Genomic DNA, 111,943 nt, shown 5'->3' with positions numbered 1-111,943 from the left:
TTTTTTTTTATCAGACACTGTTTTTTTTTGTGTTTTTTCCCCCCTTTCCCCGCCCCCCCCCCCCCCCCGGCGTGTCCCCCCCTCACCCCCCCCCCCCCACTCCGCTGGTCTGCGACTGTGAGCTCTAGAAGAACCCAAGCTTCCTAGGGCTGTAAGAACAAAGAATGTTCTTGGTCTGCTGATAGTGGTCCAGCATCATCTTGTGCGTCTCACGCCCGATCCCCGACCCCTTGTAGCCGCCGAACGCCGCGTGCGCCGGGTAGGCGTGGTAGCAGTTCGTCCAGACGCGGCCCGCCTGGATCGCGCGGCCGGCCCGGTACGCGGTGTTGATGTCCCGCGTCCACACGCCCGCGCCGAGGCCGTACAGCGTGTCGTTGGCGATCTTCATGGCGTCGTCGAAGTCGTCGAAGGACGTCACCGAGACGACCGGCCCGAAGATCTCCTCCTGGAAGATCCGCATGCGGTTGTCGCCCTCGAAGACGGTCGGCTGGACGTAGTAGCCGCCCTTCAACTCGCCGTCGTGCTCGATACGTTCGCCGCCCGTGAGGACCCGCGCACCTTCCTGTCGGCCGATGTCGAGGTAGGAGAGGATCTTCTCCAACTGGTCGTTGGATGCCTGCGCGCCGATCATCGTGTCCGTGTCGAGCGGGTGACCGGTCGTGATCCGCTCGGTGCGGGCGACCGCCGCCTCCATGAACTCGGCGTAGTTGCCGCGCTGGATCAGGGCCCGGGACGGGCAGGTGCACACCTCGCCCTGGTTCAGCGCGAACATCGTGAAGCCCTCAAGCGCCTTGTCCCGGAAGTCGTCGTTCGCAGCCCAGACGTCGTCGAAGAAGATGTTCGGGGACTTGCCGCCGAGTTCGAGGGTCACCGGGGTGATGTTCTCCGAGGCGTACTGCATGATCAACCGGCCCGTCGTGGTCTCCCCGGTGAACGCCACTTTGGCCACCCGGGGGCTGGACGCCAGCGGCTTGCCCGCCTCGACGCCGAAACCGTTGACGACGTTGACCACGCCCGGCGGGAGCAGGTCGGCGACCAGACTGAGCCAGTAGTGGATGGACGCCGGGGTCTGTTCGGCAGGCTTGAGCACGACCGCGTTGCCCGCGGCCAGCGCCGGGGCGAGCTTCCACACCGCCATGAGGATCGGGAAGTTCCACGGAATGATCTGCGCGACCACGCCCAACGGCTCGTGGAAGTGGTACGCCACCGTGTCGTCGTCGACCTCCCCGAGCGAGCCCTCCTGCGCCCTGATCGCCCCCGCGAAGTAGCGGAAGTGGTCGATGGCCAGCGGAATGTCGGCCGCCAGCGTCTCCCGCACCGGCTTGCCGTTCTCCCAGCTCTCGGCGACCGCCAGCTTCTCCAGGTTCGCCTCCATACGGTCGGCGATCTTCCGCAGGATGTCTGACCGCTCGGCCACCGACGTCCGGCCCCACGCCGGGGCGGCCGCGTGGGCCGCGTCGAGCGCCCGCTCCACGTCCTCCGCCGTGCCCCGCGCGATCTCGGTGAACGGCTGCCCGTTCACCGGCGTCGGGTTCTCGAAGTACTGCCCCCGGATCGGCGGCACGTACTCCCCGCCGATGAAGTGGTCGTAGCGCGCCTGGTAGGAGACGATCGCACCTTCGGTGCCGGGCGCCGCGTAACGGGTCATACTGCTCTGCCTCCCGAAGAAGCGCTGCCCGCCGTTGGGCAGCTCTCGGCGCGAGGCTAGGGACGGCGAGGTTGCAAGTACGTTGCGCGAGCCACCGCTCCAGCAGGACGCCGCCTTTCCAACGGAGAGCCGCCGCTCCAACCCCGTGCCAGGGCGCGGGAGCGAGGCGCGGTCAGCGCGCCGGACGGTGCTCCCACGCGTGCGGTGCCGACAGCTCGGACTCCAGCGCGGCCAGCCGTGACCGTACCGCCGCCGTCGGGCGCACCGCGGCGAGCGCCCGCCATACCTCCAGGTCGTCCTCGCCCCACGGCGCGTGCGCCCAGTCGGCCAGCAGGTCGGGGTCGCTGCGGGCGATCAGCGCCGTACGCAGGCCGTCGGCGAGGCGACGCCTGAGCTGCACCACCGCCGGTGCCTGGGAGCCGGGCAGCAGCGGGCCGCGGTACGCCGTGGCCGCGGCCGTGACCGCACCCGTCCCCAGACGACGCTCGACGGCCGCCAAGTCCGACTCGACCGGCACCGTGAGCCGGTACGGCCGTGAGGCGAGCAGACCGGGACCGAGTACTCGGCGCAGACGGGCCAGTTCGGCGCGCAACGTCACCGGCGTCACCGACTCGTCCTCGTACAACGCGCACAGCAGTTCGTCCCCGGTCAGCCCTTCCGGATGGCGGGCCAGCAGCACCAGGATCTCGCTGTGCCGACGACTGAGCCTGATCCGGCGGCCGCCCGTGAGCAGTTGCGCCTCGTCGCGGCCCAGCGCGATCAGCTCCGGCGTGTCGGCAGCCGGCACCGGCGGGGTGAGCAGTGCCAGATGGGACTCCGCGGCACGCGCCACCGCCTGCACGAACCCCAGGCTGTGCGGATGCGCGAGCCCGTCCCCACCGGTGATGTCCACCGCCCCGAGCACCCGCCCGGTCCGCGGATCGTGCACCGGCGCTGCCGCACAGGTCCAGGGCTGCACCCGGCGGATGAAGTGCTCGGCGGCGAACACCTGCACCGGCCGGTCCACGGCGACCGCCGTTCCCGGCGCATTCGTCCCGACCGCGGTCTCCGCCCACCGCGCACCCGGCACGAAGTTCATCCGGTCCGCCCGGCGCCGGGTCGTCGGATGCCCTTCCACCCACAGCAGCCTGCCGTGCGCGTCGCACACCGCGAGCAGATGCTCGCCGTCGGCCGCGAACGTACCGAGCAGCTCCCGGAACAGCGGCATCACCGGCGCCAGCGGATGCTCCGCGCGGTAGGCGCCGAGGTCCCCGTCCGCCAGCTCCACACTCGCGGTCCCGTCCGGACCGACACCGGCGCGCGCGGAACGCCGCCACGAGTCGGCCACCACGGCACGCACCGGCTTCGGCACCGTCCCCGCCTCGGTGAACGTCTCATGCGCACGACGCAGCACCCGAACACGCTCGGCGGGGTCGGCCCCCGGCTCCAGGGCCACCCACGGATCGGTCAACACGGCCTCCCCGGAAAGCGATGCGGCTGGGGACATCGTCACTCCGGGTACGCGTGCGGACAACCTTTTCGTCCTTTTCGACGGTGCGACGCGAAGGCCGAGCCCGCCGCTTGGGCCCGGTGAGCTCTCGGTGCGAGGCCGGAGGCCGGCTCAGGCCCGGTTGACCAGACGTATGTAACGCGTCCAGTCCCAGTGCGGACCGGGATCAGTGTGGTCGGTGCCCGGCACCTCGTAGTGCCCGATGATGTGCGCGCGGTCCTTGGGTATGCCGTGCCTGGCGCAGATCGTCGCCGTGAGCCGGGCCGACGTCTCGTACAGGACGTCGGTGAAGTAGCCGGGCTCGTCCACCCAGCCCTCGTGCTCTATCCCGACGCTGCGTGTGTTGTGTTCCCAGTCCCCGGCGTGCCAGGCGATGTCCGCCTCGCGAACGCACTGGGAGGTGTGCCCGTCGGCCGACCGGACGACGTAGTGCGCGGACACCTGCTTCCTGGGGTTCTCGAAGACCATCAGGGTGTTGGGGTAGGCCGTCTGTGTCACGTGGATGATCACCTGGTCGACGGGATGGGTCGCAGGGCGGTTCGCCGCCGTGTAGTTGGCGGTGCTCGCCGGCCGCCACTCGGCGAGCGGGTAGTCCGGGCCCGGTATGTGCGCACCGGCCCGCGGTGCGGGGAGCAGGGCGTACGGGACGGCTGCCAGGGCGGTGCCTTGGAGGATCCGGCGTCGGCTGAGGCGTGGTCGTGCGCTTTCCAAAAGGGGATTGCCTTTCATGGTGGAGGCGGGCCGGGGCACTCAGCGCAGAGCCGCCGCCGTCTCCCGCAGTCGTGCGTGCACTCCCCGGTGCGTCTCGCGCGCCGGCAGCCACTGCTTGCGGATCTTGGCCACGCAGGTGTAGTTGGTGTCGCACACGTTGGCCAGCGGCGACTCGACGGCCTGGGTGGCGAACTGGTACGCGTCAAGCTCACTGAACCCGTAGTCACGCACCAGCCACTGCACCAGGTCCAGCTGGGATATCCGGAACGCGTCCTCCAGCGGCCGGGCCGAGCCGGTCGAGATGATGTGCGTGTCCGACTCGATGCGCGGCCACGGCGTGGCAAGCCCCTTGAGCAGCTCGACGACCACCACGGTGTTCATCGCGCACTCGACCGCGACCCCACAGGTCTCGCCCTCGCCCTGCCGGGCATGGCCGTCGCCGAGGCTGAGCAGCGCGCCCTCGACGTTCACCCCGAGATAGCAGGTGACGCCCGCCCGCATCTCCGGTGTGTCCATGTTCCCGCCGTGCGCGTCGGGCACCAGGGCCGAGCGCACCTCCAGACTGGCGGGCGCCACCCCGACCGTGCCGTGCATCGGATCCATGGGCAGCTCGGCCTCGATGCCACTGTCGTGGGCCCGGAACAGCGCCGTACGCCGTGTCCGGTCGAGCTGCCAGATCCAGACGGTCTCCGGCAGGGGCGATTGCAGCGTGGCCGTGCTGTGCGTCGAGGTGAGGGCGCCGAACAGCGGGACCGTGGTCGAGGCGGCCCAGTCCCGGGCCGGTTCGATCGACACGAAGTGCACGGCGACCGTGTCACCGGGTTCGGCGCCCTCGATGTGGAAGGGACCGGTCTGCGGATTGAGGTAGGGGAACTCGCACACCTCGGACACCAGGTCCTTCTCCGACCGCACCCGCCCGCCGAAGCAGTCCTCCGTGTACAGGTCGAGAACCGTGCCGGGTGCGATGCGCGCCACCGGCGGTGCGCCGCCGAACGTCCAGGCGTACTCGCCGGGCTCGGGTCGCACGGTCAGGATCCGGGGGTCGCTCATCGCTGCACAGCTCCGTTCTGCGGAAGGCCGGTGGGGGAGGGGTCGTCGAGGTGGACCCGGGCGGTCTCGGCTATGCGTCCGGGGTGGCGCCGTACGAGCACGACCAGCACCACGACTCCCGTCGCCATCCACGCCCCGACCACCGGTCCGGCGTACGACACGGGCGCGGTCAGCTCGGAGACGAAGTCGAAGACGGGCAGTCCCGCCGCGGTCAGGAGCGCGGGCACGAACGCGACGATGCCGAGGACGGGCAGCAGCAGATGCCGTACGGGTTTGAGCGCCTCGCGCCTGCGACGCAGGAAGTAGCCGGCGCAGGCCAGGTTCACGACGATGTACACGCCGATCACCACTGTGACGATCACCGTGGCCAGCAGCAGGAACGCTGTCACGGGGTCGTAGGCGAAGCCGAGTCCCAGCACCGCGGCGACCGCGATGACGGTCTGCACGGCGATACCGGCCGCGGGCGAGCGGTACTTGGGGTGCAGCACCGCCAGGAAGCGGGGCAGGACGCCGATGCGGGCCAGGGCGAAGGCGGTCCGGGTGGAGACGGTGGCGCAGGCGTTGGCGTTGGCGATCGCCGAGTTGACCACGGCCAGGAACACCAGCACCCAGAACAGCCCGAACGACGCCCGGGCCACGCCCTCCCAGGAGGCGGCACCCGAGGCTCCGAACTCCCCGAAGCGGTCCGGCCCGAAATACACGGTCATCGCGTAGGTGGTGAGCACGTAGAACAGACCGATGGCGAGAGCCGCGCCGAGCACCGCCCGATGCATGGTCCGGCGCGGGTTCCGTGTCTCCTCGGCCAGTGGGGCCGCGGCCTCGAATCCGGCGAAGGCGAGCACGGTGTAGACCGACCCGGCGAACACCCCGGTGAGGCCCGCGTAGCCGTCGGCAGTATGGGACGTCCCGAACACGGACAACGTGTTGTCCCCGCCCGCCTTCCCGATCAGCCAGACGGCGAACACCACAAGGACGAGAACCTCGAAGATGCCGAGGACCGTGCCGAACCGGGCCGAGGCACGCACCCCCAAGTACCCGGAGACGCCTATGATCGCGGCCCCAGCCAGCGCCCACGGCCACCACAGGTCCGCCGGATACGACGGCCACTCCTGGTGCAGCGTGCCCGCCGTAGTGAAGCCCAGTTGCAGAAGCAGCAGCGGCGGGACCAGCGCCTCGACGAACACATAGCCCCAGCCGACGAGGAAGCCGATGGCGGGATGCAGCCCCTGCGCCACATACGTGGACACCGAGCCCGCGGCGGGCAACTCCCGGGCCAGCTCGGCGACACACGAGGCGGTAAACAGACAGGCCACGAGCGCGATCAGTACCGACAACGGTAGACTTCCACCCGCGAAGGCGGCGCCCGATGGAATGGACGCCGCGACCGCGGCGGCCGGCGCCATGGCCGTGATGCTCTGGAACAGGACCTCGCGCAGTCCGATGGCGTCGCGCCGTAACCCCGGCGCTGCCCGCCCCGTCGTTTCCCCCGACATGTGAATCCCCTCGTTCACGCCGATGCGCCCCGCCGTCGCCGTGACAGCACGGCTGCGGCTCGCGTGAATCACGGTACGGCGCTGGTGGGTTGGGCAGAAGAGTGCGCCGTGATTCCGTGGACAGGCGCGGAATTGTGGATAACTCGCTCACTCACACGAGTGAACTCCGCCTGGAATCCGGCCCGTTCGGCACCGATTGCGCACATCCCACCGGGGCCCGCCGGGCCGCCCCGAGGGGCCTTCCACCGGGGATCAGGCCCGCTCCGCCACCACCGCCGGATCGTCCAGCACCGCTCGCACCACCGAGTGCGCGGCCCCCAGCAACGGCCCCTCGGGGCCCAGTCGCGACACGGACACCGGACAGGCGGGCCCGGCCGTGCGCCGGTCCAACTCGGCCTCCAGCGACGGCAGCAGCCAAGGCGCGAGCCCGGCCAGCGCACCGCCCAGCACCACACTCTCGGGGTCCAGCAGATTGACCGCGCCGGTCAGGGCTATACCGAGCGCGGTCCCTGCATCGCGCAACGCCTGCCGTACGTCCTGGTCGCCGTCGGCGGCACGCTCGGCCAGCAGTCCGACCCGGTCCTCGCCCGGCTCCAGCCCGGCCGCACGCAGTACCGCCTCCTCACCGGCGTACTGCTCCAGGCAGCCGCGTCCCCCGCACGCGCACTCGGGGCCGTCCGGCCGGACGGGCACATGCCCCAACTCGCCGGCGAAACCGCGTGTTCCGTGCAGCAGCCCCCCGTCCACCACGACGGCCGCGCCGATGCCGATCTCCGCCGACACATGCAGGAAGTCACGTGGGGTGCCGTCGCCGAGCCAGAGTTCGGCGAGCGCGCCGAAGTTGGCTTCGTTGCCCACGGTCAGCGGGAAGTCCACGGGCAGCAGAACGCCGAGGTCCGTGTCGCGCCAGTCGAGGTTCGGCGCGCGTACCACCGTCCGGGCGTCCCGTGCCACCAGACCCGGTACGGCGACCGCCAGACCCGCGGGCCACAGACCCTCGCGTTCGGCCTCGGCGAGCACCCGGCGCAGCAGCCCGGTGAGTTCCTCGATCACCGGCTCGGGCGCACGGCCCCGGTTCGCGCCGTACCGCACCGCCCTGGACCGCACCTCACCGCGCAGATCGACCGCGCAGACGGCGAGATGGTCGACGCCGACCTCGGCGCCTATGCCTGCCGGACCGTGCCCGCTGACGGCGAGCGCCGATCCGGGACGGCCCACCCGGCTGGGCCGCTCGGGACCGAGCTCCTCCAGCAGTCCCGAGCGGATCAGCTCGTCGACGAGTGTGGACACGGCCGCACGGGTCAGCCCGATGCGGGAGGCCACGGCGGCGCGGGAGAGCGGACCCTCGGCGCTGACGGTGTGCATCACCCGGGCGAGATTGCGGCGGCGCATGCCCTGCTGGGTGTTGGGCAGCGCCCGTCCGGCGCCCGGGTGGGCCTCGTGCAGCGGTGCGGTCATGCCTCCGTCAGTCCTCAGTGTGTCTCGGGGGTCCGCTCCAGCAGCGGGGCCGCGTCGGAGAGTACCCCGCTGATCCTGGCCAGCGTCTCCTCGTCCCGCTCCACGGCGTCGAGCACCGGCCCGCGCGCGGTGTTCCAGCGCCGCGCGACCGCGGCCGGATCCTCGCCGGTCAGCAGGCCGGCCGCCTGGGCCGCCGCGCCGAGCGCGACCAGTTCCTTGGCCTCGGGGACCTGTACCGGACGCCCCGACAGCCGTCGCACGGTCTGCTGCCAGGCCGTGCCCCGGGCGCCGCCGCCGATCAGCAGCAGCGGGGCCGAGCGGTCCGCGTCGTCGTCCAGGACCAGGTCCAGGGCGCCGAGCAGCGAGTGGACCGCACCGTCGTAGGCGGCCTGGAGGAGCTGGCCGGCGGTCGTGTCGTGGCGCAGTCCGTGCAGGATGCCGGAGGCGTTCGGCAGGTTCGGGGTGCGTTCGCCGTCCAGGTAGGGCAGGAGGGTCAGGCCGGTGGTGGGTTCCACGGCCTCGCGGTCGAGGCCCAGCAGGGCGGCGAGGCGGTCGACGGCGAGCGTGCAGTTGAGGGTGCAGGCGAGCGGCAGCCAGTCGCCGTGCGCGTCGGCGAAGCCCGCCACCGTGCCGGTCGGGTCGGCGGGGCGCTGCTTCGCCACCGCGTACACCGTGCCCGACGTACCGAGGCTCAGCACCGGCGCACCGGGACGCAGGCCCAGGCCCAGCGCGGCGGCCGCGTTGTCGCCGGTGCCCGGAGCGACCAGGGTGCCCTTGGAGAACGGCAGGTCATGGCTGTCGCGCACGGTGCCCGCGATCTCACCGGGCCGGACCACGCGGGGCAGCAGCGCCGGGTCGAGCCCCACATGCGCGAGGATCTCGTCGTCGTACGACTCCGTCCCCGACGCCCACCAGCCGGTCCCCGAGACGTCGCCTCGGTCGGTGGTGCCCTGCCCCGTGAGGCGTTCGGTGAGGTAGTCGTGGGGGAGGCGTACGGCCTTGGTGGCCTGCACCGAGTCCGGCTCGTTCTCGGCCAGCCAGGCCCACTTCGTGACCGTGAAGGACGCGGCCGGGACGGAGCCCGTGCGCTCGGCCCAGAACTTCGCGCCGCCCAGCTCCTCGGTCAGCCGGCGGGCCTGCGGCGCGGAGCGCACGTCGTTCCACAGCAGCGCCGGACGCACCGGTTCGCCCCGGTCGTCCAGGGTGACCAGGCCGTGCTGCTGCCCGCCGATCGACACCGCGGCGGCCTCGTGCGCGGCGTCGCCGCACTGACGCAGCGCCTCGCACAGTGCCTCCCACCACTGGCGCGGGTCGCTCTCGCGGCCGGCCCCGGAGGAAACCGTATGCGGCGCCTGGCCGCTCGCGACGACCTGCCCGGTCGACGCGTCGACGACCAGGGCCTTCGTGGACTGGGTGGACGTGTCCACGCCGACGACGAGCGGACCCTCGGCTGCTGACATCGGGCTCTCCCTCTTCCGCGGCTCTGCGGGATCTGACCTGCTGATTCAAGGGTGCCCCGGAATACCACGACCCGGACGTCACCCCTTCGGCGACATCTGGTCCCTTCCCAGGGACGCGACGGCATACTAATTTGTAAATCGCCATGACGAAATAGTCGTAGCGAGTCGTGCAAGCAGTCGTCAGCAAGCAAGGAGCCGCGGTATGAGCTTCCAGCCCACCCCCGAGGACAGGTTCACGTTCGGCCTGTGGACTGTCGGCTGGCAGGGACGGGACCCCTTCGGCGAGGCCACCCGCCGTGCCCTCGACCCGGTCGAGACGGTGCAGCGCCTGGCCGAGCTCGGCGCCTACGGCGTCACCTTCCACGACGACGACCTGATCCCCTTCGGGTCCTCCGACACCGAGCGCGAGGCGCACATCAAGCGCTTCCGTGAGGCGCTCGACACGACCGGCATGACCGTGCCGATGGCCACTACCAACCTCTTCACGCACCCGGTCTTCAAGGACGGCGCGTTCACCGCCAACGACCGCGACGTGCGCCGCTACGCCCTGCGCAAGACGATCCGCAACATCGACCTCGCGGTGGAGCTGGGCGCGAAGACGTACGTCGCCTGGGGCGGTCGCGAGGGTGCCGAGTCCGGCGCCGCCAAGGACGTGCGGGTGGCTCTCGACCGCATGAAGGAGGCCTTCGACCTCCTCGGCGAGTACGTCACCACCCAGGGCTACGACCTGAAGTTCGCGATCGAGCCCAAGCCGAACGAGCCGCGCGGCGACATCCTGCTCCCCACCGTCGGCCACGCGCTCGCGTTCATCGAGCGCCTGGAGCGCCCCGAGCTGTACGGCGTCAATCCGGAGGTCGGCCACGAGCAGATGGCCGGGCTCAACTTCCCGCACGGCATCGCACAGGCGCTGTGGGCGGACAAGCTCTTCCACATCGACCTCAACGGCCAGTCCGGCATCAAGTACGACCAGGATCTGCGCTTCGGTGCCGGTGACCTGCGCGCCGCCTTCTGGCTGGTCGACCTCCTGGAGAGCGCCGGCTACTCCGGCCCCCGCCACTTCGACTTCAAGCCGCCGCGCACCGAGGACCTCGACGGCGTGTGGGCGTCGGCCGCGGGCTGCATGCGCAACTACCTCGTCCTGAAGGAGCGTTCGGCCGCCTTCCGCGCCGACCCGGAGGTCCAGGAGGCCCTGCGCGCGTCCCGCCTGGACGAGCTGGCCCAGCCGACGGCCGCGGACGGCCTCAAGGCGCTGCTCGCGGACCGCACGGCCTTCGAGGAGTTCGACGTCGAGGCGGCCGCCGCGCGCGGGATGGCGTTCGAGCGACTCGACCAGCTGGCGATGGACCATCTCCTGGGCGCCCGCAGCTGAGGCTGCCGGGACCGCCACGCGTGTGGCCCGTCCGTCGAAGGGCGAGGCCACGCGCGCGGGTGCGAGTAGCGCCCCTGGGGCCAGGGTGAGTTGACCGGTCGCCGCGCGGCGTGTGCCGGAATCGTGCGATCCATGGCATGGGGCCGTATCAACTCCCACGCGGGGGTCGCTTCCTGACGGATATGAGGCGACTCTTGGCGGTATGGCCATGCCGCCCGTACCGCCTCAGCCGCCCGGACCGCCGGGTGGCACGCCGCCTCCGGGCGGCGGCTTCGGACCGCCTCCTGGCGGCTATGGCCCCACCGGGTCCTCAGGAGGCTACGGTCCCCCTCCGGGAGACAGCGGCCCGCCCACGTACGGTGGCTGGCCTCCGTCGGAACCGCCCGACGGAGGCGGTGGACCAGGGCGGCGGCGGACCCCGCTGTTCATCCTGCTCGCCGCGATCGTGGCCGTCGGAGCCGTGGTGGCCGTGGTTCTGATGCTCTCGGGGAGCGACGACTCGCCCGGCGAGAAGCCGTCGTCCGAGAGCAGCGGGAGCGCTTCGCCCAAGCCGTCGTTCAGCATCCCGACCAAGTTGCCCAGCAAGCTGCCGAGCGAACTGCCGACATCACTGCCGTCGGGGTTGCCCAGCGAGCTGCCCAGTGGCCTGCCGAGTGACTTTGAGTCGCTGATTCCGTAACCGGAGAACGAGCGGCCGTAGCCGGCCATGGCCCGGCTGGGCTTGAGCGCACGGCACACGCGCGTGGTGCTCAGCATCGCCCACGCGCGTGTGCCGTCGTCCAGCCGGGCTTCGTGAACGGCTGTCAGATGCCGCGCGGCAGCCTGACGTAGATCACCGACGTCTCCACACCGCTGTCGACCAGCCGGCCCTCGGCGTCGAACGCGCCCGCGCCGTCCGTCATCCCGAAGTCGTTGTCGTTGATGAGAGCCAGCGTGTCGTGGTCCACGCGCGCGACGCCCTCGATCTTCCCCGGCACACCGGTGACCGTGCCCAGGTCGACGACCAACTTCTTGGACAGCACCGGCACGCCGGAGGCCGCCGGGTCGTCGAGCTGTTCGAGCGACGGAGACGTCGTGTCGTCGTCCCAGGGGCCACCCAGGATGTTCGACGCGCGGTCCAGACGCACCAGCTGCAGCCGAGCGGCCTTGTCGGTGCGCTCCTCGACCAGCAGCCGGTTCCCGCCCACGGACACGACCGACGAGATCTTCAGCTCGGAGGGGTCGTCCTCGCTCGGGTCGACCACGTTCACCGGGTCGAAGCGGTACGCGTACTCGGCGGTGACCGCCTTCCTCTTCGGCGAGAACCGCAGCAGCCGCGTGGTGCGCGACGCCTCCCCGGCGTCCGTGTCCGGCAGGGACAGCGGGCTCTGGACGGCCATCACCAGATCGCCGCCCGGCAGCAGCGCCAGCCCCTCGAAGCCGCGGTTTACCTTGCGGTGCAGCAGGACCGCGGGCAGCGCCTCCACCACCGGGTAGTCCGTGCCGGTGAGGCCGAGCCCCTTGGGCACATAGCGCGTGAGAACCTTCCCGCGCGCGGAGACGTGCACCAGGGAGGGCCCGTACTCGTCGATGAGCCAGAAACTCCCGTCGGCGGCCCGCACGATGCCCTCGGTGTCCAGCCCGTTCGCGTTGTACGCCAGCGGAGTCCGCGCGTCGTACGAGTACGGTGCCTCGTCGCGTCCCGCCTGGTTCGGCAGCCCGGTGACGGGCTTCCCGGACGCGGTCGTGACCGGGATCGCGTCGAGCACCCGCACGGTGTCTCCCGACACCCGGATCTTCACGATCGTCGGATCGAAGCCCGGCACGGGGAACGTTCGGCGCTTCTTGCCGTCCACCTTGATCTGGCCGTTGGGGCCACGGTCGGTGACCGTCCAGAACTCGCCCTTGCGGCCCGCCGGATAGATGTCGCTGCCGATGCCGCCGAGGTCCACGCCCCGGTCGTTGTCCACAGTGCCGGGCAGCAGCGCGTTGCTGAACGCGCCGAGCGGTAGGTCGCCGAGCGTCGCCGTACGCACGACGCGCGCGTCGCCGCCCTCGTCCCCGGCGCCGGAGGCGGGCCCGGCGGCCACGAGCGCCGCGATCACGGCGAGGGGTACGCCTCCGGCGACGAAGCGGCGGCTGCTGCGCCGACCGGTGGTGTGCGGGGACATCGGGCCTCCTGTGAAACAAGTTCGCTGACAGCGGCCAGAGTTGGAGCCCGCGCGGAACGCCGTACGACCATGAGGTGAACGCGGGACGACGGGTGCTCGTCGAGCCGACTTCGGCCCCGACCGCTTCGGTGCCCCTCAGTGCGCCTCGCCGGACGCCCTACAGTGCCCCGTCCTCAGACGCGGGCTGCGTCGAGGCCAGGGCCGTCGCCGGGTCCTGGGCCGGGCCTCCGGCGGGCACCCAGCGGCCGCGTTCCTCGCGGTACGGCCACCAGCGGCCGTCGCGTCCCAGGCGCAGCTGGCTCGGCGCACCGACGACCGTCCAACGGTTGCCCCGCGCCCGCAGCGATGGGCGCTCGCCCTCGTCCCAGGCGGACTCTAGGACGGCACGCGTGCGTGCGAGCGTCTCGCCCTCGACGGTCCACTCCTCGTCGAGCACGGACAGCGCGGCGACGCCCCCCAGACGCCAGGCATGAAGCCCCAGCGCCAGCCCTTCCCGGCCGCGCCCGGACCCGTCGGTCAGCCGCTCCGTCATCTCCTCGGCGGGAGATCCGGCGGCGAGACGCACCGCATCCTGGGCGAGCGTCAACTCCGCTTCCACCGCCCGCTGTTCCGGGCTCGTGCAGAGGGCGTCCGCCAGCAGGCGGTGCGCTTCCGCGGCCGTCCGGGCGGCCAGGAACTCCAGGGCGGCCGGGTCGACGCCGGGAGCGGGAGGTGTCTCGGTGTCCAGGGACGGCGGTGTTCCCGGCTCGGTGGGCAGCTCGGGAACGGCGGGCAGCGGCGGCAGGATGTCGCCGGTCGCATACGCCTCCACGGCATCGACGCCCTCCGGCTCGGCCGGCGCGGACGGTTCGGGCGGCGTGCCGACGGGGGTGGCGCTGCGGGCCTGGAGATCGTCCAGCAGGTCGCGTTCGCCACGTCCGCGCATCAGGAACAGGACGAAGGGGTCCTGGTCCAGCAGCCGTGCCACCTGATAGCAGAGGGCGGCCGTGTGCCCGCAGTGGTCCCAGGCGCCGCAGCCGCACTCCGGCTCCAGATCGCCCATGCCCGGCAGCAGTTCGATGCCGGTGGCCGCCGCGTCCTCCACCAGGTGCGGCGGCATGTCGCGGTCCAGCAACGCCGCGACATGCCCCGCCCGCTCGACGGCCATGTCCAGGAAGCGATCCCACTGCTGCGCGGACAGCTCCTCCAGCAGCACATCGGCCCGATGAGCCGTACGGTCGCGGCCCTGTACGACGGCCGTGATACGCCCCGGACGCACCGACACCGCGCCGACCGCACCCGCGCGCGCGAGCCTGCGGCCGGCCTTGAGCTGCTGCAGGTCCAGAGCCGTCTCCTCCAGCGCCTTCAGCCAGGCCTGACCCCACCACGTCTGCGCGAACCCCCGCCCTTGCGCGGGCGGCAGCGCTGCGAACGTGCGCTCCATGTCACCGTCGTGCCCAGTCATCGTGCGCCCCCTCGCAGTTCCACCAGATCGGCCAGTTCGGCGTCCGTCAGTTCGGTCAGCGCCGCCTCGCCGGCGCCGAGCACCGCGTCGGCCAGCTCCCGCTTGCGGCTCAGCATGTCGGCGATACGGTCCTCGATGGTTCCCTCGGCGATCAGCCGGTGCACCTGCACGGGCCGGGTCTGTCCGATGCGGTAGGCCCGGTCGGTGGCCTGCGCCTCGACGGCGGGATTCCACCAGCGGTCGAAGTGCACGACATGTTCGGCGCGGGTGAGGTTCAGCCCGGTGCCCGCGGCCTTCAACGACAGCAGGAAAACGGGCACTTCGCCGTCCTGGAAGCGGCGCACCAACGACTCGCGCTCGGCAACGGGCGTTCCGCCGTGCAAGAACTGCGAGGGCGTGCCACGGGCGGCCAGATGCTGCTCGATGAGGCGTCCCATGCGCACGTACTGCGTGAAGACCAGCACGCTCGCCCCCTCGGCCAGGATGGTGTCGAGCAACTCGTCCAGCAGCTCCAGCTTCCCCGACCGTCCGGTGATCCTCGGCCGCTCCTCCTTGAGGAACTGGGCAGGGTGGTTGCAGACCTGCTTCAGGCCGGTCAGGAGCTTCACGATCATGCCGCGTCGCGCCATGCTGTCGGCGCCGGAGATCTCCGCGAGTGTCTCGCGGACCACGGCCTCGTACAGGCCCGCCTGTTCGGGGGTGAGGGACACGGCGTGATCCGTCTCCGTCTTCGGCGGCAGCTCCGGCGCGATCCCCGGATCCGACTTGCGCCGGCGCAGCAGGAACGGGCGTACGAGCCGGGCGAGACGCTCGGCGGCGGCCGGGTCCTGGCCGCCTTCCACGGCTTGCGCGTAGCGCGTGCGGAAGGTGCCCAGCCGGCCCAGGAGGCCGGGAGTCGTCCAGTCGAGGATCGCCCACAGCTCCGACAGGTTGTTCTCGACGGGCGTGCCGGTGAGCGCCACGCGTGCGCGTGCGCCGATGGAACGCAGCTCCCGCGCGGTCGCCGAGTACGGGTTCTTCACATGCTGTGCCTCGTCCGCCACGACCATGCCCCACGGCACCGTGCCGAGCCGTCCCGCGTCCATGCGCATCGTGCCGTACGTGGTGAGCACGAACTCCCCGTCCCCGACGGCGTCCAGGTCGCGCCGCGACCCGTGGAAGCGACGTACGCGCGTGCCGGGCGCGAACCTCTCGATCTCGCGCTGCCAGTTGCCCATCAGGGACGTCGGACACACGACCAGCGTCGGACCGGCGGACTCGGCGTCGGACTGCCGGTGCAGATGCAGCGCGATGAGTGTGATCGTCTTGCCGAGGCCCATGTCGTCGGCCAGACAGCAGCCCAGCCCCAGGGACGTCATCCGGGCCAGCCAACTCAGGCCCCGCCGCTGGTAGTCCCGCAGTGTGGCCGCGAGGGCGGCGGGCTGGCCGACCGGCTCCTGCGCCTCGGGATCCGCCAGCCGTTCGCGCAGCGTCGCGAGCCACCCGGTGGGCCGCACCTCGACCTGGCGGCCGTCGACCTCCGTGGAGCCCGTCAGCGCGGCACCGAGCGCGTCGATGGGGGTGACCTTGTGGTCCTGCTGCGCGCGGGCGCGTCGCACCTCCTGCGGATCGACGAGGACCCACTGATCGCGCAGCCGCACCACTGGGCGGTTCGACTCGGCGAGAGCGTCCAGTTCCTCGCGCGTGAGCCGCTGGTCGCCCAGTGCGAACCACCAGTTGAAGGCGAGCAGCGCGTCGGCCGACAGGAACGACGGGGTGTCCGAGGAGAACCTGCCCGGCACGGACTCGTCGTCCGGCGGACCGATCACCGCGCGGGCGGTCAGCTTGCGGGTCAGCTCCTTGGGCCAGTGCACGTCGACGCCGGCCCCGGCCAGGGCCTGGGCGCCCGGTCCCAGAAGGTCGGTCACCTCCTCGTCGGCGAGGTCCACGGCGTCTGGAACGGCCGCCGAGAGCAACGGCGTGAGCGGACTCCAGGCACGCGCGGCCCGGCGCAGCGCCAGCAGAGCGTCCATCCGCGCCCGCGGGCCGAAGGCGGCGGACCCCGCCCGTACGTCACCCGCCCATACGGCACCGGCATCCGCGACCAGCGTCGGATCGCTCACGCTGTGCACCTGCAGTACCGCCCGGAACGACAGCGCCGCGTCCTCCTGCGTCGCCGCGGCGAGGCCGGGCACCTCAAGCCGCAGAGACAGCCGTACGCCCGCGTCGTGGCCCGCGGCGACATCGGCGGCCCACGCGCGCTGCTCGGGGACGTGCTGCGGCTCCTGCGCCGCATAGGCGGGCCCGCCCGTCACCAGCGGCGCGGCGGGGGAGCGGGGCAGCGCGTCGGCGACCGCGTCCAGGAAGGCCCGCAGCAGCCGCTCAGGGTCCGGCAACCGCAGCGATGCGGCGCCCTCCAGGGGTACGGCGTGCGCCTCGGGCGGCATCGCGGCGGCGAGGGCGCGGATGCGTTCGACGTCCTCGGGGCGCAGGGGGCCGACGCGCCATGCGTCGTGGTCGGTGGCCGAGAGGCCGGGCAACAGCAGACCGCGTGCCACGAGTTGCAGGGCCAGTACCGAGGCGGCGCCCCAGAAAGCGGCCGCTCGGTGCCCCTGCGCGTCGGCACGCACGCGTGTGAGCACGGGCAGAGCGGCGCGCACCGGCAGCACGACGGACGGAACGCCCAGCAGCTCGACACCGTCCTCGCCGGGCAGGGCGACGGTCAGGTCCTCGACGGATCCGGACGCGACGAGCGGGGCGGTGTCGCCATCCGCTCGCCAGAAGGCGATCCGGCCGGTGCGGGCCGGCTCGCCGGGTAGGAAGACGGCACAGCAGGATGCCAGTTCGGAGATCTCGGACGGTGTTGCCCCGGCAAGCCTCGGCACAGCTCTGCAGCACTCCTCAAATTTGACTACCCGCGATTGGGTGGCCGAGAGTACAGCACTTCGGTGGTGAACCCGGCATCCTTACTTCGTGACCTGGGTCACTCGTCAGTGGGTGTGGGTATCTCTGGGTACCTGACCAGTAGGGGCCGCACCTCAGGGTCGTCTCAGGGTCGCGGTTCGGAACCGCTGGAAGCGCGGACCCGTTCTCAGGTCAGACAGCGGCAGTGGCCGCGAAGGAGGCGACGCAGATGTCGAAGAACGCGAAGATCGCCGCGGGAGGTGTGGCGGCCGGCATCATCCTGTTGATCTGGCTGCCCTGGTGGGCCGCGCTCCTGATAGTCCTGGGAGTCCCGGCCGCCGCGTACCTCACGCTCGACCCGTCACAGCGGCGCAGGCTGCGCCGCGCCACGCGCAAGGAACTCGGCCGCTGACCCTCACCCGGCTGCCGGTGCGACCGGGGTGGACAGTGCGCAGGTGTTGAGCACATCGCCGTTCGCGGGCTTGCCGACGGTACGGTCCGCGGGCGGTCGGGTGCCTCGCTCCACCCATGACACCAGCGCGTCGAACGCCGACCGGTAGCAGGGCAGAATCGGCCGGAGCCGGTCCGGATGGGTGTCGTACAGCCCGTCCACATGCGTGCCGCCCGCGATCGTGAAATAGCGATGCAGTCGGCCCCGTCCGCCGGCGTCGACCATGCGCGCGTACACATCCGAGTCGGCGGCCTTCGGCAGCAGCGCGTCCAGATCGCCGTGCAGGGTGATCAGCGGTCTGCCGATGTGCCCGGTCAGAGCGACGCGGGCCACCGCGCGGTGCACGGACGCCGGCCGTGACGCGTAGTGGTACGCGGCATCGGACGGGCACGGTGCCAGGATCTGCTCCGGCTTGCTCCCGGCGGACGGGCCGGGGCAGCGGGCGTCGTACGCCGGGTCGAACTCGGCGCGGTAGATCTTCTGGGTGACTCCCCAGTAGGCCTGCTCGTGGTACGGCCACAGAAACTCGGAGCCACGGGCGAAACCGGCCGCGTACATGTCCTCGTCCCGCGCGGCGCCCAGCATGCGTGCCACTGCCGTGGGCAAGGAGGTGAGCAGATGGGGGCCGTCAGCGGTCCACAGGGCGCCCTCCCAGTCCACGCCGCCGTCGTACAACTCGGGATGGTTCTCCAACTGCCAGCGAGTGAGATACCCGCCGTTGGAGATGCCCGTCATGTAGGTGCGGCGGGGAGCGTGCCCGTACCGCTGGGCCACCGCCCGGCGGGCGGCCCGGGTGAGTTCGGTGGTCCTGGTGTTCCACTCGGCGACCGCGTCTCCGGGCCGCCTGCCGTCGCGGTAGAAGTCGGCGCCGTTGTTGCCCTTGTCGGTCGCGGCGTAGGCGTAACCCAGGGCGAGCACCTGGTCGGAGATCGCCGTGTCCGTCGCGTACTGCCTGCGGGTGCCAGGGGCTCCGGTGACGACCAGTCCGCCGTTCCAGCGGTCCGGCAGCCGGATCACGAACTGTGCGTCGTGGTGCAGGCCGTGCGTGGCGTTGAAACGGGAGGAGTCCGGGAAGTAGCCGTCGATCTGCATCCCGGGAACCCCGGCCGGCGTCCGGGTGCCGCGTGCCGTCAGCCCGGCCTGGTCGGCCATGTCGGTGTAGGGCGTGCCGGCGAGTCCCGTCGTGGTCAGATCCGCGAGACAGGCGCTCTGCTGGAAGGCCGCGCCAGGTACCCGGACGCGTTCCGGGGGCGGGCAGTGTCGCTCACCAACTGCCTTGGCCGCTACGGGAGTCGGCCAGCTCAGCGCACCGGCCACCAGCACGGCGGCGACGAACGGGACACCTCGGGACAGACGCATGAAGGCCTCCTGGAAGGCGGGAGACGGAGCACGACGGGAGAGGTCGGAGCCGTGAAGGCTGCCTCATGGTGCGGGTCGGACTCCGGGCCTTCCATGGGTTGGGGCCACATCGAACGCCGTCGCGACATGGGGTCCCAAGACAGCGGCAAAGGTCCGCCCGCGCCGACTACGCCCGAGTGGTGCGAGTCTCCCCGGCTCTTCCGTGCACCGGGGAGCGCCGACCCGTCCCACGCACCTGCAGCTGTGTCGACACCCGTCGCCCGGGGTGCGGCTCAGATCGGCCGTACGGCCATCTTGTCCAGCGCTTCCAGCAGCCCGGGCAGCTCCGGGCCACGGCCCACCGGCAGGACCTCGCCGGGTTCGTCGTCGAGGAGCACGAAGGCGATGTCGTCGGTCCTGGCGACGAGCGACCAGCCGGGGCCGTCCGCGCGCAGAGTCCGCGCGTCGCCGGGGGCGAACGACGACCGGACGCGACCGAGAGGCGGCGGGGACTCCACGTACGCGCGTGCCTCGGCGAGGACCCGCCGGATGCCGCTGTGGCCACCCTGGGTCCCGGCCTTCTCGGCGTCCTCGGCGTCCTCGCCCTTGCCGTCGCCTCCGTCATCGCTTCTGCCGTCGCCCCCGTCAGCGCCCTCGGCGGCGTCCGACGCTTCGCCCGGCGTCGCGAACTCGGCGTCGTCGATCTGCTCCCGCCACGTCGCCCACTGCAGGGCGATCTCGTCGGCGCCCAGGCGTCGCTGAGCCGGGCCCCACACGCTCGTGTCGGGCGGCGTCAGCGGGGGGCCGTCGGCGATCTCGGGATCGGGATCGTGCGGTGCCGGGACGTTGGGGGCGGCGACGGCGACCGCGAGTGGCCAGCCGGGCAGCGCGGCCACGACCGTACGTTCGTCGGGTGAGAGGTCGTACTCCATGCCGCAGTCCCAGGACGCGATGGCGACCGCGACCAGGGAGACGTCGTCGATGACGACCGTCCACCGGGCGCCGTCGCCGTCCTGGCCGAGGACCAGGCCGTATCCGTCCGCCAGCGGCGCGAGGTCGAGCGCCGCGCAGGCCTCCGGATAGTCGTCGCCCAGCACGCTCGGGAACTTCGCCGGCGTCAGCAACACCGCCGTGAGCACATAGAGCGCGTCGTCCTCGGCGGCGACGGCGTCCTCGTCCGTCCCGGCCATCCCAGCCTCCCCATCGGTTCGTCCATCGGCGCGCACCCTAGTGCGACCGGAAGCAGCTTGTCACGACTCCCAGACATACCCGGAGCTGCAGTTTTCCGACTGGACGGGGCGAATCGACCGCGATTGTCCGCAGTGTCAGGCCGCCGGGATCCCGAGGAGGTCCCGCGCGACGGTCTGCGGCGACTCGTCGCGCTCCCGGGCGAGCGCGATGACGGCCCGGCACGCCAGCTCGCTCACGCCGAACGAGAGCGCCTCCGGAGACACCCAGCCGGCGGCCTCGTCGACCTGCTCCTGGTCGTCCTCCGCGCGGGCCGACACATACACGGCTGCCGCCTCGAACAGATTGTGCGTGCGCGTGTCCTTGCGGGTGTCCGCCTCCACCCGCAAGGAGCGGAGCAATCTCGCACACGACTTGCGCACCCTGGCCCACATACTGAGCACCTTCCCCCTGTCCGGCCTATGTGTCTGATCATCCATCTTCCCTTATTCAACGTAGAGTTGGAGCCTCGGCGGCAGAAGGGGGACGGCGCGGTGAAGCGCTTCGCGCGGCTGGAACAGATCAGACGGATGGACCCGTTCGGCGAGGCCTCGGAGATCTACCGGCTCACCGCGGCGTACGAGTTCCCCTGGGACTTCACCAGAGCGCTGGAGCTGGCGCTCTACCGGACCTACGCCGTGCCCAGCATCGGCCGGCTCCTCGCCGAGACGGCCGAGCTCACGGGCCGCTCGCAGAAGCGCTACGACGACACCTCGCTGCTCCTCGACGCCGTCGTCGAGCACGGTTTCGGCAGTGAACAGGGCCGCACGGCGATCCGCCGGATCAACCAGATGCACCGCAGTTACGACATCAGCAACGACGACATGCGCTACGTGCTGTGCACGTTCGTCGTCATGCCCAAGCGATGGATCGACGCCTACGGCTGGCGCAGGCTCTCCCGTCACGAGATCGTGGCCTCCGCCGTCCACTACGGCACCCTGGGCCGGCACATGGGCATCAAGGGCGTACCCGAGTCCTACGAGGACTTCGAGGCCTGCCTCGACGCCTACGAGGAGGCCCACTTCGCCTGGGACGAAGGCGCCCGACGGGTCTCGGACGCGACCATCGATCTGATGGCCTCCTGGTATCCGCGCTCCCTCGCGCCCCTTCTGCGCACCTCGACACTCGCCCTGCTCGACGAGTCGCTGCTGCAGGCCTTCCGCTACCCGGCGCCGAGCGCCACCACCCGCGCGCTCGTGCGGCGGGCGGTCCGCGCGCGTGGGCGGGTGGTGCGTCTGCTGCCGCCGCGCCGGGCGCCGCACTACGCACGCCAGAACTGGGAGATCAAGGGCTACCCCGACGGCTACCGGCTCGAAGAGCTCGGCACCAACCCGGTTCCCGGCGTCAGCGGCTGCCCGGTCCGGCACATCGACCGGTCAGCCGCCGAGTGAGGCGATCGTCTCGCGCAGCCAGGTGAGTTCGGCACGGGACGTGGCACGCGCGATGGTCAGGATGCCGCGCCGGAAGGGATCGTTCAGCTCCTCCGCGCTGAGCGGCCGGTCACCGTCGTAGAAGAAGCTCGCGGGCTCTTCGAGGAAGGCCAGACGGCGCCGCAGTACGGCGGACTGGGCCGCCGCGTCGTCCAGGTGCCGCAGGAAGGCGAGCACCGTGAACCAGCGGTTCTCGTCGCTGATGTCGCGCGGGTCGGGCTCGGCCAGTCGGCGTCGCAGTTCCTGTCGTCCCGCTTCGGTCAGCGTCAGGACGTGACGCGGAGCGGCCACTGATCCGGGCTCCGTGGCGCGGGCCAGCAGGCCTGCCTTCTCCAGCCGTTTGATCGCGGGGTACAGCGTGCTCTCGGCGACCGGTTTCACGTGCCCCGTGAGCGCCGCGATGCGTTTGCGCAGTTCGTAGCCGTGAAGCGGGGTGTCGTAGAGGAATCCGAGGATGGCGAGCTCCAGCATGCCCACATTGTCACTCAGTTCCGCTGTACATCTGCTCTGCCGTATAACCGAGGTGGTGTACATCGTTGTGGTAATACATCGAGAGCGAGGTATACCATTTTGCCTGCCGACCGAGACTCCAAGGAGGACGCGATGAGACAGGCCGAGTTCGACCGCAAGGGCAACTGCATCCGCTGGACGGAGACGCCGGGGGAGGAGCCCGCGCGCGTGTATGTGCACGGACTGGGGTCGGTCTCCGCCGTGTACCACGCGCACATCGCGGCTCGGGCCGAACTCGCGGGCCGCCGGAGCCTGTTCGTCGATCTGCCGGGGCACGGCATCAGTGACCGGCCCGAGGACTTCGGCTACCGGCTGGAGGACCACGCCGACGCCCTGGCGGCGGCCCTGGACGCGGCCGGGCTGACCGGCGCCGAGCTGATCGCGCACAGCATGGGCGGTTCCGTCGCCATCGTGCTCGCCCGCCGTCGGCCCGACCTCGTCTCCCGTCTGCTTCTGACCGAGGCCAACCTCGACGCTTCGCCCCCTCCCGCCGCGGGGAGCGCCTGGATCACGGCCTACGAGGAGGACGAGTTCGTCGACGGCGGGCACGCGCGCGTGCTGGAAGGAGTCGGGCCGCTGTGGGCGGCGACCATGCGCCTGGCCGACCCGCGCGCCCTGCACCGCAGTGCCACCTGGCTGAGACGCGGTTCCGAGCCGATCATGCGGGACATCCTCGAAGAGCTGTCGGTCGACCGGGTGTACCTGCAGGGCGAGCTCAGCGGTGAACTCCCCGGCAGGGAAGCCCTGGAGACCGCCGGCGTGCGTGTCGTCACCGTGCCCGGCGCCGGCCACAACGTCATGTTCGACAATCCCGACGCCTTCGTGGCGGCGGTCGCCGGGCAGGGCTGAGGGGTCAGGACTCCCGTACGGCCAGGGCAAGGAAGCGGTCGTCCTCGTCGGCGTACGACGTCATACGCCACCCGGAGCCGGTCAGCAGCGGCCGGAGGTTGGGCTCGGCGCGCAGATCGTCCGGGGTGATCTGCCGGCCCTGGCGTGCGGCGAGCGCCGCCCTGCCGATCGGGTGGAACAGTGCGAGCGTGCCGCCGGGGCGCACCACCCGGGCCAACTCCCGGAGGTTCTCCGCCGGATGGGGCAGGTGCGCGATGAGGCCGGCGGCGAACACGGCGTCGAGCGACTCCGACCGCACCGGCAGCGCGGCCACGTCGGCGAGCAGCAACTGCCCGTCCGCGGCCCGTCCGGCCCGTACGGCGGCCTCCAGCATCGCCGGGGTCAGATCGGCCCCGACGACCACTCCCGAGGGCCCCACGGCGGCACGCAGCGGCGGCAGGGCGCGTCCCGTGCCGCAGCCCGCGTCGAGCACGCGGTTCCCCTCGCGCAGCCCGAGCTCGGCGACCGCGGCCGCGTAGGCGGGGCCGTCGTCGGGGAACCGGCTGTCCCAGTCGGCGGCGCGGGCGCCGAAGAACTCCTGCACATGTGTGTGGTCGTCGCTCATGCACCGCATGATCCCTCACCGACACGGAGGATGCCGCTGTGCACACGTTCGAGCGCGACGCGATCGTTCCGGCGCATCTCTGCGTCATATTCCAACAGCTTTCGAAATGCGCCCCCTTCGTGCGCCCCTGCCCCGGCTAGCGTCCCGGAGCCATGGGACACCTGGACCACGCCGCCCTCGGCTGGCTGACCCCCGTGCTGTCGTATGCGATGGCCTGCATAGGCGCCGCGCTCGGCCTGCGCTGCACCGTCCGCGCGCTCGGCGCCACCGGCCGGTCGCGCCGCAACTGGCTCATCACCGCGGCCTCGGCGATCGGCACCGGCATCTGGACCATGCACTTCGTGGCCATGCTGGGCTTCAGCGTCAGCGGCACCGACATCCGCTACGACGTGCCGCTCACCATCGTGAGCCTCCTCGTCGCCATGGCCGTCGTCTGTGCCGGCGTCTTCGCCGTCGGCCACAGCCGTGACCGCACCCGCGCGCTCCTCCTCGGCGGGCTCACCACCGGGCTCGGCGTCGCGAGCATGCACTACCTGGGCATGGCCGCCGTACGACTGCACGGTGACGTCATCTACGACCCCGTCCTCGTCGCACTCTCCGTCCTGATCGCCGTCGTGGCGGCGACGGCGGCCCTATGGGCGGCGCTCAACATTAAGTCGCCGGTCGCCGTCACCATCGCCTCCCTGATCATGGGCGCGGCGGTCAGCAGCATGCACTACACGGGGATGTTCGCGGTCTCCGTGGACGTCGCGCCCTCCGGCGAGGTCCTGCCCGGGGCCACGGCGATGCAGTTCATCTTCCCCCTCGCCGTCGGCCTCGGGTCCTATCTCTTCCTGACCTCGGCCTTCGTCGCACTCTCGCCCACCACGGGGGAACGCGAGGCATCCGCGTCGGCCGAGCGGCCGGTCGAGGGCGCCGTCGGCTAGCGGCGGGTGCCGACCGGCGACGGCCACAGCGGGCACACTTCCGCGCCACCTCCGAGCGCGAAGGCACGCCCCCGAACCACTTCCGAGCGAGGAGGCCATGCGTACACCCCGTAGGACCACTGAGGCCGACGGCCGGACGCCGTCCCCGCCCTTCGTGCGCGGCCGCCGCGCCCATGCCGGACCACCCGCCGACGAAGGCTCCGAAGAGCCCACGGGCGTGACGCCGGACGACTCGCCCACGCGCGCGGAGCAATGGCGCATACGCCCGCGCACCGTCCGCGCCAAGATCGTGTGCCTGCTGATGGTGCCGGTCGTCTCGCTGCTGGCGCTGTGGGCCTACGCCACCGTCACCACCGCCCAGGACGTCTCCAGGCTGCGCCAGTTGCAGCGCGTCGACTCCGGGATCAGGACCCCCGTCGCGGCCGCCGTCGCCGCCCTCCAGGCCGAACGCGCGGCTGCGGTGCACTATGCGGGCGACCCGTCCGCCGAACAGGGCGTCGCCTACAAGAAGCTCGCGCAGGACACGGACAAGGCGGTGGCGCGGCTGCGGCTCGACGACCGCAACACGGTCGCCGACGGCGAGGAACTCCCCGCCGGAGTGGCCCGGCGCCTCGAAGCCTTCGTCACCGGCGCCGAGCAGCTGACCACCGTACGGAGCGCCGTACTCGACCGCCGCACGGGCTGGGACGAGACGTACGGGCAGTACACGAAGACCATCGCCGGCGCGTTCTCGGTGGGCGGCGCGCTCACCGGCATCCAGGACGCCGAACTCGGCTCCGACGCCCGCGTGCTGCTCGAATTCGCCCGCGCGGGCGAGGCACTGGCCCAGGAGGATGTCGTGCTCGACAGTGCACGCCTCGCCGGGCACCTCGACGGACAGCGGCTGCGGCTGTTCACCGGCGCCGTCGACACCCGCCGCGCCCTGACCGAGTCCGCCGTAGCCGACCTGAGGGGCCCGGAACGCGCGGCCTGGCAGACCCTCGCCGACGGCAGCGCCTACGGGACGGTGGCCGCCGTCGAGGACAAGGTCCTCGCCAACGCACCCGGAGTGCAGGCGGTCGAAGCGGCGGCGGAAGCCACCTGGAGCAAGGCACACGCACGCGTGCAGGGCGCAATGCGGACCATCGAACAGGACGCCGGGCGCGATGCGGCGAAGCGCGCCGACCCCTTCACCCGCGGTCTGCTCACCCCCGCCGGTGCCGCCGTTCTCTTCGGCCTCGCCGCCGTCGCCGCCTCACTCGTGATCTCCGTACGCATCGGCCGCGGCCTTGTCGTCGAGCTGGTGAGCCTGCGCAACAGCGCCCTGGAGATCGCCCGGCGCAAACTTCCCGAAGCCATGCGGAGACTGCGGGCCGGCGAGGAGATCGACGTGCGGGCCGAGGCGCCGCCCGGACCACCCGCCGAGGACGAGACCGGTCAGGTCGGCGAGGCCCTGGGCACCGTCCACCGTGCCGCGCTCCGGGCCGCCGTGGAGCGCGCCGAGCTCGCCAGCGGCATCTCCGGGGTCTTCGTCAACCTCGCCCGCCGCAGCCAGGTCCTCGTGCACCGCCAGCTGACCCTGCTGGACAGCATGGAGCGGCGCTCCGACGACCCGAACGAACTGAGCGACCTCTTCCGGCTCGACCACCTCACCACCCGCATGCGGCGCCACGCCGAGAGCCTGATCATCCTCTCGGGAGCGGCACCCGGGCGGGCCTGGCGCATGCCGGTGTCCCTGACCAACGTGGTCCGCGCGGCCGTCTCGGAAGTCGAGGACTACGCGCGCGTGGAGGTACGACAGCTTCCCGAGGCGCAGGTCATCGGTGCGGCCGTCGCCGACCTCACCCACCTCCTGGCCGAGCTCGCGGAGAACGCCGCCCAGTTCTCGCCGCCCCACACGCGCGTGCGCATCACCGGCGAGCCCGTCGGCAACGGCTACGCCGTCGAGGTCGAGGACCGTGGGCTGGGCATGGGCAAGGAGACTCTCGCCGAGGCCAATCGGCGCATCGAGCAGTCCGAGGCGCTCGACCTGTTCGACAGCGACCGGCTCGGCCTCTTCGTGGTCAGCCGGCTCGCGTCCCGGCACGGCATCAAGGTGCACCTGCGCACCTCGCCCTACGGCGGCACCACCGCGGTCGTCCTGCTGCCCACTGCACTGCTGCACAACACCACGGCGGAACGTTCCCCCGGCGACCGGGCGGACAGGGCGTTGCCCGCCGAACGCGAGTACGCGCGCGTGCCCGACGCCGACCGGCACCAGAGTTCGGTCCACGCGGTCGCCGACGGGCACCAGGGTTCGGTCCACGCGGTCGCCGACCGGCACCAGGGATCCGCCCGCCCGGTCACCGACCGGCACCAGGAATCCGTGCCCGCGCCCGCCGACCGACCCGCGCTGGTGGCCCCCGCACCGTCCGAGGCCGAGCCCACGTCCGACACCCCGCCTCCCGGAGTCACCACCTTGCGACTGCACCGCCCTCCGGCCGACCCCGAAGCCTCCGACGACCTCCCACGCCGCGTACGGCAGGCGAGCCTCGCCCCCCAACTGCGCGAGGGACGCGCCGAGGAACCGCCGAGGACGCCCACGCACACCTCCCACGACGACCAGCGCACCCCCGAACTCGTCAGAGACCGGATGGCGGCGTACCGCGACGGCTGGACGCGCGGCGGCGGCAGGCAGCCCGGCCACCGGGCCACTTCCGATTCCCCGGCGCGCAGCGACAGCAGCGAAGGAGATCTCGCATGATCCAGGATCCGAGCATGAGGGCCGCCCAGCGGTCCGGCGAACTCGACTGGTTGCTGGACGACCTGGTGCTGCGGGTGCGTGAGGTGCGGCACGCCGTGGTGCTGTCCAACGACGGCCTCGCCGTGGGCGCGTCGAGCGACCTCCGGCGCGAGGACGCCGAGCACCTCGCCGCGGTCGCCTCCGGCTTCCACAGCCTGGCCAAGGGCGCGGGTCGGCACTTCGGCGCCGGCGGAGTGCGCCAGACCATGGTGGAGATGGACGACGCCTTCCTGTTCGTGGCGGCGGCGGGCGACGGCTCCTGCCTCGCCGTCCTCACCGCCGTGACCGCCGACATCGGGCTGGTGGCTTACGAGATGGCACGGCTGGTCAAACGCGTCGGCGAGCACCTCCGCACGCCGACGCGCGCAGCCGCGCGGCCGCCCGCCGCGGGATGAGCGGAAAGGCGTCCGCGCACATGACCGAGGACACGACGAACACCCCGCGCGAGCAGGGCAGCCAGTGGTACGACAGCGAGGCCGGGCCCCTCGTGCGCCCCTACGCCATGACGGGCGGGCGCACCAGACCCGGCCCCACCGGGGTGCGTTTCGACCTGATCGCCCTCGTCACCCTGGACGCCGCCGCACCCGGAGCCGACGACGACACCGTGCTCGGCCCGGAACACCGGGCCCTCATCGAGCTGTGCCGCCCGGAGACCCAGTCGGTCGCGGAGCTCGCCGCGGGCGCCGATCTGCCCGTGGGGGTCGTCAGGGTGCTGCTCGGCGACCTGCTGGAACTGGGCTGCGTCACCGTCAGCCGCCCGGTACCGCCCGCACAGCTTCCGGACGAGCGGATCCTGCGCGAGCTGATCGAAGGGCTACGGGCGCTGTAGATGACATGTCAGAACCAGCCGGTCCCGTACGACCCACTCGTGCATGCGTCCAGACATCGAACAGGAACAAGATGGTCGGATCGGGTAAAAAGCGGTCCAACACCGCTAAGTGCGGCGCTAGTTGTCATGATGCTGATGCTGACTTCGCACAGTGGCGCCTACCGACGCCGGCACTCCAGAGAGAAGTGATCGATGGTCTCCGAGCACTCCGACGCCTACGACGGTGACACGGGCGCCCTGGCGCTGAAGATTCTTGTGGCCGGCGGATTCGGCGTCGGCAAGACCACCCTGGTGGGCGCGGTCAGTGAGATCAGGCCGCTGCGCACCGAGGAACTGCTCAGCGAAGCAGGTCAGTCGGTGGACGACACCGGCGGCGTGGACCAGAAGGTCACCACCACCGTGGCCATGGACTTCGGGCGCATCACCATCCGGTCCGGCCTGTCCCTCTACCTCTTCGGCACCCCTGGGCAGGACCGCTTCTGGTTCCTGTGGGACGAACTGTCGCAAGGAGCGTTGGGCGCGGTCGTCCTCGCCGACACACGGCGCCTGGAGGACTGCTTCCCCGCCGTGGACTACTTCGAGCACCGGCACATCCCGTTCGTCGTGGCCGTCAACTGCTTCGCCGGCGCCCGGACATACGGCGCCCACGACGTCTCACGCGCCCTCGACCTGGACCGGGGAACACCCGTGGTGCTCTGCGACGCCCGGGACCGCGACTCCGGAAAGGAGGTGCTGATCCGGCTCGTCGAGTACGCCGGGCGGATGCACACCGCCCGGCTGCTCGACTCCGTGGGCTGACATTGCCTCAGTCGCGCCGGCCGCCGCCGACCTGGCCGACGCCGACCGGAGTCCGGTCCACCGTCACTCCGCCACGCCCTTCTCCGCCAGGACCTTCTCGACCGTGACGCGGATCAGGAGTTCCCCCGGAACGCCGTTTCGGGCCCCGAACTCCTCCGCGCGCTCCTCGCCCATGTACCGCGCCCCGATACGCCCGGCCCAGTGCCTCAGCTCATCAAGGTCCTCCGAAATCCGGGCGCGGCCCTGCAGCACCACGAATCCGTACGGCGGCCGGTCGTCGTCCACGCACAGCGCCAGCCGGCCGTCACGGACCAGATTGCGCCCCTTCACGCTCGATTTGGCCGTGTTGAACACCACCTCCTCCCCGTCGAGCACGAACCAGATCGGCGTCACATGCGGGCTCCCGTCGGCCCGTACGGTCGACAGCTTCCCGGTGCGTGTGCCGTGCGAGACGAACGCCCGCCATTCCTCATCGGTCATCTTCTGCGCCATGCCCCCATCCTCCTTGCCCATGGGCCGGATCGTCGGGAAGGGTGGCGAAAGGGATTCCTCCGGCGCAGGGGGAGACATCTACACGGGGAGACCGGATCATGGCGCAGAACCAGGGACTTGGTTGGCTCCTGGACGACCTGACAGAGCGCGTCGATCATGTGCGGCATGCGTTGGTGCTGTCCAACGACGGCCTGGTGACCGGCGCGAGCACGGGACTGCGACGGGAGGACGCCGAGCACCTCGCCGCCGTCTCGTCCGGACTGCACAGCCTGGCCAAGGGCTCGGGACGGCACTTCGGCGCGGGCAGAGTACGCCAGACGATGGTCGAGTTCGACGACGCCGTGCTGTTCGTCACCGCGGCGGGTACCGGCGCCTGTCTGTGCGTGCTCAGCGGCGCGGAAGCCGACATAGGCCAGATCGGCTACGAGATGACCCTGCTCGTGAACCGGGTCGGCGAGCATCTCGACGTGGACGCCCGACAACCCGAACGGGCACCGAGGACAGACCTCTGACCTGCTGATTCGTCGACCCCCGCGGAGTTATCCACAGGCCCGCCACGAGATCTGGCGGACCGGCTACGGTTCTGTCACGGCGAGCGCACACAGCGTGAGCCACTGACTCCACGGGGGAGATCGACCATGTCGGGCGACACCATCACCACACCGCAACAGCCCTCCTGTGCGCCGACCCGGGCGGCCAGGGAGCTCGGACTGAAACGCAGCGATCTGGACCTCGCCGTCCACCTCGGACTCATCAGGACCGTGCCGGACGAGGGAGGCGGGGGTCGACGCGTCCTCCGTTCCGAGATCGAACGAGTGCGTTCGGGCGCCGGGTTCCCCGGCTCGTTGCTGGAGCGCGTGGAGGTCGTGGGGACCACGCAGGGCGCGCGCCTCATGGACGTGCCCGCCGGCAGGTTCACCCGCCTCGCCCGCCTGGGCCTGGTCGTACCGGTGAAGTGGTACCTAAACCGCTACCGAGCCGTCGTCTGGCTGTATCTCGTCGAGGAGTTGAAGCGGTTCGCCGCCGACGAGAAGAACACGCCACTGCTGAACGGCCGCCGTATGCCCGAAGGGCTGCGCGGCATGCTGGACGCGGGCGTGGATCTGCGTCCGCGCAACTGGCGCGGACGACACCGGGGATTCCTGCTGCGGCAGACCGACGACCCATGGCAGAGCGCCGGAGCGCTGGCCGCCTTCCTCGATCCCGTCCAGATCGCGGAAATCGTCCCCGACCCCTACGAGCGCTCCCACCTCATCCGCTTCCGGCCGGGACCGCCGGTGTCCGGAGTGCCGGGTTCGCCCGCCGCGCACATCGCCGAGAGGATCATGACGGCGGACGACCCGGACGAGATCAGCCTGCTGCGGGCCGACCTGACGGCGGTCCTGGAGGAAGCCCGCGACCGGCGGCCCGCGCCGCGACCCACAGCGAGCCGGGCCCCGGTGCCGGCGCATCCGCTGCACATCGGCTCGCCCCCGCCCGACGAGCCGGAGCAGCCGCGCGGCCTGATGAGCTGGCTGCGGCGCCGGAATCCCCGGGCTACAACGCCCTGAACAGACCCTCCTGGACGACGGACACCAGCAGGCGTCCCTCCACGTCGTAGATCCGTCCGCGGGCGAGGCCCCGTCCACCGGTCGCGATCGGCGACTCCTGGTCGTACAGGAACCACTCGTCCGCGCGGAACGGCCGGTGGAACCACATGGCGTGGTCCAGCGACGCGATGTCGAAGCTCCGCGGCCCCCACAGGGGTTCGACCGGGATGCGGACCGCGTCCAGGAGGGTCATGTCGCTGGCGTAGGTCAGCGCGCAGGTGTGCACGACCGGGTCGTCGCCGAGCGGCCCGACCGCGCGCATCCACACCGCGCTGCGCGGCTCGGCGTCCTTGACGTCCTCGGCGGTCCAGCGCAGCCGGTCCACATAGCGGATGTCGAAGGGCTGACGGCGTGCCATCCGCTCCAACTGCTCGGGCAGCGTGCCCAGATGCTCCCGGATCTCGTCGGTGACCGAGGGCAGCGACTCCGGGGCCGGGACCTTGCGGGCCGGCGGCAGCTGGTGCTCGAAGCTCCCTTGCTCAGGCTTGTGAAAGGAGGCGGTGAGATTGAAGATCGTGCGGCCCTGCTGCACGGCGGTGACCCGGCGGGTCGTGAACGACCGGCCGTCCCGCACCCGTTCGACCTGGTACACGATCGGTACGCCCGGCCGCCCCGGCCGCAGGAAGTACGCGTGCAGTGAGTGCACGGGCCGGTCGCCGTCCGTGGTGCGCGCGGCGGCGACCAGCGCCTGGCCGGCCACCTGGCCGCCGAAGACCCGCTGCAGGGACTCCTGCGGGCTGCGGCCACGGAAGATGTTGACCTCGATCTGCTCCAGGTCGAGCAGGCCGACGAGCCTCTCGGCCGGGTTCGTCGTCATGGGTGGGATTCTCCTGTGCTCACAACTGGCCTACGTCGGTGACGCGGACCACCGCACGGCCCTCCGCGTCGGAGGCCGCGAGGTCGATCTCCGCGCTGATGCCCCAGTCATGGTCGCTGTTCGGGTCGTCGAAGATCTGACGGACCCGCCACAGGCGGTTCTCCGGCTCCTCCTCGATCACCAGGAGCTTGGGCCCGCGGGCGTCGGGTCCGGTGCCGAGGTCCTCGTACTCGTCCCAGTACTTGTCCATCGCCTCGCCCCAGGCGTCGGCGTCCCAGCCGGCCTCGGCGTCCATCTCGCCCAGCTCCTCGACCTGGTCGAGCGCGGCGAGCTCGACGCGGCGGAACAAGGCGTTGCGGACCAGGACACGGAAGGCGCGCGCGTTCGCGGTGACCGGCTTGACCTCGTCGGCCTTCTCCTGCGCCTCCTCGGCGGTCATCTCCTCCGGGTTGGCGAGCTGCTCCCACTCGTCGAGCAGACTGGAGTCGACCTGGCGCACCATCTCACCGAGCCACTCGATCAGGTCCTGGAGATCCTCGGACTTGAGGTCGTCCGGGATGTTGTGGTCGAGCGTCTTGAACGCACTGGCGAGGTAGCGCAGCACGATGCCCTCGGTGCGGGCCAGCTCGTAGAAGGACACCAACTCCGTGAAGGACATCGCCCGTTCGTACATGTCCCGGATGACGGACTTCGGCGACAGCGGATGGTCACCGACCCAGGGGTGGCTCTTGCGGTAGGTGTTGTACGCGTGGAAGAGCAGCTCTTCCAGGGGCTTCGGGTAGGTGATGTCCTGGAGGCGCTCCATGCGCTCCTCGTACTCGACGCCGTCCGCCTTCATGGCGGCCACGGCCTCGCCCTTCGCCTTGTTCAGCTGGGCGACGAGGATCTGGCGCGGGTCGTCCAGCGTGGACTCGACGACGGACACCATGTCCAGGGCGTACGACGGCGACTCCGGGTCCAGCAGCTCGAACGCGGCCAGCGCGAAGGTGGACAGCGGCTGGTTGAGCGCGAAGTCCTGCTGGAGATCGACGGTGAGGCGGACGATACGGCCGGTGGCGTCCGGCTCGTCGAGCTTCTCGACGATGCCGCCGTCCAGCAGCGAACGGTAGATGGCGATCGCGCGCCGGATGTGCCGAAGCTGCTGCTTGCGCGGCTCGTGGTTGTCCTCCAGCAGATGCCGCATCGCCTCGAAGGCGTTGCCCGGACGGGCGATCACCGACAGCAGCATGGTGTGTGTCACCCGGAAGCGGGAGGTCAGCGGCTCCGGTTCGGACGCGATCAGCTTCTCGAAGGTGTTCTCCGTCCAGCCGACGAAACCCTCGGGCGCCTTCTTGCGGACGACCTTGCGGCGCTTCTTGGGGTCGTCACCCGCCTTCGCGAGCGCCTTCTCGTTCTCGATGACGTGCTCGGGCGCCTGGGCGACCACGAAGCCCGCCGTGTCGAAGCCCGCGCGTCCGGCGCGTCCGGCGATCTGGTGGAACTCGCGGTTGCGCAGGGTGCGGACCCGGTTGCCGTCGTACTTGGTGAGGGCCGTGAACAGCACGGTGCGGATGGGCACGTTGACACCCACGCCGAGCGTGTCCGTGCCGCAGATGACCTTCAGCAGACCGGCCTGCGCGAGCTTCTCCACCAGACGCCGGTACTTGGGCAGCATGCCGGCGTGATGGACGCCGATGCCGTGCCGCACGTAACGGGAGAGGTTGCGGCCGAACTTGGTGGTGAAGCGGAAGTTGCCGATCAGCTCGGCGATCTGGTCCTTCTCCTCGCGCGAGCACATGTTGATGCTCATCAGCGCCTGCGCCCGCTCCACGGCCTGCGCCTGGGTGAAGTGCACGATGTAGACCGGCGCCTGCTTGGTCTCCAGCAGCTCGGTCAGGGTCTCGGTGAGCGGGGTGAGCTTGTACTCGTAGGAGAGCGGCACCGGACGGGTCGCCGAGCGGACCACCGACGTCGGCCGGCCGGTGCGCCGGGTGAGGTCCTCCTCGAACATCGAGACATCGCCGAGCGTGGCCGACATCAGGATGAACTGCGCCTGGGGAAGCTCCAGGATGGGGATCTGCCAGGCCCAGCCGCGGTCCCCCTCCGCGTAGAAGTGGAACTCGTCCATCACGACCTGGCCGACGTCCGCCTGCTTGCCGTCGCGCAGCGCGATCGACGCGAGGACCTCCGCGGTGCAGCAGATGACGGGGGCGTCGGCGTTGACGGACGCGTCACCGGTCAGCATGCCCACGTTCTCGGTGCCGAAGATCTTGCACAGCTCGAAGAACTTCTCCGAGACCAGCGCCTTGATCGGAGCGGTGTAGAAGGTGACCTCGTCCCGGGCCAGCGCGGCGAAGTGGGCGCCCGCGGCGATCATGCTCTTGCCGGAGCCGGTGGGCGTCGACACGATCACGTTCGCGCCGGAGACCACCTCGATCAGCGCCTCCTCCTGGTGGGGGTAGAGAGTGAGACCGCGTTCCTCGGCCCACGCCTCGAAGGCTTCGTAGAGGGCGTCGGGGTCGGCGGTCGGCGGCAGCTGATCGATGAGGGTCACCCACCCATCTTGCCTGTCCTCCTGCCCCATAGGGGAATCGGCTGCGGGCACGAAGATCGCGGACGCTACTCTGTGTCGCCGACGACACGTCAGCGCACCCGGTCAACTGGACAGCGGCACACGAGGGATGGGGCAGGCAAGGCCAATGATGGGACCAGCACACTCACTGTCGGGCGCTGCCGCCTGGCTCGGCGTCGGAGCGGCCGCGGCCGCGGCCGGGCACGGAATGCCCTGGCCGGTCCTACTGGCCGGCGCGCTGATCTGCGCCGGCGCGGCCCTCGCCCCGGACCTCGACCACAAGGCCGCCACCATCTCGCGGGCCTTCGGACCGCTGTCGCGCTGGCTGTGCGAGATCGTCGACAAGCTGTCGTACGCGGTCTACAAGGCGACGAAGAAGCAAGGCGACCCGCGCCGCTCCGGCGGGCACCGCACGCTCACGCACACCTGGCTGTGGGCGGCCATGATCGGGGCGGGCGCCTCCGTCATAGCCATCACCGGAGGCCGGTGGGCGGTCCTGGGGATCCTGTTCGTGCACATGGTGCTCGCCATCGAGGGCCTGCTCTGGCGTGCGACCCGCGGCTCCAGCGCCGATGTCCTGGTCTGGCTGCTGGCAGCCACCAGCTCGTGGATCATCGCGGGGGTCCTGGACAAGCCGGGCAACGGCTCGGACTGGCTGTTCACGGCGCCGGGCCAGGAGTACCTGTGGCTGGGGCTGCCGATCGTGCTGGGCGCGCTGGTGCACGACATCGGGGACGCGCTGACGGTCTCCGGCTGCCCGATCCTGTGGCCGATCCCGGTCGGCCGTAAGCGCTGGTACCCGCTGGGTCCGCCCAAGGCCATGCGGTTCCGGGCGGGCAGCTGGGTCGAGCTCAAGGTGCTGATGCCGGTGTTCATGGTGCTCGGCGGGGTGGGCTGCGCGGCGGCGCTCAACGTCATCTGAGCCGCACGCCACCGATCTCCGGACCGCTCGCCGGATCAGCCGCCCTGACCCGATCCGCCGCCGTAGCGACGCTCGAAGGCCGCGACACGGCCCTCCGAGTCCACGGTCCGCGCCTTGCCGGTGTAGAAGGGATGGCTCTCCGAGGAGATCTCGACGTCCACGACCGGGTAGGTCTCGCCGTCGTCCCACTCGATGGTCTGGTCGCTGGTCGCGGTGGACCGGGTCAGGAAGGCGTAGCCGGCGGCGCGGTCGCGGAAGACCACCGGGTGGTAGTCGGGGTGCGTGTCCTGCTGCATGCGAACTCCTCCTCCGGAGGCATCGGCATTGACGTCGGCATCGGGGCTGGATGCTCACCCGCACAGCGGTCGGTCCTGCGACGCCCGGCCGTACAGCGGTCGGCCCTACAGCGGTCAGCCGTAAAGGGCGTCGTCGTCGACGATGTGCATGGCGGCTTCCTCGGCGGACGCCGCCGCACCGTCGATGCCCACGTCCGTCGCGACGAGCGCGCTCTCCTCGTCCTCGTGGGCCCCTTCGTCGGGTGCCACCAGGCGGCCGGAGCGCATGGCGCCGACCTCGTTGTCGAGGAGTTCCCCGTCGGTGCCGTCGGCGTCTCCGAGGCCGTCGCCGTCCTGGGGGGCGAGGTCCGGCAGCTCCTCGGAGAGCCTCTGGTCGAGGGTCTCGCCCTGGTGGCGCTCGGCGGCCGTGACACCGGAGTGCTCCACCGCCCACGGTCGCTCCGGAGGGGACCAGCCCCGATCCAGGGGGTCGTCGACGCCGTCGTTGTCCAGGGTGTCCTCGGCGTCGAGCAGCCCCGAGTCCTCACGTTGCCCGGATGCATCGGGCTGATAGACGTCGTCCCCCCATCCGTCGACGCTGTTCACGGGTACCTCCAGGTGGTGGGGACGGGCCCGAAGTCACCGCGGTCGGCGGGGGACCGCCGCGGAGCGGGGCACAGGCCACACCCGACGAGAGTCTTGCGGTTCCCGGGTGCCCCCGAACCGGTGCCGGTATCCAGCCTTCCACCCCTTTTCGCCCCCGCGCAACGCCACGGACCCAGGCCGAGCCGTTCGGCTCCTCCGGGCTCGGTGGAGCGCCGTCGGGCGGGGGCCGGGGCCGGGGCTGAGGCTGGGCCGGTCGGGCGGGTCGGGCCGGCCAGGCCGGTCGGGTCCAGCCTGCGCCGATCCCGCGGCTCGGCGCACGGGAAGCCTCGCGCCGAGGCTGCCGCTCTCGTCGGCCGTGCCTTCACATCTGCGCCCCCGACCGACGAGAGCTGCAGCCCAGGCCACCGAGGGCAGGGGCTCCGGCCATGTGCGGACGCGTCCCAGGGCGGAGCGCGCCGGGTCTCCTGTGACCGTGGGGCGCGCCCCCGGCCGCCGGGGCCCGCGCCCTCGCTCCCCTTGCCCTGCGCCCCTCGTTACTGCGATCCGTGCCCTCGGGCGAAGCAAGCCGCCCCGCCGACAACCGTCCCTTCGGATCGGGCCGACCGTTGCCCCGACCGGCCACAGCTTCAGCAGCCCGGGGCTCTCGGCCCGGCCCCACCTCGTTCCGGCACAGGTCGACCGGCGCCCCCACACGCCACTCAGGCACATGTCACTCACACACATGCCGATCACCCACAGGCCACTCATCCGCGCACCACTCACCCATGCGACGAGTCACCCGTGCCAGGACCGCCACAGCCCCGCATAGGCCCCGTCGGCCCGGACCAGCTCCTCATGGCTGCCCAGCTCGCTGATGCGGCCGTTCTCGACGACGGCGATGACGTCCGCGTCGTGGGCGGTGTGCAGGCGGTGGGCGATGGCGACGACGGTGCGGCCGTCGAGGACACGGGCCAGGGACCGTTCCAGATGGCGGGCCGCGCGTGGGTCGAGGAGCGAGGTCGCCTCGTCCAGGACCAGGGTATGCGGGTCGGCCAGCACGAGGCGGGCCAGGGCGATCTGCTGGGCCTGGGCCGGCGTGAGCGAGAAGCCGCCCGAGCCGACCTCGGTGTCCAGGCCCTCGTCGAGCGCCCGGGCCCATGCGTCCGCGTCGACCGCGCCCAGCGCCGCCCACAGCTCGGCGTCGGTCGCGTCGGTGCGGGCCAGCAGCAGGTTGTCGCGCAGGGAGCCCACGAAGACGTGGTGCTCCTGGTTGACCAGGGCCACATGGGAACGGACCCGTTCGGCGGTCATCCGGGACAGTTCCGCACCGCCCAGGGTGATCCGGCCGTCCCGGGGTGCGTAGATGCCGGCGAGCAGCCTGCCCAGGGTCGACTTGCCGGCACCCGAGGGACCGACCAGGGCCAGTCGGGTGCCGGGGGCGACCTCCAGGGAGACCTTGCGGAGCACGTCCACGCCCTCCAGGTAGCCGAAGTGCACCCGGTCGGCGTGCACGTCGCGGCCGTCAGGAGTGAGCTGGGCGTCCCCGGCCTCCGGCTCGATGTCCCGGACGCCGACCAGCCGGGCCAGCGACACCTGGGCCACCTGCAACTCGTCGTACCAGCGCAGGATGAGCCCGACGGGATCCACCAGCATCTGTGCGATCAGCGCACCCGTGGTCAGCTGACCGACCCCGATCCAGCCCTGGAGGACGAACACGCCGCCGACGATCAGGACCGAACCGAGGATCATCACATGGGTGACGTTGATGAACGGGAAGAGCACCGACCGCAGCCAGAGCGTGTAGCGCTCCCAGGCCGTCCACTCCTTGATCCGCTGCTCCGACAGTTCGACACGGCGCTCGCCGAGGCGGTGGGCCTCGACGGTGCGCCCGGCGTCCACGGTCTCGGCGAGGGCGGCGGCCACGGAGGCGTAACCGGCGGACTCCGAGCGGTAGGCGGACGGTGCCCGCCTGAAGTACCAGCGGCAGCCGATCACCAGCAGCGGCAGGGAGATCAGCACGGCGGCGGCCAGCGGTGGCGCGGTGACGACGAGGCCGCCGAGCAGCAGGATCACCCACACCACGCCGATCGCCAGCTGGGGCACGGCCTCGCGCATCGCGTTGGCCAGCCGGTCGATGTCCGTCGTGATCCGGGACAGCAGGTCACCCGTGCCGGCGCGCTCCAGGACGCCGGGCGGCAGCCCGACCGACCGGATGAGGAAGTCCTCGCGCAGATCGGCCAGCATCCGCTCGCCGAGCATGGCGCCGCGCAGCCGCACCTGCCGTACGAACACGGCCTGTACGACGAGCGCGGCCACGAACAGGCCGACGGTGAGCTCCAGATGGAGTTCCTGCGCACCGAGTCCGGAGCCGTCCCCGGTCCTGTCCCCGGCCCCGTCCGACACTCGCTCCACCAGCCCGCCGAGCAGCCAGGGCCCCGCCATCGAGGCGACCACGGCGACCGTGTTGACGGTGATGAGGAGCAGGAAGGCACGGCGGTGCCGTCGGAACAACTCGACCACATAGGCGCGTACGGTCTCGGGGGCGCCGACGGGCAGGGTGTTCGCCGTCGTCGGGGCAGCCGGGTCGTACGCCGGTGGCGCCACGCCGATCATGCCGATTCCTCGATTTCTTCCAGTTCCTTGAGCACGTCGTTGAGGGCGGATCCGGTGCCCGGTCCGTCCTTGCGGGCGTTCAGGGCGGCCTCCTCGTCGGTCTCCCGGGTCACGACCGCCCGGTACCGAGGCTCGGCGTTCACCAGCTCGCGGTGCACGCCGACCGCGGCCACCTCGCCGTCGTGGACCAGTACGACCCGGTCGGCGCGGTCGAGGAGCAGGGGCGACGAAGTGAACATCACTGTCGTGCGCCCCGCCCGCAGGTCCCGCACGCCCTGCGCGATCCGTGCCTCCGTGTGGGAGTCGACGGCCGAGGTCGGCTCGTCCAGGACGAGCACCTCGGGGTCCGTGACCAGTGACCGGGCGAGCGCGAGGCGCTGGCGCTGGCCGCCGGACAGGGACCGGCCGCGTTCGGTGATACGGGCGTCCATCGGGTCCTCGGCGCCGAGCGACCCCTGGACCAGTGCGGCCAGGACGTCGTCGCACTGAGCGGCCGAAAGCGCCTCCGCGGCGGCGACGTCGCCGGACCTCGGCACGTCGAGCAGTTCGCGCAGCGTGCCCGAGAGCAGCACCGGGTCCTTGTCCTGTACGAGGACGGCCGTGCGGGCGCAGTCGCGGGGCAGCTCGTCGAGCGGGACGCCGCCCAGCAGCACCGCGGTGCCCTCCATGGAGGGGTGTCCGCCGAGCCGTTCGGCCAGCCGTCCCGCCGCGTCGGGGTCGCCGCACACCACCGCGGTGAGCCGGCCGGAAGGAGCGAGCAGCCCGGTGGCCGGGTCGTACAGATCGCCGGACGGCACCTCGGATCCGTCGCGCGACCCGGCGGTGTCGGTGACCCGCTCCAGCGACAGCACGCGTGCGGCCCGTCGGGCCGAGGGGCGTGAGAAGGAGTAGGCCATCGCGATCTCTTCGAAGTGGCGGAGCGGATAGGTGAGGATCATGATCGAGCTGTAGGCGGTGACCAGTTCGCCGACGGTGACGCGGCCCTGGCGGGCCAGGTGGACGCCGTACCAGACCACCGCGATCAGCAGCAGTCCCGGCAGCAGTACCTGGATGGCTGAGATCAGGGACCACATCCGGGCGCTGCGCACGGCGGCGTGGCGTACCTCCTGGGAGGCGCGGCGGTAGCGGTCGAGGAAGAGTTCCTCGCCGCCGATGCCGCGCAGGACGCGCAGACCGGCGACGGTGTCCGAGGCCAGTTCGGTGGCGCGGCCCGCCTTCTCGCGCTGGAAGTCCGCCCGCCGGGTGGCCCGGGGCAGCAGCGGCAGCACGGCGACCGCCAGCACGGGCAGGCCGACGGCGACGACCACACCGAGCGCGGGCTGGTAGACGAGCAGGCCGACACAGACGGCCACGACGGCGAGTGCGGCCGCGGTGAACCGTGACCAGGCCTCGACGAACCAGCCGATCTTCTCGACGTCGCCCGTGGAGACGGCCACGACCTCACCGGCCGCGACACGTCGGGTCAGCGCGGAGCCCAGATGGGCGGCCTTGCGGGCCAGCAACTGCTGCACGCGGGCGGCGGCCGTGATCCAGTTGGTGATGGCGGTGCGGTGCAGGAAGGTGTCGCCGATCGCGTTTCCGGCGCTGCACAGCACCAACAGCCCACCGGCCAGGGCCAGTTGGGAACCTGAGCGGTCGACGACGGCCTGTACGGCGACACCCACGCAGAAGGGCAGCGCGGAGACGGACAGGAAATGCAGCAGTCCCCAGGAGAGGGATTTCAACTGCCCGCCCAGCTGGTTCCGGAAGAGCCACCACAGGAATCGGGGACCCGAGCGTGCGTCTGGCACACCTGGGTCGGGATAGGGAAGGTCTTGAATCTGCATGACGTCCCAGTGGCTCGTGTCAATGGGGGGATCGGGGATGGGGAGATGTGGGGGGTCGGTCGGATGCCGGCATACGGAGCGGGACCGCGTACGGCGGCAGCAAACCGTGACAGGTTCGCGTCGCAGCGTGGTCGGACGCAAACGGTTTTCCACGCCGTCGCACAGATCCGGCTGCCATCGGCAGAGGGGTCCGGCGCCGGGTTCGCTGCCGGTTCGCCAACGGGTTCGATGCCTGTTCGGCCGCCGGTTCGACTGTCCGTCCGGCTGGCGGCGGCTGTCGCTTCCGCCGCCGCCTCGAACCGGGTGCGACCATGGACCGATGCGGAACGGCGGAGCACGACGTGTCCTGGTCGCGACGGCGGCCATCGGATCCCTTCTGACGGCCCTGACGACCCTCACCGCGTGCGGCGGCACGGAGCACGGTGGCGGCGCGGATGGGGCCAAGGCCGCGCGCTCGCGCCCGGCCGCCACCGAGGGCCAGGCCCAGGACCCGACGCGCATCCCGGACGTCGCCGACCGCTGGCAGCGACGCATCCCGGCCAACTCCAGCCAGGTCGTGGCGGTCTACGGCGACGGCAAGGACTCCCCGAACTCCACGGTCGTGCTCTACACCAGGCAGAAGTCCACCGGGCAGGACTCCGCCGGGCGCGTCTCCGCCAGTCACGGCTCCACCGGTCAAGGCTCCCCCTGGACCCGCGTCGGCAGCTGGCCCGCGCACAACGGCAAGAAGGGCTGGACGACCGACCACCACGAGGGCGACAACCGCAGCCCCGTCGGCGTGTTCACGCTGAGCGACGCCGGCGGCGTACTGAAGGATCCCGGGGCCAAGCTGCCGTACACGCGGTCGGCCGCCATCGCTGCGCCGCGCTGGTGGGCGAAGTCGCACTGGCACGACTTCGACTACGTCATCGCCATCGACTACAACCGCGTCAAGGGCACCCCGCCCAACGACCCCACCCGCCCCCAGGGCGAGTCCAAGGGTGGTGGCATCTGGCTGCACATGGACCACGGCAGCGGTACCTCGGCCTGTGTGAGTCTGTCCGAATCGGCGATGGCGTATCTGCTGCGCACGCTCGATCCGGATCGGCATCCCGTGGTGGTGATGGGGGACAGGGCCGACCTGAAAGGCTCGCACTGACACGGGAGGGCCCGAGGCCTCATTGCGGCGGATGCCCGACTCCCCGTAGAACACCGGCCATGAAGAGACGGATCGTCATGTCCATGCTCGCCGGAGCGACCCTCCTGGCGGGCTCGCTGCTCGGGGCGCCCCCCGCCCAATCGGCCGATATGCGGCCCGCCCAACCGGCCGATATACCCGCCGCCCAACCGGCGGATGTGCCCGCCGAGTTCGGCACCGACTGGCACGACCCCATCACCGCCGCCCCACCCGTCGGCAGACCCTCCGGCAGGTCCTGCCAAGTCACCGTCGCCGAGGCGCAGTTCCGCGACTTCACCCCGTACAAGGGCACCTACGCGCCGCCCGAGGACTGCGGCGACCGCTGGAGCAAGGTCGTGCTGCGGATGGAGGGCAAGGTCAAGGGGCGTCAGTACGACCGGCTCGGCTATCTACACGTCGGAGGCGTCGAGATCTTCCGTACGTCGACTCCCGAGCCGTCACCCGACGGCATCCAGTGGTCCGTGGAGAAGGACGTCACGCGCTACAGCGACACTCTCCGCCGCGCCCAGGACGTCGAGATGCTCATCGGGAACGTCGTCGACGACACCTACACCGGCATCATCGACGTCAAGGTGACGCTGACGTTCTACGCCGCCCCCGCCCCCGCCACCGAGGTACCCGACCGCGTCCTCACCCTCCAGAACGGCACGCTCACCACCCCGCGCAACAGCGAACGCATCGTCGCCGAGGTGTACGCCACCGGCTCCGGCGGCGGCTGCGAGGAGTACTGGTATCTGTCCGTGCCCGACCAGGCGCCCTACTCCTGCAAGGCGTCCGGCGGCCCCTACCGCGAGGTGCAGATCAAGGTCGACGGCCAACTCGCCGGAATCGCCGCACCGTTCCCGCATGTGTGGACGGGCGGCTGGTCCAACCCCTTCCTCTGGTACGTCGTCCCGGGACCGCGCGCCTTCGACGTCAAGCCGATCGAATACGACCTGACCCCGTTCGCCGGCCTCCTCAACGACGGCCGCCCGCACCGCGTCGAGGTCTCCGTCGCCGGCGTCCCCGAGGGGCAGAGCGGGTGGAGCGCACCCGTGAACGTCCTCGTCTGGCAGGACACCAAGAGCGCGCACGTCACCGGGAAGCTCACCGCGCACCAGGCCGGGGACCTCGCCAACTCCTCGACGTACACGCCCGGTTCGGAGCACCGGGTGAACACGGAGGGTGGGCACCGGCTGACCGTCGCCGGCTATGTCGACACCTCGCACGGCCGGGTGACGACCACCGTCCGCCGTGCGCTGACCAACACCTCCGTCCACCGCTGGACCGACGGCGAGAACCTGGACGCCCTCGACGCCACCTGGACGGACGACCAGACGACCACCGTCGACGGACGCGGTCCGGCCCGAACGGCCCGTGCGCAGCGGACGTACACGATGGACGGCACCACCACGATCGGCGCGGGGGACCGCCTGCGCACCGTGCTGACCCTCGGTGACCGCGCCACGGCCGTCACGACCCGGGAGGGACGGCGGACCGCCCGGTCGCGGCTCGACGACACCTACTCCGGGGACGCCGCCTGGACGATGAACGTGCCGCGCGACCAGCGGCACGCGGTCGGCACGACGCGCGAGCGCTACCGGTCGTACGGCTCGGGCGGCTGCTACGGCCGTGCTCTGACCAGCGTCCAAGGGGTTCTCACCGAGGATCGCGGCGGCTGCTGAGACGGGTGTGTGCGATGGGTCACTCGGGGCGCGATTTACACAGATGCAACACGGGGGTCTTGTGTAAGGACATCATCACCTTCAAAGTGATCGGCACGGAATCCGCTTTCCGTATGGCAGAAGTCCCAACCGTCCCTGGGGACTTCTGTGTGCCGCCGTCCCCAAGGAGTTCCCGTGCCGCCGTCCGTACCGTCCCCGCCGCGACGCGTCGCACGCATGCTGCGTACCTCTCTCTTCGCACAGGTCGCCCTCGCGATCGTGCTCGGAATCGTCGTCGGGAAGCTGTGGCCCGGATTCGCCGCGGATCTCCAGCCGCTCGGCGACGGTTTCATCCGGCTCATCAAGACGATCATCTCGCCGCTGGTGTTCTGCGTGGTCGTCGTCGGCATCGCCAAGGCCGGCGACCTGAAGGCGTTCGGGCGGATCGGGCTGAAGGCCCTGATCTGGTTCGAGGTCGCGAGCACGCTCGCGCTGGTCATCGGGCTCCTCGCCGCCAACGTGGTCCAGCCCGGATCCGGGATGAACGTCGACCCGTCCTCGCTCGACGCCTCGGCGGTCGACGCGAAGACGGGCGGCGAACACCTGCCCTCCACCGCCGAGTTCGTACTCAACTCCCTTCCCACCAGTTTCATCGGCGCCTTCGCCGAGAACTCGCTGCTGCAAGTGCTGATCCTGGCCTGCCTGGTGGGCGCCGCGCTGCTGCATCTCGGCCACACCAAGGTGCCGCAGGTGCTGCCGGCCATCGAGCAGGCCCAGGAGATCATCTTCGCGATCGTCGGCTTCGTGATGCGACTGGCCCCGATCGCCGTGTTCGGCGCGATGGCCGTCCTCATCGGCAACTACGGGCTCGGTGTCATCGAGACCTACGGCAAGCTGATCATCCTGTGCTACGCGGCCGCGGCGCTGTTCATCGCGCTCCTCGCCGTCGCCCTGAAGGTGGTCACCGGGCTCAGCCTCTGGAAGTTCCTGCGCTACATCCGTGAGGAGATGCTGCTCGCGCTCGGCACCGCGTCCACCGAGTCGGTGCTGCCGCGGGTGATGCAGAAGCTGCGCAAGGCCGGCGCCCGCGACGACGCCGTGGGTCTGGTGCTGCCGACCGGCTACTCCTTCAACCTCGACGGTGCCTCGCTCTACCTGTCCATCGGCACGCTGTTCATCGCCCAGGCCGTGGGTGTCGACCTCAGCCTCGGCCAGCAGATCACCGTGATCCTGGTGCTGATGCTGACCAGCAAGGGTATGGCGGGCATCCCCGGTTCGGCGTTCCTCGCCCTGTCCGCGACCGCGTCCTCGCTGGGCGCCATCCCGGCCGGAGCCGTCGCCCTGCTCCTCGGCGTGGACCGCATCATGGACTCGATGCGCGTCGTCACCAACCTGCTCGGCAACTGCGTCGCCGTCTTCGCCGTCGCCCGCTGGGAGGGCGCCCTGGACAGGGAGCGGGCGAAGAAGGTCCTGAACGGCGAGATCGTGGTCGAGCTGGAGGACGAGGAGCCGGCGAAGGCGGAGCTCACGAAGCCGGACCCCGAGAAGCCGGAGCTCAAGAAGGAGACGGCCGCCGAGGCCGGCTGACGCTCAGCACAGCCACCACCCCAGCCACCACCACGGCCGCGGCCCCCGCTCCAGCAGTACGGAGCAGGGGCCGCGGCCCTTCGCGCTCAGCGCCACCCGCACCCGTGCTCAGCGCCACCGGCACCCGCGCTCAACACCTCCGCGCACCAGCCCCGTCGATCAACGCGTCCAGCAACTCACCCAGCACCAACCGCTGTTCGTCCGTCAACGGCGCCAGAATCTCCTCCGCCGCCGACCGCCGCGCACCGTGCAGCTCCCGCAGGGCCCCCCGCCCGTCGTCGGTGAGCTCGATCCGGATCACCCGTCGGTTCGTCGGATCCGGCACCCGCCGCACCTTCCCGCTCGCCTCCAGCCCGTCGACCAGCGTCGTCACGGCACGCGGGACCACTTCCAGGCGCTCGGCGAGGTCGGCCATCCGGGGCGGCGAGTCGTAGTGCGCGAGGGTGCGCAGCAGACGGGACTGAGCCGGGGTGATCCCCAGGCCGCACTCCTGAAGGTGCCGTTTCTGGATCCGGTGCACCCGGCGGGTGAAGCGGAGGAGCTGCTCGGCGAGCGGGCCGTCGGGATCGGGGGTGGTCATGCGGGAACAATATCAGGACTAAATTCATTGTGAGCATAGGTAACAATGAGCTAAGCTCCGTCAGCGGTCCACGAGGCCGCATGTCCGCATCACCACACCTCCGAAGGAGCCCATGCACCCCGACAGCGAACCCACCTGGACGCCGCCCGCCGCACAGCAGGAACAACCACGGCAGGTGCGCCGCATCCTGAAGCTCTTCCGTCCTTACCGTGGACGTCTGGCCGTCGTCGGCCTCCTCGTCGGCGCCGCGTCGCTGGTCGGCGTCGCCACGCCGTTCCTCCTCAAGGCGATCCTCGACGTCGCCATCCCCGAGGGCCGTACCGGCCTGCTCAGTCTGCTCGCGCTCGGCATGATCCTCAGCGCCGTCCTGACCAGCGTCTTCGGTGTACTGCAGACCCTGATCTCCACGACCGTCGGCCAGCGGGTCATGCACGACCTGCGCACCGCCGTCTACGGCCGCCTGCAGCGCATGTCGCTCGCCTTCTTCACCCGGACCCGCACCGGCGAGGTCCAGTCCCGCATCGCCAACGACATCGGCGGTATGCAGGCCACCGTCACCTCCACCGCGACCTCCCTGGTCTCCAATCTGACCAGCGTGGTCGCCACGATCATCGCGATGATCGCCCTCGACTGGCGCCTGACCGTCGTCTCCCTTCTCCTGCTGCCGGTCTTCGTCTGGATCAGCCGCCGCGTCGGCAACGAACGCAAGAAGATCACCACCGAGCGCCAGAAGCAGATGGCCGCGATGGCCGCCACCGTCACCGAGTCGCTCTCGGTCAGCGGCATCCTGCTCGGCCGCACGATGGGCCGCTCCGGCTCGCTCACCGACGCCTTCTCCGACGAGTCCGAGCGCCTGGTCGACCTCGAAGTGAAGGCGAACATGGCCGGCCGCTGGCGCATGGCGGTCATCACCATCGTCATGGCCGCGATGCCCGCCTTCATCTACTGGACCGCGGGCATGGCCCTCCAGCTCGGCGGCCCGCAGGCCTCCATCGGCACGATCGTCGCCTTCGTCTCGCTCCAGCAGGGACTGTTCCGCCCGGCGGTCAGCCTGCTGTCCACCGGAGTCCAGATCCAGGCCTCGCTCGCGCTCTTCCAGCGCATCTTCGAGTACCTCGACCTGCCCATCGACATCACCGAGCGGGAGAACCCGGTCCACCTGGACCGCGTCAAGGGCGAGGTCCGCTTCGAGAACGTCGAGTTCCGCTACGACAACGACGACGCCAAGCGCGGCGCCGTCATCGACGGCATCGACGTCACCGTCCCGGCGGGCGGCAGCCTCGCGGTCGTCGGCCCGACCGGCGCCGGGAAGTCGACGCTCGGCCATCTGGTGCCGCGTCTGTACGACGTGACGGGCGGCCGGGTCACCCTCGACGGGGTCGACGTACGCGACCTCGACTTCGACACCCTGGCCCGCGCGGTCGGCGTCGTCTCGCAGGAGACGTACCTCTTCCACGCCTCCGTCGCCGACAATCTGCGCTTCGCCAAGCCGGACGCCACCGACGAGGAACTGCACGCGGCGGCCGAGGCGGCCCAGATCCACGACCACATCGCCGCCCTGCCCGACGGCTACGACACGGTCGTCGGCGAACGCGGACACCGCTTCTCCGGCGGCGAGAAACAGCGTCTGGCCATCGCCCGTACGATCCTGCGCGATCCGCCCGTGCTCATCCTCGACGAGGCGACCAGCGCGCTGGACACGCGCACCGAGCACGCCGTCCAGCAGGCCATCGACGCCCTGTCCGCCAACCGCACCACGGTCACCATCGCGCACCGGCTGTCCACCATCCGGGGCGCCGACCAGATCGTCGTCCTCGACGCGGGGCGGGTGGCCGAACGGGGTACGCACGAGGAACTGCTGGAGCGGGAGGGACGCTATGCGGGGCTGGTCCGCCGGGACGCCCAACTGGAGCCGACGGGGTGACGTTATGCCGGGTTTGTGAGCATGTGCGGGTTACCGTTCCCGCATGTACCTGAACACTCCGTCACGGAGCACGATTCGACTGACGCGCCGGGGCCGTATCGCCCTCATCGCCGCCGGCGCCGTCGTGGCCGGCACCGCCGTGGCGGTTCCGCTGCTGAGCCCGGGTGAGGAGAAGGCGAAGCCCACCTCGCTGGTGATCCCGGAGGGCTGGCGCGCGAGCCAGGTCTACGACGCCGTCGACAAGGCCCTCGACCTGCCGGGCGGTGCCACGAAGAAGTCCCTGCGCAAGCTCGACCTCAAGCTGCCGAACGACGCCGAGGGCAACCCCGAGGGCTACCTCTTCCCGGCGACGTATCCGCTGCAGCAGAAGGACGGCAAGAAGGCGACGCCGGAATCCCTGCTGTCGGCCATGGTCGACACCGCCAACAAGAAGTTCGGCGGCGCCCCCATCGCGGCCGGCGCCCAGCGCAACGCCATGAACGTCTATCAGGCGGTCACCATCGCGAGCATCGTGCAGGCCGAGGCCGGCGGCAAGGCCGACATGGGCAAGGTGGCGCGGGTCGTCTTCAACCGGCTCGAACGCGGGATGCCGTTGCAGATGGACTCCACCATCAACTACGCGCTCGGCCGCTCCACGCTGCGCACCACCGACGCCGACACCCGGATCGAGAGCCCCTACAACTCGTACCAGCGCATGGGCCTGCCGCCCACACCGATCGCCAACCCGGGCGAGGAGGCGATGCGCGCCGCGATCAACCCGGCCGCCGGAGACTGGCTGTACTTCGTCACCGTCAAGCCGGGCGACACCCGCTTCACCGCCGACTACGCGGAACATCAGCGCAATGTCGCCGCGTTCAACGCCCAGCAGAAGGCGAGCCCCAAGCCGTCGAAGTGAGGCACGCCGCTCGGTGTCCGGGGGAGCCTCACACGGCGACCGGCTCCTGAGCCAGCAACCTCCTGATGTCCCGTACGGCCGCGCGCCCGGCCCGGTTGGCGCCGATCGTGCTGGCCGACGGCCCGTAGCCCACGAGGTGGACGCGGGGATCGGCGACCGCGCGTGTCCCGTCCACCCGGATTCCACCGCCCGGCTCGCGCAGCCGCAGCGGAGCCAAGTGGTCGACGGCGGCCCGGAAACCGGTCGCCCACAGGATGACGTCGGCCTCCACGCGCCGCCCGTCCTGCCACTCCACACCGTCGGGTGTGATCCGGTCGAACATCGGCTGCCGGTCCAGGACCCCGTCCGCGAGCCCCTGCCGGACGGCGTCGTTGAGAGGCAGCCCCGTCACGGAGACGACACTCTTCGGCGGCAGCCCCTGCCGGACCCGCTCCTCGACGAGCGCGACGGCCGCCCGGCCCACGTCCTCGCTGAAGGGGCCCTCACGGAACACGGGCGGGCGCCGTGTGACCCACGTGGTGGCGGCCGCGTGCGGGGCGATCTCCAGCAGATGCTGGGTGCCGGAGGCGCCGCCGCCCACGACGACGACCCGCTGACCGGCGAACTCCTGCGGCCCGGGGTACTGCGCGGTGTGCAACTGCCGCCCCCGGAACGTCTCCTGCCCCGGATAGCGTGGCCAGAACGGCCGGTCCCAGGTGCCGGTCGCGTTGATCAGCGCCCGCGTCGCCCAGGTCCCCGCCGAACTCTCGACGAGCAGCCGCCCGCCCGGGCCCTCACGCACGGCCCGCACGTCGACCGGCCGCCGGACCCGCAGGTCGAAGGTCCGCTCATAGGTGTCGAAGTACTCGGCGATGACCTCGGACGACGGCCGCTCGGCCGCCGCACCCGTCAGCTCCATACCGGGCAACGCGTGCATCCCGTGCACCTTGCCGTACGTCAACGAGGGCCATCGGAACTGCCAGGCGCCGCCCGGCCCGGGCGAGTGGTCGAGGACGACGAAGTCACGGTCCGGCTCGAAACCGGTGCGCCGCAGGTGGTAGGCGCTGGAGAGTCCTGCCTGACCAGCGCCTATGACGACTACGTCGACGGTGTCGACCGCGTCAACCACGTCGACTGCCTCGATCGCATCGACCGCCTCAGTATTGTTCACGCTTCCACTAACAGCCTTGGGGGCGAGGATCTTCCCCCGAGGCACCGGACGGGGAGCCGTCGTGCGGCGCGCGCGTGCGCCGCGTCACGACCCCTCCGACGCATGCGCCGCAGAGGTCGACGGCGGCAGCCCGCCGTTGTACCGGGTGTCCACGAAGTCGCCGAAGTCGACCTTGTTCGGGATGAGCTTCAGCGCGGTGAAGGTGTCGGCGATCTCCTGCTCGGAGGCGATGAGCGGCTTGTCGACCGCGACCGGTATCCGGGTGGCGTTGGTGCGCTTCACCGACGCCAGCGCGACGTCGTAGGGCAGCCCGGTGTCCTTCGCCCAGACCTTGGCCCACTCCTCCTCGTGGTCGTGCACCCACGCCGTGGCGCGCCGCAGCCGCTCCAGATAGTCCTTGATCGCCGCGGCCTTCTTCTTGTCCCGCAGGGCGGAAGGCGCCGCCACCTGGAAGGTCAGGCCGTTGGTGACCCCGTCGCCGGTCGTCAGGATCCGGCCCTGCCCGGACAGGAGCACCTGCGAGGTGTACGGGTCCCACACCGCCCACGCGTCGACCTTCCCGGCGCTGAACGCGGCCAGCGCGTCGGCCGGTTGCAGGTACTTGACCTTGACGTCGCTCAGGCTCAGGCCGGCCTTCTTGAGGGACGCGACCAGCTGGTAGTTGGCGGAGGACCCCTGCGCGACGGCGATCGACCTGCTCCTCAGCTGCTCGGGCTTCGTCAGCTTCGAGTCGTTCGGCACGAGGATCGCGTCGCCCTTGGAGGTGCCCTTGAAGGCGGCCACCGCCGTGATCTTCGAGCCCGCGCCGGCCGCGAAGACCGGCGGGGTGTTGCCGACACCACCGATGTCGACGGCCTTGGCGTTCACGGCCTCCAGCAGCGGCGGCCCGGAGGTGAAGGTGGACCACTTGATCTTGTAGTCGAGGTTCCTGAGCTCCCCGGCGGCGCGCAGGATGGCCTCCGAACCGCCCTTCTGGTCACCGACGTTCAGGGTGAGGGAGCCCTGTCCGTCGATGTCCGTCGAGGTCTCGGCCGCCGAGTTCCCGCCGCAGGCGGTGAGCACGAGTGCGAGGGGGAGGAGGAGCGCGGCGGGGACGAGGCGTCGTCGCATGGTGGTTCCGTTCTGGGGTGGGTGATCAGGCGGCTTCGGCGGCGGCGTCGACGCCCAGCCGTTGAAGGAGTTCGGCGCGCAGTTCCGCGAACCGGGGGTCGGTGATGTCGCGGGGGCGGTCGAGGTCGATGCGCTGCTCGTGTGCGATGACCCCGTCGTCCATCACGAGGACGCGGTCGGCGAGCAGTACGGCCTCCTCGACGTCGTGCGTGACGAGCAGGACCGCGCAGCCGCGCCGCTGCCACAACTCACCGACCAGCCGCTGGGCCTTGATACGGGTGAGCGCGTCGAGCGCGCCGAACGGCTCGTCGAGCAGCAGCAGATCGGGCTCACGGACCAACGCCCGTGCCAGTGAGGCCCGTTGTGCCTCGCCGCCGGAAAGTGTCCTGGGCCAGGCGTTCGTACGGTGGTCCAGGCCGACCTCCTTGAGCGCCCGCTCGGCGACCGTGCGGTCGGGCTTTCCCGGCAGGCCGAGCAGCACATTGCGCCACACCTTCTTCCACGGCATCAGCCGCGGCGCCTGGAAGGCGACGGCCTTGCGGCGCGGCACCAGCACGGTGCCCTCGATGTCGCGGTCGAGCCCGGCGAGGATGCGCAGCAGCGTGGACTTGCCGCAGCCGCTGCGGCCGAGCAGCGCCACGAACTCACCCGGCCGGACATCGAGTCGGAGCCCGTCGATGACGGCGCGCTCGTCGAAGGAGCGGGTCAGCTCCGCCACGCGCACGGCCTGGGTTGCTTGCGGGGCCCGCGTGGCCTCGGGGCTCACCGGCCCGTGAACGTCGGTCGCCATTGCAGCAGCAGCCTTTCGAGGGAGCGGACGATGAAGTCGGCGAGCAGGCCGAGGAAGGCGTAGACGATGAGGCAGACCACGATCACGTCGGTCCGCAGGAAGTCCCGTGCCTGAACCATCAGGAACCCGATGCCGGAGTCGGCGTTGACCTGCTCGGCGAAGACGAGGGCCAGCCAGGCGATGCCGAGCGAGTAGCGCAGACCGGTCAGGGCGCCGGGCAGCGCGCCGGGCAGGACGACATGCCGTACGAGCCCCCACCTGGAGAGCCCGAGAGACTCCCCGGCCTCGATCAACTGGGTGTCCACGCCGCGGATTCCGGCGTAGACATTGAGGTAGAGCGGGAAGGTCACGCCGAGCGTGATGATGGCGACCTTGGGCGCCTCGCCGATGCCGAACCAGATGATGAACAGTGGGATCAGCCCGACGAAGGGCACGGTCCGCAGCATCTGCACGGGCGCGTCCACAAGGTCCTCGCCGATCCGGAACAGGCCCGAGACGAGGGCGAGTCCGGTCCCGACGACGGTACCGAGCGCCAGTCCGGCGGCGACGCGCTGGAGCGACGTACCCATGGCCGAGGGCAGCGACCCGTCGGCGATCAGGTCGCTCCCGACCTGGGCGATACGGCCGGGCGAGGCGAGGACGTCGGCGGTCAGTACACCGGTGCTGGTGAGCAGTTGCCACAGGAGGAGGAGCAGGACGGGGCCGGTGGTGCGGCGCAGCCAGCGGGGGACGCGGGTGCGGCGGGAGGAGGCGGGGAGGAGGGGGACGAGATCTACGGGGATCGGCTGTGAGTCGTTCGTAAAGGCGGATTTGAGGGGAATATCCGTCTCGCGAGAGCCGGGTGGGGCATGGCTGATGCTCATGAGTGCTCCAAGGGGGCGATGAGCGTTCGGTGGGGAACGTGCTTCAGCGCCGCCGGGTCAGGTCAGAACCGGGCTTGGCTCAGCACCGGGCTCGGGTCAGGACCGGGCGGGGACGCGGAGGAAGCGCGGGTGAGGCGAGGAGAGCGGGGAGGGGCGTCAGCGGCCGCGGCGACACGCGGCGGAGGCCACCCGCAGCAGGTCGATATGACCGCGCGTGGTGAGCAGGGCTGAACGCAACATGCCGCTGAAAGTAGCCAGATGGCGCGGTGACGGTCAACGGTGTCTCGCGAAGTGGACCTTGCGTATCACCGCTCGACCGCCACCGCGCCGTCTCCTGCCGGGTGCAGTCCGGGGCATGGGCGAGGATGGAGGGCATGTCAGACGCCTTCACCACCCGAGTACTGAACATCGCCTCAGGTTCCGCGGAGCGGGTCGTGGACATCACCCCCGACTGCGTGGCCTTCCTGCGTGAGGCGGCGGCCGGCCGCGACGGCCTCCTGAACGTCTTCGTGCCGCACGCCACGGCCGGCATCGCGATCATCGAGACGGGCGCCGGCAGCGACGACGACCTCCTGGCCGCCCTGCACACCCTCCTCCCGGCCGACGACCGCTGGCAGCACCGCCACGGCAGCCCTGGCCACGGCCGCGACCACGTCCTCCCGGCCTTCGTCCCGCCCCATGCGACGCTGCCGGTGCTGGACGGCCGATTGGAGCTCGGGACATGGCAGTCGGTGTGCCTCGTCGACACCAATAAAGACAATGTCAACCGTCAGGTTCGACTGAGCTTCCTGGGCTGAGCAAGATCGTCCTGGGCGCGGCCGCCGAATCTCCGTACCTTGCGTGAACACGATCGAACGCCCCTACGACGGATGCGGGAAGCGCCTGCTCGGCGTGCGACGGCTGGGATCCGCCGGGCGATGCTGGAGGCGGACCTCGTGGCTCCCCGCCTGGGGCACGCCATCGGCGAGGAGCCGGCGGATATGTGGCCCCCCCACATCGCTACGGCCGCCGACAGGGACAGTGCCAGGACCTGGGACCCTTTGGGTTACCTGGGGGCGTACTCGGTGAGCAGGAGGGCGATGTCGTCCGCCCTGTCAGCGGACCCGCGGGCGTTCCGCAGCAGCGCGTCGGCCAGCTCCTCCAGGCGGCCCCCGCCCATGCGGGCCAGTGACGCCCGGAGCCGGTCGACGTCGGAGTCGATGTCCGAGTCACGCCTCTCGATCAGTCCGTCCGTGTACAGGGCCAGGACCGACCCGGGTACGAGGCGCAGCTCCGACTCCGGAAAGTGTGCCGCCGTGTCGATGCCGAGCAGAGGGCCGCCGGGCACATCCAGGACTTCGGCCTGTCCGTCGGGCAGGCGCAGCAGGGGCGGGGGGTGGCCGGCACGGACGATGCGCACGACCCCCGAGTGAGGATGGAGGCGGGCGTAGCAGCAGCTTGCGAGCAGCGTGGGGTCGAGGTCCATGTGGAGCCGGTTGGTGTTGGCGACGACGTCGCTCGGCCGGTGGCCGGCGGTGGCGAAGGCCCGCACCGCGCTGCGCAGCTGGCCCATGGCGGCCGCGGCGGCGACGTTGTGCCCTTCGACGTCCCCGACGATCAGCGCGACCTCGTCGCCGGTGGGGATGACGTCGTACCAGTCGCCGCCGATGTCCATCCCTCGGGTGCCCGGAAGATAGCGCCCGGTGACATCAAGGCCCGGCAGTGTGGGCAGCCGGTGCGGCAGCAGCGCGTTCTGCAGGCCGCGGGCGAGGGCGAATTCGGCGTCGTAGAGCCTGGCGCGTTCCAGGGCCTGGGCGATCAGGCCGCCCAGCGCAGTGAGGACTCCACGCTCCTCGTCGGGAAATCGGTGGACGTCGTCGAAGCCGAGCAGGCAGACGCCGACCGGGCGGTTCGAGGCGATCAAGGGCAGGAACGCCCAGGAGTTGGCCTGACTGACCATGATCCCGGGGTAGGTCTGGAGAAGCTCCTCACGGGACTCGACGAACAGCGGGGCCCCGGAGGTCAGCGCGTCCGTCACGGGCAGCCGGGCATGCAGCGGAGTGCCTTCGAACCGGGCGAGAAAGCGCTTCGAGTAGCCGCGCTGATCGAGCAGACGCAGGCGCCGCTCCTCCACCACGGCGATCGCCAGCTTCTGGCCGCCGAAAGCCGGCAGCAGTTGCTCGGCGACGGCCTCGAACACCTCGTGCGTGGTGACCGCCTCGGTGAGCGCGCTGCCCAGCGTGAGCACCCGGTAGAGGGACCCCACGCGCGGGGCCGCGGGCGGAGACGACCAGGAGACGGGCGGCCCCCCGTCCGCGAGGGTTGCCCCGGGTCCGGTGTCGGCCGGTACGGGCTGTCGCACGGGTGCCGCCCACCCCGTCATGCCCTGAGCGCCCGGGTGGAGGGAGAAGACCAGCCAGGTGGCCGGTGGGCGGCGGACCAGGAAGGAGACCGGTTGCTGGGAGACCAGGGCGGCCCGGTAGCGGTCCTCGTACACGGGATCGGCCAGCCAGGGCAGGACGTCCCAGGGGCGTCGGCCGAGCAGCTCGTCCTGGCGGACCCGCAGCAGACTCTCCAGGCTGTGGTTGGCGTAGGCGAGACGTCCGTCGGGGGAGAGCGCGAAGAAGCCGTCCGCGAGCTGCTCGATCGCCGCCACGGCGGCCATGCGGCTGCCGGAGTCGAGTACGGCGCCGACCAGATGGGCCGAGGCCTCCAGGCCGTCAGGGCTCTCGGGCACCCGGCCCCACAGCTCGACGGTGTGGTGGCCTCCGCGGCCGTCCTGGATGCGCAGGCAGTGTGCCAGTACGTGGCGTTCTTGGACCGCGGCACGGGCGGCGGCCCGGAAGCCGGGCAGATCCGCGGGCTCGATCATGCCCGCCAGGGTGGCCGCCCGTCCGTCGAACTCGCGGGGCGGCATTCCGAAGATCGCGCACAGCTCGTCGTCGGCCGTGAGGGCTCCGGTGTCGAGATTCCAGTCGAACAGGCCCACCCGGATCACCGGGGCGGACGGCAGCGGGACCACCACCGGAGCCGTCCGTTCGTCGTACTCACCGAGCGCGCCGCGGGCCCGCAGTCCGGCGAGGGTGGTGCCCAGCCGGTCGGCGGCGGAGCGCAGCTGCCGGCGCTGCGCCCTCGACAGCCCTGTCCCGTCCGGCCTGGCCGTCCACACCACGGCCATGGCGCCGAAGGTCCGCTCGCCCGCCCGTACGGGGACCGATGCGGAGCCGAACGGGTAGGGCAGGGCGACCGAGAGCTGCGGGAAGCGCCGCATCGTCTCCTCCGCGCCGGCCAGATGGACCATGCGCCCGGAGCGGTACGCCTCCGCCACTGGCAGACCGCTGTTCACCGGGATCCGGCGCCACCCGCTGAGCAGGGAGGGCGGCGACCCGCACGACGCGGCCACCACGAGCGAGCGGCGGTCGCCGGAGAGCAGGAACACGCTCCCGGTATGCGCTCCGGTCAGCTCCACGGCACCGACGATGGCGCTGACCAGCGCGTCGTCGCGCTCGGGTGCTTCGCCGGCACTTGCGGCGCCGAACGGGTACAAGTTCGATGCCACACCGTTGGCCGACACGTTGCCCTCGATCATCGATGGATAATTCGTTCCATTTTAGGACGGTCTATGGCTCCCCGTGGACAGGTGCCGGGCCGGGAAGGCCGTCCAGCACCCACGGGCCGGTGGGGCTCGCCTCCCAGAAAGGTGCGGTTCACTTTTCTTGCGGGATCCTGACCTCGGGGCCGACGGCGGTCGCCGACCACCGGCTCACCCCACCGTCCGCGGGCTCGCGGCGCAGCAGGGCGAGGCCGGACAGGGCCGCGACGGCTGCCGCGATGGCGCTGAAGAGGAAGATCTCGCGGAATCCGAGCGGTCCCGCGATACCCCGTTCGGCGAGAATCACCGCGGCCGCCGCCACGCCGAGCGCGCCGCCCAGCTGACGGGCCGTGGTGTTGAGGCCGATGCCCGTGGCGAACTTCTCGCCGGGCACGGACATCGCGGCGGCCGTCGACAGTCCGGTCATCGCGGCACCCAGGGCCGCGCCGCCGAGCGCACCGGCCGGCAGCCAGACCTCCAGGAACTCGCGCTCCGCCCCGACGCCGAGATACATCCACACCCCGGTGACGGTGAACATCAGCATGCCGACCGGGACCGCCGCGCGCTGCCCGGCCGGGGACAGCCGTTTGCCCACGACGATCGCGGCGGCCGCGGAGGTGACCGCGCCCGGTGTCACCGCGAGCCCGGCCTTGAGGACCGAGTAGTTCCAGACGGCGGCGCAGAACAGCGGACCGCTCAGCAGCCAGGCGAACATCCCGATGCCCGCCAGCAGCGAGGTGAGGTTGGCCGCGGCGAACGTGTGGTTCTGCCATAGCCCGATCTCCACCGCGGGCGCCGGATGCCGTCGGGAGCGGTACAGCCCGTATGCCGTCAGCACAACCCCGCCGAGCAGCGCGGAGATTGTCCAGCCGCTGGTCCAGCCCCATTCGGCGCCTTCCGTGAGGCCGGCCACGAAGCTGCCGATGCCGAGCGTGACCACCAGCGTGCCGATCAGGTCGGGCAGTTGGCGGCCGGTCGGGCGGTCCACCGGCAGACTGCGCAGACCGCCGACGAGGAGCAGCAGGCCGAGCGGGACGTTGATCAGGAACACCGCACGCCAGCTGTCGACCTCCACCAGCACACCGCCCAGCGTCGGACCGGCAGCCGCGGCCGCGGACGCGGCGGCGCCCCACACCCCTACGGCGACGGTGCGCTTCTCCGGCGGCGTCTCATGCAGGACCAGGCCCAGCGCGGCGGGGATCATGCCGGCGGCGGCGCCGCCCTGCACAGCCCGGGCCGCGACGAGTGCCTCGATGTTCGGTGCGAGCGCGTTGGCCGCCGAAGCCGCCGTGAACAGCAGCAGCGAGACGAGGAACACCCGTTTGCGGCCGACTACGTCGGCGAGTCGGCCCGCCGGGGTGAGAAGCGCGGCGAGGACGACGGCGTATGAGCTGACCACCCAGGACAGGGTGGCGACGGAGGTTTCGGGGAAGCTGGTGCGCAGTGCGGGGAACGCCACGTTGACCACCGTGGTGTCCAGGAACGCGAGGAAGGTCGCGCCGCACGTCAGCAGGAGCACCATGCCCGGCTTCGGTGCGACGGAGCGGGCAGCGGGGCAGTCGGCCCCACGTGTCTCTTTCACCGGAGCGTCCTTTCACTGGCGGTCGTCGGGGTCATTGAGCGGTTTCAACGCGCGCTGACGTCGTGGCCGGGGGCGGCGGGAGACGGGGTGGGGGCATCGGCGGGGGCGGTGATGAAGGACACCGCCTCCCGTACCACCTCGGGGGCGCTCAGGATGCGCCGGTGGCCGAAGCCGGAGGTGAGCAACACCCGGGCGTCCGGCCAGGCGGCGGCGATGTCCTCGCTGTCCGAAGGATGCGTCTCCTTGTCCTGGCGGTCGTGAACGAGCAGCAGTGGAGGGGGCGGAGCGGACATGCGCCCGGCCATCGACGGCACGTCGAAGTAGGCCAGGTCCATCGAGACCCGCTGTTCGATCCGCTGCACCATCCGGGTGCGGATGCGTTCGCCGAAGCCGACACGGCGGGCGAACTCGCGGGTGTAGGGCCGGATGTCGGCCATGGGGCCGATGAACACCAGCCGCTGCGCGGAGAGTTGCTCCCGGAGCAGGGCGACGGACGTGGCCATGCACCCGATCGAGTGGGCCACCACGGCATGGGCGGGACCGACCGCGTCGGAGAGCGCGGCGAGCACGTCGGCGAACTCCAGGATCGTGCTGCGCCCGGGGCCCGCCGCACCCGAACCGGAGTCGCCGTGGCTGGTGGCGTCGATGGCGATCACGCTGTGGCCGGCGGCTACCAACGGGTCCACGAAGGCCCCGAGGTGGGACCGGCGCCCTCCCCAGCCGTGCATCAGGTACACGACGGGCCCCTCGCCGAAGTGCTCTCCGACCAACCGGCAGCCCTGGAGTCGCAGTTCGAGGGAACGGCCCGGGGCCGCCGGGGTGATGTCCGCGCGAGCGCCACCGGCCGGCACGGTGAACCACAGTCGTTCGGCCCAGCGTCCGCCGAGCCCGGGGGCCGTGTGTTCGAGCGTCCTGAACGCTGTGCTGATCGCGGCAAAGGTTGCCCTGTGACCAGCACGAACGATCGTGCTTTTTTGTGACGCCACTTTCGATCCCACCCCTTGTTCCGTTCGTCGGGTTCTTTCAGTTCCTCGCGTTCTGCTGCGGGTCGCGGGCCGCGTCGAGCAGCACCTCGAATGCCCTGCGGGCACGCGCCTCGGCCTGCGGGTCCCGCAGCAGCCGGTTCGCGTGGTGGTAGCCGAGCATCACGCCGTACAGGTCCTGGGCGAACTGGTCGGGGTCGGCGTCCGGGCGGAACGGCCCGTCGGCCACGCCCGTGCGGAAGACCTGGGCGATCACGTCCATCCAGTCCCGCTGGTTGCGGACGAGTCGGTCGCGCACCGGTCCGGGCTGGTCGTCGAACTCGGTCCCGGCGGCGACGAACAGGCAGCCGCCGGGCAGCGCGTCCGACGCCCAGCGCAGCCACCCGTCGAACAGCTCCCGCAGCCTCGGCTCGCCCCGCGGGGTGTCGAGGGCGGGCAGGATCACGCCGTCGACGAACTTCCCGGTGGCATGCTCCAGAACCTGCAGCTGGAGTGATTCCTTGGAGCGGAAATGCGCGAAGAGGCCGCTCTTGGACAGCTGGGTCCGGGCGGCCAGCGAGCCGATGGTCACCCCGCCGAGTCCCACCATGCTGGCGATGCGCGTCGCCTCGTCCAGGATGGCCTGCTTCGTGTCCGCGCCCTTGCTCATGAAAAATTTCTAGCACGATCGTGCTGTACCGGCAATCGCCTGGAACTGATGTGAGGGTCGCGCCGCGGCAACGGCGTAACCCTCCTGACAGCCCCGACACTCGAAAGGCGGGCCCCATGGCCGAACGGCGGGCGAAACGGCTGAGTTCCGGGCAGCCGAGCGCCACAGCGGAGATCAACGCCCAGATGCGGGCCGCGGACGCGACGCTGAGTCCCGGCCATCGGCTCGTGGGCGACTCGTACGCCCGGTACTTCGTCAGCAACCCCCGGTACCGGCTGCTGCGGCTCACCCCCAAGGTCGCACTGGCCGGGCTGGTCGGCTTCGACCGTCTCTTCGGCGGGATGCTGGCCGAGATCCTGCTGCGCGGGAGGTACGTCGACGAGGTGCTGGCCGACCGGTACTTCCGGGCGAACATACGCCAGACCGTGCTGATCGGCGCTGGCTACGACGCCACGGCGCTGCGCCACCCGGTCCTGCGCGACATGCGCTGGTTCGAGGTCGACCACCCGGCGACCCAGCAGGCCAAGCGCGCGGCACTGGAACGGATCGGGATCAAGGCGGACAACATCGTGTTCGCCGCCGCGGACCTCGGCCGGGACCCGCTGCTCGACCGGCTGAAGGAGACCGGCTTCGACATCGCGGAGCCCAGCCTGGTCACCTGGCTCGGTGTGTCGTACTACCTCGGCGACGAGGTCTTCCGGCGCGCACTCGCGGACATCGCGGAGGTCTGCGCACCCGGCAGCACCCTCGTCTTCGACTACATGGACGCCTCGGTGATCAACGGCACCACTCACTTCCAGGGCGCCCGCCGAGCAGCGCGCTCGGTACAGCGGCGCGGGGAGCCGTACGTCCTGGGCATGAGCGAGGAGGAGGCGTTCCAGGCGGCCGAGGAGGCCGGGTTCGAGCGGGTGGAGGCGTTGCGCGTCACCGAACTGGTGGGGCGCTATGGCGGCCGTCGGCCCTACTGCCGTCCCGACGACTACATGGGCGTGGTCATCGTCCGGCGCCGATGACGCTTCTTGAGGAACTCGCAGACTGGGCGAGCCGGTTGACTCTCGACCAGGTCCCGGACCGGGTCGTGCGGACGGCCCGCAGCCAGGTGCTGTCCCAACTGGCCGCCGTACGGGCCGGGTTGGGCCATCCGCTCGGCGACGCGGTCATGTCGGCGTTCGGGCCGCCGCTGCAGTCCGAGGCCAGGCAGTCCGCGTGTGTGCTGGCCGGTCTGTCCTCGTGGCTGCAGATGGACGACACGGCGTACGCGGGCCACCTGTCCAACTCGACGGTCAACGTGCCGCTGGCCTACGCGCTGGCGACCGGCGCCGACGGGCGGGCACTGCTCACCGCGGTGATCGCGGCGAACGAGTGCGCGGCCCGGCTCACCGCCGCCGCGACCCTGGGCCCGTTCCGCGGGCAGAGCGCCACCCATACCCACCTCGCGGGTGCCGTGGCAGGCCGGTTCCATCTGACCGGGGCGGACCGGCAACTCTGGGTGGATGCCTGGGCGCTCGCCTTCGGCATGCCGCCGCGGGTGATCGCGCCCGCCTTCCTGGCCAGCGACACCAAGGTGTTCAACGCGTTCACCCCGGTCCGGGCGGCGCTCGACGCGTGCGACGCGGCCCAGGCCGGACTCGGCGGCGCCGCCGATGTTTTAGAGCACCCGGACGGCTTCCTGGCCCGGTTCGCCTCGGTACCGCTGCCCGAGGTGGTGACCTCGGGTCTGGGCAGGACCTGGCACACCGACACGCTCTCCTTCAAGGTCCGCCCCGGCGGCCCCGGCGTGGACTCCGCGGTGGACTGCGCGGCCGAACTCGCCCGCGAACTCGGCCCGTTACGGCCCGAGGACATCGAGGAGGTCGTCGTCCACACATCCTGGTACTCGGCCTACGTCGACCAGCGCACCCGCGCCCTGGTGGACGGGCCCGGCACCCCGGTGAGCGTGCTGGTGGTTTCGCTCCCCTACACGCTGGCCACCACTCTGCTCACCGGCGGACTGCTCCCGGCGGACTTCGCCGGCGACCGGCTGGCCGACCCCGGAAGATGGGAGCTGGCGGAGCGGGTGCGCGTGCTGCACGACGCGCGGATGACCCGGGACTCCTTCCGCTCCGAGGTCCCCTTCGGCGCCGCGCTGCGGCTGGCCGGACCGCGAGCCGCCCATTGGGAGTTCGGCAGGCCGGGACAGGACCTCGCCTCGTTCGGCCTCGCCGACCTGCTCGAAGGGCTCGGCCCGCCGCCCGAGTCCTTCGCCGAGGCGACCAAGGTCACCGGTGCCCGGGTCGCCGTACGCCTGCGGGACGGCCGGACGGCGACCCGGCAGCGGGACATCCCGCTGGGAGCCGCCGGGCCGCACACCCGTGCCCACCACGCGGCGCTGGTCCGCGAGAAGTTCCTGAGCACGGCGGGCCTGCCCGAGGTCGCCGACGGCCTCGCCGAGGTGGACCGGCTGCCGGCGGACCTGCTCGCCCGGCTCGTCGAAGCGGCCCTGCGTCCGCCCTTCGCCATCGCCCCCGACCGCCACCGACGGGCGGGCGCACAACCAGTTCAGTGAGCCACGACCAGTCGGGACGAGATACGGCAAGTCGCCACCAGTTACGAAGGATTCCAGGAGGAACCATGCCAACTCCTCACCTAGAACCCCAGGTCCACACCGGAACGCTCGACGGCGCGGAGTACCGGGTCGAGATGCCCGCGCAGTGGAACGGCACCCTGCTGCTGTACAGCCACCACTACCGGCAGCCCGGCCTGCCCTGCCCCGCGCTGGCGGTGCCCTCGGACGACGAGCTCGGGCCGCGGCTCGACGGTGGCGCGCTCCGGGGGCTGCTGCACGAGCGCGGCTACGCCCTCGCGGGCACTGCCAGGACCACGGGCTGGATGATGGAGGACACCCTCCGCGACCAGGTACTCCTGCACGACTGGTTCATGGCCGACGTCGGCCGGCCGGAGCGTACCTACGTGTGGGGCGCCTCGCCCGGCGGCCTCGCCTCCATCACCCTCGCCCAGCTGCACCCGCGACGCTTCGACGGCGCGCTGTCGCTGAGCGCCGACGCCAGCGGCGTCATCAACCAGATGCTGCTGCGTCTCGACATGGGCCACGTCGTCAACACCCTGCTCGCCCCCGAGCACGACCTCGAACTGGGCCTGATCAGCGACCCGCAGGGCAACTTCGACAAGGCCAACGCGATCATCGCCGGTGCCGCCCGGGGCGACGCCCTGTCCAGGGCCCGGCTCATCCTCTCGGGGGCGGTCGCGAGCATCGAGCCGCTGGTGGACGGACACACCGACCGGCCCGTCACCGATCCCGAGAAGGCCGCCGAGCAACTGGTCTGGGTGCTGATCATGGCCCACAGCTCCATCCTGTTCGGGCCCGCCCGCAAGGAGATGGAGGAGCGGGCCGGCGGCAACCCGATCTGGAACGACGACGTCGACTACCGCGCGCTCTACGCCCGTACAACGCCCGCCCTGCGGGAGCTGACCGAGCACGCCTACCGCGAGGCCGGTGCCGACCTCGACGCCGACCTGGCCGCGCTCGACGCAGCGCCGCGCGTCTCGGCCGACATCCCGGCACGCAACTACCTGGTGCGTACCGCCGGGTTCCCAGGGCTCACCCCGGTGCCCGTGGTCACCGTGCACAACACCCTCGACGGTCCCACTCCGGTGGGGCACGAGCGCTCCCTCGCCGACCGGGTTGCCCTGGTCGGGGACCCGGGCAACCTGCGGCAGCTGTTCGTCGACCGCGGCTTCACCTGCGGCCTCAGCCCGGCGGAGATCATGACGGCGCTGGACGTGCTGGAGCACCGGGTGGCCACGGGCGAGTGGGGCGACACCACGGCGGAGACGCTCAACGCGGCGGCCGGCAAGTACTCCGACGCCCACCGGCGGGTCTACAACTTCTGGATCCCGCAGGAGCGCGAGGACGAGCGATACGCCCCGCTGGCCCCGGCGTTCACGGAGTTCACTCCGCTGCCGCTGCCGAGGTCGTACCCGTTCTGATCCGTTCCAGGACCCAAGGGGACAAGGTGCCCAGGACCTCACCGGCGTCGCCGGCCTCCTCGCTCCTGGAGCGGATCCGCACGCATCGCGGCCGGCGTACGGCCGTCGTGTACGCCGGTCTGGTCCTGGTCCCCGCGACGCTCGCGGTGGTGCTCCTGAGCACGGCCGCGCCAGACCGGGCCGCCGCTCGGCCGGACGCGGCGGCCGCGAGCACCCTGCCCCGGCTGCTGCTCGCGATCGTGGCGGCGTGCAAGCCGGCCGGCTTGCTCGCGGGGCGAGTCGGCCAGGCGCCGGTGATCGGCGAGATGGCCGCGGGTGTCGTCCTCGGCCCGTCGGTGCTCGGCGCGCTGTGGCCGAACGGGCTGCGCCGGCTGGTCCCGCCGGGTGTGCTGTCGCAGCTGGACGTGCTCGCCCAACTCGGTGTGGTGCTGTTCGTGTTCCTCGCCGGGCTGGAGGTGAACACCCGGCTGCTGCGGGGCAAGGGGCATGTGGCGGTCGTGGTCAGTCATGTGGGCATCGCGCTGCCGTTCCTGCTCGGTGTGGTGCTGGCGCTGCGGGCCCATGAAAGGCTCGCGCCGGAACAGAGCGGGTTCCTGCCCTTCGCGCTGTTCCTCGGTGTGGCGATGAGTGTCACCGCGCTGCCGGTGATGGCCCGGATCCTGCTGGAGACCGGGCTGTACCGCACCGAGCTCGGCACCCTCGCGCTGACCTGCGCGGTGGTCGACGACGTGACGGCGTGGACCCTGCTGGCCCTGGTCGTCGCGCTGGTGACCGGCGGCAGCGCGGCCGCGGTCCTGGTCACCGCGGCGCTGACCGTGGGCTTCACCGCGGTGCTCTTCCTGGTCGTCCGGCCGCTGCTGATCCGTGCCGAGTCCACGCTGGCCGTGCGCCATCCCGACCACGCGGTGGCGCTGGCGCTGGTCGGGCTGCTGGGGTGCGCGGCGCTGACCGAGCGGATCGGGGTGCACGCCGTGTTCGGCGCGTTCATGTTCGGCCTGGTCGTCCCCGCCGACTCGCGATGGGTGGCCGCCCTGCGCGGACGGCTGGGCGGGCTGACCATGATCCTGCTGGTTCCGCTGTTCTTCGCGGTCAGCGGGCTGCGCACAGAGATCGGGCTGCTCGGCGCCGACCCGGTGGCGTGGCTGTGGTGCGGGCTGGTGCTGGTGGCCGGGGTGCTCGGCAAGTTCGCGGGCTCCGCGGCGGCGGCACGGGCGGTCGGCACCGGCTGGCGCCGGTCGGGCCAGATCGGCGCACTGATGAACTGCCGGGGCATGACCGAGCTGATCGTGCTGAACGTCGGGCTGAACCTCGGTGTGCTCAGCCCGACGCTCTTCACCATGCTGGTCATCATGGCGTTCGTGTCGACCGCGCTGACGACCCCTGTCGTCTCCCGGCTGCGCGGCCCCGACGATGCCGACGACGGCACCCCGGGCCCCGGAGCGCTCGGGGCGGCGGAGCCGGAGGCCGCTCAGGAGGTCTCGGCCAAGGAGTCGTCGTAGAGCGCGCGCAGCCTCGCCCGGCCGCGGGTGAAGGCGCTCTCCGCGGCCTTGCGGGAGATCTTCAGCCGGCGGGCGGCCTCCGCGGTGCTCATCCCGTTCGCGCGGGCCAGCAGCACCTCGCGCTCCCGGCCCGCGAGCTGATGCACCTCGTCCAGCAGCCACAGCCCGACCGCACTGTCGCACGCCGTGTCCTCCGGGCCGGGGATGGGTTCGGTGAACGACAGCCGCAGCTGCAGCCGACGGCGGCGGTCGGCGTCCCGGTAGTGGTCGACGCAGAGCCTGAGCGCTGTCGCGGTGAGGAATCCGCCGACGTACTGCGTGTTCAGAGTGGGGAAGGCGGCGGCCCGCAGCAGGGTCTCCTGGACGCAGTCCTCGACGTCGTGCCGATCGCGCAGCCTGCTCCGGACGAGCCCCATCAGCCGTTCGCGGTGCGGCAGCAGCAACTCCCAGCGGTCGTGCCCGCCGACGGGCGTGACCCGGTCGCCCGGTACGGCCGGCTCCGCCCCCTCGTCCGGAGGCTCCGGTGAGGCCCCGGACGGAGGAGCCGGGGTGGCAGGCACGGCCGTCGTACCGGACCTGGACATGGACGTAGTGGTGGGCACGGTCATGGTGGTGGGCCGGGTTGCCGTGGCAGTCATGACGCGGGGCGCTCCAATCCCCAGAACTCTCCGGAGTGCCACAGCAGCGGGCGCCCGGTGCCCACGGCGGCCTCGATCATCCGGCCGATGACCAGCTGGTGGTCCCCGTAGCGCCGGATGTCCTCGACCACGCACACGGTCCGGGCGAGGGAGGACGGCAGGATCGGCACGCCGAGGACCTCGTCGGGGTGCTGTCTGTCCGTCGCGTGTCCCGGCGGCCAGGGGTGGCGGGCGAACGCCGTGGCGTCCCCCCGGCGGCTCTCGTGCAGCAGGTGCAGGGCGAACAGGCCCTGCTCGCGAAGGACCGCCAGGGTGCGTGACCCGGTCGCCAGACTCACGAGGAGCAGCGGCGGGTCCAGCGAGACCGAGGTGACGGTGGAGACGGTGCTCCCTACGGGGCCGTCCGGGCCCCGCGTGGTGACCACCGCGACTCCACCGGCGAGCCTTCGGTAGAAGTCCAGGCACAGAGAGGGTTCGAGGGCTGCGGTTTCAGACACTGCGCCCCCTCCCGTCCGGTGCCCGGCCGCCTGCGACGGCGTCATCGGCCACCTGGATCGCGCCGAGCAGGCCGCCGAGGATGCGCAGGATGTTGTCGCGCAGTGCGGCGTCGGCCACCGGGTCGAGCAGGTCGGCGAGCGAGGGGATGCCGAGGTCGAACGAGGCCTCGAAGGTGACCCGGCAGCTGTCCTGCCGGTCCGCCTCCGTGATCCGCCAGACGCCCTCGAAGACGGCGAAGTCGCCCTTGAGCTGAGTGAAAGTGATGGTCCTGGCCACCGGATCGCATACGTCGCGTTCGGTCCAGGTGAGCAGGCCGTTGCGGAAGAAGACGGTCCAGGTCGAGACGACGCCGCCGTCGGCATCGGGCTCGTCGACCGTCACCTCTTTCACGGCGTCGGTGAGTTCGGGGTAGCGGGCGAAGTCGCTGATCAACTGGTAGGCCCGGGCGGGAGTGGCCGTGGGTGTACTCACGTGGAGGGTGACATGACGCACTGTTGGTGGCTCCTCGGAGAGGTCTGAAGTCGTAGGGAGGCGGCGAAAAGCAGGGCGAGGTACGGACGGCGGTGCGCTCAGGCCGCGGCCGAAGCGACCGGACCGATGCGCCGTCTGACGGCTCGCAGCGCGCCGTCGAGCACGGTCAGGAACCGTTCCGCCTCGCTGTCGGGGACGATGGCGGGCGGGGTGAGCCGCAGCACCGCGCCCGCGTTGAGCGAGTGGTTGACGATGACCCCCCGTTCCAGCAGCTCCAGGGCGAGTTCGCCGGTGGCCCGCTGGTGGCGCATCTCCAGACCGATCAGCAGCCCGCGCCCGCGAACCTCGCCGACCAGGTCGCCGTACTCCTTCGCGCACACCTCGCGCACCCCGTCCAGCAGCCACTCGCCGAGCGCGTGTGCCCGGGCGGGGACGTCCTGCTCGCGCAGGACGTCCACCGTGGCGAGCGCGGCGGCGCAGGCCAGCGGCGAGCCGCCGAAGGTGGAGGAGTGCAGGAAGGGGTCGCGGCTGAACGGCTCGTACACCTCGTCCCGGCACACCACGGCCGCGACCGGTACGACACCGCCGCTGAGCCCTTTGCCGACCAGCAGCATGTCGGGCACGACGCCCTCCCGCTCGATGCCCCACCAGGCACCGAGCCGGCCGAGTCCGGTCTGGATCTCGTCGACGACGAGGAGCGCCCCGTGTGCGAAGCAGGCGTCCGCGACGGCGCGCAGATACCCGTCCTGCGGGATCACCACGCCGCCCTCGCCGAGCACCGGCTCCAGCACCACGCAGACCCGCTCCCCGTACCGGTCGAGCGCCTCGCGTACGGCGCTCTCGTCGCCGTACGGCACGTGCAGTACGGCGGGCAGCAGAGGACGGAACGGGTCCTGGTACATCGGGTTGGCGGTGACGCTGAGTGCGCCGAGCGTCTTTCCGTGAAAGCCGCCTCGGGCCGAGACCAGGACGTCCTTGCCGTGGTGGCGGGCGAGTTTGAGGGCCGTCTCGGTCGCCTCCGCGCCGGAGTTGACGAAGTGCACCCGGTCAAGACCCGCCGGGGTCACCCCGGCGAGGGCTTCCGCGGCGAGCGCGACGACGGGCTCCAGGAAGACCCTGGTGGCCAGCGGGTGGGTGTCGAGCTGGGCGCGGACCGCGGCGGTGATCGCGGGGTGGCGATGGCCGAGGATGAACACGCCGTACCCGCCGAAGTCCAGATAGCGGCGGCCGTCCGCGGCGGTCACCCAGGCGCCCTCGGAGGCGACTTCGACGGTCCCGCCGAGCAGCCGGCCCAGGACGGCCCGACCGTCGGCGAGATGTCGTTCGTAGCGGGCGATGATGTCCGAGGGCCGGTGCGCGGCACTGCTTTCCTGGGGGCGGGGACTCATGACGCCACCGCCTGCCGGGTTTCCTCGGTGAGGCCGTTGGCCTCCGCCCAGTACAGGTTGTGCTGGGTGAACGCCTTGTCGAGCGTCTCGCGGGTGGCCGCGTGAGCGAGCCCGAGCCGCCCCAGGTCGGACGGGAAGGGCTCGGCGTCCTGGAAGAACAGCATCATCTGGGCGAAGGCGCGGAACCGCTTGCGCAGCCCGGGCGGCATCACATCCTCCAGGAGCGGCAGCAGCAGCCGGTCCAGCGCCTCCAACGGGACCATCCGCGGCGGGTGGACGTCCAGGCCGAGCCACTCGGCGACGGCGAGGGTGTTGTCGACCACCTCGGTGAGCAGCAGCGCTTCCCGGCCCGCCGTCAGCCAGTAGTCGCCTTCCCGCACGCCCCCGTCGAGCAGACGTCGTACGGCCGTGGTGACCAGGTCCTGGGGGACGAAGTCGATGTGCGAGCCGGCGTCGGCGGGGACCACCGGCAGCGCGTTGCGCAGGATGGCGCCCGACATCATGTGGATGCCCTGGAACGCGGCGATGTGACCGTCGCGCGAGTCGCCCACGACGACCGAGGGCCGCAGGATCACCGAGGGGATGCCGCTGTCGCGCACCATGTGTTCGGCCTCCGCCTTGGAGGCGACGTAGGCTGCGGGGCCGCTTTCGGCGCTTGCGCACTCCTCCGCCCGCGCCACGAACGCCGTACTCATGTGGTACAGCGGTGCTTCGGCCCGTTCGGCGAAGGCCAGCACGTTGCGGGCGCCGCCGATGTTGACGGCGGTGACCTCCCCGGTATCGGCGGTCCACTTGGTGGTGGCGCCGTTGTTGAGGACGATGTCGACCCGGTCGGTCAGCAGACGCAGGTCCGACGCGGCCATTCCGAGGTCCGGCCGGGAGAGGTCGCCGGCCACTTCGCGCACCCGAGGGTCGTCCAGCGGAGTGCGGTGGCGTAGGCAGATGAGGTCGTAATCATGGGCCAGTTCGTCTATCAGGGCGCGGCCCATGACACCGCTCGCGCCCGTGACCAGGATCGTGGCCCGGTCCTGGGTCTTGCCGTGCTTCATTGTCTTGCCCCCGTTGAATGATCGAGTGTGCGCGGGTCACCGGTTCCCGGTGACCCGGTCAATGGATGACGAGCGGTCCGTCCTCCAGGTAGTTCGCAAGGTCCTCGGCAGCTCTGGGGCGCGAGGGCGGATGGAAGCCGAGTCCGTGGACGGCCGCCGCGAGGTAGCCGACGTCGTCGCCGACGACGAACGCCATGCCACCGAGCAGTTCCACGGCGCGCGGCACTGTCCGGGCGATGGCGTCCTGGGCGGCGTACCGGGCGAACAGGCACTCGGCGAGCAGTTCCTCCTCGGCCTGGTGCTCCGGTACCTGCCGGGCCACGTTCTCCAGACCGCCCATGGCCGCCTCCAGCGTGGCGACCAGCGCGACCCGGTCGGCCGCCGGGACCGCGGGGCGCCGCAGCACCCGCTCCACCAGGGCGCTCGCCGCGCCCAGATAGCTCGCGCCCATGAGCAGCTCGAACCAGACGAACCCGGCGGTCTGGAGCTCGTCCAGCGCCTTCCCGACGGGCGTCTCGGTGCGTACGACGAGATCCTCCGGAACCAGGACGCCATCCAGCGTGATCTGGTCGCTCTCCGCCCCTGCCAGGACGAAGCTGCCCCAGAACGGGCTGACGTGGAGCCCTTTGCTGTCCGCGGGGATCAACGCCACGGCCAGTTGCTCGCCGCCCCCGTCGAGGCGGGGCACCCGTACGCTCGCGGTGAGCAGGTCCATGGAGTGGGCGAGGCTGCACGGGCGTTTGACACCGCTGATGCGTACTCCCGCGGGTTCCACCTCGGCGGTCATGGTGGGCTGGAGGATCCCGGCACCGGAGCGGCCCTCGGCGAAGCCCGAGGCGAGCAGCTGCCCGGTGGTCGCGATGCCCTCCATGAGCATCCACTCCAGACCGTCGCCGGTCTCGCTCAGCACCACCAGGCTCGCCATGGAGAAGTGGTGCATGGTGGTGGCGACGGCGAGCGAGGGTGAGCGGGCGCCGATGGCCCGCTGGACCCGGACCGCCTCCACCGCGGTCGCGCCGACGCCTTTGTGCCGGGTGGGCACCAGGAGGCCGGGGCCACCAGCCGTGCGGAACTCCTGGATGCCCGGAGTGCCCGGCCGTTCGAGGTCGAGCAGCGGATGGCCGGCCAGGGCCTGGTCGAGCCCCGGCAGCAGGTTGTCGATGGTGCTCCGTTCGCGTGCCAAGAAGCGCATACGCGCCTGGCCCCCGTTTCTGTGTCTGCTCTGCATGCCCGCGCGGTCGGCGCGGGGGTGAGGTCACACGGCGTTCGCCGTCCGCATCAGCTGCCAGACCGCGCCCGGACCGGGGCGCCCCTGGAAGGCGATGTACTCGGGCAGCACCGTGTGCGGTCCCCACTTCTCCTTGTAGGCAAGCTGGGTCGCCGCCGGATAGACGGCCTCGCCGTGGGCGGCGAGGAAGCCGACGAGCCGTCGTACGAGCGGGCTCGATCCCGGTGTCTCGCATTGCTCGTCGAGGCCGGTGAAGGGGGTGAAGCCGAGGTGCAGCCATGCCGCCCCTTCCTCCGTGAACCGCTCGATGGCGGTGACGTTGATCGTCTCCATCACCCCCGGCGGCACCTCGGGACGGCGGCGGGTCAGATCGTGCAACCAGCCCGGTCGGCTGCCGTGCACGGGCACGTACGTGATGTACGCGACGGGCGTGCCGTCGAGCCGGCCGAGGAAGAGCCGACGCCGCGCGTCCCCCGCGCCGCCGCGCTCCCCGACGAGGAAGTTCAGCTCCTTGGTGTGCCGGCCCTTGGCGCGCAGCCACTGTGCGTCTATGGAGTCCAACTCCCGTGCCCACCGGGCCGGTTCGGCCTCCTCCACCACGAGTCCGCTGCGCCGGGCCCGGGAGATCTTGTTCCGCAGCTTGACGAAGCGGGAGCCACGCAGGGTGAACCGTTTGAGGTCGATCGCGTACGACGCGCCGATCTGGTTGACCGTGAAGCCTCGACCGGCATAGATGTCCGCGTCGGCGCGCTGGAGTTGGACCGCGAGTATCCGTTTGCGCCGCTCGGCCGCGAAGTCGGTGAACCGGGCGAGCAGCGCCTCGTAGTCGGCGTCCGGGGCCAGCGGGCCGGCGAACTGCACGAGATGCCGCCCGGCGGTGCGGTAGACCACCGCGCCGCGCAGCCCCGGCGCCGTGAAGACGTCGTTGCCCGTGTTCAGCGCGAGGAAGCCACTGGGGTTGTCGCTGTACTCCAGCGCGTCGAGGACATCGGAAACTTCGGGTGCCTCGGGGACTTCAGGAGTCGACGGCATGCGTCGCCCTCCCTCCGGTCCGCTCCACCTGGTGCGCGCTCGCGCTCGCGGTCGCGACCGTTTCCGGGGCGTCGGGGTCCTCGGCATGCGCGTAGCTGTGCTCGAAGTCGGCGAAGGCGGGATGGGTGGCCGGCTCGAACGGGATGCCGAACGGCTTCAGGGAGTTGCCGAACAGCCCCCGGTCACCCATCAGATGGATCGGGATCGCGAGCAGAGCCCACTCGGGCTCCACCAGCACAGCCCACAACCCCGCCATGACCGCTCCGGTGACCAGGCTGTGCATGGTGTTGTAGGCGACGTAGTAGCCCTTCGGGATACGGCCGTCGGCGCTGCGGCGGAAACGTATCGCCCCGGGGATGTAGCCGACGAGGTCGATGACGGCGAAGGAGCCCACAAAGACCGGCCAGCGGATGTCCTCCAGGTGGGCCAGGGCCAGGGCCACCGAAACGCCCAGCGCGACCAGCCATTCCGCCCGGTGCAGCGCGTACGTCGTCCTCGTCTCGAAATGGTTGCGACTGTCCACGTCCTCGTGTACCCCCGTGTCGCGGGTCGGTGTCGCGGGTCAGCCCCCCGCGGCCATGGCCGCGGTGAGCCCCATGTACTCCATGCGCTGGTCCTGCATGTCGGAGGACCAGGTCAGTGCCTGTTCGATGCGCTCCGGCGCGGTGGTGTCGACCAGCCGGCGCCCGGGCCAGATCTCGTAGTCGCCCACGGCATCGGCGTGTTCCTCCAGCCCTCGCTGGAAGAGCGCCTCCCGTCGGCCGAGCATCTCCAGTACCGGCACGGAACCCCACAGGTCCCGGCCGCGCCGGATGAGGTCCGCCAGCCGCCCGGTGTCCTCCGGGTGGTCGCGCAGATGCGTGCGTACGACGCTGCTGCCCACGGTGAGATGGCGGATCTCGTCGATGCCGGCACCCCGCTCGATCTGGGCGGCGGCGGGGTCGAGGACCCGCCACTTGCGCTCGCTCAGTTCGGCGGCCGGGGCGAGGACGCCTTCGACGAGGACGGTGAGCGTGACCACGCCCCCCATGAAGTCGCCCTGCTCGCGCAGGGGTTGGGTGAACTCCTCCAGCGGCTCCAGCACCTTGCGCACGTCGTCGCCGGAGAACTCTTCGATGGTCCGGGCGAGTTCGTCCTGCGGGACGCCGAGGTCGACGATGTGGTCACGGAAGACGCGGGCGTGCCGGGCCTCGTCGATCAGTTGGGTGGCGTAGAACTCCATGGTCGGGATGGTCGGCGCGGTGTCCACCAGCACGGTGATCGCTCGGGTCGCCTTCTCCTCGGCGACGGACCGGAAGCCCAGTTCGCTGATGAGCGCGGAGCGCAGCGGCCCCTCGCGGCGCATGTACTCGGGGATCCGGGCGCCGGCGGTGTGCCCGCGGACCAGGCCGCGCAGGGTGCCCTGCGCGACGGCCGACAGCCAGTAGTCCAGGTCGCAGGTCTCCGGGGTGAGTTCGAGGGTCATCGCCCCTTCGATGAGGTTGGGCGCGGACTCCCAGTCCGCTTCCTTCGGTGTCGGAGTCGCCGTCATTTACGTCTCCCGTTTTATTGACACATCGCTGCGGTCTCTAGTGAGCAGGGCATTCCGGTGTGAAATGTGTGGAATTTGTTGCGCACCCTCAGGTCGCGTCGTGCTTTCCGGCCTCGATGAGGGATTCCACTTCCTGGCTTCGCGCGGCGAATTCACGCCGGTCAGCGTCCTCGCGCTCCGCGATGCTCTCGTCGTCCCGCATCAGGGCGGTGAGATCGACGTCCGCCATCCGCAGGACTCCCATTTGACTGTAGGCATCACGTACCCGTGGGCCCCACAGTCCAATGTCTTTGACGCACGGAACGATACGGCTGAACAGATGCGTTCGGAAGGAACGTACCCGTTCGCCCTTGTCCATGTATTCGAGGCACTCGTCCTGGTCGTAGTCGAGAGTCTCCCATACTTCCTGCATCCTGAAGCGGTCGCGCATCAGATAGCAGCCGTCGATGACGAATTCCTCGCGCTCGGCGCGCTCCTTGTCGGACAGCTGGGCGTAGTAGTCGCGCAGCGCCAGCCGGCCGAACGCCACGTGCCGGGCCTCGTCCTGCATGACGTAGGCCAGGATCTGCTTCGGAAGCGGCTTGTCCGTACGGTCGCGCAGCACGCCGAAGGCGGCCAGCGCGAGCCCCTCGATGAGCACCTGCATCCCCAGATAGGCCAGGTCCCAGCGGTGGTCGCTGAGCGCGTCCCGCAGCAGCCGTTGGAGGTGGGGGTTGATCGGATAGACCATGCCGATCTTGTCCTGCAGGAAGCGGGAGAAGATTTCCGCGTGCCGCGCCTCGTCCATCACCTGCGTCGCCGCGTAGAACTTGGAGTCCAGGTCCGGAACCGTTTCCACGATACGGGCCGAGGTGATCAGCGCACCCTGTTCACCGTGCAGAAACTGCGAGAACTCCCAGGAGGCCAGGTGCTGCCGGAGTTCGCGTTTGTTGGCGTCACTGAGTTTGCGCCACTGCCGTGATCCGTAGATCGAGATCATGTGTTCCGGCGTGCCCATGACGTCAAAAGGATCGACGTCGGTGTCCCAGTCTATCCGCGTGACACTGTCCCACTGCTTGTCCTTGCCCTTTTGATACAGGGCGAGCAGGCGCTCACGACCGTCTTCGTAATTCCAGGTGAACTGGGTGTCGGCTCCTCCGGAAAAACCCAAGCCGTCTTTATGATCCATTTCTGTTCCCCCGTCAGGCACGAATTTACACCGGTCACCACCGGTCACTCGGACCACAGATCATGGTGACCCAATGCTCTTCCAGTAAACACATGGACGCTTTTATCGTCGGCCCGGTTCGGCGCGTTCTCCAAAGAATCTCACGCGCTCTCTCGGTGCTATACGGACGTGACACCTTCCTCCCGCGTGTGATGTGGGTCACACGCAGAAGGGGGTGGGTGGCGCGAGGGTCGCGGCGTGGACCCGCGTATTGAAGGCGCCCCAAAGCCCGGGAAAGCCACGGGGAGAGGGAGAGGTACCCGTAGCGGCCCAACGGGGGCCGGGCCCAGGTCCGGCCGGGCGCACACCATGCGCCTCGCGGGTTCGAATCCTGCCCTCTCCGTCAGACCTGCTCACCCGGGTGTCTGTCCGCCCGTCCGAGAGGGAGCACGATGACCGGGACGCCCGGGACGTCCGGAACAACCGCGCGGCAGCCCACCGCGCGCTGTCTGGTCGTCGCCAACCCCACTGCCGGCAGCGCCGATCCGGACCTGATCGGCCGGATCCTGAGCACGACGCAGGTACTCACGGACAGTGTCCGCATCCACTGGACCGCCGGGCCGGGGGACGCCACGCGCGTGGTGACACAGGCCGCGGACAGCGCTGCGGACGCGCCCGACGTGGTGCTGGTGATCGGCGGCGACGGTACGGTCCGGGAGGCCGCCGAGGGGATCGCGAGGGCGGCCCACCCCGGCCGTCGGCCCGCACTGCTCATCGCTCCGGCGGGCACCGGCAACTCCGTGCACCGCGCGCTGTGGGGCGACCTTCCCTGGCCCGAGGTGCTGCGCACCGCGCTGGGCACCCGCGCCACCGTCACCCGTCGCCTGGACATCGCCTGGGCCGGAGACCGTGAACGGGCGGTGCTGCTCGGTGCCGCCACCGGCTTCGTGGCCGAGGTGACCGCCCGCGCGAGCCAACTGACCGAGGTCGCGGGCCGGGAGCGGTACCACCGCGCGATGGGTGAGGTACTGCCCGCGTACCGTCCCTACCCGGGGCGCGTCACCGTCGACGGCACCGTGCTCCACAAGGGCGCGACCACCATGGCACTGGTCGGTGGAGCCCGGCATCGCGTCGGCACCTTCAAGGTGCTGCCCCGCTCCGAGCTCGACGACGGCCTCCTGGACATCTGCGTCATCGACGGCGACCTCGGCACCGCCGAGCGCGACGAACTCGCCCTCCACATCATGGCCGGCACCCACCTGGGCCGCCGCGGTGTCCACTACGCCCAGGGCCGTCAGGTTCTCCTCGAACGCACCGACGGCCTCCCCCTCGCCTTCGAACACGACGGCGAACCCTGGCCCTCCGCCCGACGCTCCGTGGAACTCCGAGTGTCCCCGGCGGCAGTCCCGGCCCTGGCGCCTGCGCAACCTTGACCCGCTCAGTGCACAAGAACGCCCAGATCGACGGCCTTCCCCGCCTTGAGACCTGCGGCTGACCGAATGCGAATGGGCCGTGTGTGCGATGACGGCTCGTATTTTCCGCGTCAGGACGCGAACCGGCGGCCAATAGCCTGTGACGTCGGCTAGGGGTGGGCGTATCCCCGTGCCGCGCAATGGCGTGCCACCTGTGGGCCGTCGGGCCGGCCGTCGTCCGGTGCCGCTCTGCTGTGGGTGGGGGGTGCGGGATGGCCCTGGAGGCGGGACAGTTCGTTCGCGCAGCGCTGCAGGGCGACTTCCAGGACCTCGGGCATGGTCAGTGTGCCGCTGCCGTCCGGCGGGACGAGCCAGCGCAGTGCGCCCCAGCGGCAGTGCGGGGCGGGCGCGGTGATCCAGGTGCCCGCGCCGAGCAGGCGCATGCCGGTGCCGATCCACATGGTCTGCGGTTCCGGGGGCAGTAAGAAGCCCACGTGGCGGCGTCGGGTGTCCAGCAGACAGGGACCCGGCTCGATCAGCGGCAGCTCTTCCAGGAGGTCGGCGACGCGCAGCCCGAGCTGTTCCGGCACGATGAGCACGTCCCAGAACCGTCCGGCCGCGAGGAGAGCGACCCCGGTGATGCCGTTCTGCCACTCCTCCTTGCAGGCGCCGGGGTCCTCCGACGCGGCGGCCAGCCACTCCATTGACTTCGTCCACTCCATGAGTGCCATGAAAAGCCTCCCGACGACCGGTGGAGCCTTAGTGCATCGGGTGCCGGGTGACGCGGCCATACGTCCGGAGTCCAATTCCCCGTATGGGGCGAGCGCCCGCGCGCCAAACAGGCAGATAGCAGGACGTGCGCCCCCGGTCCGTCGCAGCACGCCGGGCCCGGCCTCCGTCGCCCGTTCCCGTCGTGTCACCATCCGTACGCACTCTGTGCCCGCGCTCCGTGCGCCCCGCGGAGGCTGTCGGGTGCCGGGCGCCCTGAGGGTTGCCTGTGATGGTTTGTCCCCGTTCTAGGGTGTTTGTTGTGGTGCGCTGGTTTCAGTCGTTTCATCGGTCGGTCACGGTGGCCCCCGTCGCCTCCCGCGCTGTTCCCGGGGAGGACCTCGCGGCGCCGTCCAGGCTGACCGCCCTGCGTGCGGCGGTGGCCCGGATCGGCACCACGCTGGACGAGGGCGCCACCTGCGCGGAGCTGGCCCGGGAGGCGGTCCGGCAGGTCGGCGGCACGGCGGCGGTGCTACGGATCGCGGTCGACGCCGGGACCGGGTACGAGGCCGTCCACGGCGACCCCGCGCTGCTGCCGGACGTCCGGTGGGCCATCGCCGCGGCACGGGAGACGAGCGCCCTGGGGGAGGCCGCCGACCCCATCCCGTACGTCGCGTCCGACGGTGGCCGACCCGCGCTCAGCGTTCCGCTGGCCACCTACGGGCAGTCCTACGGCGCGCTGGTCTGCGCCCGCGACCGGGCGGCGTTCACCCCGGCGGAAGCCGCGCTCCTCGCCGTCCTCGCCGAACGCGCCGCCTCCCACATCCGGCAGGCCCGCGAGCACGACCGGGTCAGGGGCATCGTCGGCGACCTCCAGCGTGCCCTGCTCGCCGAACCCGGCCGCCCGCACCCCAACCTGGACGTCGCCATCCGCTATCTGCCCATCGGGCAGAGCGCGCTGGTCGGCGGCGACTGGTGCGAGACCGTGCGCCTGCACTTCGGCCGGACCCTGCTCGTCGTCGGCGACGTCATGGGACACGGACTGGAAGCCGCCGTGGACATGACCGCCTACCGCTCCGCACTGCGCTACATAGCCTCCGCCGACCTGCCGCCGCACCGGGTGCTGCGCCAGCTCGACGACATCGCCTCCGCGGAACCGGAGCGCCGCCCGGCCACCTGCCTCATCGCGCGCGTCGACCCCAACCGCGGCCAGGTGACCCTGGCGAGCGCCGGCCATCTGCCCCCGGCCGTGATCGACGCGCAGGGCCGCACCTCACTGCTGCCGGTACCGGTCGGCCCGCCGCTGGGTACGGGCCTCGGCGGCTACGAGCCGGCCACCTACCGGCTGGACCCGGCCCAGACGCTGGTGCTGTTCACCGACGGGCTGGTCGAGCACCGCGGTGAGGACATCGACCACTCCCTGGACCGGCTGGCCGGCGTCGGCTTCGCGACCGCCGCGGGCGTCGAGGACGTCATCGACACGATGCTGGCCCGCCTGGACGTCCAGCACGCCGAGGACGACGTCGCCGTACTCGCGGCCCAGTTGCACCAGCGCTCCCCGCAGATCCAGGACCCGCGGCTGTGAGCGGTCCCGGCCGTCACCAGTCGTCGTACTGGGCCCCCGAGACATACGGGTCGTGCCGTCGCCCCGACGGGCCGGACCGCTGCGCGGTCGGTGGCGGGCCCGTCTCGCGCAGGGCGGCGCACCACGGGCAGTCGGGGGTCTCGTCGGCGTCGTCGCGGACGCCGGAGAAGAACGGAATGTGCGGTGGTCCGTCGATGGAAGCGGCTCCTGTCTCGATCGTGGGCGAACAATCGTGGGCGAACATCGGCGTCGAACGGCGGGTCGAACAGGCCATGGCGCCATCCGGGGGACACGCTCACCCGAGTGGGTGGTAGCGAGGGCGGTCCGCGTACCACCGGCGCACACCTCGGCGTTGCCCCGGCATGGACAGAAGTGAGTCGGTGCGGCGCGTCCTCGGAGGCGATGCCGCACCCGTGACGTACGTGGTACCGGTCATCGGTGTTCGGGGCCGGCCGTCGATCTACGCGGAGCTGGTGGCGGAGTGGCAGGCCAACGGCCGTGCCGTGCCGCGCCACCGCGACACCTGGTGGGATTGCGCGACCGACGGTCACGGGCAGGCCGTCACCTCCTGGGGGGTCGGCCGCTGGACGGGCCTGGCCAGGGCCCTTGAGGCCGCACCGGTGGAGGACGGGCGCGTCGAGACGGCCGAGCACGTCCCGGCCGTCGTCGTCCCCCGGGGCCTTCCCGGGCCGATGGAACTGTGGGCGTGGAACGGCAACGGCGGGCGCGTCAGCGTCTTCGCCCCGCCTACGGCCGACTGACGCGCACCCGCGCGCCGACCGAACCGCCGGCCTCGCGCAACGCCAACTCCACGACACGGGGGCTGTACAGCGCGCCGGTCCCGTCGGGCGGCAGCAGCCACTCCAGCCGTCGGCCGACGGAACGATGGGGCGGCGGTACGGCCACCCAGGAACCCCGGCCGACATGGCGCACACCGGGGCCGGTCCACTCGGCGGCCGGGTCGGGCGGGAGGAAGAAGCCGACTCTGCGCGCCCCGCAGTTCACCAGGACGGGCCCGGTCGTCCGCGACCGGGCATGTCTCAGCAGATCCAGGGCGCGCAGGCCCAGGTACTCGGGGACGCTGACCACGTCCCAGAGTCGTCCGCCCTCCAACAGCACCGCGTCCGCCCCCAGGTCCCACTGCTCCTTGCACGTCCGAGGATCCGCGGCCGCCGCGGCGAGCCACTCGACGGCCTGCTTCCCCATGGTGCTCTGCATGTCCCTACCCCCAGCACTCTCGGCCCCGCCGTCCCGTTCGGGGCCCTTCATGCTGGTGGATATTTCTATGTGCCGGAAGGGGTGGCGCGGTCTGGCGCGGGCTGGCGCTTCCGACCGAACTGTTCGAGGACCGCAAGGCCGTTCCCCTCCGCCGCATGCGTGTGTGGGGCGGGTGTGACGAGGGGACGTTTTACGGTGGCTTGATGCGATCTGTCCCTGGATGGGCCTTGCTGTCGTCGGGATGTGCGCCGGCCGTGCTGATCGGCGGCTGGATCATCGCGGCACTGCTCGAAGGGCCCGCCTACGACCCCGCCACGCAGACGATCAGTGTCCTGGCGGCCGCCGGTGCCCCGGGATTCTGGGTGATGAACGCGGCGTTGGCCGCGCTGGGCATCTGCCACATGATCACCGCCTTGGGGCTGCGCCCGGCCGCGTTCGCCGGACGCATGAGCCTGGGCGCGGGCGGAGCCGCCGCATTCGTGGTGGCGCTGCTCCCGCCGCCGAGCAGCGGGGGTTCACTGCGCCACGGTTCGGCGGTCGTGGTCGGCTTCTCCCTTCTGGCGGTGTGGCCGGTGCTGGCCGCCGACCGCCGTCGCACCGGACCCTGGGCGCTGAGACCGGTGCCGTCCCTCATGGCGACCACCGTGATGCTCGTCGGCGCCGCCTGGTTCGTGACCGAACTGCACTACGACGGTCCCGCCGGAGCCGCCGAACGCCTGGTGACCACCCTTCAGTCCCTCTGGCCCTTCGTGGTCGTCGCCTCCTGTCTGCGCCGTCCCGACCGGACCGGGCACCCCTCGCGTCGATGAACTCGCCTGCGATTGAATGCAGCGACCACATCACCGGTACGAGGGAGTCACACGTGCCCCGCCCCACCCTGACCCGCAGCCTGCGCCGCACCGGCGTCCTCACCGCGGCCGCGCTCGCGACCGCCGTAGCCCTCGCGGGACCGGCCGCGGCACACACCGAGGTCGAGGCGGAGGGCGCCCGGGCGCTCGACCAGAACGTCGCGCTGACCTTCACCGCCGAGTCGGAGTCCGGCTCCGCCGGGACCAGCGAACTGGAGGTGATCCTGCCCGAGGGCATCACCCCGGCCGACATCACCTACAAGGAAGGCCCCGCGGGCTGGAAGCTCGCCCCCACGTCCCGCGGCTACACCGTTTCCGGGCCGAAGCTCGCGGTCGGCAAGGACGCCGAGTACGTCGTCACCGTACGGCAGTTGCCGGACACCGAGTCGCTCGTCTTCAAGACCCTGCAGACCTACAGCGACGGCCAGGTGGACCGCTGGATCGAACTGGACGAGGAGAGCGGGGGAGACGACCACGGGCACGGCCACCCCGCACCGCGGCTGGACCTGAAGGCCGCCGCACCCGGCGCGAAGCCGGTGAGCCCGACGCCCACCGAGGAGCCGACGTCGGCGTCGGCGTCGCCCTCGGCCGAGCCGAGCACCGCGGCGCCGTCGAGCCCGTCGGCGCAGGCCGCAGCGGACGACACGGACGGCGACGACGGCACCCCGGTGGGCGTGCCGATCGGTATCGGGGCGGCCGTCGTCGTACTGGCCGTAGGCGCCTGGTGGCTCAGGAGCCGTCGCGGCGCGGCTTCCTGAGGCTGCCGCCGGGAACTCCCGGTCCTCCCCGCCCGACTCCTGAAGCGGTACGTGCGTCAGGAGGCCGTCGATGAAACAACCCCAACTTGTGCCGCCCGCCCTCTGCGGGTTTCTGCTGCTGCTCGCCCTCGTCTTCACGGTGTCGTACGCCGTCGGAGCCGCCTCGGGTCCCGTCGCGCCCGGCATGCACCGCTCCGGAACGAGCGGTGACGGGGGCGGCGTGGACATGGGGGACACCGGGGACATGGACATGCGGCACGGGAGCGGCCGCTGATGGCCATCGAACCGGCACCCCCGATGACCACCACGGACCTCACCGTCGGCGGGATGACCTGCGCGGCCTGTGTGAGCCGGGTGGAGAAGAAGCTCGCGAAGCTGGAGGGCGTGACCGCGACGGTCAACCTGGCCACCGGGCGTGCCCGGGTGAGCCACCCGCCGGACGTCCGCCCCGAGGAACTCGTGGCCACGGTCGAACGGGCCGGGTTCACGGCGGCGTTGCCCGAACCGCCGAAGAGGCCGGAGCGCCGGGACGGAGGGGACGGCCCGAACCGACGGGACCGTCCGAACGGAGGGCAGCCATCGGGCGGACCGGCATCCGAGGACGCCCGTCAGGAGCGGGTCCGCCTGCTGGTCACCGCGCTGCTCGCAGTGCCGGTGCTCGCGCTGTCGATGGTGCCCGCCTGGCAGTTCCGCAACTGGCAGTGGCTGTGCTTCGTACTGTCCGCGCCGGTCGCCGTGTGGAGTGCCTGGCCGTTCCATGTACGGGCCCTGCGCGGGCTGCGCCACTCGACGGCGACCATGGACACACTGGTCTCCCTGGGCGTGGTGGCGTCCTTCGCCTGGTCGGCGTACGCCCTGTTCCTCGGCGGCGCGGGCGCGCCCGGGATGCGGATGCCGTTCACCCTGCTGGCCTCGGCCGGAGGCGGTGCGCACCTGTATCTCGAAGCGGCCGTCGGCGTCCCGCTGTTCGTGCTGGCCGGCCGATTCCTGGAGGCACGGGCCCGGCACGGCACCGGTGCGGCGCTGCGCTCACTCGCCCGACTGGGTGCCAAGGAGGTCTCGGTACGCGAGGCCGACGGCACCGAACACCCCATCCCCATCGAGGAGTTGGTGCTCGGGCAGGACTTCCTCGTACGGCCCGGCGAGCGGGTGGCGACCGACGGTGAGGTGGTCGAGGGCAACTCGGCCGTGGACCTGTCGCTCGTCACCGGCGAGAGCGAACCCGTCGAGGTCGGCCCCGGCTCGGCGGTCGTGGGCGGCGCCGTCAACGCGGGCGGACTGCTGCTCGTGCGCGCCGCGGCGGTCGGCGCCGACACCCAACTCGCCCGGATCACACGGCTGGTGACGGACGCTCAGGCCGGGAAGGCGCGTGCGCAGCGGCTGGCCGACGCCGTGGCCGGTGTGTTCGTCCCCGTGGTGCTCGCGCTGGCCGTCACCGTGCTCGGGTTCTGGCTCGGGGCCGGGGCGGACCCGCAGGCGGCGGTCACCGCGTGCGTGGCCGTGCTGGTCGTTGCGTGCCCCTGTGCGCTGGGCCTGGCGACCCCGACCGCGCTGATGGCCGCCACCGGACGCGGCGCCCAGCTCGGCGTCCTGGTCCGGGGCCCGCAGGCCCTGGAGGGCCTCCAGCACATCGACACCGTCGTCCTCGACAAGACCGGCACCCTCACCTCCGGGCACATGAGTGTCACCCGTGTCACGGCCGTGCCCGGCGGGCTCGGCAAGGACGCCGTGCTGCGGCTGGCCGGAGCGGTGGAGCAGGGCTCGGAACACCCGCTGGGCCGCGCGGTCGTCGCCTGCGCCCGCCGGACCCTGTCCGAGCAGGGGCCGCTGCCCGACGTGCACGACTTCCGCGCTGAAGCGGGCCGGGGTGTACGCGGCCGGGTCGAGGGGCGACTGGTCGAAGTCCTCGCGCCGGACGACGAGTTGCCCGCGGCCCTGGCGGACGCGCTTCCCGTGGCGGAGGCGGCCGCACACACACCGGTCCTGGTCCGTGTCGACGGGGCGGCGGAGGCGCTGATCGAGATCGGGGACGTCGTACGCCCCGGCAGCTACCGGGCCGTGCACCGGCTGCGGCGCCTCGGCGTGCACCCGGTGCTCGCCACCGGCGACCGTGCGACACCGGCCCGCTCGGTCGCCTCCGCGCTCGGCATCGAGGAGGTGCACGCGCGCTGCACGCCCGAGGACAAGGCCGACCTCGTCCGGGAGTTGAGGGAGCGGGGCCGCCGGGTCGCGGTCGTCGGCGACGGCGTCAACGACGCGGCCGCGCTGGCCGGAGCCGACCTCGGCATCGCCATGGGCACGGGCACCGACGTGGCCATCGGAGCCGCCGACGTGACCCTCGTACGCGGCGACATCGAGGCCCTCGGGGACGCGGTCCGGCTCGCCCGGCGCACCCTGGGCACGATCCGCGTCAACCTGCTGTGGGCCTTCGGCTACAACGCGGTGACCGTGCCGCTCGCCATGGCGGGTCTGCTCAACCCGATGGTCGCCGCCGTCGCCATGTCGGCGAGCTCACTGCTCGTCGTGGCCAACAGCCTGCGCCTGCGGGCCTGGCAGCCGGGCCCCACCCGAAGCCGCGAACGCGCCGCACTCCAGGGGAACCGCGCACTCCAGGGGAACCGCGCCGAGGACCGGAGGAGCCCCACCGAAGGCCAGGAGAACCGAACCGGCGGCCGGGGAAGCCGCGCCGGGAGCCAGGGAGGCCGTACCCGATGATCACGCCCACGCCCACGCCCACGGCGGAGCGGACGGCCGTTGCCGGAGCCTGGCGCCCGACCCGCCGCCGTGTCGCCGACGGTCTGCTCGCCGCGTTCGCCCCGATCGCCGCGTGCGCCGTCGCCCTGGGCGGCCTGACCACCTGGGTGAACTTCGGCCAAGCGGGCAGCCCGCCGAGGATCGCGGTCACCGACGGCCGGGTCTTCCTGCCATACGGCGACGTCCGGGACACCGCCGCGTTCTTCCGCATCACCAACACCGGGGGCGCCGACGACCGGCTGCTCAAGGTGACGTCGTCCGCCGCGGAGGGCGGCACGGCACTGAGTCGCCACCGCATGGTCGGCGACACCGCGGCGTCGGCGCGGACGGTGGACTCGGCCCGGGTCCCGGTCGGCGAGGGTCTCACCATGTCCCCGTTCGGGCTGGACGTGACACTGCGGGCGGGGCGGGGGTGGCAGGAGGGCACCTACGTACCGTTCACGCTGCACTTCGAGCACGCCGGGAGGATCGAGGTGCAGGCGGTCGTCGTCCGCCCGGGCGGACCCGGGTGAGAACAACCCCGCTCCCCTAGAAGTCGGCTGACGGGCGCGCCCGGTTCCCTCGCGTCGCTGTGTCCTGTATCACTCTTCTGGGCTTGAGTGCGGGGCAGGGGTGTTGTGCGTACCCACCCGTGACGAGTGGGCCCAGGATGCGAGGATGAGGGCCGTCATGACTGCTGGGTGGGGTGTGCGCACGATACGGGCCGCGGTGTTCGCGTCCGTCTGTGTGCTGCTCGCCGCCCTCGGCCACGTCCTGATGTCGGGCGACACCGTTCCGTGGTGGACGCTCGCGGCAGGTGCGCTCGCCACCGGCGGCGCGGGCTGGTGCCTGGCGGGCCGGGAGCGCGGACTCCCGCTGGTCGTGTCCGTCGTGGTCGTCGCCCAGGGCGGGCTGCACACCTTCTTCGAGTTCGCGCAGTCCGTCGCCGCGGGAGCGGCCGGGACCGGCGCGGCGTCGACCGGTTCCGCCGGTGCCCGGCACGACATGGGCTCCATGGCCGCCCACATGACTTCCACCGGATCCATTGATGTGGGCCACATGGGTGCCGCCAACATGGGTGCGGCCGACATGGGTGGCGCCCACATGGATGCGGTCCACACAGGCATGAGCCACATGCCCATGGGCCACGACATGACCGGCGGCACCTCGTCGCTCGGCATGTTCGCCGCCCACACCCTCGCCGCGCTGCTGTGTGGCCTGTGGCTGGGCCACGGCGAACGCGCCGCGTTCCGCATCCTGCGGGCCGTGGCCGGTTGGCTGGCCGCCCCGCTGCGGCTGTCGCTCGTCCTGCCCACACCGCCGCACCGCCCGCGTCTGCGCCCGCGGCGCGGCCGTTCCGACCGGGCGCCGCGGCTGCTTCCGCTCGTCCACACGATCACTTCTCGGGGGCCGCCGGCGGGGATCGCTGTCGTCTGAGACAGCCGGTTCACCGAGGCCGTACGGACCCGGACGCCGACGCGTCGGGCGCCGTACGGGCGTCGAGTCGTCGACGCCCCCACGCCTCGGGCCCCGGCCGTACCTGTCGTACGGCCGTGTTCCCCGCATCCCCGGACTCCTCCGGTAACGGCGTACCCGCACGTCTCACGTACACGTGCCCCGGTGCGCGGCGGTGACCCCGCCGTGCCCGTCGTGCCGCCGCCGTGCCGGAGTCCGGACTACCCGAGAAGGACTCAGGTGATCACTCCTGCCCTGCACGACCGGAGGCCGTCGACCAGAACGGCCTCCTGCGACGAGTCGACGACCGCGTGGGCGCTGGCCGCGCGCGGCGGTGACCCGGACGCCGCGGACCGTTTCGTCCGCTCCCTGCACCGTGACGTCGTGCGGTACGTGGCGCATCTCTCCGCCGATCCGCAGGCCGCCGACGACCTGGCGCAGGACACGTTCCTGCGGGCGCTCGGCAGCCTGCACCGGTTCGAGGGCCGCTCCTCGGCGCGCGCGTGGCTGCTGTCCATCGCGCGCCGCGCGGTGATCGACAGTCACCGCTACGCCGCCGCCCGGCCGCGGCTGAGCGACACCGACGACTGGACACTCGTGGCGGAACGCGCCCAGCCGACCGGGCTGCCCGGCTTCGACGACGGCATCGCGCTGCTCGATCTGCTGGACGCGCTGCCCGACGAGCGCCGTGAGGCGTTCGTCCTGACCCAGCTGGTGGGCCTGCCCTACGCGGAGGCGGCCGAGCGGAGCGACTGCCCCGTCGGGACGGTCCGTTCACGCGTCGCCCGCGCCCGGGCGACCCTCGTAGAACTGCTGGCCGAGGCCGAGACGGACACCGTGACCGCCGCGACCGCGGCCGAACCGGCTGCCGTGGTCGTGCGCGAACCGGCTGCCGTGGCCGCCTGACCGGGAATCCCGGTGTCGGTTCCCCCTGCCGGGAACTGACACCGGGTTCGCCCCGACTACTGGATCGGGTGGCGGAGATCCGCCCTTGCATCCAGTGAATTCGGGGAGTTTCGATGCGTTCTCGTGTGGGGCGGGCCACGACGGCCGCGGTGCTCGGCGGCCTGCTGGCGGCGGGTTGCGGCAGCGGAGGCAGCGACCAGGCGGGCTCCGCCGCAGGCAACGGCGCCAAGGGCGGTTCCGCGGGGTACCCGGTCACCGTCACCGACTGCGCGGGTGCCAGGACCACCTTCACCGACGCGCCGCAGAACATCGTCACCAGCAACGCCTCCAGCCTGGAACTGCTGCTCCGCCTGGGCGCCGGGGACAAGGTGCTCGGCACCGGCTTCCCGCCCGGCAAGGGCACGCTGCCCAGCGAACTCGACGCGCGGGCCCAGCAGGTGAAGGTGCTCGGCGACACCGTCATCCCCAAGGAGAAACTCCTCGGTTCCGGCGCCGACCTGTACATCGACACCTTCGCCTCGATGAACATGGGCGGCGGAATGGGGGACGCCCCGACCGAGAAGGAGTTCGAGGCGGCCGGCATCAAGCACACGTTCCTGAAGTCGACGGCCTGCGCCGCCATGAGCAAGAGCCCGGTCACCGACCTCGCCGCAGTCCAGGACGACATCACCTCGCTCGGCGCGGTCACGGGGACGAGCGCGAAGGCGAAGGAACTCGTCGACGGTATGAAGAAGAAGGTCGACGCCGTCCGGAAGGCGGTGGCCGGCACACCCGAGGACGAGCGGCCCACGTACTTCTTCTTCGACTACGACGCAGGCACCAAGCAGCCCATGGCCGTCTGCAATCGCCAGATCGCCAACGCGGTCATCACCCTCGCCGGGGCCCGCAACGTCTTCGCCGACTGCGACGGCGACTACAAGCAGGTCGGCTGGGAGGACGTGATCGCCAGGAACCCGGACTGGATCCAGCTCGGTGTGCGCAACCGGGGCAGCGAGGCCGCGAACAAGAAGGCGTTCGACGAGGCGCAGCAGTGGCTGGAGTCGAACTTCGCCACCAAGGGGCTGAAGGCCGCCGAGGAGGGCCGCTTCCTGCGTATCGGCTCCGAGCAGACCACCATCGCCGGTGTCACCAACGCCGACACGGTCGAGGAGATCGCGAAGACCCTGTACCCCGGCAAGGTCGGCTGACCGTGGTCGACACCCTGGCGAGCCGGAAAAGCACGGAGGAGGGGCGGGAGCAGGAGCGTACGCGGATGCGTTCGGTCCCCGCCGGACCGCTGGCCCTGGGCCTCGCCCTGGCGTTGCTCGCCGCCCTCACCGTCGCCGTGTCCTGGGGCTCGACGTCCATCCCGGCTGGTGAGGTGTGGAGCGTGGTCGGGCGCCGCCTGTCCGGCGAGGCCGCACGCCCTGGCACCGACGACCTGATCGTCTGGCAACTCCGCCTCCCACGCGCCTTGTTGGCGGCCCTCGTCGGCGCCGGGCTCGGACTCGTCGGTACGGCGGTGCAGGCACTGGTGCGCAACCCGCTCGCCGATCCCTACCTCCTGGGCATCTCCAACGGTGCCTCCCTGGGCGCGGTAGCCGCGATCGTGCTCGGCCTCGGGGCCGGTGGGGCGCTGGGGCTCGGCCTGTCCGCCGCGGCCTTCGCCGGAGCCCTGGCCACCTTCGCGCTCGTGTGGGCCGTGGCCCGGCGCGGCGGCGGATTCGCGCCGTTGCGGCTGGTGCTGGCCGGAGTGGCGATCGGGCAGTTCCTCTCCGGGTTCACCAGCTATCTGGTGCTGCAGGCCGGGGACGAGCAGCAGACCCACAGCGTGCTGTTCTGGCTCATGGGCAGCCTGAGCGGCGCGAACTGGGACCTGCTGGCCGTACCGGCGATCGCGGTACCGGCCGGGTGGCTGTGCCTTCAGGCGCGCGCTCGGGGTCTGAACGCCCTGCTGATGGGCGACGAGTCCGCGGCCGGGCTCGGCATCGACGTCACCCGGCTGCGGCGGGAACTGTTCACGGTGACCAGCGTGCTGACCGGAGTCCTGGTGGCCGTCTCGGGCGCGATCGCCTTCGTCGCGCTGATGGTGCCGCACGTCTGCCGTCTGGTCGTCGGCGGCGACCATCGGCGGCTGCTGCCGGTCTCTGCGCTGTTCGGGGCGCTGCTGCTGGTGGTCGTCGACATCCTGTGCCGCACGGCGATGGACACGCAGGAGCTGCCGGTCGGCGTCGTCACCGCGCTCATCGGGGCCCCGGCCCTGCTGTATCTGCTGGACCGGCGGCTGGGGAGCGGAAGTTGAGGATCCGGGGAGTGCGCACATCGAGGATCCGGGGGAGCGGACGTTGAGAATCGACATCGAGGACCTGCACGTCGCCTACGCCGGCCGTACGGTCGTCGCCGGTGCCCGGCTGATCGCTGCCGAGGGGGAGATCACCGGCCTCGTCGGCCCCAACGGCAGCGGCAAGTCCACGCTCCTGCGCACCGTCTACCGGCATCTGAAGCCCGCCGCCGGCCGGGTCCTGCTGAACGGCACGGATCTGCGCGGGCTGGCGCCCGCCGAGGCGGCCCGGCACGTCGCGGCTCTCCCGCAGGAGCGGGGCGGCGACTTCGAGCTGACCGTCCGCGAGGTCGTCACCATGGGCCGTACGCCCTACAAGCGGGCCTTCGCCGGGGAGGACGCCACCGATCGGGACGTCGTCGCCCGGGCGCTCGCGGACGTCGGCATGGAACAGTACGCCGGGCGCCGCTTCACCGAACTGTCCGGCGGCGAACGCCAACGCGTCCTGCTGGCCCGCGCCTTCGCCCAGCAGCCGGACGTCCTGGTCCTGGACGAGCCCACCAACCACCTCGACATCCGCCACCAGGTCGAACTGCTCGCCCTGCTCAGGACCCGGCGCCGCACGACCCTGGTGTCACTGCACGACCTCAACGCCGCCGCGTCCGTCTGCGACCGGCTGCACGTCCTGCACGACGGCCGCGTGGTCGCCTCCGGACCGCCCCGCGAGGTGCTGCGACCCGCCCTGCTGGCCGAGGTGTTCGGCGTACGGGCGACCGTCGTCGACCACCCGCTGACCGGCGATCCACTGATCGCCTTCGACCACCGGGCCCCCGCGGACGGTCCGGAAGGGCCGACCGATGCGGACGACGCGGCCGAAGCACACACCCCCATGTCGGCCCCGAGCGGTGTGCTCGGGGCTGGTCCCGGGCGGTCACCCCGGTGAGCGCCCCAGATCGTGAAAGGTTGGGAACATGATCGACATCGAAGGCCTGGAGCCGGTGGCGACGTTCTGCGGCGACTGCGACTGCGGCTGTCCGCAACTGTTCGTCGACCCCACCGCCCCGGCCGAACGCCGCGTGATCCTCACGGACGACTTCGGGCAGCGGGTGCAGATGAGCGCCGACCAGTTCCTGTCCCTGGTCGAGGACGCCAAGTCCGGCAAGTTGGACGCCATCACCACGCCCTGACGCCGTACCGGGGCTCCGGCTTCACATCGATCAAATTTTCGACCACGCCCGGGAACTCAGCCCCCGGCGCCCCCGACCTCTGGAACGAGGCTGCTGTCCGGCAGCCGACCGTGAGGGGGAGGAGCGCGCGAGTGAGGGACCGCTGGGTTCTCGTGGCGGTGGCGGGCGCGCTGTCGTTCGTGGCGATGCTCGACATGAACATCGTGAACGTGGCGCTGGCCGACATCGCCGCAGGCCTGCACGTCTCCGCCGCTACGGCGCAGTGGGCAGTGATGGGATACCAACTCCCTGTGGTTGCCCTGCTGTTGCCGGTCGGCCGGTGGCTGGACGGCGCGGGCACCCGGCCCGCGCTGCTGGCGGCGACCGCCGGCTTCGCACTGTGCAGCACGCTGGCCGCCCTCTCTCCCTGGGCGGCCTGGCTGATCCTGGCCCGTGTCGGACAGGGCGCGTGCGCGGCGGTGCTGTTCGTGCTGATGCCGGTACTCGCGATCCGCGCCGTACGGCCCGAGGTGCGCGGCCGGGCGATGAGCGTGCCCGCGACGCTCGGCCCGCTGGGCGCGGTGACCGGCCCCGCGGTGGGCGGGCTGCTGCTGGACCAGCTGGGCTGGCGGTGGGTCTTCCTGGTGAAGATCCCGTTCTGTCTGCTGGCGTTGGCCGTCGCCTGGAAGGCGATGCCCAAGGACGGTGCGTTGCGCGCACCCGACCGACGGGCCCTGGCCGATGCGCTGTCGGTGGCCGCAGGCCTGGCCGCACTGCTGCTCGCCCTGACGCGAGGAGCCGAGGAAGCGGCGTGGCTCCTGCTCGCGGCAGCCGCGCTGCCGCCGTTGTGGTGGTGGCTGCGCGGACCGGGCGGACGTCCGGTGACGGTCGTGCTGCGGACGGCGGGACTGTTCCGGGCGCACGGCGCGGTGCTGGCGCTGGCCGCCGGGTTCGCCGGCATGCACTACGTCGTCGCCCTGCACCTCCAGCAGGACGAGGGCGTCAGCGCCACCACGACCGGTCTGACGGTGCTCGCCTTCCCGCTCGGCATGGCCCTGGCCGGGCCGGTCGGCGGACGGCTCGCCGACCGGTACGGCTTCCGGCCGATCGCGGTCACCGGTGCCGCCCTCACCGCGGCCGGCCTGCTCTCGCTGATCCCGCTGGGCGACGCCTGGTCCCCGCCCGAGGTGGCCTGGCGGCTCGCGCTGGCCGGCGTCGGCATGGGCCTGGGCGGCGGCCCGACCCAGGCCCTGGTCATGGGCGCCGCCCCACCGGAGCGGACCGCGACCGTCGGCTCGACGGTGCAGGTGGCCCGCAGTCTCGGCTTCACCCTCGGCCCCGCCCTGGCCACCGCGGCCTGGGCGCTGGCCGGGCCCGGCGGCGGCGCGCGGGCCGGGCTGACGCTTGCATCCGCGGCCGCCTGTCTCGCCGTACCCCTGCTCGCGCTGCCCGGCCGACGGACCGCCTCCGGCGTGCCCGAGCGGACCACCGACACCGTCTCGACCTGACCCAGGAGTCCCCATGTGCGGAATCACCGGCTGGGCGTCCTTCCATCACGACGCCCGCACCCAGGCCCCGGTCATCGACGCCATGACCGCGACCCTCGCCCCGCGTGGCCCCGACGCGGGCGGCGTGTGGCTCGGCGAGCGCGCGGCGATCGGCCACCGCCGCCTGGCCGTCATCGACCTCACGGGCGGCGCGCAGCCGATGACCGACCGGCCCGATGCGTCGACCGTGGTCCTGACCTACAGCGGCGAGGTCTACAACCATCACGAGCTGCGCGCCGAACTCCGGGGGCGCGGGCATGTGTTCCACACCCGCAGCGACACCGAGGTCGTCCTGCGGGCCTACGCGGAGTGGGGCGAGGCGGTCGCCGAGCACCTGGACGGCATGTTCGCGTTCGCCGTCTGGGACGAGCGGGCCGAGCGGCTGCTGCTGGTGCGCGACCGACTCGGCGTCAAACCGCTGTTCTGGGCGGCCGTCGACGGAGGCCTCGCCTTCGCCTCCGAGCCCAAGGCGCTCTTCCGGCACCCGGAGATACGGCCCCGGGTGGACGCGGACGGACTGCGGGAGGCGTACAGCCTGCTGTTCAACACCGGCCCGACGGTCTGGTCCGGCGTACGCGAGGTCGAGCCGGGCGGCCTGCTCGTCCTGGACCGCGACGGCATCCGGGAGCGCCGCTACTGGCGGCTGGAGGCCGGTGCGCACGACGACGACCGGGACGCCACCGTCGAGCGGATCGGCAGCCTGCTGGGCACGGCCGCCCGCGGTCAGCTGGAGGCCGACGTCCCGCTGTGCAGCCTGCTGTCCGGCGGCATCGACTCCACCCTGCTGACCGCCCTGCTCGCCGACGAACTCCGCCTGCGCGAAGGTCCGGACGCCCGTATCCGCTCCTACGCCGTCGACTACAGCGACCAGGCCGAGCAGTTCACCGGCGACGTCCTGCGCACCGGACACGACACCCCGTACGCCACCGAGGCGGGCGCGTTCATCGGCACCGACCACAGCACGGTCGTACTCGACCCGCGAGCCTTGCTCGACCCCGAGCACCGCAAGGCCGTCGTCGTGGCCCGCGACTCACCCATCGGCGTCGGCGACATGGACACCTCGCTGTATCTGCTGTTCGGGGAGATACGACGGCACTCCACCGTCGCCCTGTCCGGCGAGGCCGCCGACGAGGTCTTCGGCGGCTATCCCTGGTTCCACAGCCCCAAGGCGCTCGCCGCGGACACCTTTCCCTGGCTGCTGGTCACCGGCGACGAGGCAGCGATGCCGATCAACCCCGAACTCGACCTGCGCATCGGCGAGTTCCGCGACGACACCTACCGCAGCGCCCTGGCCGCCGTACCCCATCTCGACGGCGAGACCCCCACCGAACACCGGCAGCGAGAGATGCAGCACCTGTCCCTGACCCGCTGGCTGCGCCAACTCCTGCACCGCAAGGACCGGTTGAGCATGGCTCGGGGACTGGAGGTCCGCGTCCCGTACTGCGATCACCGGCTCGTCCAGTACGCCTTCGACGCGCCCTGGGTGCTGAAGAGCTTCGACGGCCGTGAGAAGAGCCTGCTGCGCGCCGCCGGCACGGGGCTGGCCCCCGACTCGGTCCTGCAACGGCCCAAGAACCACTACCCGGCCACCCATCACCCCGACTACAACCGCGGCCTGCAGGACATGGCCCGGGACGCGCTCTCCGTCGAGCAGGTCCGGGCGCTGGCCGACGAGACCCGCATCAAGCCCTGCCTCGACACCCCGCCCGAGCGACTTCAGTGGGGCCACCGCCTCCGCCTCGAACGCGTCGTCGACCTCGCCCTGTGGCTGGACCACCACCAGCCCGAACTCGCCCTCTGAGGAGCCCCGTTCATGACCGTCCAGGAACCCGAGACGGCGACCGTAGCCACCCTGCCGGACCCTGTGCCTCTGATGGGCTGCCCGTACAAGAGCAACCCCTACCCCCTCTACGAGCGGATGCGCGAGGACGGCCCGGTCCACCGTGTCCTCTTCCCCAGCGGGGTCCAGGCGTGGCTCGTCACCGGCTACGAAGCCGCCCACACCGCCCTCAACGACGACCGCCTCGGCAAGAACCACGACCGGGGCAACGACCGCTGGCGCGCCCGCGCCTCGATCATGCCCGAGCCGCAGCACTCCCGGCTCCAGGTCCATCTCCTCCACCAGGACCCGCCGAAGCACACGCACATGCGGCGCTTCGTGACGGATGCCTTCACGCCGCGCCGCATCGAGCAACTACGGCCCCGTTTCCAGAAGTTGGCCGACTCGCTGATCGACGCCCTTCCGGAGACCGGACCGGCCGACCTGGTCACCGGCTTCGCCGCCCGCTTTCCCTTCCAGGTCCTCGCCGAAGTCATCGGTCTGCCGGGAGAGTTGGCCGCGCGTTTCGACCGCGACTGGGGCAAGGTCGTGCAGCCGGTCGGGCCGACGGATCCCGGCAGGCCGCTGTACGAAGCCCGGCTGCACGGTCTGGAGAGCTACATCGCCGAGGTCGTCGCCCACAAACGCGAGCACACGGAGGACGACCTGCTGAGCCGTCTTGTCGGGGCCCGTGACCTGGGCGAACTGTCCCAGGAGGAACTGGACTCGATGATTTTCCAGTTGCTGGTCGCGGGCCAGGAACCGGTCACCAACCAGATCACCACGGCCCTGATCGCCCTGCTGCGCCACCCCGACCAGCTCGCCCGACTGTGCGACGACCCCGGCCTCCTGCCCCGCGCGGTCGAGGAACTCCTGCGCTACGACAGCGCCTTCGAGCTGACCACCTGGCGCTTCTTCGACAAGGACAGCGACCTGCATGGCACCGAGGTCCCGGCCGGCGACTCCGTGATCGTCTCCCTTTGCGCGGCCAACCGGGACCCGCGCCGCTTCCCCGATCCCGACACCCTCGACCTCGACCGCACCCCCAACCCTCACCTCGCCTTCGGCCACGGCATCCACTTCTGCCCCGGCGCCGCCCTCGCCCGTGCCGAACTCCAGATCGCCCTGGGAGCGCTGCTCACCCGCCTGCCCGGCCTGCACCTCACCATCAGGGACGAGGACATCGAGTGGATTCCGGCAGTCCTGGGCCGCGGCACGAACCATCTGCCCGTCGGCTACGACCGACGGCTGTGAGGCCCACGCCCGGCTGATCCCCCGGCCCGCCCGGAGCGCCTTGCCCTCCAAGGCCAAGGCGCCATGCCGTCATGCCCGCACACCCTGGAGGAACGACATGCTGCTGACGAAAGCACCGGACACCCTGCCCCAGCCCACAACCGCCGCCGCGCAGATCCTGAACCTGCTTCTGCCGCACCATCGCACGACCGACCAGGGCTGTGCCCCGGCCGAGGCGTTTCCCCATCAACTGCGCCGGATCACCGACTTCGTCCGCGAGGGCGCCCCGATCGTCTTCACCCTGCCCGGCTTCCCCTGCAAGTCCCCCAACCCGGCCAAGACCCTGGGCCACCTCCCCGACATGGGCGAACGCCTCTCCCTCGGCTTCCTCGACGCGCTCTGCGCGCAGATCGAGCGCATCCACCCGCCCGGCGCCCACGTCGTCATCTGCTCCGACGGCCATGTCTTCGGCGACCTGATCCGCGTCCCCGACGAGCACATCGACGCCTACGCGGACGAACTACGCGCGCTCATAAGAGAAGCCGGCCTGAGCCACCTGTCCGTCTTCGACCTGCGCGACGTCCTCGGCGACCTCCCCCACGACACCAAGCGCGCCCACGTCCACGACCGCCATGCCCCCACCCTGGACGCCCTGCGGGCCGAGGTCCGCACCGACGCCCCCACCCTCGCGCTGTACCGGGGCATCACCCGCTTCCTCGTCGAGGACACCGCCGACTTCCCCGGCACCCGCTCCGCCCTCCAACGCGAGTGCCGCAGACGGGCGTACGGCGTGATCCAGCGCAGCCGGGCCTGGGGCGCGCTGATCGCCGACCATCACCCGCGTGCAGTACGCCTGTCGATCCATCCCCAGCCGGTCGGCGCCCCCAAGTTCGGCATCCGGCTCCTCGACGCCCCCGACGCCTGGACCACCCCCTGGCACTCGGCCGCCCTGCGCGAGCCCGACCGCACCTGGTCCCTCATGCCCCGCGCCAGGGCGCAGCGTCTCGGCCGCCTCGTGCACCGCGACGGCCGGCCGAGCCACTTCGAGCGATCAGACCCCGACGGTCAGCCCTTCCCGGCCACCGTGCGCAGATAGGCGCCGAGCCGGGCGACGGCGGACGGGTTGCGGGGGCTCTCGACCAGGTCGACGTAGTCGAGGACGAAGATCCGCTTGCGCTTCACGGCGGGGACGTTGCGCAGCGGCGCGTAGGACAGCAGGAACTTCTTCTTCTGCTTGGCGCTCATGTCGCCGTAGTCGCAGATCACGATGACGTCCGGGTTGCGCTCCACGACGGTCTCCCAGCCGACGGTGGTCCAGGAGTCCTGGACGTCATGCATGACGTTGACCCCGCCGGCCTCGCTGATGATCTGCTCCGGGGCGGCGTAGCGGCCGGAGGTGAACGGCTGGTCCTGGCCGCTGTCGTACAGGAACACCTTCGGCCGGTCGGCGCCCTTGGGCGCCTTCGCCCGTACGTCGGCGATCTGCTTCTTGAAGTCGGCGATCAGCGCGGCAGCACGCTTCTCGACGCCGAACAGCTTTCCGAGGTTGGTGAGGTCGGTGTACAGGGCCTCCAGCGGCGGCATGATGCCGCGCGTGGTCTCGGTACGGCCGTTGCGGCAGGACTCGGTGAGGATGTACGAGGGGATGCCGAGCTTCTTCAGGGCGTCCGGAGTGAAGCCGTCGTCCTCGCGGAAGCCGTAGTTCCAGCCGGCGAAGACGAGGTCGGCGCGGGCGGCGAGGGCGTTCTCCCTGGTGAGCTGGTCCTTCGACAGCCACTTCACCTTTTGGTAGCCGTCCTTCCACGGCACACCGGTCAGATCGCCCTTGTCGTCGGGCATGGCGAACCCGGCCATGCGGTCCTCCAGACCGAGCGCGAACATCAGCTCGGTGATGCCGACGTCGTTGGTGACCACGCGCTCGGGGACCTTGTCGAAGGTGACCTGGCGGCCGCAGTTGGTGAGGGTGACCGCGGTGGAGCCGGGGTCCGCCGACTTCTCCACCGTGGCTCCGCAGCCGGTCGCGGTGACGGTCGCGGCGAGGCAGAGGGCGGTGGCTATGAGCTTGCGCATGGGGTTCCTTGGGGCAGGCGGTCGAACAGGAGCTGGACCACGCCGGTCTCCGGATGCCGTACCGGATGGGCACGGACCCCGAACACCTCGGCGAGCAGGGCGGGTCGAAGGACCTCGTGCGGGGCGCCGGAGGCGACGACCCGGCCGCCGTCGACGACATGGAGGACGTCGCAGTGCGCGGCGGCCAGGTTGAGATCGTGCAGGGCGGCCAGCACGGTCAGGCCGCCGGCCCGCACCAGGGAGAGCACGTCCAACTGGTGGGCGATGTCGAGGTGGTTGGTGGGCTCGTCCAGGACCAGCACCTTCGGCTGCTGGGCGAGCGCGCGGGCGATGAGCACGCGCTGCTTCTCGCCGCCGGACAGCGCGAGGAACCCGCGGTCCGCGAGCCGGGCGACGCCGGTACGGTCCATCGCCGCGGCGCAGATCTCCCGGTCGGCGGCGGCCGTACGGTCCTGGTGCGGCAGCCGCCCCATGGCCACGATCTCGGCGACCGTGAAGTCGAACTCGGCCGACGACTCCTGCGGCAGCGCGGCCAGCATCCGGGCGGCGGCCCGGGGAGCCATGGCGTGCACGTCGTCCCCGTCCAGCCGCACCACGCCCCCGGACGGCCGCAGCGCCCGGTACACACAGCGCAGCAGCGTGGACTTGCCGCTGCCGTTCGGGCCGACGAGCCCGACGAACGACCCACTGTCCACGGCGAGCCGGATGTCGTCGACCAACCGCGCACCGGCCGCCTCGACCGTGACACCCCCGATGTCGAGCCGCATGCTCACCGGCCTCCGAACGCATCGCCGCCGCGCCGCATCAGCAGCAGGAACGCGGGCACCCCGACCACGGCCGTGATCACCCCGACGGGCAGTTCGGCGGGGGCGAGCAGAAGCCGGGAGAACAGGTCCGCCCACACCAGCAGCACGGCCCCGGCGAGCGGCGCCACGGCCAGCACCCGCCGGTGATCGGCGCCGACCAGCATCCGTACGACATGCGGAACCATCAGCCCGACGAACCCGATGGCCCCGCTGACCGCGACCACCGTCCCGGTCACGGCGGCCGTGACGAGAAACAACTCCCGGCGCAGCCGCGCCGGTTGCACACCGAGCGTGGCGGCCGTCTCGTCCCCCATGGCCAGCGCGTTCAGCGCCTCGGCCCGTCGCCGCAGCCACGCCCACCCGGCCGCCACGGTCACCGCGGCGACCGGCACCTGCGCCCAGGTCGCCCCGCCCAGACTCCCGAGCAGCCACATCATCGCCGACCGGGCGGCCTCGCCCCGGGCCGCGCCGAACACCATGACGGTGGTGACGGCCTCGAAGCCGTAGGCCAGCGCCGTCCCGGTCAGGATGAGCCGCAACGGGGTGAGGCCGTGCGGCGACCGGGCGACGGCATACACCAGCGCCGTCGCCGCGAGCGCCGACCCGAAGGCCGACAGGGACAGCGCCCACACGCCGAGCCCCGCGAACGCCCCCAGCAGGATCACGGCGTTGGCGCCCACGGCGGCGCCCGAGGAGATGCCGAGCACGAACGGATCGGCGAGCGCGTTGCGCACCATCGCCTGCACGGCCACCCCGACGGCCGCGAGCCCGGCCCCGACGACCGCGCCGAGCACGACACGCGGCAGCCGGATCTCCCAGAGGATGGTGTACGCGGACACGTCCCGCGCGTCGATGGTCCCGCCGGTCAGACCCGCCCCCAGCAGCCGGAAGACATCGCCCCAGCCGATCCCGGCGGCGCCGAGTCCGACGCCGCAGAGCAGCGAGACGAGCAGGAGCAGCCCCAGCCCCAGGGCGAGCGGCACCACGGGAAGACGTGACGCACCGGATCTCGGGGGTGCCGGTATCCGGGTCGGACTTCGGAGCACGGGCGGGCGGTCCTTCGCCTGGGGCCGCCTGCGAACATCGAGCAGGGAGGCAGCCCGTACGACCGGGCCGGCCGCGTGGTCCCCTCTCGCAGTCCACGGCGAGCAGTCAACGGGTCGTGCCGGCCACGGGCGATCGGGCTCACGCGACGGACGATCAGGTCCCCGCGCACACCGTTGCGGGTCAGCGCCGGACTCTCACCGGACTTCCCCCGCGGGAGGCCCGGGGAGCGTAACAGAGGGAGGTCCGCCCGGTTGTCACTGCCCTGTGGAACACTCCCCGTCGTTGTTCGATCAAGGGGTCGAACGATCGGTTCACCAAGGGGGATTGCCTGCCATGGGTATGTACATATCGTTCATCGGCGCGACGACGGAGGAGCTGGACAGGGCGGAGAAGGACCCGAGTTGGGCCAATGCGTTCGTCTACGAGTTCTACGACGACCACGACGACTCGCTGCCGAGTCGTCCCGAGGTCGGCCTCGACAAGAAGTGGGACGGCCTCCAGTTCCTGCTCAACGAGACCGACGTGGAACTTGAGTTCCTGATGGACGGGTTCCCGATCTTGGAGGACGGCACCCTGTTCGGGTACTCCGCGGAAGAGGTCAAGACCGTGGCCCGGCAACTGCGGGCCACCCCGTGGGAGCAGTTGGCGGCACACTACGACCCGGCACAGATGATCAAGGAGGAGGTGTACCCACGCATCTGGGACGTCAACGGCGAGGACTGGCTTGAGGATGCCTACGACGAGCTGGTCCAGTTCTTCGGCGAGGCGGCCGAACGCGGCCTCGGGGCGTTCATGACCTTCAGCTTCTAGGGCACCTCCGCCGCCGGAGGCGTTGTCAGTGGGCCGTGTTATCCAGGAGGGGAACCTGGGAGGTGACCCGATTGCTGATCGATACGACCGCCCCGCTGGCCCGTGCCGCCGTGGAGGCGATCCGGACGGGCGACGTGGCGGCACTGGAGGACCTGCTCACCGCTCATCCGGGGCTGGCCACGGCACGGCTGGGCAATATGCGGACCACACGGACCCTGCTGCACGTCGTCACCGACTGGCCCGGGCATCTCCCGGGCGGCCCCCGGACGGTGAGCGCGCTCGTCGCCGCGGGCGCGGACGTGGACGCGCGGTTCACCGGCGCGCACCACGAGACACCGCTGCACTGGGCGGCCAGCAGCGACGACGTGCCCGTCCTGGACGCCCTGCTCGACCTGGGCGCGGACATCGAGGCCGACGGCGCGGTCATCGGCAACGGCACCCCGCTGGCGGACGCGGTGGCCTTCGGACAGTGGAACACCGCGCGGCGACTGGTGGAGCGCGGCGCCCGCACCACCCTGTGGCAGGCCGCCGCCCTCGGCGAGGCCGACCGGGTCGCCGCCTGCTTCTCGGCCGAGTCCGGCCCGCCCACCGAGCAGGAGGTCACCGCCGCCCTGTGGTGCGCCTGCCACGGCGGGCAGCGCGAGACGGCCGCCCACCTGCTGCGGCGGGGCGGCGACCTCAACTGGGTCGGCCACGACCGGCTGACCGCCCTCGACGCCGCCCGGCGCTCCGGTCACGACACGCTGGTCACCTGGCTGCGCGACCAGGGGGCGAAGTCCGCCGGGGAATTGACCCTGGGGTAGGGTCGCGGGCGTTGTCGGCTACTGACTGGTAGTGCACCGGTGCGGGGAGTGTCGGAGGGCGGGGGCAAATGGAGTCCGAGCTGGGCGGGAACGGATCCGTGGGCGTCGACAGCACCAGGCTGGAGGAGCTGTCCCCCCAGCCACTGCTGACCCGCGACTACGAGACACGTCCCTCGCTCGTGTACGAGCGGCTCAGACAGCGGCACGGACCCGTCGCACCGGTCGACCTGCTGGGCGTACCCGCCTGGCTGGTGCTCGGCTACCGGGAGGCACTGCAGGTGCTCCAGGACGACGACGGCTGGCCGAAGGGGCTGGAGAACTGGCGGGCCCGCTCGGACGGTGAGGTGCCCGCGGACTGGCCGCTCGGGCCGTCCCTGGAGGTCAACCACGTACTGATCCAGGGCGGTCCCGGATACGGGGAGCTGCGCACGGCGTGGGACGCCGCGCTCAAACCGTTCCAGGACCCCGCGCACCCCCAGGCGAAGCGGCTCAAGGCGGCTGTCACCGCCTACGCCGACGAACTGATCACCCTGGTCGGACAGGGCGGCGGCACGGGCGTCGCGGACCTGTCCGCGCAGTTCTCCCGCCCGCTGCCGCTGATGGTGGCCAGCCATCTCCTCGGCTTCCCCGGTTCCCAGGGCGACGACGCCCTGATGGACATGTGGCGGGTCCTCGACGCGGGCCCGGACGCCGAACCCGCCCTGGAGCGGCTGCTCGCGACCCTCGCCGAACTGGCGGCCGCGAAGCTGAAGGAGCCGGGCGACGACTTCCCCTCCCAGCTGCTGGCCGCGCATCCCGGACTCTCCCTCGACGAGCTGGCCCGCGAGCTGTTCATGCTGCTCGGCATGACCTCCGACCACGTCGGCATCCTCATGTCCAACACCGTGGTCGAGGTCATCTCCGGGGACGGCGACGGCGGCGTCCGCGCCAGCCTGTCCGCCGGGATGATCCGGGAGACCATGAACCGCGTCGTCATGCGCAAACCACCGCTGGTGAACTTCGTACCGCGCTTCGCCGCCGAGGACACCGAGCTCGGCAAGTACACGATCCGGGCGGGCGACCCGGTGTGGGTGTCCTCCGCCGCCGCGCACGCCGACCCGCTCTTCGCCGACCATGTGGCGCCGGGCAGCGCGATCAGCACCCGGGCGCATCTGTCCTGGGGCGCCGGCCGCCGCCAGTGCCCGGCGCGCGAGCTGGCGTCCACGGTCGCGGCGGTCGGGGTGGGCCGGTTGTTCGAGCGGTTCTCCCATCTGGACCTCGCCCTCCCGGCCGACCAACTGCCGTGGCGCTCCTCGCCGTTCATGCGCGGCCTGCGCTCACTGCCCGTACGGTACGAGCTGGCCCCGGTACCCGAGCGGGCGGCGGTACCGAAGGCGACACCCGAGCCGGCACCGGGAACGGCCGATCCGGTGCTGCCGGACCGGTCCGCCCGGCAGCGCTCGTCACTGTGGCGCTATCTGACAGGCCTCATCCGCAGCGGACGCTGACCTGGTCCTCTCTGCCCGGCCCAGCCCGGCTCCGTGATCGACTGGATGCCCGTCCGGCAGCGGCGTACGGTCGTATGGTGGCGGGAACCAGCCACCGAACCCCCGCCCACGGCGCACTGCCATGAGCAATCCCGAGCAGACACCCGAAACGCGGACCACCCCGCAGGAGACGGAGCGGGGCGACGGCCGCGGCAGCGGTATGGCGCTGCTGGTCATCGCTTCCTGCCAGTTGATGGTGGTGCTCGACATCACCATCGTGAACATCGCCCTGCCGGACATCCAGCGCTCGCTGGACTTCTCCACGACGAGCCTGTCCTGGGTGATCAACGCCTACACGCTCACCTTCGGCGGACTGCTGCTGCTCGGCGGCAGGATGGGCGACATCCTCGGCAGACGGCGCGTGTTCGTCTTCGGCGTCCTGCTCTTCGTCCTCGCCTCACTGCTCGGCGGACTCTCCCAGAACGAGTGGCAACTCCTCGCCGCTCGCGCCCTCCAGGGCGTCGGCGGCGCCATCGCCTCCCCGACCTCCCTCGCCCTGATCAGTACGACCTTCCGTGAAGGACCCGATCGCAACCGGGCGTTCGGCGTCTTCGCCGCGGTCTCGGCGGGCGGCGGCGCGATCGGGCTGCTGATGGGCGGCATCCTGGTCGAGTGGCTCAACTGGCGCTGGGTGCTGTTCGTCAACGTGCCCATCGGACTGCTCATCGTGCTCGCCACCCCGCGCTACATCCGGGAGTCCGAGCGCCACCCCGGGCACTTCGACCTGACCGGCGCGCTGACCTCCACCATCGGCATGGTGCTGCTGGTGTACGGGTTCATCCGGGCCGCGCAGGACGGCTGGCGGGACCCGCTGACGCTGGCCGCGTTCGGGGCGGCCGTGGTCTTCCTGCTGCTGTTCATCCTGGTCGAGTCGCGATCCCGGCAGCCGATCACACCCCTGCACATGTTCGCGGACCGCAACCGCGCGGGCACCTACGGCATGATGCTGAGCCTCGCCGCCGCGATCTTCGGCATGTTCTTCTTCCTCACCCTCTTCGTGCAGAACGTGCTGGACTTCAGCCCGCTCCAGGCCGGTCTCGCCTTCCTGCCGGTGAGCGCCGTCATCGCGATCGGCGCGGGGCTCGCCTCCCAACTCCTGCCGAAGTACGGGCCCAAGCCGTTCATGGTGACGGGCGCCATCCTGGCCGCCGGCGGCCTCTCCTGGCTGACCCTGACCGACATCGACTCCACCTACCTGGGCAGCATCCTCGGCCCGATGCTGGTGTTCAGCCTCGGCATGGGCATGGAGTTCGTGTCCCTGACCCTGATGGCGCTGTCCAACGTGGCCACCCATGAGACGGGCGCCGCCTCCGGACTCCTCAACGCCACCCAGCAGGTGGGCGGATCCCTCGGGCTGTCCATCCTGGTCACCGTGTTCGGTACGGCCAGCAACAACGAGGCCGACAAACAGGTCCCGGCCTTCCTCTCCCAGGCGACCCCGCTGGAACGGCTGCGCTTCGAACGCACCGGGCGGCTGCCGGCGCAGTACGCCGACGAGATCCTCACCGCCGGAGTCTCCGCCGCCTTCATCATGGCCGCGATCTTCACCGCGATCGCCGCGGTGATCGCCCTCCTCGTCATCCAGGTCCGCGCCTCCGACCTGGAACGCCTCCAGGGCGGAGGCATGCCGACGCCCTGAGGAGTTCGCGCCTCGTTGGCTCACCGGTCACCCGCCGCTCTTACTGTGCGCGCCATGAGAAGAATCTCGATCATGGTCAGTGCCGCTGCGCTGACCGTCTCCCTCGCGTCCCCCGCGATGGCCGACCGGGGCGGACAGGACTTCGGCAGCGCCACGCTGACCGGCTTCGCGGCGCTGCCGGCCGAGACGTTCGTGCCGGGCAGCGAACCGTCCGGCGCGGCCATCGGCGCCGGCCCCTTCAACGGGATGGCGGCGCCCTTCGCCCACCAGCCCGTCCAGGGCTTCAGCGGTGTCGTGAACCGCCGCGACGGCACCTTCGACGTGCTGTCGGACAACGGCTACGGCACCAAGGCCAACAGCGCCGACTTCCTGCTCCGCGTCCACCGCATCCAGCCCGACACCCGGACCGGCGAGGTCACCGTGCTCGGCGGCTTCAACCTGAGCGACCCCGACCACCATGTGCCGTTCGCGCTCAGCCGGGCCGACCGCGTGCTCACCGGCGCCGACTTCGACGTCGAGTCGATCCAGCGGATGCCGGACGGCACGTACTGGATCGGCGACGAGTTCGGCCCCTGGCTGCTGCACTTCTCCGCCCAGGGCCGCCTCCTTCAGGCGCCCATCGCGCTCGACGGGGTGAAGGCACCGGAGAACCCCTACCTGAACGGCGCCCAGCCGAACATCGCGAGCAGCAAGGGCTTCGAGGGCCTGGTCCGCTCCGTGGACGGCCGTCACCTCTACCCGCTCCTCGAAGGCACCGTGACCGGCGACACCCCCGGCGATCTGCGGTTCAGCGAGTTCGACCGGCGCAAGGGCACGTACACCGGGAAGCGCTTCGTGTATCGCCTGGAGTCGACCTCGAACGCCATCGGCGACGCCATCGCCGTCGACCGCCACCGGTTCCTGGTCATCGAGCGCGACGGGGGACAGGGCGACACCGCCAAGTTCAAGCGGATCTACCTGGCCGACACCCGGGACCGCGACGGCGACGGGCTGATGGACAAGACCCTCGTCGCCGACCTGCTGGACATCGCCAACCCCAAGGGGCTCGGCGGCTTCGGGGAGACGTTCCGCTTCCCGTTCCAGACGATCGAGGACGTCAACCTCGTCGACGACCGCACGCTGGCGGTCCTGAACGACAACAACTTCCCGTTCTCCTCGGGCCGCACACCGGGCAAGGCGGACGACAACGAGTTCATCACCATCCGGCTCTCGGCCCCGCTGCACGCCGACAAGCGCGCCCTGCGCTGACCGCCGAATCCGCGAACGGCCGGTCATATGATCGCCGCGTGGACGCAGCCGACCGTGATGCCAGCGCCTGCCCATCGCCCTGTGGAGTGCCGCGGGACGGCTCAGGAAGACGGCGTACGAACTGTTCCTGGAACACCAGCCGGCCGTCACCTGGAGCAAGTTCGCGAAGTACGGTGCGACGCCGGGGATGAGACCTGCTGGAGATCCCGGAGGCACTCGCCGGCTCGCTCGACGAGTGCCTCCGGCTGATCGAGAGCCAGGTGAACCAACTGACCGAGGCGGCCCCGCACTTGCTGCGCGAGCCGCGGTCGGACGCCGCACCGGAGTGACCGCTCGGGTCAGCCGCCGATCCGTGCCGCGATGACCGGTGCCAGACGATCGGCGATGACGCGGTGCCCCTGGTCGTTGGGGTGGACGGAGTCCGTCAGATCGCCGGAGCCCAGCCAGCCCGTGGTGTCGACGAAGGAGAGCCGGCTGTCGCCGCCGTCGACGGCGGCCTTGACGGCTGCCTCGGTCTGCGGGACGTACCGGCCGCGGAAGGTCTCCAACGCGAAGATCCAGGCCTGGGGATGGGCGGCCCGGACCTTGCGCAGCAGACTGGAGTACGCCGACTGGAACTGCGCGGAGCCGACGCCGTGGCCCACGTCGTTGGTGCCCAGGTTGATGACGACGGCGTCCGCCCCGTAGCGGGAGAAGTCCCAGTCGGGCGTGGACGAGTTGGGGTTGAGCCGGGCGAACTGCTGCTCCAGACCCACGCATCCGTCGGCGGTGGCGACCAGACAGGCGCCGCCCTGGGCTATCTGGGTGTGCTCGGCACCGAGCCGCTCGCCGATCAGCCAGCCGTACGCGGTACGGGCGTTCTGCGAGGTCGTGGTGCCCACAGTGATGGAGTCACCGACGAACTCGATCAGCTTGGCCGGAGCCGGCGCCGCGAAGGTGGTCGCGCCGCTGTCGAGGGCCAGCCCCTGGAAGACTGCGTCGCCGCGGTAGGAGCCCGCGACCACCTGGTAGTTGACCTGGAGGGTGTGATTCCCTGCGGCCAGCGGCGTCGGTGTCAGGTCCACGGTGCCCTTGACGTCGTCGTAGAACCGCACCGGCCCGTTGTCGATGCGTGCCCAGAAGTCGATGGTGCCCCGCTGCTTGAGCTTGACGGTCCGGCCGGTGAAGCCGACCCGGTAGTAGGCGCCGGCCCAGTACGGGGTGTAGAGGGTGCTGGAGCTGCGGGTGTCCCAGCGGCCGACGAACTTGATGTTGGGGTCGCCGGGCTGCCCGGGAGCGGCGGCCTGGGCGGACACATCGGCGGCGCCGCCGAGTTGGGCGGCGAGAACGGGTGTCAGCCGGGCCGCGAACTTGGTGTGGCCGGCCTCGTTGGGATGGCCGTTGCCGTCCTCGTAGTCGGTGCCGTCGGTGAGCCAGCCCGTGGTGTCGACGTAGTGCACCTTGGCGTCCCCGGCGCTGTTGCGGGCGCTCACGGCGGCCCTGGTCTCGGCGACGTAGCGCTTCTTCAGCGTCTGCACGGCGAAGAGCTGCGCCTCGGGGTGCCGGGCGCGCACATCGCTCAGGAACTTGGTGTACGCGGCCTGGAAGGCGGCGCCGGTCACGCCGTGGCCGATGTCGTTGGTGCCGAGGTTGATGACGACCGCGCTCGCCCGGTGGCGGGAGAAGTCCCAGTTCTGCTCGCCGGTGCTGTCGGTGCGGAAGTACTGGCTGCTCAGGCCGGTGCACCCGGACTGCGCGACCAGGCAGTACCCGGCGCGGGCGATCCGGGTGTGCCGCATCCCCAGCTGCTCGCCGGTCTTCCAGGCGTACGAGTCGAGGGCCAGCCGGTCGGTGAGGGCGCCGGCGGTGATGGAGTCGCCGACGAACTCGACCAGCCCCGACGGCACGGCCGGAGCGACCGTGCGCGCACCGGAGTCCAGGAGCAGGCCCTGGAAGACCGTGTCGCCGGAGCGGTAGGAGATCCGCAGGGTGTGGGTTGCGGGGGAGAGGGGCTGCGGAGTGAGGTTCACCGTCCCGCGGACGCCCGCGTGGAACACATCGGGTCCGCCGTCGATGCTCACGTAGAAGTTGACCGCGTCCCTGGCCCGGACCTTCACCGTGGTGCCGGTGAACGCCGTCCGCAGATACGCGCCGGACCAGTGGGGCACGGCGGCGGTGCCCGAACTCGTGTCCCAGCGGCCCACGTAGACGATGTTCGGGTCGGACACCGAACCGTCGCCCGCCGCCGCCCGTGCCGGAGTGCCGCTCGCCCAGGACAGCGACAGCAGACAGGCGAGGAGTGCGGTGGTGAGGAGGGCGCAGAGGGTGGGTCTGGGGTGGGGGGTCGTCTGCACGGGGATCCCTTTCACATGGGGGGATTGGGAGCGCTCCCATAGAGAACTGTGCATCGAGATGTGACGACGTTCACCCCGGTGTGGCGGAAAGTGATGAATTCCTTACGCAAGGAACGCGTAAGTGACGGTAATTCAAGCAACGCCTCACGGAGGTTTAAAGTGCAACCGTTCACCCTCAAGTACGCGTTTCCGCGCGGGATTTCTCAGGCGGTGACGCCCTATCACTTCGACCCGGCCCGCCAGCTGAACGTGCTGCCCAACGGCCGCCCCGCCGTCAGCGACCCGGACCTGCTGCTCGCCGTCGGCACCACGACGTCCACCGCCGGGTCCGCGACCCACTTCGACGACTGACGACCGGCCGCGAATGAGCGTATTGATCCTCACGTCCGAGGAGGACGTGACCGCCGACATGGTGGTGGCCGCACTGCACGGGACGGGGACGCCCGTGCTGCGGCTGGACCCTGCCGACCTGCCGGGCAAGGCCGTGATGTCCGCCGACTACGCGCACGGCGACTTCGACGGCCATCTGTCGGTCAACGGGCATGTGCTCAGCATGGGCGGACTGCGCTCGGTGTGGGTGCGCCGGCCGGGCGAACCGGCCGCGCACGCCACCGATCCCTCACCGTGGCTGACCGCCGAGACCCGGCAGGCGCTGTACGGGATGCTGCACTCCGCCGCCGCACGGTGGATGAACCATCCGCGCAACGCCGACCAGGCCCGGCTGAAGCCCTGGCAGTTGAGGGTCGCCCACCTCAGCGGCTTCGCCGTACCGCCGACCGTGTTCACCACGGCACCCCGGCTGGCCCGGGAGTTCGTCGAGGAGTACCGGGAGGTCGTGGTGAAGTCCGCCTCGGGGCCGCCGCCCGACGGCCCCGCGCTGGCCCTGCCCACCACCCTGATCGGCCCCGGCGCCGACTTCTCGGCGGTCGCGGCCGGGCCCGCGCTGCTTCAGCGGTATGTGCACAAGCGGGCGGACATCCGGCTGACCTGCGTCGGCACCCGGCTGTTCGCCGCGCGCAAGACCGCCGAACCCGGCCAGGTCGACGGCCGCTACGGCGACACCGGGCACCCCTGGGAGCCGGTCCCGGTGCCCGACCGCATCGGCAAGTCGGTGCACGAGTACGTCACCCTCGCCGGACTGGCGTACGCCGCCTTCGACTTCGCCGAGGACGAGGACGGCATCTGGTGGTTCCTGGAGTGCAACCAGGGCGGCCAGTTCGGCTTCGTCGAGCTGGAGACCGGGCAGCCGATCGCTGCGGAGGTCGCCCTGTGGCTGGCACAGCGCGGGGCGGACCACCGCCGTCCGCGCGGTCGCCGGTGAACCCGGCCTCCGTGCGGCCCTCCGTACCGCCTACGCGGTGAGCTCCTCGCGGATGCGGTCCAGCATGAACGCCGAGGACTCCTTCGCCCGCTCCGGGGGCAGTGAAAAGCCACCCCGCCTCCTGGGAGGCGGGGTGGCCGTCGTCTGGCGAGGGGGTCAGGCGGGGCGTATCACGCTGTGGATCGCGGACTCCCCGGCGTAGTGGATCGACTCCTCGCGTATGGCCGCTCCCGGGCCGGGGGCGTGGATCATCATGCCGTTGCCGGAGTAGATGCCGACGTGCCCGGCGTGGAAGAGGACCAGGTCACCCGGTTCGATGTAGGTGAGCGCGATTCCGCGCCCGGCGGTCGCCTGCTCCTGCGGGGTGCGGGGGAGCGTGATCCCGGCGGCCTTCCAGGCGGCCTGGGTGAGACCGGCGCCGTCGTACGCGTCCGGGCCCGCCGTGCCCCAGATGCAGGGCTTGCCGAGCTGGGCACGGGCGAAGTCCAGGGCGCGTACGGCTCGGGTGTCCTGCGGGGCGGTGGAGGTGAGGGCGGTGGAGGTGAGGGCGGTTGAGGTGGTTGCGTTGCTGGGGGCGATGGGCCGGCTCGTGTCGAGGGCCGTGCTCGTGGTGGCGGGTGCCGGGGCGTCGACGGGCCCGGTCGCGGTGCCGGTCCAGCCTGCTGTGGCCGCCCAGGCCGCCGTGTAGGCCGGGACCGGGGTCAGGTCGGCCGGTCCCATGTCCTGCAGCGCCTCCCACCGTGTCTCGGCCGAGGGCTGGGTCGGGGCGGGCAGGTCAAGGGGGGCGTCGAGCGCGGTGAGGGTCGTGCTCTGCTGCTGCCCGGTGTAGGCGGCGAGCAGGTCGCGGGCCCGGCCGAGCTTGCGCTGGTTCTGTTCCTTGGTCGTCCGCAGCGCGGATCGCTGCTGCGGATCGCCTGTTGAACCGCCTGTTGAACCGCCTGTTGAACCGGCTGCCGACCCGGTCGCCGTGGGTTCGGCGGTTGGGGCGGGCAGGGCGAGGGCGGTCTGAGTGATCGAGTCGCTCGGGGCGGCGACGGGGCCGGCGGTCAGCTCCGGGATGGGTGCCGTTGTCGCTGTCGCTGTCGCTGTCGTGGCCGGGGCGGGCGGCAGCTCGGCGATCGGCGCGGCGGGCAGCTCCAGGGCGGCCCGGCCGGGTGCTTGCAGTGGCAGGTCGCTGAGGCCCTCCAGCGCGCGCTCCGGCTGGCGTGCGGGCCGTGTGCCGGTGGGGCGGTCCGGCATTCTGTCGCGCGGCAGTGCCGCCGGGACTGTCGGGCCCAGCTGGGAGCGGGCCGCGTCGAACCACTGCCGGGTGACGTTGTCGAGGGCGGGGTCGCTGCGCCTGCTGTCATCGGCGCGGCCCGCGGCGCCGTACCCGCGTCCGGCGTCCGTCGGCCGGTCGGCGCGCTTGCGGGGGCCGGTGGCCGACGCGCGGGTGGCGTTGAAGGTCCCGGTGTCGGATTCGGCCTGGTCATAGAGGGAGCTGACCCGTCGGCTGACCTCCTCGCGGCTCGGCGTGTCGTCCCCTGCGGAGGGGGCGGCGTTGGCCGTCTGGGCGAGCAGGGCCACTGAGGTGAGGGCCGCCGATGCGAGTGCGGAATTGCGCATGCCGGGGAGGCTCAATGCCCCCGGACGCGCGGTGCGTTCCGGCGCCATGGGCGACGTACTCCTTCCGTGCTCCGCCTACCGAGTTAGCGGTGGGGGTCCCCCCAGGCCGTTAAGGCTCTGGGGGAGGGTTCGGGCGGTTGTCCGGAAGGTTTGCCCTACGGCCCTTGCCCCGAAAGGCGGTTGGGCCGATTCACCCCAAGTTCGGTTGGGTCCCCGGCTCCAGTGGCCCATGCGGGCGCACCGGACTCGGCGGAGGCCGCGCGTCCCGGCGGGTTCGCCGGAGGTCGTCGTGCGGCCTGAGGCGTAACCTAACCAACTTGTGTGACTCGCGTGAAGGTTGACGTATGAAATGTCCGATACGTTTTTGTGACCTTCGACGCTCGGGGCGGAAAGAGGGCCTGGCTCACTGCGCGGTGCGTCGGCTCCGCCACGCCTCGTAGTGATCGAGGACCGTCCGCTCGATCGGGCGGTAGGTGATGCCGAGTTCGCTCACGCTGCGGCTGTTGTCGACGCGGAAGCGGATGCCGAGGTGCCCCCGGATGTAGTCCTGGGTCAGTCCGAAGGCCGGCCCCAGGATGCGTACCGGCCAGTGCGGGAGCGCGGTGCGCGGCAGGCGGAGGTCGCGGGGACGGCGGCTCAGGATGATGCGGGACATCTCCTGGAAGGACGTCATCGTGGGAGCGGCGAGGATGTAACGGCCCTTCGCGTCCGGGTTCTCCGCCGCCGCGATGTGCGCATCGGCCACCTCGCGCACGTCGACCGTGGTGAAGCTGAAGTCCGGGGCACCGTAGAAGAAGTAGCCCTTGAACAGTTCCTCCAGCAGGAACAGGCTGCCGGACTCCGAGGCGGGGGTGAGGGAGGGGCCCAGGATCAGGCCGGGGTTGACCGACACCATCCGCCAGCGGCCCTGGGCTGCCTCCGCGTCCCAGGCCGCCCGCTCCGCGACCGTCTTGGCGTAGTGGTACGGGTTGTTCTCCACCGTGCTGGTGGTGTTGAAGTACCGCTCCGACAGCACGCCGTCGTCCATGGCCAGGACGTCCGCGTAGTCGCCGAAGATCGCGCCCACGGTGGAGGTGAGGACGAGCCTTTCCACCGTGGGCGTCCGCTCGATCGCCGCCAGCACGTTGCGGGTGCCGAGCAGGGCAGGGTCGACCATCTCCCGACGGCCGTCCTTGATCTTCTCCGGCATACGGAACGGCGACGCCACATGGAACACCGTCCGGCATCCGCTCATCGCCTCGTCGAAGGAGCCCTCGGTCAGCAAGTCGGCCTCGAACAGCGACAGTTGACCGGGATGTGCCTCCTGCATCGCCCGCAGGGGCCGCAGTTTGGCCGTGGCCGCCGTGCTCCGCACGGTGGCGTGCACCGGGTAGCCGCGCTCCAGCAGCCGTTTCACCAGATGACTGCCGACGAACCCGCTGCCGCCGGTCACCAACACGGCCGTCGACCGGTCTGCGCCCACCCTCAACTCCTTCGCCCGTCCGGAAGCCGGTCGATCACGGTAGCGGCGTTCCCCGGGCGGGACCATGGGCGCGCGGACCATGTGTCGGCTATGACGGCCGTCTCACCCCGCATGCTCCTCGTGCTCAGCGAGCACATCGTCCTGGGGCCCGACGCAGCCCCTCCTGTGACGTTCACCGGGAACAGCCGGTCACCAGCGCGGCAGCCGGAGTTCGTACTCCGGCTGGACTCGCCGCATGTACCCGGTGTCGTCACGGGAGCGCATTCCCGAGTCGATGTACAGGCGGTGCAGCCGGTCGAGGGCGTCGTGGTCGAGCTCCACGCCGAGGCCCGGCCCTGACGGGACCGCGACCGCTCCGTCGCGCAGTTCGAGGGCGCCGGGGACGATCACGTCGTCGGCCGAGTTCCACGGGTAGTGCGTGTCGCAGGAGTGGTCGAGGCTGGGGATGGCCGAGGCGACATGGGTCATGGCGGCGAGGCTGATGCCCAGATGTGAGTTGGAGTGCATCGACAGGGCGATGCCGAACGACTCGCAGACGGCGGCCAGTTCACGGGTGCGGCGCAGTCCGCCCCAATAGTGGTGGTCGGTGAGGAGCACCTGGATCGCGTTCTGCTCGATCGCCAGCCGCAGGTGCTCCCAGGCGATCACACACATGTTGGTGGCGAGGGGGAGCGGTGAGTCCTTCGCGACCTCCGCCATCCCCTCGATGCCCTTGGTCGGGTCCTCCAAGTACTCCAGTACGCCGTCCAGCTCGCGCGCGACGTACCCCGAAGTCTCCACCGTCCAGGCCGTGTTGGGGTCCAGACGCAACGGCTGCCCGGGGAATGCCTCCGCCAGCGCCTTGATCGCCGCGATCTCCTCGTCGGGCGGGAAGACACCGCCCTTCAGCTTGAAGGACTCGAACCCGTAGCGCTGTTGCATCAGCCGGGCCTGCTCGACGATCCCGGCAGGATCCAGCGCCTCGCCCCAGTCGTCGCCGGCCGCCGCGCGGCCGTCCAGGGCGGGGTGCTCGGCCCACTTGTAGAAGAGGTACGCCGCGAAGGGCACCGAGTCGCGGACCCGGCCGCCGAGCAGGTCACCGACCGGTCGGCCGAGCAGTCGGCCCTGGGCGTCGAGGCAGGCCACCTCCACCGCCGAGGTCGTCCAGCCGCGCTCGTGGGAGCTGGGCACGGTGGGCAGCAGGGCGGCGTCGATCGCCGCCGAGAGGGCCGTCGTATCGAAGACGTCCATGCCCACGACGACCTTCGCGGCGGCCTGGAGCCGCTCCAGCCGGGCGGTTCCTCCGGGCGACTCGCCGAGGCCCACCGTGCCGTCCTCCAGGACGAGTTGGAGGATGACGCGCAGCGCGAGCGGCTCGTGGACGCCGTTGGAATTGAGCAGGGGCGGGTCGCGGAAGGCGATCGGGGTGACGATCAGCTCGCGGACGCGAGTGCCTGCGGTGGTGCTCATGCGCGGACCGCCTCCAAGCCGTGGTCGATGAGTTTCGCGAGCCGGGCGATGTGCTCCGGCGTGGGATCGAGCAGCGGCGCCCGTACGCCGCCGACGTCCAGGCCCCGGAGGGTCACTCCGGCCTTGACGAGGGCCACGGCGTATCCGGGTACCTCGTCGCGGAGTTCGACGAGAGGGCCGTAGAACTCGTCCAGAAGCCTGCCGACCAGTACGTCGTTCCCCTCGGCCAGAGCCCGGTGGAAGGCCAGCGCGATCTCCGGGGCGAAGGCGAACACGGCCGACGAGTACAGGTCGACGCCGATGCCGCGATAGGCGGGCGCGGTCAGCTCGGCGGTGGGCAGGCCGTTGAAGAAGCGGAAGTCCGCCGCGCCCGGCACGGCACGCACCGCGCGGACGATGCGGTGCATCCGTTCGATGTCGCCGATGCCGTCCTTGAGGCCGATGACCTGGGGCAGGGCGGCGATCCGGGCCGCCGTCCTCTCGGTGAGGCGGGCGGTGCCGCGCTGGTAGAAGATCACCGGGAGATCCGTAGCGGCCGTGACTTCCTCGACGTACCGCACCAGGCCCTGCTGAGGCGCCGTCACCAGATACGGGGGCAGCAGCAGGATGCCGTCGGCGCCGGCGCGTTCGACGCGGGCGGCCTGGTCACGGGCGAC

The 111,943-nt window shown here is 71.4% G+C and carries 101 protein-coding genes, 1 tRNA gene and 2 riboswitches (1 of these 104 only partly in view); of the genes, 48 read left to right on the top strand and 54 right to left on the bottom strand.

Annotated features, from left to right (window positions below):
- Window positions 1-124: 124 nt before the first annotated feature.
- The 7 genes from ACFWYS_RS11905 to xylB form a co-directional block, all read right to left on the bottom strand.
- Entirely contained in the window at window positions 125-1,648 is a 1,524-nt protein-coding gene (locus ACFWYS_RS11905) for an aldehyde dehydrogenase family protein (RefSeq protein ID WP_384766118.1), read from the bottom strand.
- Between the two features lie 172 nt (window positions 1,649-1,820).
- Complete coding sequence (locus ACFWYS_RS11900) at window positions 1,821-3,098, bottom strand: GAF domain-containing protein (RefSeq protein ID WP_384766117.1); 1,278 nt, start codon at window positions 3,096-3,098, stop codon at window positions 1,821-1,823.
- Window positions 3,099-3,248: 150 nt separating this feature from the next.
- On the bottom strand, window positions 3,249-3,848 hold the full coding sequence (locus tag ACFWYS_RS11895) for an N-acetylmuramoyl-L-alanine amidase (protein WP_384766115.1): 600 nt from the start codon (window positions 3,846-3,848) through the stop codon (window positions 3,249-3,251).
- A 39-nt stretch (window positions 3,849-3,887) separates the two neighbouring features.
- A complete protein-coding gene (locus ACFWYS_RS11890; RefSeq protein WP_384766114.1) occupies window positions 3,888-4,898 on the bottom strand; it encodes an acetamidase/formamidase family protein in 1,011 nt (336 codons plus the stop codon).
- Complete coding sequence (locus ACFWYS_RS11885) at window positions 4,895-6,391, bottom strand: APC family permease (protein ID WP_384766113.1); 1,497 nt, start codon at window positions 6,389-6,391, stop codon at window positions 4,895-4,897. The genes ACFWYS_RS11890 and ACFWYS_RS11885 overlap by 4 nt, the downstream gene beginning before the upstream one ends.
- A gap of 252 nt (window positions 6,392-6,643) precedes the next feature.
- The gene (locus ACFWYS_RS11880) at window positions 6,644-7,849 is read right to left on the bottom strand and encodes an ROK family protein (protein WP_384766111.1); all 1,206 of its coding nucleotides are present in this window, start codon (window positions 7,847-7,849) and stop codon (window positions 6,644-6,646) included.
- Between the two features lie 14 nt (window positions 7,850-7,863).
- On the bottom strand, window positions 7,864-9,309 hold the full coding sequence (gene xylB / locus ACFWYS_RS11875) for a xylulokinase (RefSeq protein ID WP_384766109.1): 1,446 nt from the start codon (window positions 9,307-9,309) through the stop codon (window positions 7,864-7,866).
- 202 nt (window positions 9,310-9,511) lie between these two features.
- Between xylB and xylA the strand changes: the two genes are divergently transcribed.
- Window positions 9,512-10,678 carry a xylose isomerase gene (xylA, locus tag ACFWYS_RS11870; RefSeq protein ID WP_384766107.1) on the top strand — a complete coding sequence of 389 codons (1,167 nt, stop codon included), beginning with the start codon at window positions 9,512-9,514 and terminating at the stop codon, window positions 10,676-10,678.
- Between the two features lie 318 nt (window positions 10,679-10,996).
- Here xylA and ACFWYS_RS11865 read toward each other — a convergent pair whose 3' ends face one another.
- The 4 genes from ACFWYS_RS11865 to ACFWYS_RS11850 all read right to left on the bottom strand — a co-directional run bounded on the left by ACFWYS_RS11865 (window position 10,997) and on the right by ACFWYS_RS11850 (window position 17,136).
- Window positions 10,997-11,434, bottom strand: coding sequence for a hypothetical protein (locus ACFWYS_RS11865; protein WP_384766106.1), 438 nt, complete (start codon window positions 11,432-11,434; stop codon window positions 10,997-10,999).
- 47 nt (window positions 11,435-11,481) lie between these two features.
- Entirely contained in the window at window positions 11,482-12,828 is a 1,347-nt protein-coding gene (locus ACFWYS_RS11860; protein ID WP_384766104.1) for an esterase-like activity of phytase family protein, read from the bottom strand.
- Between the two features lie 157 nt (window positions 12,829-12,985).
- Complete coding sequence (locus tag ACFWYS_RS11855) at window positions 12,986-14,272, bottom strand: SWF or SNF family helicase (RefSeq protein WP_384766102.1); 1,287 nt, start codon at window positions 14,270-14,272, stop codon at window positions 12,986-12,988.
- Window positions 14,269-17,136 (bottom strand): DEAD/DEAH box helicase, encoded by a 2,868-nt coding sequence (locus ACFWYS_RS11850; RefSeq protein ID WP_384766100.1) that lies wholly within the window; start codon window positions 17,134-17,136, stop codon window positions 14,269-14,271. Before ACFWYS_RS11850 ends, ACFWYS_RS11855 begins: the two co-directional genes overlap by 4 nt.
- Window positions 17,137-17,384: 248 nt before the next feature.
- Here ACFWYS_RS11850 and ACFWYS_RS11845 point away from each other — a divergent pair, with 248 nt between their 5' ends.
- Window positions 17,385-17,567 (top strand): hypothetical protein, encoded by a 183-nt coding sequence (locus ACFWYS_RS11845; RefSeq protein WP_031486054.1) that lies wholly within the window; start codon window positions 17,385-17,387, stop codon window positions 17,565-17,567.
- A 3-nt stretch (window positions 17,568-17,570) separates the two neighbouring features.
- On the opposite strand, the gene ACFWYS_RS11840 is transcribed toward ACFWYS_RS11845, so the two are convergent.
- The 3 genes from ACFWYS_RS11840 to ACFWYS_RS11830 all read right to left on the bottom strand — a co-directional run bounded on the left by ACFWYS_RS11840 (window position 17,571) and on the right by ACFWYS_RS11830 (window position 20,566).
- Window positions 17,571-18,965, bottom strand: a complete 1,395-nt coding sequence (locus ACFWYS_RS11840; RefSeq protein ID WP_384766099.1) for a tannase/feruloyl esterase family alpha/beta hydrolase — start codon at window positions 18,963-18,965, stop codon at window positions 17,571-17,573.
- Between the two features lie 272 nt (window positions 18,966-19,237).
- Entirely contained in the window at window positions 19,238-20,134 is an 897-nt protein-coding gene (locus ACFWYS_RS11835; protein ID WP_384766098.1) for a hypothetical protein, read from the bottom strand.
- Window positions 20,135-20,269: 135 nt separating this feature from the next.
- Window positions 20,270-20,566 (bottom strand): hypothetical protein, encoded by a 297-nt coding sequence (locus ACFWYS_RS11830; protein ID WP_384766097.1) that lies wholly within the window; start codon window positions 20,564-20,566, stop codon window positions 20,270-20,272.
- A 99-nt stretch (window positions 20,567-20,665) separates the two neighbouring features.
- Here ACFWYS_RS11830 and ACFWYS_RS11825 point away from each other — a divergent pair, with 99 nt between their 5' ends.
- A complete protein-coding gene (locus tag ACFWYS_RS11825) occupies window positions 20,666-21,562 on the top strand; it encodes an oxygenase MpaB family protein (protein ID WP_384766095.1) in 897 nt (298 codons plus the stop codon).
- On the opposite strand, the gene ACFWYS_RS11820 is transcribed toward ACFWYS_RS11825, so the two are convergent.
- A complete protein-coding gene (locus tag ACFWYS_RS11820) occupies window positions 21,548-22,072 on the bottom strand; it encodes a PadR family transcriptional regulator (protein WP_384766094.1) in 525 nt (174 codons plus the stop codon). The genes ACFWYS_RS11825 and ACFWYS_RS11820 overlap by 15 nt on opposite strands.
- A gap of 132 nt (window positions 22,073-22,204) precedes the next feature.
- Here ACFWYS_RS11820 and ACFWYS_RS11815 point away from each other — a divergent pair, with 132 nt between their 5' ends.
- Window positions 22,205-22,960, top strand: a complete 756-nt coding sequence (locus ACFWYS_RS11815; protein ID WP_384766092.1) for an alpha/beta fold hydrolase — start codon at window positions 22,205-22,207, stop codon at window positions 22,958-22,960.
- A 4-nt stretch (window positions 22,961-22,964) separates the two neighbouring features.
- On the opposite strand, the gene ACFWYS_RS11810 is transcribed toward ACFWYS_RS11815, so the two are convergent.
- Window positions 22,965-23,564, bottom strand: a complete 600-nt coding sequence (locus ACFWYS_RS11810) for a class I SAM-dependent methyltransferase (RefSeq protein ID WP_384766090.1) — start codon at window positions 23,562-23,564, stop codon at window positions 22,965-22,967.
- Between the two features lie 152 nt (window positions 23,565-23,716).
- On the opposite strand from ACFWYS_RS11810, the gene ACFWYS_RS11805 reads away from it, so the two are divergent.
- The 5 genes from ACFWYS_RS11805 to ACFWYS_RS11785 all read left to right on the top strand — a co-directional run bounded on the left by ACFWYS_RS11805 (window position 23,717) and on the right by ACFWYS_RS11785 (window position 28,878).
- A complete protein-coding gene (locus tag ACFWYS_RS11805; protein WP_384766089.1) occupies window positions 23,717-24,490 on the top strand; it encodes an MHYT domain-containing protein in 774 nt (257 codons plus the stop codon).
- Between the two features lie 97 nt (window positions 24,491-24,587).
- Entirely contained in the window at window positions 24,588-27,212 is a 2,625-nt protein-coding gene (locus tag ACFWYS_RS11800) for a nitrate- and nitrite sensing domain-containing protein (RefSeq protein WP_384766087.1), read from the top strand.
- Entirely contained in the window at window positions 27,209-27,646 is a 438-nt protein-coding gene (locus ACFWYS_RS11795; RefSeq protein WP_384766085.1) for a roadblock/LC7 domain-containing protein, read from the top strand. Before ACFWYS_RS11800 ends, ACFWYS_RS11795 begins: the two co-directional genes overlap by 4 nt.
- A 20-nt stretch (window positions 27,647-27,666) precedes the next feature.
- Complete coding sequence (locus ACFWYS_RS11790; RefSeq protein ID WP_384766084.1) at window positions 27,667-28,080, top strand: DUF742 domain-containing protein; 414 nt, start codon at window positions 27,667-27,669, stop codon at window positions 28,078-28,080.
- A gap of 192 nt (window positions 28,081-28,272) precedes the next feature.
- Window positions 28,273-28,878 carry an ATP/GTP-binding protein gene (locus ACFWYS_RS11785; RefSeq protein ID WP_384766083.1) on the top strand — a complete coding sequence of 202 codons (606 nt, stop codon included), beginning with the start codon at window positions 28,273-28,275 and terminating at the stop codon, window positions 28,876-28,878.
- 63 nt (window positions 28,879-28,941) lie between these two features.
- Here the strand turns inward: ACFWYS_RS11785 and ACFWYS_RS11780 are convergent, their stop codons facing one another.
- Window positions 28,942-29,370 carry a PPOX class F420-dependent oxidoreductase gene (locus ACFWYS_RS11780; protein ID WP_384766081.1) on the bottom strand — a complete coding sequence of 143 codons (429 nt, stop codon included), beginning with the start codon at window positions 29,368-29,370 and terminating at the stop codon, window positions 28,942-28,944.
- A gap of 98 nt (window positions 29,371-29,468) precedes the next feature.
- On the opposite strand from ACFWYS_RS11780, the gene ACFWYS_RS11775 reads away from it, so the two are divergent.
- Both ACFWYS_RS11775 and ACFWYS_RS11770 read left to right on the top strand, forming a co-directional pair.
- Window positions 29,469-29,882, top strand: coding sequence for a roadblock/LC7 domain-containing protein (locus ACFWYS_RS11775; RefSeq protein ID WP_384766079.1), 414 nt, complete (start codon window positions 29,469-29,471; stop codon window positions 29,880-29,882).
- Window positions 29,883-30,008: 126 nt separating this feature from the next.
- Entirely contained in the window at window positions 30,009-30,920 is a 912-nt protein-coding gene (locus tag ACFWYS_RS11770) for a DUF6397 family protein (protein WP_384766077.1), read from the top strand.
- Here ACFWYS_RS11770 and ACFWYS_RS11765 read toward each other — a convergent pair.
- Window positions 30,907-31,776, bottom strand: coding sequence for an acyl-CoA thioesterase (locus ACFWYS_RS11765; protein ID WP_384766075.1), 870 nt, complete (start codon window positions 31,774-31,776; stop codon window positions 30,907-30,909). The two genes, ACFWYS_RS11770 and ACFWYS_RS11765, sit on opposite strands and share 14 nt — an antisense overlap.
- 19 nt (window positions 31,777-31,795) lie before the next feature.
- Window positions 31,796-34,309 carry a DUF3516 domain-containing protein gene (locus ACFWYS_RS11760; protein WP_384766073.1) on the bottom strand — a complete coding sequence of 838 codons (2,514 nt, stop codon included), beginning with the start codon at window positions 34,307-34,309 and terminating at the stop codon, window positions 31,796-31,798.
- 145 nt (window positions 34,310-34,454) lie between these two features.
- On the opposite strand from ACFWYS_RS11760, the gene ACFWYS_RS11755 reads away from it, so the two are divergent.
- A complete protein-coding gene (locus tag ACFWYS_RS11755; RefSeq protein WP_384766071.1) occupies window positions 34,455-35,249 on the top strand; it encodes a metal-dependent hydrolase in 795 nt (264 codons plus the stop codon).
- Between the two features lie 35 nt (window positions 35,250-35,284).
- Here the strand turns inward: ACFWYS_RS11755 and ACFWYS_RS11750 are convergent, their stop codons facing one another.
- From ACFWYS_RS11750 to ACFWYS_RS11735, 4 genes are all read right to left on the bottom strand, one after another.
- Window positions 35,285-35,545: a type B 50S ribosomal protein L31 gene (locus ACFWYS_RS11750; RefSeq protein ID WP_384766069.1), complete on the bottom strand. Its 261-nt coding sequence runs from the start codon at window positions 35,543-35,545 to the stop codon at window positions 35,285-35,287.
- 114 nt (window positions 35,546-35,659) lie between these two features.
- Window positions 35,660-36,130 carry a DUF5709 domain-containing protein gene (locus ACFWYS_RS11745; RefSeq protein WP_384766068.1) on the bottom strand — a complete coding sequence of 157 codons (471 nt, stop codon included), beginning with the start codon at window positions 36,128-36,130 and terminating at the stop codon, window positions 35,660-35,662.
- Between the two features lie 774 nt (window positions 36,131-36,904).
- The gene (locus ACFWYS_RS11740; RefSeq protein ID WP_384766066.1) at window positions 36,905-38,722 is read right to left on the bottom strand and encodes an ABC transporter ATP-binding protein; all 1,818 of its coding nucleotides are present in this window, start codon (window positions 38,720-38,722) and stop codon (window positions 36,905-36,907) included.
- Complete coding sequence (locus tag ACFWYS_RS11735) at window positions 38,719-40,548, bottom strand: ABC transporter transmembrane domain-containing protein (protein WP_384766064.1); 1,830 nt, start codon at window positions 40,546-40,548, stop codon at window positions 38,719-38,721. The genes ACFWYS_RS11740 and ACFWYS_RS11735 overlap by 4 nt, the downstream gene beginning before the upstream one ends.
- A gap of 319 nt (window positions 40,549-40,867) precedes the next feature.
- On the opposite strand from ACFWYS_RS11735, the gene ACFWYS_RS11730 reads away from it, so the two are divergent.
- From ACFWYS_RS11730 to ACFWYS_RS11720, 3 genes are all read left to right on the top strand, one after another.
- The gene (locus tag ACFWYS_RS11730; protein WP_384766062.1) at window positions 40,868-41,686 is read left to right on the top strand and encodes a hypothetical protein; all 819 of its coding nucleotides are present in this window, start codon (window positions 40,868-40,870) and stop codon (window positions 41,684-41,686) included.
- Window positions 41,687-41,745: 59 nt separating this feature from the next.
- Window positions 41,746-43,389, top strand: a complete 1,644-nt coding sequence (locus ACFWYS_RS11725) for a peptide-N4-asparagine amidase (protein ID WP_384766060.1) — start codon at window positions 41,746-41,748, stop codon at window positions 43,387-43,389.
- A 174-nt stretch (window positions 43,390-43,563) separates the two neighbouring features.
- Window positions 43,564-44,955 carry a cation:dicarboxylate symporter family transporter gene (locus ACFWYS_RS11720; protein WP_384766058.1) on the top strand — a complete coding sequence of 464 codons (1,392 nt, stop codon included), beginning with the start codon at window positions 43,564-43,566 and terminating at the stop codon, window positions 44,953-44,955.
- A gap of 130 nt (window positions 44,956-45,085) precedes the next feature.
- Here the strand turns inward: ACFWYS_RS11720 and ACFWYS_RS11715 are convergent, their stop codons facing one another.
- A complete protein-coding gene (locus ACFWYS_RS11715) occupies window positions 45,086-45,535 on the bottom strand; it encodes a MarR family winged helix-turn-helix transcriptional regulator (protein WP_384766056.1) in 450 nt (149 codons plus the stop codon).
- 112 nt (window positions 45,536-45,647) lie between these two features.
- Between ACFWYS_RS11715 and ACFWYS_RS11710 the strand changes: the two genes are divergently transcribed.
- Together ACFWYS_RS11710 and mltG are read left to right on the top strand one after the other, a co-directional pair.
- On the top strand, window positions 45,648-47,459 hold the full coding sequence (locus ACFWYS_RS11710) for an ABC transporter ATP-binding protein (protein WP_384766055.1): 1,812 nt from the start codon (window positions 45,648-45,650) through the stop codon (window positions 47,457-47,459).
- 43 nt (window positions 47,460-47,502) lie between these two features.
- Complete coding sequence (gene mltG, locus ACFWYS_RS11705; protein ID WP_384766054.1) at window positions 47,503-48,354, top strand: endolytic transglycosylase MltG; 852 nt, start codon at window positions 47,503-47,505, stop codon at window positions 48,352-48,354.
- A 28-nt stretch (window positions 48,355-48,382) separates the two neighbouring features.
- On the opposite strand, the gene ACFWYS_RS11700 is transcribed toward mltG, so the two are convergent.
- The 5 genes from ACFWYS_RS11700 to ACFWYS_RS11680 all read right to left on the bottom strand — a co-directional run bounded on the left by ACFWYS_RS11700 (window position 48,383) and on the right by ACFWYS_RS11680 (window position 52,507).
- Window positions 48,383-49,462, bottom strand: a complete 1,080-nt coding sequence (locus ACFWYS_RS11700; RefSeq protein ID WP_384766263.1) for an NAD(P)-binding domain-containing protein — start codon at window positions 49,460-49,462, stop codon at window positions 48,383-48,385.
- Window positions 49,463-49,588: 126 nt separating this feature from the next.
- Window positions 49,589-50,614 carry an ABC transporter substrate-binding protein gene (locus tag ACFWYS_RS11695; protein ID WP_384766052.1) on the bottom strand — a complete coding sequence of 342 codons (1,026 nt, stop codon included), beginning with the start codon at window positions 50,612-50,614 and terminating at the stop codon, window positions 49,589-49,591.
- A 25-nt stretch (window positions 50,615-50,639) separates the two neighbouring features.
- Entirely contained in the window at window positions 50,640-51,404 is a 765-nt protein-coding gene (locus ACFWYS_RS11690) for an ABC transporter ATP-binding protein (protein WP_384766051.1), read from the bottom strand.
- Window positions 51,377-52,267, bottom strand: coding sequence for an ABC transporter permease (locus ACFWYS_RS11685; RefSeq protein ID WP_384766049.1), 891 nt, complete (start codon window positions 52,265-52,267; stop codon window positions 51,377-51,379). The genes ACFWYS_RS11690 and ACFWYS_RS11685 overlap by 28 nt, the downstream gene beginning before the upstream one ends.
- Before the next feature lie 156 nt (window positions 52,268-52,423).
- Window positions 52,424-52,507: a putative leader peptide gene (locus ACFWYS_RS11680; RefSeq protein ID WP_313884353.1), complete on the bottom strand. Its 84-nt coding sequence runs from the start codon at window positions 52,505-52,507 to the stop codon at window positions 52,424-52,426.
- Between the two features lie 134 nt (window positions 52,508-52,641).
- Here ACFWYS_RS11680 and ACFWYS_RS11675 point away from each other — a divergent pair, with 134 nt between their 5' ends.
- Window positions 52,642-53,064: a secondary thiamine-phosphate synthase enzyme YjbQ gene (locus ACFWYS_RS11675; protein ID WP_384766048.1), complete on the top strand. Its 423-nt coding sequence runs from the start codon at window positions 52,642-52,644 to the stop codon at window positions 53,062-53,064.
- Window positions 53,065-53,312: 248 nt separating this feature from the next.
- On the opposite strand, the gene ACFWYS_RS11670 is transcribed toward ACFWYS_RS11675, so the two are convergent.
- The 4 genes from ACFWYS_RS11670 to ACFWYS_RS11655 all read right to left on the bottom strand — a co-directional run bounded on the left by ACFWYS_RS11670 (window position 53,313) and on the right by ACFWYS_RS11655 (window position 59,052).
- A complete protein-coding gene (locus tag ACFWYS_RS11670; protein WP_384766046.1) occupies window positions 53,313-55,835 on the bottom strand; it encodes a SpoIIE family protein phosphatase in 2,523 nt (840 codons plus the stop codon).
- 118 nt (window positions 55,836-55,953) lie between these two features.
- Window positions 55,954-57,420, bottom strand: coding sequence for a DHA2 family efflux MFS transporter permease subunit (locus ACFWYS_RS11665; protein WP_384766044.1), 1,467 nt, complete (start codon window positions 57,418-57,420; stop codon window positions 55,954-55,956).
- A 44-nt stretch (window positions 57,421-57,464) separates the two neighbouring features.
- Window positions 57,465-58,271: an alpha/beta fold hydrolase gene (locus ACFWYS_RS11660; protein WP_384766042.1), complete on the bottom strand. Its 807-nt coding sequence runs from the start codon at window positions 58,269-58,271 to the stop codon at window positions 57,465-57,467.
- A 172-nt stretch (window positions 58,272-58,443) separates the two neighbouring features.
- Entirely contained in the window at window positions 58,444-59,052 is a 609-nt protein-coding gene (locus ACFWYS_RS11655) for a TetR/AcrR family transcriptional regulator (RefSeq protein WP_384766040.1), read from the bottom strand.
- Between the two features lie 116 nt (window positions 59,053-59,168).
- Here ACFWYS_RS11655 and ACFWYS_RS11650 point away from each other — a divergent pair, with 116 nt between their 5' ends.
- The 4 genes from ACFWYS_RS11650 to ACFWYS_RS11635 all read left to right on the top strand — a co-directional run bounded on the left by ACFWYS_RS11650 (window position 59,169) and on the right by ACFWYS_RS11635 (window position 64,538).
- A complete protein-coding gene (locus ACFWYS_RS11650) occupies window positions 59,169-60,065 on the top strand; it encodes a class I SAM-dependent methyltransferase (protein ID WP_384766039.1) in 897 nt (298 codons plus the stop codon).
- Window positions 60,062-61,597: an MmgE/PrpD family protein gene (locus tag ACFWYS_RS11645; protein WP_384766038.1), complete on the top strand. Its 1,536-nt coding sequence runs from the start codon at window positions 60,062-60,064 to the stop codon at window positions 61,595-61,597. The genes ACFWYS_RS11650 and ACFWYS_RS11645 overlap by 4 nt, the downstream gene beginning before the upstream one ends.
- A 65-nt stretch (window positions 61,598-61,662) precedes the next feature.
- A complete protein-coding gene (locus ACFWYS_RS11640) occupies window positions 61,663-63,039 on the top strand; it encodes an alpha/beta hydrolase family protein (RefSeq protein WP_384766036.1) in 1,377 nt (458 codons plus the stop codon).
- A 26-nt stretch (window positions 63,040-63,065) separates the two neighbouring features.
- Window positions 63,066-64,538, top strand: coding sequence for a cation:proton antiporter (locus tag ACFWYS_RS11635; protein ID WP_384766034.1), 1,473 nt, complete (start codon window positions 63,066-63,068; stop codon window positions 64,536-64,538).
- On the opposite strand, the gene ACFWYS_RS11630 is transcribed toward ACFWYS_RS11635, so the two are convergent.
- The 10 genes from ACFWYS_RS11630 to ACFWYS_RS11585 all read right to left on the bottom strand — a co-directional run bounded on the left by ACFWYS_RS11630 (window position 64,508) and on the right by ACFWYS_RS11585 (window position 73,541).
- Window positions 64,508-65,176: an RNA polymerase sigma factor gene (locus tag ACFWYS_RS11630; RefSeq protein ID WP_384766032.1), complete on the bottom strand. Its 669-nt coding sequence runs from the start codon at window positions 65,174-65,176 to the stop codon at window positions 64,508-64,510. The genes ACFWYS_RS11635 and ACFWYS_RS11630 overlap by 31 nt on opposite strands.
- Window positions 65,173-65,673, bottom strand: coding sequence for a flavin reductase family protein (locus tag ACFWYS_RS11625; RefSeq protein WP_384766031.1), 501 nt, complete (start codon window positions 65,671-65,673; stop codon window positions 65,173-65,175). The genes ACFWYS_RS11630 and ACFWYS_RS11625 overlap by 4 nt, the downstream gene beginning before the upstream one ends.
- Window positions 65,666-66,145, bottom strand: coding sequence for an aromatase/cyclase (locus ACFWYS_RS11620; protein ID WP_384766030.1), 480 nt, complete (start codon window positions 66,143-66,145; stop codon window positions 65,666-65,668). The genes ACFWYS_RS11625 and ACFWYS_RS11620 overlap by 8 nt, the downstream gene beginning before the upstream one ends.
- A gap of 98 nt (window positions 66,146-66,243) precedes the next feature.
- A complete protein-coding gene (locus tag ACFWYS_RS11615; RefSeq protein ID WP_384766028.1) occupies window positions 66,244-67,533 on the bottom strand; it encodes an aspartate aminotransferase family protein in 1,290 nt (429 codons plus the stop codon).
- Window positions 67,530-68,582 carry an SDR family oxidoreductase gene (locus tag ACFWYS_RS11610; RefSeq protein ID WP_384766027.1) on the bottom strand — a complete coding sequence of 351 codons (1,053 nt, stop codon included), beginning with the start codon at window positions 68,580-68,582 and terminating at the stop codon, window positions 67,530-67,532. The genes ACFWYS_RS11615 and ACFWYS_RS11610 overlap by 4 nt, the downstream gene beginning before the upstream one ends.
- A 58-nt stretch (window positions 68,583-68,640) precedes the next feature.
- Window positions 68,641-69,774, bottom strand: coding sequence for an acyl-CoA dehydrogenase (locus ACFWYS_RS11605; protein WP_384766026.1), 1,134 nt, complete (start codon window positions 69,772-69,774; stop codon window positions 68,641-68,643).
- Window positions 69,775-69,837: 63 nt separating this feature from the next.
- A complete protein-coding gene (locus tag ACFWYS_RS11600) occupies window positions 69,838-70,842 on the bottom strand; it encodes a bifunctional lysylphosphatidylglycerol flippase/synthetase MprF (protein WP_384766024.1) in 1,005 nt (334 codons plus the stop codon).
- A complete protein-coding gene (locus ACFWYS_RS11595; RefSeq protein WP_384766022.1) occupies window positions 70,826-71,365 on the bottom strand; it encodes a hypothetical protein in 540 nt (179 codons plus the stop codon). The genes ACFWYS_RS11600 and ACFWYS_RS11595 overlap by 17 nt, the downstream gene beginning before the upstream one ends.
- Before the next feature lie 39 nt (window positions 71,366-71,404).
- Complete coding sequence (locus ACFWYS_RS11590) at window positions 71,405-72,373, bottom strand: VlmB-like protein (protein WP_384766021.1); 969 nt, start codon at window positions 72,371-72,373, stop codon at window positions 71,405-71,407.
- A gap of 88 nt (window positions 72,374-72,461) precedes the next feature.
- The gene (locus ACFWYS_RS11585; protein WP_384766019.1) at window positions 72,462-73,541 is read right to left on the bottom strand and encodes a ferritin-like domain-containing protein; all 1,080 of its coding nucleotides are present in this window, start codon (window positions 73,539-73,541) and stop codon (window positions 72,462-72,464) included.
- A gap of 289 nt (window positions 73,542-73,830) precedes the next feature.
- Between ACFWYS_RS11585 and ACFWYS_RS11580 the strand changes: the two genes are divergently transcribed.
- Together ACFWYS_RS11580 and ACFWYS_RS11575 are read left to right on the top strand one after the other, a co-directional pair.
- Window positions 73,831-73,923 (top strand) — tRNA-Leu (locus ACFWYS_RS11580).
- 49 nt (window positions 73,924-73,972) lie between these two features.
- Entirely contained in the window at window positions 73,973-74,953 is a 981-nt protein-coding gene (locus ACFWYS_RS11575) for a diacylglycerol/lipid kinase family protein (protein ID WP_384766017.1), read from the top strand.
- Between the two features lie 149 nt (window positions 74,954-75,102).
- On the opposite strand, the gene ACFWYS_RS11570 is transcribed toward ACFWYS_RS11575, so the two are convergent.
- Window positions 75,103-75,663, bottom strand: coding sequence for a hypothetical protein (locus ACFWYS_RS11570; RefSeq protein ID WP_384766015.1), 561 nt, complete (start codon window positions 75,661-75,663; stop codon window positions 75,103-75,105).
- Window positions 75,664-75,962: 299 nt separating this feature from the next.
- Here ACFWYS_RS11570 and ACFWYS_RS11565 point away from each other — a divergent pair, with 299 nt between their 5' ends.
- Window positions 75,963-77,225, top strand: coding sequence for a PP2C family protein-serine/threonine phosphatase (locus ACFWYS_RS11565; protein ID WP_384766013.1), 1,263 nt, complete (start codon window positions 75,963-75,965; stop codon window positions 77,223-77,225).
- Between the two features lie 13 nt (window positions 77,226-77,238).
- On the opposite strand, the gene ACFWYS_RS11560 is transcribed toward ACFWYS_RS11565, so the two are convergent.
- Window positions 77,239-77,499, bottom strand: a complete 261-nt coding sequence (locus tag ACFWYS_RS11560; RefSeq protein WP_384766012.1) for a hypothetical protein — start codon at window positions 77,497-77,499, stop codon at window positions 77,239-77,241.
- Between the two features lie 139 nt (window positions 77,500-77,638).
- Here ACFWYS_RS11560 and ACFWYS_RS11555 point away from each other — a divergent pair, with 139 nt between their 5' ends.
- Window positions 77,639-77,986, top strand: coding sequence for a hypothetical protein (locus ACFWYS_RS11555; RefSeq protein WP_384766010.1), 348 nt, complete (start codon window positions 77,639-77,641; stop codon window positions 77,984-77,986).
- On the opposite strand, the gene ACFWYS_RS11550 is transcribed toward ACFWYS_RS11555, so the two are convergent.
- Window positions 77,973-78,443, bottom strand: a complete 471-nt coding sequence (locus ACFWYS_RS11550) for a hypothetical protein (RefSeq protein ID WP_384766008.1) — start codon at window positions 78,441-78,443, stop codon at window positions 77,973-77,975. The genes ACFWYS_RS11555 and ACFWYS_RS11550 overlap by 14 nt on opposite strands.
- A gap of 203 nt (window positions 78,444-78,646) precedes the next feature.
- Between ACFWYS_RS11550 and ACFWYS_RS11545 the strand changes: the two genes are divergently transcribed.
- The 15 genes from ACFWYS_RS11545 (at window position 78,647) to ACFWYS_RS11475 (ending at window position 94,264) form a co-directional block, all read left to right on the top strand.
- Complete coding sequence (locus ACFWYS_RS11545) at window positions 78,647-79,252, top strand: DUF998 domain-containing protein (protein ID WP_384766007.1); 606 nt, start codon at window positions 78,647-78,649, stop codon at window positions 79,250-79,252.
- A 53-nt stretch (window positions 79,253-79,305) separates the two neighbouring features.
- The gene (locus ACFWYS_RS11540; protein ID WP_384766005.1) at window positions 79,306-80,049 is read left to right on the top strand and encodes a DUF1775 domain-containing protein; all 744 of its coding nucleotides are present in this window, start codon (window positions 79,306-79,308) and stop codon (window positions 80,047-80,049) included.
- A 70-nt stretch (window positions 80,050-80,119) separates the two neighbouring features.
- Window positions 80,120-80,323, top strand: a complete 204-nt coding sequence (locus ACFWYS_RS11535; protein WP_384766003.1) for a hypothetical protein — start codon at window positions 80,120-80,122, stop codon at window positions 80,321-80,323.
- Entirely contained in the window at window positions 80,323-82,764 is a 2,442-nt protein-coding gene (locus ACFWYS_RS11530) for a heavy metal translocating P-type ATPase (protein ID WP_384766001.1), read from the top strand. The genes ACFWYS_RS11535 and ACFWYS_RS11530 overlap by 1 nt, the downstream gene beginning before the upstream one ends.
- A complete protein-coding gene (locus ACFWYS_RS11525; RefSeq protein WP_384765999.1) occupies window positions 82,761-83,315 on the top strand; it encodes a copper chaperone PCu(A)C in 555 nt (184 codons plus the stop codon). The genes ACFWYS_RS11530 and ACFWYS_RS11525 overlap by 4 nt, the downstream gene beginning before the upstream one ends.
- Window positions 83,316-83,472: 157 nt before the next feature.
- Window positions 83,473-84,219, top strand: coding sequence for a hypothetical protein (locus ACFWYS_RS11520; protein ID WP_384765997.1), 747 nt, complete (start codon window positions 83,473-83,475; stop codon window positions 84,217-84,219).
- Window positions 84,220-84,477: 258 nt separating this feature from the next.
- Window positions 84,478-85,143 carry a sigma-70 family RNA polymerase sigma factor gene (locus ACFWYS_RS11515; protein WP_384765995.1) on the top strand — a complete coding sequence of 222 codons (666 nt, stop codon included), beginning with the start codon at window positions 84,478-84,480 and terminating at the stop codon, window positions 85,141-85,143.
- Window positions 85,144-85,256: 113 nt separating this feature from the next.
- Window positions 85,257-86,330: an ABC transporter substrate-binding protein gene (locus tag ACFWYS_RS11510; RefSeq protein WP_384765994.1), complete on the top strand. Its 1,074-nt coding sequence runs from the start codon at window positions 85,257-85,259 to the stop codon at window positions 86,328-86,330.
- Window positions 86,331-86,332: 2 nt separating this feature from the next.
- Complete coding sequence (locus ACFWYS_RS11505; protein ID WP_384765992.1) at window positions 86,333-87,424, top strand: FecCD family ABC transporter permease; 1,092 nt, start codon at window positions 86,333-86,335, stop codon at window positions 87,422-87,424.
- Between the two features lie 43 nt (window positions 87,425-87,467).
- Window positions 87,468-88,346: an ABC transporter ATP-binding protein gene (locus tag ACFWYS_RS11500; protein WP_384765990.1), complete on the top strand. Its 879-nt coding sequence runs from the start codon at window positions 87,468-87,470 to the stop codon at window positions 88,344-88,346.
- A gap of 28 nt (window positions 88,347-88,374) precedes the next feature.
- Window positions 88,375-88,590: a hypothetical protein gene (locus tag ACFWYS_RS11495; protein WP_384765988.1), complete on the top strand. Its 216-nt coding sequence runs from the start codon at window positions 88,375-88,377 to the stop codon at window positions 88,588-88,590.
- Window positions 88,591-88,721: 131 nt separating this feature from the next.
- The gene (locus tag ACFWYS_RS11490; RefSeq protein ID WP_384765986.1) at window positions 88,722-90,077 is read left to right on the top strand and encodes an MFS transporter; all 1,356 of its coding nucleotides are present in this window, start codon (window positions 88,722-88,724) and stop codon (window positions 90,075-90,077) included.
- 13 nt (window positions 90,078-90,090) lie between these two features.
- Window positions 90,091-91,917 carry an asparagine synthase (glutamine-hydrolyzing) gene (asnB, locus tag ACFWYS_RS11485; RefSeq protein WP_384765984.1) on the top strand — a complete coding sequence of 609 codons (1,827 nt, stop codon included), beginning with the start codon at window positions 90,091-90,093 and terminating at the stop codon, window positions 91,915-91,917.
- Window positions 91,918-91,929: 12 nt separating this feature from the next.
- On the top strand, window positions 91,930-93,189 hold the full coding sequence (locus ACFWYS_RS11480) for a cytochrome P450 (RefSeq protein ID WP_384765982.1): 1,260 nt from the start codon (window positions 91,930-91,932) through the stop codon (window positions 93,187-93,189).
- A gap of 97 nt (window positions 93,190-93,286) precedes the next feature.
- Entirely contained in the window at window positions 93,287-94,264 is a 978-nt protein-coding gene (locus ACFWYS_RS11475; protein WP_384765980.1) for an L-tyrosine/L-tryptophan isonitrile synthase family protein, read from the top strand.
- On the opposite strand, the gene ACFWYS_RS11470 is transcribed toward ACFWYS_RS11475, so the two are convergent.
- From ACFWYS_RS11470 to ACFWYS_RS11460, 3 genes are read right to left on the bottom strand one after another with little or no spacing between them, the layout of a single operon-like run.
- Window positions 94,234-95,238: an ABC transporter substrate-binding protein gene (locus ACFWYS_RS11470; protein ID WP_384765978.1), complete on the bottom strand. Its 1,005-nt coding sequence runs from the start codon at window positions 95,236-95,238 to the stop codon at window positions 94,234-94,236. The genes ACFWYS_RS11475 and ACFWYS_RS11470 overlap by 31 nt on opposite strands.
- Window positions 95,223-96,005 carry an ABC transporter ATP-binding protein gene (locus ACFWYS_RS11465; protein WP_384765976.1) on the bottom strand — a complete coding sequence of 261 codons (783 nt, stop codon included), beginning with the start codon at window positions 96,003-96,005 and terminating at the stop codon, window positions 95,223-95,225. The genes ACFWYS_RS11470 and ACFWYS_RS11465 overlap by 16 nt, the downstream gene beginning before the upstream one ends.
- 2 nt (window positions 96,006-96,007) lie before the next feature.
- The gene (locus tag ACFWYS_RS11460; protein ID WP_384765974.1) at window positions 96,008-97,030 is read right to left on the bottom strand and encodes a FecCD family ABC transporter permease; all 1,023 of its coding nucleotides are present in this window, start codon (window positions 97,028-97,030) and stop codon (window positions 96,008-96,010) included.
- Between the two features lie 187 nt (window positions 97,031-97,217).
- Window positions 97,218-97,300, bottom strand: a riboswitch (cobalamin riboswitch).
- A gap of 124 nt (window positions 97,301-97,424) precedes the next feature.
- Between ACFWYS_RS11460 and ACFWYS_RS11455 the strand changes: the two genes are divergently transcribed.
- The 5 genes from ACFWYS_RS11455 to ACFWYS_RS11435 all read left to right on the top strand — a co-directional run bounded on the left by ACFWYS_RS11455 (window position 97,425) and on the right by ACFWYS_RS11435 (window position 103,117).
- Window positions 97,425-97,901, top strand: coding sequence for a YfbM family protein (locus ACFWYS_RS11455; protein ID WP_384765972.1), 477 nt, complete (start codon window positions 97,425-97,427; stop codon window positions 97,899-97,901).
- Between the two features lie 62 nt (window positions 97,902-97,963).
- Window positions 97,964-98,704: an ankyrin repeat domain-containing protein gene (locus ACFWYS_RS11450; protein WP_384765970.1), complete on the top strand. Its 741-nt coding sequence runs from the start codon at window positions 97,964-97,966 to the stop codon at window positions 98,702-98,704.
- A gap of 68 nt (window positions 98,705-98,772) precedes the next feature.
- The gene (locus tag ACFWYS_RS11445; RefSeq protein WP_384765968.1) at window positions 98,773-100,191 is read left to right on the top strand and encodes a cytochrome P450; all 1,419 of its coding nucleotides are present in this window, start codon (window positions 98,773-98,775) and stop codon (window positions 100,189-100,191) included.
- A gap of 199 nt (window positions 100,192-100,390) precedes the next feature.
- Window positions 100,391-101,869, top strand: a complete 1,479-nt coding sequence (locus ACFWYS_RS11440; RefSeq protein WP_384766260.1) for an MFS transporter — start codon at window positions 100,391-100,393, stop codon at window positions 101,867-101,869.
- 54 nt (window positions 101,870-101,923) lie between these two features.
- The gene (locus ACFWYS_RS11435; protein WP_384765966.1) at window positions 101,924-103,117 is read left to right on the top strand and encodes an esterase-like activity of phytase family protein; all 1,194 of its coding nucleotides are present in this window, start codon (window positions 101,924-101,926) and stop codon (window positions 103,115-103,117) included.
- Window positions 103,118-103,455: 338 nt separating this feature from the next.
- Here ACFWYS_RS11435 and ACFWYS_RS11430 read toward each other — a convergent pair whose 3' ends face one another.
- Complete coding sequence (locus tag ACFWYS_RS11430) at window positions 103,456-105,450, bottom strand: GDSL-type esterase/lipase family protein (RefSeq protein WP_384765964.1); 1,995 nt, start codon at window positions 105,448-105,450, stop codon at window positions 103,456-103,458.
- A 159-nt stretch (window positions 105,451-105,609) separates the two neighbouring features.
- On the opposite strand from ACFWYS_RS11430, the gene tgmA reads away from it, so the two are divergent.
- Together tgmA and ACFWYS_RS11420 are read left to right on the top strand one after the other, a co-directional pair.
- Window positions 105,610-105,801, top strand: coding sequence for a putative ATP-grasp-modified RiPP (gene tgmA, locus ACFWYS_RS11425; RefSeq protein ID WP_384765962.1), 192 nt, complete (start codon window positions 105,610-105,612; stop codon window positions 105,799-105,801).
- Between the two features lie 13 nt (window positions 105,802-105,814).
- The gene (locus ACFWYS_RS11420) at window positions 105,815-106,771 is read left to right on the top strand and encodes an MvdC/MvdD family ATP grasp protein (protein ID WP_384765961.1); all 957 of its coding nucleotides are present in this window, start codon (window positions 105,815-105,817) and stop codon (window positions 106,769-106,771) included.
- Window positions 106,772-106,927: 156 nt separating this feature from the next.
- Here ACFWYS_RS11420 and ACFWYS_RS11415 read toward each other — a convergent pair whose 3' ends face one another.
- The 4 genes from ACFWYS_RS11415 to ACFWYS_RS11400 form a co-directional block, all read right to left on the bottom strand.
- Window positions 106,928-108,376, bottom strand: coding sequence for a C40 family peptidase (locus ACFWYS_RS11415; RefSeq protein ID WP_384765959.1), 1,449 nt, complete (start codon window positions 108,374-108,376; stop codon window positions 106,928-106,930).
- Window positions 108,377-108,432: 56 nt separating this feature from the next.
- Window positions 108,433-108,638, bottom strand: a riboswitch (cyclic di-AMP (ydaO/yuaA leader).
- Between the two features lie 141 nt (window positions 108,639-108,779).
- Complete coding sequence (locus ACFWYS_RS11410; protein ID WP_384765957.1) at window positions 108,780-109,838, bottom strand: NAD-dependent epimerase/dehydratase family protein; 1,059 nt, start codon at window positions 109,836-109,838, stop codon at window positions 108,780-108,782.
- A gap of 189 nt (window positions 109,839-110,027) precedes the next feature.
- A complete protein-coding gene (locus tag ACFWYS_RS11405) occupies window positions 110,028-111,287 on the bottom strand; it encodes a glucarate dehydratase family protein (RefSeq protein ID WP_384765955.1) in 1,260 nt (419 codons plus the stop codon).
- On the bottom strand, window positions 111,284-111,943 hold the 3' portion of the coding sequence (locus ACFWYS_RS11400; protein ID WP_384765953.1) for a 5-dehydro-4-deoxyglucarate dehydratase. Its footprint extends 249 nt past the window's final position; only the last 660 of its 909 coding nucleotides appear in the window; its start codon lies beyond the right edge, outside the window; the stop codon is at window positions 111,284-111,286. The genes ACFWYS_RS11405 and ACFWYS_RS11400 overlap by 4 nt, the downstream gene beginning before the upstream one ends.

Origin of the sequence: Streptomyces sp. NPDC059010, assembly GCF_042740355.1 — a bacterium.
Lineage (GTDB): Bacteria > Actinomycetota > Actinomycetes > Streptomycetales > Streptomycetaceae > Streptomyces.
Note: the sequence above shows the minus strand (reverse complement) of the source record. Positions and strands in the feature narration are given on the sequence as shown.

Bases quoted from the DNA above. Each gene is read 5' to 3' on its own strand.
- ACFWYS_RS11545 (WP_384766007.1), top strand. From the start codon at position 78,647: ATGCGATCTGTCCCTGGATGGGCCTTGCTGTCGTCGGGATGTGCGCCG.
- mltG (WP_384766054.1), top strand. From the start codon at position 47,503: ATGTACCTGAACACTCCGTCACGGAGCACGATTCGACTGACGCGCCGG.
- ACFWYS_RS11600 (WP_384766024.1), bottom strand. From the start codon at position 70,842: ATGCCGTCGACTCCTGAAGTCCCCGAGGCACCCGAAGTTTCCGATGTC.
- ACFWYS_RS11590 (WP_384766021.1), bottom strand. From the start codon at position 72,373: ATGACGGCGACTCCGACACCGAAGGAAGCGGACTGGGAGTCCGCGCCC.
- ACFWYS_RS11610 (WP_384766027.1), bottom strand. From the start codon at position 68,582: ATGAAGCACGGCAAGACCCAGGACCGGGCCACGATCCTGGTCACGGGC.
- ACFWYS_RS11885 (WP_384766113.1), bottom strand. From the start codon at position 6,391: ATGTCGGGGGAAACGACGGGGCGGGCAGCGCCGGGGTTACGGCGCGAC.
- ACFWYS_RS11765 (WP_384766075.1), bottom strand. From the start codon at position 31,776: ATGACGACGAACCCGGCCGAGAGGCTCGTCGGCCTGCTCGACCTGGAG.
- ACFWYS_RS11740 (WP_384766066.1), bottom strand. From the start codon at position 38,722: ATGATCGGCGTGGCGCCACCGGCGTACGACCCGGCTGCCCCGACGACG.
- ACFWYS_RS11805 (WP_384766089.1), top strand. From the start codon at position 23,717: ATGGGACACCTGGACCACGCCGCCCTCGGCTGGCTGACCCCCGTGCTG.
- ACFWYS_RS11475 (WP_384765980.1), top strand. From the start codon at position 93,287: ATGCTGCTGACGAAAGCACCGGACACCCTGCCCCAGCCCACAACCGCC.
- ACFWYS_RS11520 (WP_384765997.1), top strand. From the start codon at position 83,473: ATGACTGCTGGGTGGGGTGTGCGCACGATACGGGCCGCGGTGTTCGCG.
- ACFWYS_RS11415 (WP_384765959.1), bottom strand. From the start codon at position 108,376: ATGCGCAATTCCGCACTCGCATCGGCGGCCCTCACCTCAGTGGCCCTG.
- ACFWYS_RS11510 (WP_384765994.1), top strand. From the start codon at position 85,257: ATGCGTTCTCGTGTGGGGCGGGCCACGACGGCCGCGGTGCTCGGCGGC.
- ACFWYS_RS11715 (WP_384766056.1), bottom strand. From the start codon at position 45,535: ATGACCACCCCCGATCCCGACGGCCCGCTCGCCGAGCAGCTCCTCCGC.
- ACFWYS_RS11785 (WP_384766083.1), top strand. From the start codon at position 28,273: ATGGTCTCCGAGCACTCCGACGCCTACGACGGTGACACGGGCGCCCTG.
- ACFWYS_RS11535 (WP_384766003.1), top strand. From the start codon at position 80,120: ATGAAACAACCCCAACTTGTGCCGCCCGCCCTCTGCGGGTTTCTGCTG.
- ACFWYS_RS11855 (WP_384766102.1), bottom strand. From the start codon at position 14,272: ATGACTGGGCACGACGGTGACATGGAGCGCACGTTCGCAGCGCTGCCG.
- ACFWYS_RS11435 (WP_384765966.1), top strand. From the start codon at position 101,924: ATGAGAAGAATCTCGATCATGGTCAGTGCCGCTGCGCTGACCGTCTCC.
- ACFWYS_RS11830 (WP_384766097.1), bottom strand. From the start codon at position 20,566: ATGTGGGCCAGGGTGCGCAAGTCGTGTGCGAGATTGCTCCGCTCCTTG.
- ACFWYS_RS11755 (WP_384766071.1), top strand. From the start codon at position 34,455: ATGATGGGACCAGCACACTCACTGTCGGGCGCTGCCGCCTGGCTCGGC.
- ACFWYS_RS11840 (WP_384766099.1), bottom strand. From the start codon at position 18,965: ATGCGTCTGTCCCGAGGTGTCCCGTTCGTCGCCGCCGTGCTGGTGGCC.
- ACFWYS_RS11835 (WP_384766098.1), bottom strand. From the start codon at position 20,134: ATGGCCGGGACGGACGAGGACGCCGTCGCCGCCGAGGACGACGCGCTC.
- ACFWYS_RS11710 (WP_384766055.1), top strand. From the start codon at position 45,648: ATGCACCCCGACAGCGAACCCACCTGGACGCCGCCCGCCGCACAGCAG.
- ACFWYS_RS11480 (WP_384765982.1), top strand. From the start codon at position 91,930: ATGACCGTCCAGGAACCCGAGACGGCGACCGTAGCCACCCTGCCGGAC.
- ACFWYS_RS11650 (WP_384766039.1), top strand. From the start codon at position 59,169: ATGGCCGAACGGCGGGCGAAACGGCTGAGTTCCGGGCAGCCGAGCGCC.
- ACFWYS_RS11405 (WP_384765955.1), bottom strand. From the start codon at position 111,287: ATGAGCACCACCGCAGGCACTCGCGTCCGCGAGCTGATCGTCACCCCG.
- ACFWYS_RS11465 (WP_384765976.1), bottom strand. From the start codon at position 96,005: ATGCGGCTCGACATCGGGGGTGTCACGGTCGAGGCGGCCGGTGCGCGG.
- ACFWYS_RS11770 (WP_384766077.1), top strand. From the start codon at position 30,009: ATGTCGGGCGACACCATCACCACACCGCAACAGCCCTCCTGTGCGCCG.
- ACFWYS_RS11420 (WP_384765961.1), top strand. From the start codon at position 105,815: ATGAGCGTATTGATCCTCACGTCCGAGGAGGACGTGACCGCCGACATG.
- ACFWYS_RS11670 (WP_384766046.1), bottom strand. From the start codon at position 55,835: ATGATCGAGGGCAACGTGTCGGCCAACGGTGTGGCATCGAACTTGTAC.
- ACFWYS_RS11815 (WP_384766092.1), top strand. From the start codon at position 22,205: ATGAGACAGGCCGAGTTCGACCGCAAGGGCAACTGCATCCGCTGGACG.
- ACFWYS_RS11820 (WP_384766094.1), bottom strand. From the start codon at position 22,072: ATGCTGGAGCTCGCCATCCTCGGATTCCTCTACGACACCCCGCTTCAC.
- ACFWYS_RS11800 (WP_384766087.1), top strand. From the start codon at position 24,588: ATGCGTACACCCCGTAGGACCACTGAGGCCGACGGCCGGACGCCGTCC.
- ACFWYS_RS11525 (WP_384765999.1), top strand. From the start codon at position 82,761: ATGATCACGCCCACGCCCACGCCCACGGCGGAGCGGACGGCCGTTGCC.
- ACFWYS_RS11455 (WP_384765972.1), top strand. From the start codon at position 97,425: ATGGGTATGTACATATCGTTCATCGGCGCGACGACGGAGGAGCTGGAC.
- ACFWYS_RS11640 (WP_384766036.1), top strand. From the start codon at position 61,663: ATGCCAACTCCTCACCTAGAACCCCAGGTCCACACCGGAACGCTCGAC.
- ACFWYS_RS11495 (WP_384765988.1), top strand. From the start codon at position 88,375: ATGATCGACATCGAAGGCCTGGAGCCGGTGGCGACGTTCTGCGGCGAC.
- ACFWYS_RS11810 (WP_384766090.1), bottom strand. From the start codon at position 23,564: ATGAGCGACGACCACACACATGTGCAGGAGTTCTTCGGCGCCCGCGCC.
- ACFWYS_RS11880 (WP_384766111.1), bottom strand. From the start codon at position 7,849: ATGACCGCACCGCTGCACGAGGCCCACCCGGGCGCCGGACGGGCGCTG.
- ACFWYS_RS11675 (WP_384766048.1), top strand. From the start codon at position 52,642: ATGTCAGACGCCTTCACCACCCGAGTACTGAACATCGCCTCAGGTTCC.
- ACFWYS_RS11845 (WP_031486054.1), top strand. From the start codon at position 17,385: ATGTCGAAGAACGCGAAGATCGCCGCGGGAGGTGTGGCGGCCGGCATC.
- ACFWYS_RS11575 (WP_384766017.1), top strand. From the start codon at position 73,973: ATGACCGGGACGCCCGGGACGTCCGGAACAACCGCGCGGCAGCCCACC.
- ACFWYS_RS11530 (WP_384766001.1), top strand. From the start codon at position 80,323: ATGGCCATCGAACCGGCACCCCCGATGACCACCACGGACCTCACCGTC.
- ACFWYS_RS11690 (WP_384766051.1), bottom strand. From the start codon at position 51,404: ATGGCGACCGACGTTCACGGGCCGGTGAGCCCCGAGGCCACGCGGGCC.
- ACFWYS_RS11735 (WP_384766064.1), bottom strand. From the start codon at position 40,548: ATGCAGATTCAAGACCTTCCCTATCCCGACCCAGGTGTGCCAGACGCA.
- ACFWYS_RS11570 (WP_384766015.1), bottom strand. From the start codon at position 75,663: ATGGCACTCATGGAGTGGACGAAGTCAATGGAGTGGCTGGCCGCCGCG.
- ACFWYS_RS11440 (WP_384766260.1), top strand. From the start codon at position 100,391: ATGGCGCTGCTGGTCATCGCTTCCTGCCAGTTGATGGTGGTGCTCGAC.
- ACFWYS_RS11680 (WP_313884353.1), bottom strand. From the start codon at position 52,507: ATGTTGCGTTCAGCCCTGCTCACCACGCGCGGTCATATCGACCTGCTG.
- ACFWYS_RS11725 (WP_384766060.1), top strand. From the start codon at position 41,746: ATGAAGAGACGGATCGTCATGTCCATGCTCGCCGGAGCGACCCTCCTG.
- ACFWYS_RS11905 (WP_384766118.1), bottom strand. From the start codon at position 1,648: ATGACCCGTTACGCGGCGCCCGGCACCGAAGGTGCGATCGTCTCCTAC.
- ACFWYS_RS11750 (WP_384766069.1), bottom strand. From the start codon at position 35,545: ATGCAGCAGGACACGCACCCCGACTACCACCCGGTGGTCTTCCGCGAC.
- ACFWYS_RS11645 (WP_384766038.1), top strand. From the start codon at position 60,062: ATGACGCTTCTTGAGGAACTCGCAGACTGGGCGAGCCGGTTGACTCTC.
- ACFWYS_RS11630 (WP_384766032.1), bottom strand. From the start codon at position 65,176: ATGACTGCCACGGCAACCCGGCCCACCACCATGACCGTGCCCACCACT.
- ACFWYS_RS11730 (WP_384766062.1), top strand. From the start codon at position 40,868: ATGCGGAACGGCGGAGCACGACGTGTCCTGGTCGCGACGGCGGCCATC.
- ACFWYS_RS11790 (WP_384766084.1), top strand. From the start codon at position 27,667: ATGACCGAGGACACGACGAACACCCCGCGCGAGCAGGGCAGCCAGTGG.
- ACFWYS_RS11470 (WP_384765978.1), bottom strand. From the start codon at position 95,238: ATGCGCAAGCTCATAGCCACCGCCCTCTGCCTCGCCGCGACCGTCACC.
- ACFWYS_RS11860 (WP_384766104.1), bottom strand. From the start codon at position 12,828: ATGTCCCCGCACACCACCGGTCGGCGCAGCAGCCGCCGCTTCGTCGCC.
- ACFWYS_RS11865 (WP_384766106.1), bottom strand. From the start codon at position 11,434: ATGCTGAGCACCACGCGCGTGTGCCGTGCGCTCAAGCCCAGCCGGGCC.
- ACFWYS_RS11585 (WP_384766019.1), bottom strand. From the start codon at position 73,541: ATGGATCATAAAGACGGCTTGGGTTTTTCCGGAGGAGCCGACACCCAG.
- ACFWYS_RS11550 (WP_384766008.1), bottom strand. From the start codon at position 78,443: ATGCAGAGCACCATGGGGAAGCAGGCCGTCGAGTGGCTCGCCGCGGCG.
- ACFWYS_RS11685 (WP_384766049.1), bottom strand. From the start codon at position 52,267: ATGAGCATCAGCCATGCCCCACCCGGCTCTCGCGAGACGGATATTCCC.
- ACFWYS_RS11560 (WP_384766012.1), bottom strand. From the start codon at position 77,499: ATGGCCTGTTCGACCCGCCGTTCGACGCCGATGTTCGCCCACGATTGT.
- ACFWYS_RS11655 (WP_384766040.1), bottom strand. From the start codon at position 59,052: ATGAGCAAGGGCGCGGACACGAAGCAGGCCATCCTGGACGAGGCGACG.
- ACFWYS_RS11890 (WP_384766114.1), bottom strand. From the start codon at position 4,898: ATGAGCGACCCCCGGATCCTGACCGTGCGACCCGAGCCCGGCGAGTAC.
- ACFWYS_RS11780 (WP_384766081.1), bottom strand. From the start codon at position 29,370: ATGGCGCAGAAGATGACCGATGAGGAATGGCGGGCGTTCGTCTCGCAC.
- xylB (WP_384766109.1), bottom strand. From the start codon at position 9,309: ATGTCAGCAGCCGAGGGTCCGCTCGTCGTCGGCGTGGACACGTCCACC.
- xylA (WP_384766107.1), top strand. From the start codon at position 9,512: ATGAGCTTCCAGCCCACCCCCGAGGACAGGTTCACGTTCGGCCTGTGG.
- ACFWYS_RS11775 (WP_384766079.1), top strand. From the start codon at position 29,469: ATGGCGCAGAACCAGGGACTTGGTTGGCTCCTGGACGACCTGACAGAG.
- ACFWYS_RS11445 (WP_384765968.1), top strand. From the start codon at position 98,773: ATGGAGTCCGAGCTGGGCGGGAACGGATCCGTGGGCGTCGACAGCACC.
- ACFWYS_RS11615 (WP_384766028.1), bottom strand. From the start codon at position 67,533: ATGAGTCCCCGCCCCCAGGAAAGCAGTGCCGCGCACCGGCCCTCGGAC.
- ACFWYS_RS11605 (WP_384766026.1), bottom strand. From the start codon at position 69,774: ATGCGCTTCTTGGCACGCGAACGGAGCACCATCGACAACCTGCTGCCG.
- ACFWYS_RS11795 (WP_384766085.1), top strand. From the start codon at position 27,209: ATGATCCAGGATCCGAGCATGAGGGCCGCCCAGCGGTCCGGCGAACTC.
- ACFWYS_RS11695 (WP_384766052.1), bottom strand. From the start codon at position 50,614: ATGCGACGACGCCTCGTCCCCGCCGCGCTCCTCCTCCCCCTCGCACTC.
- asnB (WP_384765984.1), top strand. From the start codon at position 90,091: ATGTGCGGAATCACCGGCTGGGCGTCCTTCCATCACGACGCCCGCACC.